Source organism: Streptomyces sp. Z423-1 (assembly GCF_013009255.1).
Lineage (GTDB): Bacteria > Actinomycetota > Actinomycetes > Streptomycetales > Streptomycetaceae > Streptomyces > Streptomyces gossypiisoli.
The window spans coordinates 8,701,575-8,812,625 of the sequence record NZ_CP053109.1 but is presented as its reverse complement, the minus strand read 5'-3'; the positions used below and the strand labels follow the sequence as shown (position 1 = coordinate 8,812,625).

Sequence of the window (111,051 nt, the reverse complement as noted above, 5' to 3'; positions counted from 1 at the left end):
TGCCATTGCCCTTGGACGTGGCATTACCGCCGTTACCGCCCGTGGCGTTGCCGTTGCCCTGCTTCTTGACCTTCTTGACCTTCTTGATCTTCTTGAACTTCTTGCCGTCCCTCTTGTCATCGTGCTTTTCGACCAGGCTCACGACCTGCGAATCCGGCATCGGAGCCGCGGTGGCGGCGGAGGCGGGCAGGATGACCCCGCCTGCAACCACGACGGCCGAGCTGACGAGTGCTGCGATCCTGATTCGGCGGCGGTCGGGACGGTTGGCAGTGCGAGTCGTAACGATGTCGTTCATGGTGCTTCTCCTACTGACTGGAAGTGATTTCGAAAAACCCCGCCGGTTGGGGGTCCGATGCGGTTCTCCTCGTTTCCTTGTCGGTGAGGTCCGCACTTCCAGTAGGCCTGACGGGGGCGCCCTGGTCATGCCGCGACAAGTCGGGACTTGACGCGGCGCGTGCCGGTAGGTAAAAGCGGCGTCCGGGGCGCCGGATATGACCACCGACGGCCCCTGTCAAGTAACGAATAGCCGGGACTACGGCCCCACCCCTCCCCCGGGCACGGTGGCACCCAACCGCCCTGCGCAAGAGCAGGTACGAGGTGTTCTCGTCCTCGCGCGCATCAAGGATGCGCCGCGCGCCGCTGACCACCAGGGCGCACATCCCGTCCCCGCAGCCCCGGTCGCTGTCCGCCCAGGGCACCTCGACAAGGAAGACCCGTCATGACCGACATCGCCATCGTCGGACTCGGCTGCCGCTTCCCCGGCGCCCCCGACAGCCGCTCGTACTGGAAGCTCCTGATGAGCGGGGAACGGCAGTTCTCCGCGGTCCCGAGGGAGCGGTGGAACCACGAGACCTTCCACAATCCCGGAGACCGGTCGGCCCTTCATGCCGCGTACACCGGCCAGGTCGCCTTCCTGGACGGCGTTGACCGCTTCGACGCCCTCCACTACGGGGTGCCGCCCGCTCGTGCCGGTGCCATGGACCCTCAGCACCGGCTGTTGCTCGACATCACCCGCGAGGCCCTCGACGACGCGGGGCTGGGCCGCGGCGACTTCGACCGGGACAACACCGGGGTGTTCCTCGGAATGTCGGTGTCCGGCTACAAGGACGCAGGACAGCTCGGGGCCATCCCGGCGTTCACCCTGCCCGGGAGCCTGCTCAACACGGCGGCCGGCACCGTCAGTCGGCACTTCGGCCTCGGCGGCCCCAGCTTCGCGGTCGACGCCGCCTGCTCCGGCTCGCTGGTCGCCCTCGACCAGGCGATCGCCCAGCTGCGCCAAGGTGCCTGCCGGATCGCCGTCGTCGGCGGGGTGTACCTCAATCTCACCCCCGACAGCCTGATCGGCTTCTCCAAGCTCCGCGCGCTGTCCGCCTCCGGGGTGTGCCGCCCGTTCGACGAGCGGGCCGACGGCTTCCTCCTCGGCGAAGGCGCCGGTGCCGTCGTCGTACGCCCGCTGTCCGACGCACTCGCCGACGGCGACCGTGTCTATGCCGTGATCAAGGGCATCGGTTCGGCCCACGACGGCACGAGCCCGGGGCCGCTGGCCCCCACCCCCGAAGGCCGGCTGCGCGCCATGCGCCGGGCCTATGACGACGCCGGTGTGCCGCCCTCATCGGTGGGTTTCCTCGAAGCCCATGGCACCGGCACCGCCGCCGGCGACCGCGCCGAGGTCGAGGCGCTGCGCCGGCTGCGCACGGAGTACCCCGACGACGACCCCGGTCTGTGCTACCTCGCCTCGGGCAAGGCCCTCATCGGGCACTCCCTGTCCGCCGCGGGCATCGCGGCACTGATCAAGACGGCCCTGGTCGTCCACCACCGCACCATCGTGCCGCAGCCGGAGACCATCGCTCATCCGGACCTCGGCATCTCCGCGGCGGGCCTGCGCTTCGCCGGCACCGCGCGGCCGTGGCCGCGCGCGGGCGCCCCGCGGCGTGCCGCCGTCAGCTCGTTCGGTTTCGGCGGCACAAACGTCCATGTGGTCCTGGAGGAGCGGCCCGCCCCAGCCGTCGGCGGCGCATCGGGGCGTACCGAAGGCACCGGACCTCATCTCGTGCTGCTCTCGGCCGGGAGCCCTGAGCTGCTGGAGCGGCACATCGGCGACGTACTCGACGCGGTGGACCACGCGCCGGGCGCGCCGATCGCGGCGCTGGCCCACACTCTGGGGTCGCGTGAGCCGCTGACGGCCCGGCTCGCGATCGTGGCCGCCGACACGGATGAATTCACCGGGCGGCTGCGCCGGGCTCGCCGGCAGTTCGCCGACGGCGCCCGGGGCGACCTCGGCGACGGCGCCTTCGCCGCCGACGCTCCCCTGCCGTCCGAGCAGCGCCGCATCGCCTTCCTCTTCCCCGGTCAGGGCAGTCAGCGGCCGCACATGACGCGGGACTTCTACGAGAGGTTCACCGGCTTCCGGGCGGCCGTCGACGTGCTCGGCGCCGTGGCGCGGCAGGACATCGGCGTCGACCTCGTCGAGCTGCTCTACGGCGAGGCGACGTCCGGCTGCGAGGAGCGCACGCAGTGGCTCGCCGCCACCGAGGTGTGCCAGCCCTTGCTCGGTACCGTCCAGATCGCCGCTACGCGCCTCCTCGCCGACTGCGGCATCACCCCCGACCTCACCCTCGGCCACAGCGTCGGGGAGTTCGCCGCGGCTGCGGCGGCCGGAGCGCTCACCGACGAGGACACCATCCGGTTGCTGGCCCGTCGGGGCGCGGCCCTCCGGCAGGCCGAGCCCGGCACCCGGGGCGGGATGCTCGCCGTGCGGAGTGACAAGGAGACGTGCCGACGGCTCATCGACGGCATCGACGACGTGTGGCTCGCCTGCTTCGACGAGCCGCGGCAGGTCGTGGTCAGCGGCACGCGGCGGGGGCTTGCCGCCCTGCGGCGCGTCTGCGCCGAGGCGGGGATCGGCACGACCGCGCTCGGGGTGTCGAACGCCTTCCACTCGCCGCGGCTCGCCGCCGCCGACGAGGCCGTGCGCGCGGACCTCGCCGACCGTCCCATCGGCAGCCCCGTCCTGCCGTTCGTCTCGTGTGTGGACGCGGCCGTCTGCACCGACCCCTACCGACTGCGCGAGCTGTGGACGCGTCACGCGTCGGCGCCGGTCCACTTCGGCGATGCCGTCCGGACCGCCTACGACCAGGGCGCCCGGGTCTTCTTCCAGGTGACCGGGGACGGCTCGCTCCTCACCTCGGTCCGCCGCAATCTCACCGGCCGCGACGACGTTCACGTCGTCCCCGCGGGCGGGGCGGAGCCGGACGGTGGACGTGGCTTCGTTCTGGGCCTCGGGCGGCTCGCGGTGCTGGGCGCTCCGGTCGACCCGCGCGCCCTGGTTCCCGAGGGAGAGCGCCGACTGCTGGACCTGCCGGTGGCGAGGCTCGCCACCCAGTCCTACTGGGTGCCGGGTCGGGGCACCGCGCCGAAGTACACGTACGCCGTCTCCCGCCCGGCCGGGCCCGCACCGCACGTGGACACCCCGATGAACGACCCGCTGAGCGAACTGGTCCAGCTGGCCCGGCAGCAGGTGACACTGCTCACCCGTCTCACCGAGTCGCTCCCCGCACAGAACGCCGACGCACCGATCACCGCCCCGCCGATGGCCGGAACCGCACCTGTGCCCGCCTCCCCGGTCGTCGTCCCCGAGGAGCCTTCGCCGACCGGTGACGGCGACGAGGTCACCGACGCCGTGCTCGCGCATGTGGCCCGGATCAGCGCGTTTCCGGTGAGTCATCTGCGCGGCGACCAGCTGCTGATCGACGAGCTCGGCTTCGACTCGCTGATGCTGACCGACCTGATCACCTCCCTCAAGCGGCAGTGGCCGTCGTGGACCTTCGACGAGAAGGCAGCCGTCCGGCCGACCATCAGCAGCATCGCCGCGATGATCGCGAGTGGATGCCCGGATGCCGCACCGGCAGCCGTCCCGGACAACGCGCCGGCCAGGGCGACGGACCCCCGCCGTCGCCGCCCGCAGGTCCACGTACGGCCGTCACCACCCCCCTGCCCGAACAGCTGACGCGGATCGAGTGCTTCTTTCCTTCTCGGGCTGCTGTCGGGCGGCCCTCGGCTCCACGTGGAGCTCAAGACCGAAGTCGCCGACCTGCTCGGATGCGAAGCCGCAATCACCCTGGTCGATGGGCATGCCGCCGAGGTCACCGTCATCAGGCACCTCGTCGGACCGGGCGGCCTCGTCGTCCACGACTCCCTCGCCCTGCCAGTACCGGCGAGTGCTCGTGGTCATCGAGGGCGTGTACAGCATGGACGGCGACATCGCCGGCCTGCCCGCCCTCGTCCAGGCCAAGCTTTCCGCGAACTCCGCGCTGTTCGCCGGTCTCGCGCGCGAGGCGGGCATCAACACCGGGGACAGTCACGACGCCCGGCTGCGCTTCTTCATCACGTGCGACCACTCACCCGACCAGATCCGTCGCGCCGTTGCCGCCGCCAAGCGGCTGGTCGGCGAAGTCGCAGCACTGCGTTGGTGCTCCCGGCCTCGCTGGATCATGCTGGTCAGTGGAGTCCTTTCGCGTGCGGGTCCCCGTAGGGACAGCGGGAAGGGAACTAGCGAGGGCGAGATGAGCGGCGATGGAACGATTTCCCATCTCTCCTGGTGAGCGGCCGGAGGAGACGGACCCCTCCCGTCACTCGGCGGACACGGCCTCGGCCACCATCAACGAGCAGGGCATCGTGATCGGTTGGAGTGAGGGTGCGCGTCGGCTGCTCGGCTATGTGACCTCCGAGGTCATAGGGCTGCCCGCCGCCCGTCTGCTCGCCGATGTCGTCAGCGATGCGGCGCGGCGGGCCCCGCCCGGGCAGGAGCGGTGGAGCGGCACCGTGGCGCTGCGGCACCGGGACGGCCACCGGGTGGACGTGGGACTTCTCGCGCACCGCTCGACGACCACCGGCGGGGCCGGCAAGTGGCTTGTGCTGTCCCCTGTGCCCGGCACATCCCGCACGCCCTGGAGCGAATCCATGAGGGAATGGGCGTTCACCCAGTCCCCCTGCCTCCTGGCGATCTTCGACACGGACCTGCGCCTGATGCGGGCGAATGCCGGCGTGGAGCGGGCGCTGTCCCTCTCGGAGGCCGCGATGCGGGGGCTGCGTCTGCCGGACATCGCGCCGGATCCCGTGAGCGACGAGATCGAACGGAGGATGCGCCTGGCGTTGGAGACCGGTGAGCCGCAGCGTGTGGGGACCTTCGTCCGGCCCGCGGGTACGAGCGCGGAACACGACTGGGCGACCTCGCTGGCCCCGTTGCGGGACCCGGACGGCCAGGTGCGAGCCGTGTGCCTGGCCGCGCACGACAGGACGGAAGTCGAGAGCACCCGGCAGCAGCCGTCCCTGTTGAGCGACGCCGACGCCCACATCGGCACCACCCTGAACAGCGCCCGCACCGCGCAGGAACTGACCGACGTCACCGTCCCCCGGCTCGCCGACTTCGTGGCCGTAGACCTGCTCGACCCTCCCCCGCGCGGCGACGAGCCGCCCCCCGGCCCAGCGGCGGGTCCGGTCGCCATGTGCCGTACCGCTGTGCGGTCGGTCCTCGCAGGAAGCCCGGAGTCCCCGGTGGGGGTCGGAGGGACGATCGTCTATCCGCCGCTGTCACCTCCCGCCGAGTGCCTGACTGCGGGCCGTGGCGTGATGTACGGGACGGACGACCCGGTCATCGCCCGATGGGTGGCCCAGGACCCCGGGGCCGCCTGGGTCCGCGAGTACGGGACCCACTCGATGATGGCGGTGCCGCTGCGCGCCGGCGGTGTCGCTCTCGGCATGGCCGTCTTCGGCCGTCACCAGCGCCGGGAGCCCTTCGAGCCGGAAGACCTGCGGCTGGCCGAGCGGCTCACGACGAGGGCGGCCGTCAGTATCCACAACGCGCGCCGTCACACCCGGGAGCGCACCAACACCATGACCCTGCAGCGCAGCCTGCTCCCGCAGACGCTGCCCGATCAGCCGGCACTCGAGATCGCCTCCCGCTATCTGCCCGCCAGTACCGAGTCCGGCGTGGGCGGCGACTGGTTCGACGTGATCCCGCTGTCCGGGGCTCGGGTGGCCCTGGTCGTGGGCGACGTCGTCGGCCATGGCATGCGTGCCGCCGCCACCATGGGCCGGCTGCGCACCGCGGTGCGCACTCTGGCGGACGTCGACCTGCCGCCCGACGAGTTGCTCACCCACCTCGACGACCTCATCATCCACCTGGCCACCGACGAGGCAGGCACGGAAGGCGCCGGGGGTATCGGCACCACCTGCCTGTACGTCGTCTACGACCCGGTCTCCCGCCACTGCACCCTCGCCCGGGCCGGCCATCCCCCGCCCGCCGTGGTCTCCCCCGACGGCGCCGTGTATCTCCTCGATGTCCCGGTGGGCCCGCCGCTGGGGCTGGGCGGCCTGCCTTTCGAGACCGTGGAGACCGAACTCGCCGAGGGCAGCATCCTCGCCCTCTACACCGATGGTCTGCTGCAGACCCGCGACCACGACATCGACGACGCCCTGGACGGCATGTTCGCGGCCCTGTCCCGTCCCGCCTCCACCCTGGAGACGGTCTGCGACCGGGTACTGACCGGTCTGTTGACCCACCGTCCCGAGGACGACGTCGCCCTGCTCGTCGCCCGTACCCGTGCCCTCCATGCCGATCGGGTCGCCGCCTGGGAGCTGCCGTCCGACCCCTCGATCGTCGCCCAGGCCCGTCGGCGTACCGCCGACCAGCTGACGGCCTGGGGGCTCGATGAGGCCACCTTCGTCACCGAACTCATGGTCAGCGAACTGGTCACCAATGCCATCCGCTACGGCCGGCCGCCCATCCAGCTGCGGCTGATTCACGAGAACAGCACCCTGATCTGCGAGGTCTCCGACTCGAGCAGTACCGCCCCGCACATGCGGCGGGCCCGGACCTTCGACGAGGGAGGGCGCGGCCTGCTGCTGGTCGCCCAGCTCGCCCAGCGCTGGGGCACCCGGCACGCGCCCATCGGCAAGACCATCTGGGCCGAGCAGTCCCTCGCCGGGTACTGAGGGCGCCGAGGGTTCAAGGAGCGTCGTGTCCGGCGTGACGTGCCCTGTGACAGGCCTGTGACAGTCCGAGGACACGGTCATGAAGTCGCGAGGGCAGGATTTTGGACCAAGAGGACAAATAGCGACATTCCGGCATATGTCTTCCAGCTTCCAGGGCTGTGAGCAGGGATGACCGAGCCGGCCCCCCTCGGAGAAACGCCCATGAGCCTCACCATCACGACGCCGCTCGCCGAAGCCCCCGCACCCGTGCTGGCCCCGCGCGAACAGGAGACGCTGCGGCACATCGCCGCGGGACGCACCTACCTGCAGACAGCCCGCCACATGGGGCTCTCCAAGCACACGGTGGACGCCTATCTCCGCCGCATCCGGGCCAAGTTGGGGATCAACAGCACCGCGGAACTGACCCGGCTGGCCATCTCCCTGGGACTGTGACACCCGGGAGCCGCAGCGGTCTACGGCCCGCCGGGCGGGCCGCGGAAGACCGGCCGGGCCCAGGCCGGAGGCTCCGGTGGTGGCGCGGGGTTCCCCGAGACACCGAGCGGCCCGGCATCCACGGGGGAGGGTGGATGAGCGCCTCGGTCGCCGCCGTTCCCGGCGGCGACGCGCAGGGCCGCAACGAAGTCCAGGCAGGAGCCGTAGCGGTCCTCGGGGATCTTCGCCAGGCCCTTCGCCATGACGTCGGCGGCGGCGGGCGCGATCCCCGCCCGCCGCTCGGTCAGCCGAGGCGGCTGGTCGTACTGGTGCGCCCACAGCAGCGCCACGTCCTCGTCACGCTGGAAGGGCGGCCCGCCGGCGAGGCATTCGTAGACCACACAGGCGAGGCTGTAGAGATCGCACCGGCCGTCCACCGGCCGGCCGGAGATCTGTTCCGGCGCCATGTAGTCGAGCGTGCCGACGAACTCGCCCGCGGCGGTGAAGCCGCTGAGCGACAGCGACTTCTTCGTCAGCCCGAAGTCCGTGAGATAGACGTGTTCGGGGTGGTCGCTGTCGGTGCCCGCGGCGACCAGGATGTTGCCGGGCTTGACATCCCGGTGCACCAGATCGTGCTCGTGGGCCGCGTCGAGCGCGGATGCCACCTGGGTGGCGATGCGCAGGGCGGTCGCGACGGGGAGTGGACCCTCCCGGTCCAGCATGGCGCGCAGGTCCATACCGGAGACGTAACGCATGGCGATGTACAGGACGCCGTCCGTCTCACCGGCTTCGAAGATCGGCACGATGTGCGGGTGGTCGATCGCCGCGGCCACCCGTGACTCGTAGGTGAAACGGCGCCGAAACGTGTCGTCGGCAGCGCGCTCCGGGGCGATCAGCTTGAGCGCCACCGTGCGGTCCAGACGGAGGTCCTTCGCACGGTAGACGACCGCCATCCCACCGCGGCCGATCACACGCTCGATCCGGTAGCCCGCGATCTGCTTTCCGATGAGGCCGGAGGGCCGGCCCGTGTACAGACTCATGTCATTCACTGCCGTGCCCATCAGGCGCCCTCCCACCGGACCGACCGGCCACGGCTGCGCACTGCCGCGGTGCCGCAGCGCCCGCGGGTGAATAGCGCCGCTTCAGGCGAAAAGTGCTGCTTCCTACGTGCGATTCTATCCACCGCCGACCACACCTGCCGGACCGTGGGCGTCGGCGCGGAGCAGGGGTCCGCTCCGTTCCGATGCAGGATGATCCCCGACCCACGGGCCGCGCGGCCCGACGTGGCTCCATGACTCCGCCGCGGCGAGGGCGCCGGTCCGACGGAAGGGGTGCGGCGCACTGACGGAACGTCAAAAATGCCGCCGCAGCGGAATATGCACGCCCCTCGTTGAACACACTCCGTGGCGCCCCGCGTACCTCTGGGAAAGGTGAGAGCCAGGCGTTCAGCGAGGGATGACCATGAGCAAGACGTACGTCTCCGCACACCAATTGGTCGCCGGGAGGTACCGACTCCTTGAGGTCGTCCATCGGGAAACGAACCGCGTCTGCTGGTACGCGGAGGACGTCGAGGCCGGGCGCCCCTGTCTGCTGACCCAGGTCGGGCTGCCGGGCGAGCCGGACGGGGACGCCGCGCGCCGGACCGTCGGACGCATCATGCGCACGTCCGAGACGATGGGACGGCTGTGCCCCGGACGGGTCACGACCGTCGTCGACGCGGTCGCCGAGCAGGGCGCGCTCTGGACGGTCACCGAGTGGATCGGCGGTACACCGCTCGGGGAACTGCTCGCGGAGCACGGTTCGTTCAACTACGTACGGGCAGCCCGGATCGGGCTGGAGCTGCTCGACGTGCTGGAGGCCGCGCACGGCCAGGGCATCACGCACGGCGAGCTGAGCCCCGGCCAGGTCTTCGTCCGCGAGGAGGGTCCGGTCGTGGTGGCGGGCTTCGGGCTGGCGGGCGCGACCCTCGCTCCACGGCTCACGGCGTTGTCGTACGCATCCCCGGAGCAGGCCCGCGACGAGCGCATCGGCCCCGCCGCCGACCTGTGGGCGCTGGGGGCGATCCTCTACACCATGGTCGAGGGGCGCCCGCCGTTCCGGGACCGGGACCGGCCCGAGGCCACGCTGAAGGGTGTGGACCGGCTCCCGCTGCGCACACCGCTGCGCGCCGGACCGCTCACCCAGGCCATCCAGGGGCTGCTGCGCAAGAACTCCCGGGAGCGCCTCACCCGGCCCGTGGCGCGCCAGGCGCTCACCCGGGTGGTCAACGAGGACCCCGACGCGGCCCTGCCCACCGCGCCGGTCCCCCGGCTGCGCCGCGCGTACGCCACGGCCCTGCACGCCGCCGACCCGGGGTGGAGCAGGCGGACCATGATCGCCGGGACGACCCTGGCCGTGGTCACGGTCGCGGTCGCCGTCCTCGCCGTGACCCGCGAGCTGCCCGGTACGAATACCTCCGCGGCCGGCACCGAGCCCCGCCCGCCCGCCTCCGCGGCCACACCGGAGCCGGACCGCCCGTCCACCCCCGCCCCGACCCCGACATCGCCGGCGCCGACCAGCCCGAGCGCCCCGGCCTCTCCCAACGCCCCGGCCTCTCCGAGCACCCCGCCCACCAGCGCGGCCCCGTCCCCCTCGGCCCCCGTCCTGCCGCCGGGCTTCCGCACCTACCGCTCCCCCGAGGGCTTCTCCATCGCCCTCCCCGAGGGCTGGAAACCGCTGCGCACGACGCGCGCGTCCGACCTGGCGTACCGCGTGGTGCTCGGCGCGCCCGACGATCCGCGCACGCTGGCGGTGACGTACAGCGAGCGCGTCGGGCCGGACCCGGTCGCCGTCTGGCGCGACGACGTCGAACCGGGGCTGCAGCAGGCCGCCGACGACTATCGGCGGCTCGGGGAGATCGAAGCGACGACGTACCGGGGGCAGCAGGCCGCCGACATGGAGTGGCTCGCCGACGTCGACGGCACCAGGGTGCGCACCCTGGGCCGCGGCTTCCTCATCGGCGACGGCCGCGGCTACTCACTGCGCTGGACGACCCCGGCCGAGGACTGGGACGACACCGAGAACGGCCAGGCACTGGACGTCTTCCTGCGCACCTTCCGCCCGGCCGAGGACTGATGGCCCCGACCCGCTGATCCCCATCGCTCGCCGCTGCGCCGTTTCCGCACCCCCCAGGCGGAAACTCGCCCCTCATGGTGCAAATCGGATACACGATGATGACCGAACAGGCCGGCCCCCGTGATCTCGTGGACCACGTGGTGCGGGCCGAGGAAGCGGGGTTCGACTTCTCCGTGACCTCGGACCACTACTTTCCGTGGCTGCGCTCGCAGGGCCACTCCCCGTACGCGTGGAGTGTGCTGGGCGCGGCCGCGCAGGCGACGGACCGCATCCCGCTGATGACCTACGTGACCTGTCCGACCTTCCGCTACCACCCGGCGGTCGTGGCGCAGAAGGCGGCGACCATGCAGCTGCTGTCACAGGGCCGCTTCCGGCTGGGTCTCGGGTCGGGCGAGAACCTCAACGAGCATGTGGTGGGCGGCGGTTGGCCGTCCGTCGACGTACGGCACGAGATGCTGGAGGAAGCGGTCGAGATCATCCGGGCGCTGTTCGCGGGCGGGCATGTGAACCATCGCGGTCCGCACTTCGACGTGGAGTCGGCCCGGCTGTGGGACGTGCCCGACGAGCCGCCGCAGATCGGCATCGCCGTCTCCGGCGAACGCTCCTGCGCGCTGGCGGGCCGGCTCGCCGACCTCGTCATCGCCACGGAACCGAAGCCGGGCCTGCTGGAGGCCTTCGACCGGCACGGCGGCACGGGCAAGCCGCGGGTGGGCCAGCTGCCGGTCTGCTACGACACCGACCGCGACGCCGCGGTGAAGCGCGCGCACGCGCAGTTCCGCTGGTTCGGCAGCGGCTGGAAGGTCAACTCCGAGCTGCCGCACCCGGATTCCTTCGAGTCGGCCACCCAGTTCGTGTCACCGGACGACGTCGCCGAGTCGATTCCCTGCGGTGAAGACCCGGAGGACTTCGTGGCGGCGGTACGCCCGTACGCCGAGGCCGGGTTCACGGAGATCGCGCTCGTCCAGATCGGCGGCGACTCGCAGCCGGAGTACCTGGACTGGTCGGCGAAGACCCTGCTCCCGGCGCTGCGCGACGTCCTTGGGTGAGCGAACCCTCTTGCGGGCACCGGAGAATCACCCTCAGGACTGAGCATCACGCGCTCGACAGGGGTACTAGAGGTCTCTACGACCGTTCTCCTCGGAGGCCCTCTCGTGAACCCCAATGTGCACAAGACCTTGGTCATGCAGCTCCAGGCGGGCGCCACGGACCGCTTCCCCGTGCTCGCCCACCTCGGCTACGACGCCGACGACCCGTTCGCCGTCACCGCGGTGTTCAGTCACGACGGGCATGTGCTGGCCCGGTGGCGGCTGGACCGCGAGATGGTCCTCGACGGGCTGCACCGGCCCGTCGGCATGGGCGATGTGCGGTTCCGCCCGGTGTCGACGGGCGTGTGGGAGGAGCTGCGCATGGAGTTCCTCGGCGACGCCCGGTCCGACGGCGAACGTCATCACGCGGTGGTGTTCGCCTGGGCCCCGGCCGTCGAGTCGTTCCTGCGCCGGACCCACGAGATCGTCGCGCCCGGGCAGGAGCGGATCGAGGTGGACGACTTCCTGGCCGAGGTCATCGCCGAGGGCTGAGGGTGCGGCGGGAGTCGAGCGGCCGGACTCATGCCTGTGCGCATGGCGGAGTTGAGTAGCCGTACTCATGTCCGGGTCGCCCGGCGGCGCCACGATGGGGCTCCCACGAAGAGGAGCGCTCCCATGTCCCCTGTCAGTCCCGAGCCACGCCCGATGCCGCCGCTGTCCGTCACCCGCTCCGGCCGGCGCCTGCCCCTGCTGCTCGCCGCGCTGGTGGTCGTGGCGCTGGCGGTCTCCGCCTGGGAGCCGCACGACCGGGCGACCTGGTTCCTGGAGACGGTGTGGGTGATCGTCGGACTGCCGCTGCTGTTCCTGACCTGGCGGCGGTTCCCGATGACCGGCCTGCTGTGCTGCCTGCTGGCCGCGCACGCGCTGGTGCTGGTGCTGGGCGGCCACTACACCTACGCGCAGGTCCCGCTCGGCGACTGGGTGCGCGACACCTTCGGCCTGGACCGCAACCCCTACGACCGCTTCGGTCACCTCATGCAGGGCTTCGTACCCGCCATCCTGGTACGGGAGTTGCTCGTGCGCACCTCACCGCTGCGCGGCAGCCGCTGGCTGGCGCCACTGGCCGTGTGCGCGTGCCTCGCCTTCAGCGCGGTCTTCGAGATGCTGGAGTGGGCGGCGGCCGTGATCGGAGGCGAGGCGGCGGACGCGTTCCTGGCCACGCAGGGCGACGTGTGGGACACGCAGTGGGACATGTTCTGCGCCCTGGTCGGCGCCACCGCCTCGCTGCTCCTGTTCAGCCGGTTCCACGACCGGCAGCTCGCCGCGCTGTCCCGTCGGTGACCCGTACGACGACTCAGCGACTCGTACGACGGCTCAGTGACTCGTGTGACGGCGCCGGGTCCATAGCGGCAGCGCGAACCAGCACAGCAGGTACCACAGGAGGACTCCCGTGACCAGCCACGGCACGTAGGGGTCGTGGGTCGCCACACGCAGGATCAACAGCAGCGAGCACACCATGGTGGCGAGCAGCAGGACCAGGCCCACCATGGTCAGCCGGGAGGCCAGGGTCACCGCCTGCGGTTTCACCCGGCGGCCGGACACCAGGCGGTGCAGGGACACCGGCCCGATCAGCGCGCCGGTCGCCGTGGCCCCCAGGACCACGGTCACGATGTAGATCCTCCGGTCCGTGTCGGAGAGGTCCGAGAAGGTCGGGGTGAAGACGACGGTCAGCAGGAAACCGAACAGGATCTGGACGCCCATCTGCGCGACACGGACCTCCTGGATGAGCTCGACCCACATGCGGTCGGCTCTCTCCTCCTCGGTCTCGTTGCGCCCCCTGGGCCTGCGCACACTGCCTTCCGCGGTCGACACGGTTCCTCCCGGTTGAGAATGACCAAAGGTCTTCCCAACCGGGTTCCCCGCGCGCGGAACCGCTACCAGCGCGTCTCGACCTGGTCCTTGATCCGCCTGTTGTAGAGGTCCTGGATGGCGGTGAGGGTGGCATCGGGCAGGGCGGGCAGCCCGGCGGCGGCCGCGTTGGCGCGAGCCTGCTGCGCGGAGCGGGCGCCGGGGATCACGGTGGTGACGCCGGGCTGCTGGATGATCCAGCGCAGGGCCAGCTGGGCCGGGGTGTACCCGTCGGGGGCGAGGGCGGCGAACTCGGCGGCGGCCTCGACGCCGGTGGCGTAGTCGACGCCGGAGAAGGTCTCGCCCACGTCGAAGGACTCGCCGTGCCGGTTGTAGGTGCGGTGGTCGTTCTCCGGGAAGACCGTGTCCTTGGTGTACTTGCCGGACAGCAGGCCCGACGCCAGCGGCACCCGGGCGATGATGCCGACGCCGGCCTCCCGGGCGGCGGGCAGCACCTCGCGCAGCGGCTTCATCCGGAACGGGTTGAGGATGATCTGCACGCTCGCCACGTTCGGCCGGGCGATCGCGGTGAGCGCCTCGGCACAGGTCTCCACGCTGACGCCGTACGCGGCGATGCGCTCCTCCTCGACCAGTGTGTCGAGGGCGTCGAAGACCTCGTCGGAGGAGTAGACGGGCGTGGGCGGGCAGTGCAGCTGGACCAGGTCGATGCGGTCGACGCCGAGGTTGCGGCGGGACCGGTCGTTCCAGGCGCGGAAGTTGTCCAGGACGTAGTTCTCGGGGATCTGCTCGACCCGGCGGCCCATCTTGGTCGCGACCAGCACATGCAGGTCCGGACGGCTGCTCATGAACGTGGCGATGGTCTGTTCGCTGCGCCCGTCGCCGTAGACGTCGGCGGTGTCGAAGAAGGTCACCCCCGACTCGGCCGCCGCCTCCAGCACCGTGAGGGCTTCCTTCTCGTCGACGTCTCCCCAGTCGGCGCCCAGTTGCCAGGTGCCGAGACCGACGACCGACGCATGCTGACCCGACCTGCCGAATTCACGCTCTTCCATGGACGTCAGTCTGTCACCTGTCACCGGCGTGCGTTCGCGTCAGTTTCACCGAGTGAGCCAGGCCACGGTGGCCACGGCGGTCGGCGAAGGATTGCCGGAGAGATCGCTCCCAGGGGAAGGAATTCCCCCTTCCGGGGCCTGCCGGACAGGCACGCCGACAAGATCATCCTAGTTCAACCTTGCACGACATGTGGCTACTTGTCCGGATTGCATCCAACCGTGCGCGGATGATTTCTCCCGCTCTTCCCCGGACCGATAGGCATGCGGGGTCGTCAATCGAACGACCTGCCGAAAGCAGCGTCCCCTGACCCCCGGAGGTCCGCATGCCGGAACTCAGCCGTCGCCGTGCGCTCACCGCCGCGGCCGCCCTCGCCGCGACCGCCGGTGCCGCCTCTGTCGTCGCCTCCGGCGCGGCGGCCGACGCCAACGCCGCTCCCGCCCCGGCCGGCACGCCGGACCCGATCGGGCACGACCACGGCCACACCTCCCCCGCCTCCTTCGACGAGGTCTACAAGGGCCGCCGGATACAGGGCCGGCCCGTCGCGGGGGGCGGTCATCAGCAGCACGGCGGCGGCTACGCCGTGTTCGTCGACGGCGCCGAGCTGCACGTGATGCGGAACGCCGACGGCACGTGGATCAGCGTGGTCAGCCACTACGACCCGGTGCCCACCCCGCGTGCCGCCGCGCGCGCCGCGGTCGACGAGCTGCAGGGCGCCGAGCTCGTCCCGTTCCCCGCCAACTGACCTTGCACGCACCGCACTTGGAGCACTGCACATGACCGTCCGCAAGAACCAGGCGAGCCTGACCACCGACGAGAAGCGGCGTTTCGTCGCCGCGCTCCTGGAGCTCAAGCGCAGCGGCCGTTACGACGAGTTCGTCACGACGCACAACGCCTTCATCCTCGGCGACACCGACAACGGCGAACGCACCGGGCATCGTTCACCGTCCTTCCTGCCCTGGCATCGCAGATTCCTGCTGGAGTTCGAACGGGCGTTGCAGTCGGTGGACGCGTCGGTGGCGCTGCCGTACTGGGACTGGACCGCCGACCGCTCCGTGCGGTCCTCGCTGTGGGGGCCGGACTTCCTCGGCGGCAACGGGCGGGCCCGGGACGGGCGGGTGTCGGACGGGCCGTTCTCCGCGGCGAGCGGCAACTGGCCGATCAACGTGCGGGTCGACGGGCGGACGTTCCTGCGCCGGTCGCTGGGCAGCGCGGTGCGCGAGCTGCCGACGCGGGCCGAGGTGGACTCCGTGCTCGCCATGGCGACGTACGACATGGCGCCGTGGAACAGCGCCTCGGACGGCTTCCGCAACCATCTGGAGGGCTGGCGCGGGGTCAATCTGCACAACCGGGTGCACGTCTGGGTCGGCGGCCAGATGGCCACCGGGGTCTCCCCCAACGATCCGGTGTTCTGGCTGCACCACGCCTTCATCGACAAGCTGTGGGCCGAGTGGCAGCACCGGCACCCGGGATCCGGCTATGTCCCGGCGGCGGGGACACCGAACGTGGTCGACCTGAACGAGCCGATGAAGCCGTGGAACGACGTCACCCCGGCGGACCTGCTGGACCACACCGCCCACTACACGTTCGACACGGACGCCTAGAACCGTGTCACCGGCGCGGGCGTGACGGCGCTCCTGCCGCGCCGGGTGAGTCCACGACGTCCACGTCGCTCGCGCGGACGTACGCGAGCCGGTGGCCGAACTGGATCTCGTAGAACTCCTCGTCGCCCTTCACCACCCGGAAGGTGCCGTCGGAGCCCGACTTGTCGACGTAGGAACCGGCGACATGGTCCTGTGTCACATAGCGCTGGCCCGCGAGGAGGCTGTACGGGAGCGGCGACTCGGCCTTCACGGGCACATCGTCCGGATAGGCCTCCGGCTCCGGGAGGGCACGCCCGTACACCGGGATCTCGCTCAGACCCTCCTTCGGGGTCACCATCCGGCCGGTCGTGGCGACGGCCGTCGGGCGCACCTTGGGGTTCTTGAACCACGCCTTGCGGCCCTGGTACCAGATCGCCGTCCAGTCGCCGCGGCGCCCGGCGACGGCGAAGATCTGGCCGGCGGAGACCCTCGACCCGAGGTCGTTGACGTCCTCCGTGGAGGGATCGCCGCCCGGGCGGCGGCCCGGGTCCTGGATCAGCGGGGCGTCGTCGCGTGGCTCGGTGTGCAGGCGGACGGCGCTGGAACCGTGCGGCGCACACGGCACACCGCCGGTCTTGCACCCGGTGAACAGCGGCTTGTGGGTGGTGTAGTCGGGCAGCATCATCACCATGTCGCTGTCCCGTCCGGCCTTGCCGCGCAGCGGCGCGCCGAGCAGGTCGAAGTAGTGCTGCCAGTCCCAGAAGGGGCCGGGGTCGTCGTGCATGTGGGGGATGGTCACGCCCATCGGGGACGGCACGTTGTCGTGGCCGAAGATGTGCTGCCGGTCGAGCGGGATGTCGTACTTCTCGGCCAGGTAGCGCACCAAGCGGGCCGAGGCCTGGTACATCTGCTCGGTGTACCAGGTCTCGGGCTGGGTGAGGACCCCTTCGTGCTCGATGCCGATCGAGCGGGCGTTGATGTACTGGCTGCCGGAGTGCCGGGCCGCGTCCTTCGTCCTGACGTGCTGGGTGACGTGGCCGTCGCTGGAGCGGATCGAGTAGTGCCAGGACACCTCGTACGGGTTCTCGACCGTCTTGAACATGGACGGCAGGGGCCCCTCGGTGTCGTGGATGACGATGTACTCGATCTTCTGGTCGTTGGGCCGGTCGGCCGGGTCGTAGTTGCCGTATTCGCCGTCACCGATCTCGACGTACGGGGCTCTGAGCCAGGAGCAGGACAGCTCCGGCGGGCACTCGATGTCCTTCGGCCGCGGGGGATTGTGCGGATGGGTCCGTACGTCGGGACTGGCGGGGAGGGTGATGTGCTGGCCCGCGTCGGTGGTGCGGTGGGCGCCGCGCCGGATCACGGTGAAGACGTCGTGCGCGTATGTATTCGCCGACACGGTGTCGCCCATGCCCGGGAACCGCGCCACCGCCTCCCACCAGTCGGCCGGGTCGGAGCTGAGCGGCTTGCCGAGCTCGCGTTGGATCGCCGCGAGGAGTGCCGCGCCGCCGCGCACGTTGGCGGCGGGGTCCGTCCGCAGCTGCTCGACCGGGGCACCGATGAGGCGGGCGGCGCGCTGCAGGTCGGCCGGCTGCGCGGAGCGGGTGCCCCGGGAGTTCCCCTTGTGCGTCGAGGTCTGCGGGCCCGCGAGAGTACCCGCGCCGGGCAGCATCCCCTGGGCGTAGGGCACGTCCACCAGGTGCATCGGCCCGTAGCCGCCGACGACGCTCGGCGCTCCGCGATGGGAGTCCCATCGCGACTGCTGGTAGGACACGGCCATGAGCACGCTGCGCGGCACGCCGTACTCGGCGGCGGCGGCCGTGAAGACGTCCTGCAGGCGCCGCTCGTCCGCCGCGGCGCTCTCGACCGGATCCTTGTCGGCGGATGGCACGCTCAGCAGCGTGACCAGCAGCGGGACCTGGAGCGCCACTGACGCGACCACGCAGACCACGCGGCGGCGGCGCCGGCGGACGGCGTCGGGGACACGGCGGGCGGCATCGGGGACACGGGGGGCGGCATCGGGGACACGGGGGGCGGCGGGTTCTGTCATAGCAAGGGCCTCCGGCGATGCTCGGCGCAACCACGACGGCGGAGTCGCTCTCCACGTCACCCCTCGTACGCTTCCGTGCCCGAAGCGCCACGTCGCGCCAAGCGTCACCGGGCTGGACCAGCCGCCCGCCACAGGCCACCCGGTCAGCGGCAGTGCCTCCGCCCGGGCGGGAATCGCCCCCGGACCCGTACCGACGGGTACGGGGTCCGGGACTTGCCGAGTGCCGACTCAGTCCTGAACCGGGTCCACCTCCCAGTCGGGATGCCCCGGCATGGGCGGGGTCCGCTCGCCGTACAGCCACGGCGTCAGGAACGGCGTCAGGTCCTCGCCGGCCACCTCGGACGCGAGGGTGACGAAGTCCCGGGTGCCGGCGACCCGGCCCCGGTACTTCGTCACCCAGGACCGCTCGATCCTGGCGAAGGTCTCCTCGCCGACCTTCTCCCTCAGGGCGTAGAGCACCAGCGCCGAGCCGTCGTACCGCATCACCTTGAACAGGGTCGGCTCGGTGGGTTCGGCGGGTGCCCCGGCGTCGTGCCGCCACTGGTCGTGCTGCTCGTAGGCCGCCCGCATCGCGTCCTCGATGCCGACGCCGCCGTGCTCGTCGGAGTAGAGACGTTCGTAGAAGCGGGCGTGTCCCTCGCTCAGCCACAGGTCGGACCAGCGCCGGATGGCGACGCTGTTGCCGGTCCACTGGTGCGCCAGCTCGTGCACGAGGTCGCGTTCGGCGTCGACCCGGTCACCCAGCAGCACGGCCCTCGGCACCACGGACAGCGACTGTGTCTCCAGAGCCACCGGCAGGTCGGTGTCCCCGACCAGTACGCCGTAGCGGCGGAAGGGGTACGGGCCGAGCCGCCGCTCCAGCCAGGCCAGGTGCTCGGAGGTGAGGGAGCGGTGGTCCTCCGTGTCGGTGACCAGGTCCTCCGGGACCACGTCACGGACAGGCAGCCCGCGCGGGCCGGTGCTGTCGACGAACGTGAACTTCCCGATCGCCAGCTGGATGAGCTGGGCCGCGACCGGATGTTCGGAGTCGTACGTCCACCGGACCCGGCCGTCGGGTCGTCGGACGCGCTCGACGAGCCGGCCGTTGGCCACCGCGCTGAGGCCGGGCGGGGTGGTGATGCGGAAGGTGACCGGCGCCCGCAGGCTGGGGTGGTCGTTCACCGGGAAGATCATTTTGGCGCCGTTGGGCTGCGCACAGACCACGGTGCCGTCGGACGTGGGCACCCAGCCGTACGTCCGGATCGCGTCGTCGCGCTGCCGTTGCTGGCTCGGATCGGCGGTATAGGCGACCTGCACGGTGAAGGGGTTGCCCTGAGGGATCGGCCTCGCGGGCGTGACGACGAGTTCGTCGCCGTCACGTTCGGCGGTCGCCGGTGCTCCGTCGACGGTGACCGTGTGCAGCGTGTTGCCCGCGAAGTCGAGGTTGAAGCGGGACAGCGCCTGTGTGGCGGTGGCGCTGATGGTGGCGCGGGCGGCGAAGGGCGTGCGCGGGGCGCGCCAGTCGAAGGCGAGCGTGTAACGGCGGACCTTGTAGCCGCCGTTGCCGTCGTGTGGCAGGAGCGGGTCGCCGATGCCCGGGGCGCCGGGGGACGGGGCCGGGCCGGACGAGGCGGCGGACGGGCTGGGAGCAGGGGCGCCGGGATGTGCGGCGGGCCGGTGAGACCCGAAGGGGAGGGTGCCGGTGAGGACGGCGGCGCCGGTGATGCCGACAGCGGCGGTGAGAGCGAGGGTCAGGGCTCTGCGGCGGGGGCGCCGCTTCCTGTCTCGGCGGCCGACAGTCGGGATCTTCATGGGCGCACTATGCCAGCAAGATGTCCGTAAATCGGCTTATATGCGCACCCTTTCCATCCGTGCGGGCTAGCGGTCCACCGGAAAAGGTTGCAGCGCCGCGCAGTGACATCCATCACGCACCCGTCAGGCACCAACGTGGCTCGGTAGTACGTAGCACCCGGGCGATATAGCCCGACTTTGCACCCGGAACCAGACAAACGGCCCGCCTGATCCGGCGACACGGATCCTGCTCACTTCCGCCACGCCACCCACCCGGCGCACGCGAGCCGTTGATGGAGCGTCAGGCGTTGCCACGGCTGCTGCGAGCCGGACGTGCACACCCACGCGCCCGGTTCAAGGGCCTTCGGCGACTACGAGTCCGGGTAGTAGTGGTCCTCGTTGCCCCCTACTCATCCCGGTCTTAACAATGACGACCCCAGAACGCGTCACCGCAGGTCAGACACGGCGTCCATACCGTGCCGACCCCGGAGGCGACCCGCGACGACCGAGCGAGGTCCCATGAGGAAGCACCGCAGGAAGACGCGCCACCGGCACATAGCCGTCGCTGCCGTCGTCCTCACTGCGCTGGCAGTACCGTCCGCCGCCATGGCCTGTCTGAACGACGGGGGCGCCGAGGCCACCGCTCCCTACAAGCGGTGGGACCGGTGGGACCGGTGGCAGAACTGGATGAACGCATCCGATTCGCAGCAAACCACCGTTTCACCGCAGACCCCCGCGCCGGCAGCCCCGCAGACCACCGCGCCGGACGCACCGGCAGCCCCGCCGAGCAGCGCGCCCGCCACCACCTCACCGAGCACCTCCGACGCGTCGGCCTCGGCATCCAGTGCCGTACAGCGCGTCGTGACCCTGGTGAACAGCGAGCGCGGCAAGGCCGGTTGCGCCCCCGTGAAGCTGAACGCCCAGCTCACGAAGGCTGCCCAGGACCACAGCGCCGACATGGCGAGCCGCCGCACCATGTCGCACACGGGCTCCGACGGTTCGAATCCGGGCGACCGGATCACGAAGGCCGGGTACGTCTGGAGGACGTACGGCGAGAACGTCGCATACGGATACAGCTCGCCCGAGCAGGTCATGGCGGGCTGGATGTCCAGCCCCGGCCACAAGCGCAACATTCTGAACTGCGCCTTCAAGGAGATAGGCGTCGGCCTGGCGCAGCCGGGCAACTACTGGACGCAGGACTTCGGCACCGCCCGCTGAAACGTCGGAGCACCACCCACCTGCCGCCCCGGGACTGGTCCCCGGGGCGGCAGTGGCATGAGAACCACCCGCTGTGCCGATGCGGACACTGAACGCATGTCAGGCCGGTAAATGCAGGCCAATACGGCCATTTGCACGGCTATGCAGTCAATTTCAACGATTTTTGAAATCGGCCTGTTTCAAGATGCCGCGTCAGGGGTGCGCGACTAACGTCTAGTGATGAAAGCCGCAAACCGGGGCACGCCCCGGCCGGCAAGGTTCCTGCACAGCGAGGACCGCGACCGTAGCGCCGCCCGCGTGACACAGCGCGGCTGACGAGTGGCGCCGGCGGCCGAGAGGTGCTTCTCAATTCATGCGGCGACGCCCATGACCGCGCCGCACACATCACCAGTTGCGGCCGCGGCCATCCATCTCGTGCGTGGGAGTCGCGCGAGACGATGGAAGGAAAGGTTAAAACCATGCGATCACTTCGCGCGAGGCGTCTCATCGCGGCGTCTGCCACCACCGTTCTGATGGCCGGCGGCGCAGCGGTCGGCGCGGCGGGCACGGCTTCGGCCGGTGTCCAGACCGGCCATGACCACAACTACAACAAGTCCTACGACGACCATCGCGGCTCGTGGGACCGCGACCACGATGACGACGACCACGACGGTTGGGGCAAGGGCTACAACGGTTGGGACGACGACAACGGTCACGACGGCCGAGGCCACGGCGGCTACGACAACGGTCACGACGGTCGAGGCCACAACGGCAACGGCCACGGCGGCGGCGGTCACGGCAACGGCCACGGCGGCGGCGGCCACGGCGGTGGCGGCGGCCACGGCGGCGGCGGCCACGGCGGCGGCGGCCACGGCGGCGGCGGCCACGGCGGCGGCGGCGGTGGCGGCGGCGGCCGCTGACAGTCGCAGCGATGCCGACGCGATGCGCGACTCCCACCCGGGAGCCGCGCATTGCCGCGTTCCGGGGTCAGGAGGTGACGGTGCGTCCGGCTCCGGCTCCGGCTCCGGTCACTGCGAGTCGGCGGTACGACACTCCGGGTGGCCCCAGCCCTGGGCGTTCTTGGCGATCGGGTCACCGGCCGCGTAGGGGCGGCCGCACACGCAGCGGCCGGGGAACTTCGCCTTGATCGTGCGGGCGGAACCGCCACTCTTGCGGGCCACTTTGGCCGTGGCCGACCTGCGGCGCGGAGCTGTCGGCGGGGTGTCCGGGGCGGGCGGCGGCTGCGGTGAGCCGAGGTCGCTGCCCGCGGGCTGCTGCACGGCGGCGGCCTGGCTGGCGGCACGGTCGGCGAAGTCGTTCAGCGGGTCGCCGTCGACCTGGTGGGCGGGGACGTAGCGGAACTCGACCGTGCGGCCGTCGAGCAGTTCGTCGATGCGCACGACCAGGTCCTGGTTGGCGACCGGCTTGCCGGCGGCCGTCTTCCAGCCGTTGCGCTTCCAGCCGGGCAGCCAGGTCGTGACGGCCTTCATGGCGTACTGCGAGTCCATCCGGATCTCCAGCGGCACGCCCGGGTCCGTCGCGGCCAGCAACCGCTCCAGGGCGGTGAGTTCGGCGACGTTGTTGGTGGCCCTGCCCAGCGGGCCGGCCTCCCACCGGGTGGGGGTCTCGCCCTCGCCCTGGTCGGCGACGACCCAGGCCCAGCCCGCCGGTCCGGGGTTTCCCTTCGAAGCCCCGTCGCACGCGGCCACCACTCGTTCACGCATGTGTCCGATCATGCCACGAACGGGCCGGGCCTCTGATCGCGGAGTGGGTCCGCCTGATCGCGGAGTGGGTCCCCTGATCGCCGAGTCGGTCAGGGGCCATGATCGCGGAATGGGTCAGGACACGTCGCTCAGGGTCGGCATCTCGCCCACGGTGGTCGTGGTGTCGATCACCGAGAAGTTCGCGCCCTGCGGATCGCTGATCGCGGCGAACCGTCCGAACGGGCTGTCCATCGGCCCGAACCGCAGCACGCCGCCCAGTTTGGTGGCCCGGGCGACGGCGTCGTCGCAGTTGGCGACGCCGAAGTAGACGTTGATGTAGTGCGGCACCTCGGGCGGGAACTCGTCGGTCATCTTCATCCGGCCCAGGACGGGGTTGCCCTCCAGGTTGAAGATCCGGAAGTCGATGTCGTCGTCCTCCATCTGCTGGGCCGTGTACGGGAAGACGGCGGAGAAGAAGGCGTCCGACTTCTCGGGCTCGCGAGTGAAGACCTCCGCCCAGCAGTAGGCGCCCGGCTGCTCCATGGGCGCCTCGAACCCCTCGTGGGTGCCCGGCTGCCACACGCCGAAGACGACGCCGGTCGGGTCACTGGCCAGGCACATGCTGCCGAAGTCGCCGACCTGCATCGGCTCCATCAGCACTTGGCCGCCGTTCTCACGGATCCTGGCGGCGGTTGCGGCCGCGTCCGGGGAGGCGAAGTACAGACACCACTGCGACTGGCCCTCCTGCCCGGGCATCGGCGGTACGACGGCGGCGACCGCCTTGCCGTTCGCGTAGGCCTGGGTGTAGTTGCCGTACTCCGTCGACGCCTCGCCGAAGGTCCAGCCGAGGACGTCGCCGTAGAAGGTCTTGGCTCCCTCGACGTCGCCGAACATCGCGTCGGCCCAAATGGGGGTTCCCTCTGGTTGCACAGCCATGGCCGCGGCCCTTCCGGATCGGTGGGGTTGTCCCATTTATCACGCTAGTCATCCGGGATGCCACCCGCGCGCCGAACGTGCGGTTCCGTCCCAGACTGGAAGGGAATCCGGGCGCACGGCGGCCGGATACGGCTGACGCGGGGGCTCTTCGGGGAAGCGGGGCGCGTCATGGCGGTGCCGGACGGGACGATGCGGGCGTGGTCGGTGGTGGCGCCGGGGCCGGTGGAGGCGGGCGGCCTGTGGCTGGTGGACAAGCCCGTGCCGGTGCCCGGCGAGGACGAGTTGCTCGTGCGGGTGCGGGCGTGCGGGGTGTGCCGTACCGATCTGCATGTCGCCGAGGGCGACCTGCCCGTGCACCGGCCGGGGGTCACGCCGGGGCACGAGGTGGTGGGCGTGGTGGCCGGGTTCGGGGCGGCGGTGCGTGGCTTCGTGGCCGGGGACCGGGTGGGCGTGGCCTGGTTGCGCCGCACCGACGGCAGCTGCGTCTACTGTGCGCGCGGCGCCGAGAACCTGTGCCCGGCCTCGCGGTACACGGGCTGGGACGCCGACGGCGGATACGCCGCGTACACGACCGTACCGGCGGCGTTCGCGCACCGGCTGCCGGCCGGGCTCGACGACGTGACGACGGCGCCGCTGCTGTGCGCCGGGATCATCGGCTACCGGGCCCTGAAGCGGGCCGCGCTGCCGCCGGGCGGGCGGCTCGGTCTGTACGGCTTCGGGGGCAGCGCCCATCTGTGTGCGCAGGTGGCGCTCGCCGAGGGCGCCAGGGTGCATGTGCTGACCCGGTCCGCGGCGGCGCGGCGGCTGGCGCTGGAGCTGGGCGCGGCGTCGGCGCGGGACGTGCTGGAGACGCCGCCGGAGCCGCTGGACAGCGCGATCCTGTTCGCCCCGGCCGGCGAGCTGGTCCCGGTGGCGCTGCGGGCGCTGGACCGGGGCGGGGTGCTGTCCATCGCCGGTATCCATCTGACCGACATCCCGCCACTGCGCTACGCCGGCGAGCTGTTCTACGAGAAGGAGGTGCGCAGCGTCACCTCCAACACGCGCGAGGACGCCCGCGAGTTCCTGGCGCTGGCCGCGCGGCACGGCGTACGGGCGACGACGCACATCTATCCGATGGCGCGGGCGGCACAGGCGCTGGCGGACCTGAAGGCGGGGCGGTTCGGCGGGGCGGCGGTGCTGGTGAACGACGGGTAGACCGGCCGCACGGGGCGACCGGTCCGGGCCGGGGGTAGGGCCTGTCCGGCGGATCAGGGCGGCGTCGGCATGATCCGCCGGACAGGCCCTGGGTCAGCGGAAGGCGCGCCGGTCGGCGTGCAGGCGGTCCGTCAGCCGGATGGTGATGAACTCGTTGTTGTCGGCCTGGCCCGGCGTACGGCCGGACGAGAACGGGAAGTTGTTGTCGTTCAGCACGGCCAGCGTCCGGTCGTCGAGCAGGACGACGTCCTCGATGGTGACGAACGGGAAGCGGAAGGTCTCGCCGAAGCCGCCGAGCCCCTTGGGGTTGGCGATGTCCAGCAGGTCGGCGACCTGCGTCTTGTCCATCACGCCGTCGTGGTCGCGGTCGCGGGTGTCGGCGAGGTAGAGCCGCTTGAACTGCGCCGCGTCGCCCTGGCCGCCGTCGCGCTCGATGACCAGGAAGCGGTGCCGGTCGACCGCGATGGCGTCACCGATGGCGTGCGCGGTCGACTCCAGGCGGTAGACGAACCGCTTGCCGGTGTAGGCGCGCTGACGCAGGTCGAACGCGCTGAACCGCAGGTCGCCGGGCGTGTCGCCGGTGACGGTGCCTTCCAGCAGCGGGTAGAGGCGGCGGCCGTCGACGGAGCGGACCAGGCCCTCGAAGCCCTTGCTGCCGCCGATGGTCGGCCGGCCCCCGTCGAGGTACGGGTTCTCGGGCGCCCGTACGCCGTCCAGCGCGATGGGCGCTTCGAGGAGCCGCCCCTTGGCGTCGAAGTGCAGCAGGAACGGGCCGAACTCGTCGCCCATCCAGTACGTGCCGTCGGCGACCCGCACGATCGACTCGACGTCGAAGTCGGCGCCGGTCAGCACCCGGTCGGGGCGGGTGAGCGCGAACGGCACCTTGCGGTACGGATCGCTCAGGTCGAAGCCGCCGAGCACGCGGACCTTGCCGGTCTGCACGTCCGGCTTGATGCGGTGCACGCGCAGCAGGAAGTCGGCGCTGTTGGCCTTGCTGCCGTAACCGTTGTCGGACAGCACGTCGAAGGTGCCGTCGTGCCGGTTGACGATGCCGCTGAAGCCCTGGACGGGCTGGCCGGCGAAGGGTGCCGCGATGCCGTTGAACGGGCCGGCGCCGATGAGCGCGCCGGACGGTTCGCTGTCCGGCACGAACGTCTCGGCCGGCAGCGAGGCGAACCCGGTGAGCGTGGCCCGCCCGAAGTCGCCGTCCGCGGAGCCGTTTCCGGCCACCGCGGGAGAGGCCAGCGCCATGGTCAGAACGGCGGCGCTGAGCAGGATCGAAGGTCGTCTCATGGCGGGCACCGTAGAGACACCGTATGACCAACACGCCAACGCGGAAAGACGAAACCGGACACATGTGCGGTCGCGGCTTCCGTGTCCGACGCGTGTCTTCCCCCGGCCGTCGGGCTGTGCTTGCCTGGGTGGCCTTGTCGGTGGCGGGGCGGGAGTTGCCGTATGGGCAGGCGGTGGGTGGTCGGGGTGCTGCTGGCCGGTGCCGTGCTGCTCGGCGGCTGCGGGGATCCGGCGTCCGAGCCGGAGGCGGCACCGCCCGCGCCCTCCGTACCCGAAGCGCCGGCCACCACCCAGCAACGCGCACCGCGCGTGCCCGCGAAGGCACCGACTGTCCTCTATATCGGCGACTCGCTGGCGATGGAGAACCACAAAGTCCTCGGCGAGGAACTCCGCCGGGACCTGCGCGCGAAGTACACGAGCGCCCCGTACTCCGGCACCACCCTGTGCGACTACCTGGAAGGCACCGGCGAGCGATCCCTCGTGCCGGACGCGGACAAGGCGGCGGCCCTGGTGCGGTCGGTGCGTCCGGACGTCGTGGTGCTGCAGTTCTGGGGCAACGCCTGGGGCTACACGCCGTGCATGGACGGCATCACGTACGACGCCTCCCGCACCCGCTATCTGGAGCGGTACGCCGCCGACGCGCGGCGCCTCACCGAGCAGATCGACGCAGCCGGCCGCGACCGGCGGCCGCGGATCGTCTGGGTGCTCCAGGGCCCGGACCCGATCACCCCCGACCGGGTGCGGCGCGTGAACGCCGTCTACGAGGAGCGGGCCGCGGCCACCGGCGACCTGGTCGCCGACGCGGGCCGGGCGGTCAGCCCCGCCGGGGCCCGCTACACCTGGACCCAGTACCTGCCCTGCACCGCGTACGAGCGTGCCCACCCCGACTACTGCACGCAGCCCGGCAGCGACCGCACCGCGCTCCACCGCGACGACGACTACCTGCACTTCTGTCTGGCGCCCACCACGTCGACCCCCAAGCCGTGCCCGGTGAGCTCGCCGGGGATCCTGCGGATCGCGCGGGAGATCACGCGGGTGGTCGGCGAAGCGGCCGAGCGTGACTGACGTTCGGTCAAACTCATTCGAATCACATCAGCCGACACGGGGCGGCTGATCATCGGGCGGTTCCCGCGGTGGGCGGAGCTGCCCGTGCGCCGACTGAAGTCGTCGGAGAACGCGATGTTCCGGCTGGGCGGCGAGCTGGTGGTGCGGCTGCCGCGGTATCCGGGGGCCGTAGGGGAGGTGGAGCACGAACTGCGGTGGCTGCCCGAGCTGGGGCCCCGGCTGCCGCTGGACACGCCCCGGCCGGTCGGGCGGGGCGTGTCCAGGTGCGGGGTTCCCGTTCCCCTGGTGGGTGTACGGGTGGCTGGAGGGCGCAATCCCGTCGCCGGGGCGCTCGACGAGCCGGAGCAGCCGGCCAGGGATCTGGCCGCGTTCGCCGTCGGGCTGCGCCGGATCGACGCCGGTGGCGGCCGCCGAACCAGGGCCCGCTCCCGGCGGGGGCACAGGAGCGGGCCCCTCCCCCGGCACCCGGCTCACTCCCCCGCGTGCGCCTTCCGCAGGGCCGCGATGTCGAGCTTGCCCATCGACATCATCGCCTGGGTCGCGCGCTTGGCCTTCTCCGGGTCCGGGTCCGTGACCAGCTCGATCAGCACGTCCGGGACGACCTGCCAGGACACGCCGTACTTGTCCTTCAGCCAGCCGCAGGGGCCGGGCTCGCCGCCGCCTTCGGTGAGCTTGGTCCAGTAGTAGTCGACCTCCGCCTGGTCCGCGCAGAAGATCTGGAAGGAGATCGCCTCGTTGAACGTGAACTGCGGTCCGCCGTTGAGCGCGACGAACTTCTGGCCGTTGGCCGTGAACTCCACGGTCATCACGGAGCCGGCGGGCTGGGGCGCGCCCTCGCCGTAGCGTGCGACGCTCCCGACGCTGGAGTTCTTGAAGATCGAGACGTAGTGGTGTGCGGCTTCCTCGGCCTGGTCGTCGAACCAGAGACACGTGGTGAAACCGTCGGTGGCCATGGGCACCTCCTGGGGCGTGGAACGCGGTCATCTGTATCGACCGGCAGGGCCCGCGAAACTCATCGGCCGCGCCCGAAAATCCTTCGATGGCCGCGGGCAGCCTCCGAACTAGCATCGCCACCATGACGACGTCACCGCCTGCCGACGGCATCCGGCCCTTCCGCCTCGACATCCCGCAGCGCGACCTCGACGACCTGTACGACCGCCTCGACCGCACCCGGTGGCCGGACGAGCTGCCCGGCGTCGGCTGGGCGTACGGCGTGCCCCGCGACTATCTGGGCGAGCTCGTCCGCTACTGGCGGCACACCTACGACTGGCGTGCGGCCGAGGCGCGGCTCAACGAGTGGCCGCAGTTCACGACCACGATCGACGGGACGAACGTCCACTTCGCGCATGTCCGCTCCCCCGAGCCGGACGCCACCCCGCTGGTCGTCACGCACGGCTGGCCCGGCTCGATCGTGGAGTTCCTGGACGTGGTGGGGCCGTTGACCGACCCGGCCGCGCACGGCGGTGATCCGGCGGACGCGTTCCACGTCGTCCTGCCGAGCATCCCCGGCTTCGGGCTGTCCGGGCCGACGCCGGACACCGGCTGGGAGGCGGGCCGGGTCGCCGACGCGTGGGCCGAGCTGATGAGCCGGCTCGGCTACGACAGGTTCGGGGCGCAGGGCGGTGACTGGGGTGCCGCGATCTCGCGCGAGCTGGGCCGCGCCCATCCCGGCCGGGTGATCGGCGTCCATCTGAACCTGCTGCCGGGCGCGCAGGCGGCCTCCGAGCCGACCGGTGAGGAGCTGGCGGGGCTCAGCGCGGAGGAGCGGGAGCGGACGCTCACCTCGTGGCGCCGGTGGAGCGCGTGGTCGCGGGAGGGCACGGGGTACGCCGTGCTGCAGTCCACCCGGCCGCAGACCCTGGCGTACGCGCTGACCGACTCGCCCGTCGGTCAACTCGCCTGGATCGTCGAGAAGTTCAGGGAGTGGACGGACTCCGAGGAGCTGCCCGAGGAGGCCGTCGACCGGGACCGGCTGCTCACCGACGTGATGCTGTACTGGCTGACCGGGACGGCCGGTTCGTCCGCCCGGATCTACTACGAGCGGGCGCACACGCACGAGGGCCGGGTCGCCCGGCCGCAGGAGCCGTCTGCCACACCGACGGCTGTGGCCCTGTTCCCGGCGGAGCTGCAGATCCCACTGCGGCACAAGGCGGACGGCACGGAGAACATCGTGCGCTGGACGCGGTTCGACCGGGGCGGGCACTTCGCGGCGATGGAGGAGCCGGATCTGCTGGTCGGGGACGTACGGGCGTTCTTCCGGCAGGTGCGGGAGAAGCCGGAGGCATGAGCGCTCTGCCGGTGGCGAATCTGCCGCAGGCAGAGAAATCCGCCACCGGCGGGGCCCCGGGCCGAGAGTGGACATCGCGATCGCACCAACCGCTTCCACTCCTACGACCCGAGGAGCGCGCATGTCTCCACTGCCTCCACTGTCTCCACGCACAGCCCTGTTGCCGCCCCGCGCGGAGGAGGGCGACACCCCGCCCACCCGGTTCGACGACCACCTCGCCGCCCAGTTGCTCGGGCAGCGGATCGTCCTGCTGGGCACCCAGGTCGACGAGGTCTCCGCCAACCGGGTCTGCACCCAGCTGCTGATCCTCTCGGCGGAGGACCCGCGCACCGACATCAGCCTGTTCATCAACAGCCCGGGCGGCTCGGTGCACGCGGGACTCGCCATCTACGACACCATGCGGCTGATCCCCAACGACGTCTCCACGCTCGCGATGGGGTTCGCCGCCAGCATGGGGCAGTTCCTGCTGAGCGTCGGCGCGCCCGGCAAGCGGTACGCGCTGCCGAACGCGCGCATCATGATGCACCAGCCGTCGGCCGGGATCGGCGGGACGACCGCGGACATCGAGATCCAGGCGGAGAACCTGGAGTTCACCAAGCGGACCATCGAGCGGATCACCGCGGAGCACACCGGGCAGAGCCCGGAGACCATCTCCCAAGACGGCGACCGCGACCGCTGGTTCACGGCCGAGCAGGCCAGGGAGTACGGCATGGTGGACCGGGTGGTGGAGTCGTTCGCCGACGTCCGCCCGGCCGCCGCACGGCGACGGATGGGGCTGTAGTCATGGGGACGTACACGATTCCGAACGTGGTCGAGCGCACCCCGCAGGGCGAGCGGTCGTACGACGTGTTCAGCCGGCTGCTGTCGGAGCGGATCATCTTCCTCGGCACCGAGATCGACGACGGCGTGGCCAACGTCGTCATCGCCCAACTGCTGCATCTGGAGTCGGCGGCGCCGGAGAACGAGATCGCGATCTATCTCAACTCCCCCGGCGGATCGTTCACCTCTCTGATGGCGATCTACGACACGATGACGTTCGTGCAGGCGCCGATCTCGACGTTCTGCGTCGGGCAGGCGGCGTCGACGGCGGCCGTGCTGCTGGCCGGCGGGGATCCGGGGCGGCGGTTCGTGCTGGAGCACGCGCGCGTGCTGCTGGGGCAGCCCGCCAGCGGCGGGCGGCAGGGCACGGTCTCCGATCTCGCCCTGCAGGCCAAGGAGATGGTGCGGATCCGCTCCCAGGTCGAGGAGGTGCTGGCCCGGCACACCCACCACGACATCGCGACCCTGCGCGCCGACATGGACCGCGACAAGGTGTTCACCGCGCGGGAGGCGGTGGCGTACGGGCTGGCCGACGAGGTGCTGAGCCGGCGCCTCGTGAAGGTCTGAGGCGCCGGACCGGCGTCAGGCGGCCAGGCAGAGTCCGTTGTGGGGCGCGCCGGACGTGGCACGGCCGCGCGCGTGCGTGTGCCGGGTGAGGTCACTGTGCGCCCGTGCCAGCAGATCGCCCAGGCCGAGGCCCAGGGCGTGGGCGGCGGCCGCGAGCACCTCCGAGGAGGCCTCCTTGCGGCCGCGCTCCACCTCCGACAGATACGGCATCGAGATCCGCGCGGCGTCGGCGACGTCCTTGAGCGTCCGCTCCTGCGCGAGGCGTTCCCGCCGCAACACGTCACCGACGAGGTCCCGCCAGAGCGGCTCCTTGCGGACGGGCCGGGACGGAGCACCGGCGGGCTGCGGGCGCAGCGGGATGACACGGGCCTCATTGGGCGTCGTCTGCTGGTTCGGCGCTTGGTTGCTCACCACTTCAGCCTAGGTTCGCGGGCCGCCAGGGGAAGTCCGCGACGTTCCGCCCTCGGTGGAATCGGACGAAACGCCCTGGGGAAAGGGGCCCGGCCAACTCGTAGTCCGACGTGCCCATTTCGGCCACCCCCACAATCGGCGGGCATGTGACGGGGAGGGCCGGGTACTCGCAGGCCGAAGAGGCAGACGTCGCACCAGTCGCACCATGAGTTTCGTGGGAGAGGTAATGGACACCGCCGTGACCGGGTCGCAGGCAGAGGTCGTCAAGGACAGCCCCGTGGCCAGGACGGGTGAGGGGCCGACGCCGGACGTCGTGGATCCCCGGACCGTGGCTCCGCGCGACGCGCGCGAGTTGTCCCGCGAGTTCTTCGCGCGCCTGTCCGAACTCGACGAAGGCACACACGAATACCAGTACGCGCGCAACACCCTCATCGAGATGAACATGTCGTTGGTGCGGTTCGCCGCGGGCCGGTTCCGCAACCGCGGGGACGACATGGAGGACATCGTCCAGACCGGGATGATCGGCCTCATCAAGGCCATCGACCGTTTCGAACTCTCCCGCGAGGTGGAGTTCACGTCGTTCGCGCTGCCCTACATCGTCGGTGAGATCAAGCGGTTCTTCCGCGACACCACGTGGGCCGTGCATGTCCCCCGCCGCCTCCAGGAACTCCGCGTCGAACTGGCCAAGGCCCGCGAGGAACTGGCCAGCCGGCTGGACCGGGATCCCACGGTGGCGGAACTCGCCACGCTGATGAACATCTCCGAGGACGAGGTGATCGAGGCCCAGATCGCCGCGAACGGCTACAACTCCGCCTCCTTGGACGCCGCCCTCACCGGTGACGGCCCGGAGAACGGCGAGGCGGTCCTCGCCGACTTCATCGGCGTCGAGGAACAAGGACTGCGGCTCGTCGAGGACTTCCAGTCGCTCGCCCCGCTGATGGCCGAACTCGACGAGCGCGACCGGCAGATCCTGCATCTGAGGTTCGTGGAGGAGGCCACCCAGGCCGAGATCGGCGAACGGCTCGGCTGCTCGCAGATGCATGTGTCCCGACTGCTCAAGCGGATCATCGTACGGCTCCGCCGGGGCATGCTCGGAGAACTGGGCTGCGCCTGACGGACGCCCCGGCCACGCGCCGACGCGCCGGGACGGGGACTCACTCCCCGTCCAGCCGCATCACCGCTCGCACCCGCTTGCCCACCGGAACCCGCTCGACGGTCACCTCGGTCGCCAGCGCGTACACGATCTCCAGACCGTGCCGGCCTATGCGGGCCGGGTCGCGCGGGAACCGCCTGGGCAGAGCGGCGCTGCTGTCGTAGACGGACACCGCCAGGACACTGTCCGTTCCCTCCAGCTCCAGGATGTACGGCCCCTTGCTGTGCCGGTCCGCGTTGGTCACCAGCTCGCTCACCACGAGAAGCACCGCTCCCTCGGCGCGGGCGTCGATCTCGGCGCACCACTCGGTCCTGAGCTGTTCGAGGAAGCAGGCGGCGAGGGAGCGCGCCTCGGCGATGCATCCCGGCTCGCCGGTATAGTGCGCCGCCCGCCGCAGTGGCTCCACGGGCACGTCGAAACCAGTCGGTACGACGGCCCCGTTCCCGTGCTCGATCATGCGTGTCTCTCTCCGAAGCCGGCCAGGCCGGACGCTGCTGCACCTGTCCTCGTACCCCGAGTCGGGCGCCGCAGTCCATAGTGCGGGAGTCGTCACATTGCCGGAGTATTTGCGGACGATTCGGCGGCGGTGTACGCGGAGAACGAACGCGTACCGACGCTGTGTCCTCATACGGTGCGGGACCGTCATGCGGTGCTGGACCGTCGAGGAAGCCAAGCAGCGCGGCGGCCTCCGCGCGGAGCTGCCGCGGCTCGGTCAGCGTGCGCGGGCGCGGTCAACTGCGCTGCAGTCTCCAGTCGCTCGGCAGCCTCGGCGCGACTTCCGCCACGTTGCGGCTCGCCCAGCTCTCGCCGCGCCGCTTCGGCGGCGCCGACACCAACCGGCGACTGCTCAAGGGCCAAGCCGCGGAACTCGGTTTCGTCAGTCGGCGATCAGCAGCAGCTGCTGCCCTGCTGCCTGGCCAGGTGGTCGGCGTCGGCCTTGACGACGTACACCTCCCAGGGCTCGCGGCCGGGGCCGTGGACCCAGACCTTGTCCTGGACGGCGTAGCAGCAGGTGGTGTCGTTCTCCTCGGTGGTGGCCAGGCCGGACTCGCTGAGGCGGGTGGTGGCGGCGTGGACGGCCTCGGTGGTGTCGACTTCGACGCCGAGGTGGTCCATACGGGTCGCCTCGTCCGCCGTGCCTTCGATCAGGACGAGCTTGAGCGGTGGCTCGGCGATGGCGAAGTTGGCGTAGCCGTCGCGGAGTTTGGCGGGCTCGGTGCCGAACAGTTTGCTGTAGAAGGCGACGGACGCGTCGAGGTCGGGGACGCGCAGGGCGAGTTGCACGCGGGACATGGCGTACCTCCTTGCGTGGGTGAGGAGTTCAGCAGCCGCCGGAGGGGACCGGGGCGCCGATGCCGATCTGAAGAGTGGCCGGGGCCGCGCAGCAGCCGCCGCCTTCGCTGTCCTGGGCGGCCTCGGGGTCGTCGTACAGGCCCGCGCCGCCGCACACGCCGGTCTCGGGCAGGGTCAGTTCGACGCGTTCGGCGGCCTCGCGGTCTCCGGCGATGGCTGCGGTGATGGAGCGGACCTGCTCGTAGCCGGTCAGTGCGAGGAACGTGGGGGCGCGGCCGTAGGACTTCATGCCGACCAGGTAGACGTCCCGCTCCGGGTGGGAGAGCTCGGTCACGCCGTGCGGGTAGACGGTGCCGCAGGAGTGGACGTTGGGGTCGATCAGCGGGGCCAGCGCGGTCGGGGCCTGGAGGCGCTCGTCGAGGCCGAGGCGGATCTCGGAGAGGAAGGACAGGTCGGGGCGGAAGCCGGTCAGGACGATGACCTCGTCGACGGGGTCCAGGCGGCGGCCGTCCTCGGCGACCAGGACCAGCCGGTCGCTGTCGCGCTCCACCGTCTGTGTACGGAATCCGGTGACCGCGCTCGCGTGGCCCTCCTCGACGGCGGCCTTGGCACGCAGGCCCAGCGCGCCGCGGGCGGGGAGCTGGTCGGTCTCGCCGCCGCCGAAGGTGGAGCCGGTGATGCCGCGACGCAGGATCCACACCGCGTGTGTGCCGTCCTCCTCCCGGGCCAGGTCGGCGAGGTGGGCGAGCGCGGTGAAGGCGGAGGCTCCGGAGCCGACGACCGCGGTGCGCTTGCCTGCGTAACGGGCGCGGACCGCTGGGTCGTTGAGGTCGGGGACGCGGTAGGAGATGCGGTCGGCGGCCGCCTTCTCGCCGAGGGCCGACAGGCCGTTGGCGCCCAGCGGGCCGGGGGTGGACCAGGTGCCGGATGCGTCGATGACGGCGCGGGCGGTGATCCGCTCCTCATCGCCGTCCGCGGTCCGGATGTGCACGGTGAGGGGCTGCTCGTCGCGGCCGGAGTCGACGATGCGGTCCCGGCCCGCGCGGGCCACGCCGGTCACCGTGGCGTTGTAGCGGACCTTGTCGCCCAGGACGTCGGCGAGTGGCTGCAGGTACTGCTCGGCCCAGTCGCCGCCGGTGGGGTAGGCGGCGCCGTCGGGGCGGACCCAGCCGGTCGGCGCGAGGAACTTCTCGGCGGCCGGGTCGGTGACTTCCGACCAGGGGGAGAACAGCCGGACGTGCGCCCAGTCGCGGACGGCGGTGCCGGCCGACGGTCCGGCTTCCAGGACCAGCGGCTGGAGGCCACGCTCGATGACGCGGGCGGCGGCGGCCAGGCCGACCGGGCCGGCTCCGATGACCACGACGGGCAGCTGGTCGGTGGTGGGCACGCTGTTGATGGACACGGCCACAGGATTCCCCTTTGCTTCGACATTCGTCGATGGCTTGCGCTGCCAGCATGGCACCTGCTTCGATAAACGTCAACATAGACATTCGTCGAATCCGGGCTGGAGCCGGTGGTGGACCCGACCCCTCCCCTACTGGTTTGACGTATGTCAACATAGATACATGCCGAATGCGAAGGTGCTGCCACTGCTGGAACCCGCCCCCGGCGAGGCCGCGGCGCCGTGCTGCCCGCCGCTCACCGAGCGCCCGTTCACCGCGGAGGAGGCCGAGACCGCCGCCCGGATGTTCAAGGCCCTCGGCGACCCGGTGCGGCTGCGGCTGTTCTCCGCGGTCGCCTCGCACGAGGGCGGCGAGGCGTGCGTGTGCGACATCTCCGACGTCGGGGTCTCCCAGCCGACCGTCTCCCACCACCTGAAGAAGCTCAAGGAGGCCGGGCTGCTGACCTCCGAGCGGCGTGGCACCTGGGTCTACTACCGCGTCGAGCCGTCCGTACTGGCCGCAATGGGCAAGCTGCTGACCATCGCGCCGGCCGCAGTGTGACCGCGCCCAGCGGTATGACGGCGACCTGGCAGTAGGGACCACGACCTAGCAGTAGGACCGCCCTCTAGGCGAGCAGGCCGGCGATCTCTCGGGCGGCCTCACGGGCGGGGCGCCCGACGCCGATGAGGGTGGCGGAGGCCGGGCCTGTCCAGTCGCCGTAGCCGAGCAGGTGCAGACGCGGCTCGTCCACCGCCCGGGTGCCTGCCGTGGTGAAGTGGCCGCGCCGGCCACGGAGCCGAAGGGAGGCGAGGTGGGACAGGGCGGGCCGGAAGCCGGTGCACCAGATGATCGCGTCGGCCTCGGCGCGGGTGCCGTCGGCCCACTCGACGCCTTCGGGGACGAGACGGGTGAACATCGGGCTTGCCTTGAGCAGGCCGCGGTCGCGTGCCTCGCGTACGGGCGGTACGGCGACGATGTCGCCGAGCGAGGCGACGCCGCCCGTGTCCCTGCGTCCCTCGTCCAGTGCACGGCGACGGGCGGTGGCCGCGTCGAACAGGGCGCGGCCGTCGATGTCGTCGGCCAGGAAGCGGGGCGGGCGCTGGGTGACCCAGGTCAACTCGGTGCCGTAGGCGAGGTCGGCGGCGATCTGGGCACCGGAGTTGCCACCGCCCACCACGATGACACGCTGCCCGGCGAAGTCGGCGGGGCTGCGGTATGCGACGGTGTGCAGCTGCCGTCCACGGAAGTCCGCCCTGCCGGGGACCGCGGGCAGGAAGGGGCGCCACCAGGTGCCGGTGGCGCCGATGACGGCCCGGGCACGCCAGTCGCCGGAGTCGGTCTCCACACGCAACACCCCGCCGTCCCGGTGCACGCCGAGGGCGCGTACGGGCCGCTCGATGGGAAGTTCGTAGCGCTTCTCGTAGTCGGTGAGGTACTCCACCACGTGCTGCGCGTCGGGGTAGGTTTCACCGGTCTGTGCGGGCATGAGGCGGCCGGGCAGTGAGGAGAACGCAGCCGGGGAGAACAGGCGCAGCGAGTCCCAGGCGTGCTGCCAGGCGCCGCCCGGTGTGGTCTGGGCGTCGAGGATGACGAAGTCGAGGCCCTGGCGGCGCAGGTGGTAGCCGGCGGCGAGCCCGGACTGGCCGCCGCCGATCACCACCACCTGCGTCCGGTGGCTCATTCGGCCGGTCGTCCGGGCATGAAGATGAGGGCTACCAGCGCCAGTCCGACCACGCCGCCGACGATCTGCATGCCGATGAATCCCGCGACCGAGCCGGGGGCGATGCCCGCGAAGGTGTCGGTGAAGGCGCGGCCGATGGTGACCGCCGGGTTGGCGAACGACGTCGAGGAGGTGAACCAGTACGCGGCGCCGATGTACGAGGCGACGGCCACCGGCGCGAAGTGCAGCCGGCCGGCGCGGGCCAGGCCGAAGATCAACAGAATCAGACCGGCCGTGGCGACGACCTCGCCGAGCAGCAGGTGACCCGCCGAGCGGTCGTGCGTGGACCACTTCACCAGCGGCTCGCCGAACATCGCGTCCGCCAGGATCGCGCCCGCGATCGCGCCCACAATCTGGGCGGGCACGTACACGGCCACCTCGCGCGGGGTGACCCCGGCGCCTCCGCGTCGAGCCGTCCACCACTCGGCCAGCGTGACCACCGGGTTGAAGTGCGCGCCGGAGACCGGGCCGAGCAGGAGGATCAGGATGCCGAGGCCGAAGACGGTGGCCGTGGAGTTGGCCAGCAACTGCAGCCCGACGTCCTCGGTCAGGTCGGTGGCCTGGATGCCGGAGCCGACCACGACCGCCACCAGCAGCGCCGAACCGATGAGTTCGGCGGCGGCGCGGGCAACCAGGGGGTTACGTGGCGGGGTTGCGCCCGGCGCGGGAGCGACGGACTCGGGTTCGTCCACGGGTCTTGCGGACTCCACGGTCGGGGCGGCTTCGGCGGGGGTCATGGGCAGGCCCTCTTGTTCTCGGCGGCGGTGCGAGCGGACTCGGCCAGGTCGGCGAACCGACCGGCGAGCGAGGCGATGACATCGGGCTTGAGCCGGTAGTAGGTGAACCGGCCGCACGGCTCCGTCTCGACGACCCCGGCCTCGCGCAGCACTCTCAGGTGGTTGGAGAGGTTCGTCTGCCTCGCCCCGGTCTCCTCCACCAGGTGGGTGGTGCACAGCATTTCCTTGGCGAGCAGGGTCACGATCCGGAGCCTGAGCGGGTCGGCCAGCACCCGGATCAGGTCAGTGTCGACTGACGTCATCATGGACTGATACTCTCACATCAGTGGTGGCTGACACCACCAGGTGCTGATGCCATGCGCGCCTGATGCCGTCGCGAGACAAGAGAGACCTCCTGATGTCCGACAAGCCCTCCGTGCTGTTCGTCTGTGTGCACAACGCAGGCCGTTCCCAGATGGCCGCCGCATGGCTGACCCACCTGGCCGGGGACCGTGTCGAGGTCCGCTCCGCCGGCTCCAACCCGGGCGACCAGGTCAACCCGGCCGCCGTCGAGGCCATGCGCGAGGTCGGCATCGACATCTCCGCCGAGGTCCCGAAGATGCTCACCGTGGACGCGGTGAAGGAGTCGGACGTCTGCATCACCATGGGCTGCGGCGACACCTGCCCCGTCTTCCCCGGCAAGCGGTACCTGGACTGGCAGCTGGACGACCCGGCGGGCCAGGGCGTCGAGGCCGTCCGCCCGATCCGGGACGAGATCAAGAAGCTCGTCGAGGGCCTGATCGAGGAGATCGCCCCGGAGAAGACGGCATGAGCGACGTCCGTAACGTGATCATCATCGGCTCCGGGCCCGCCGGCTACACGGCGGCGCTCTACACCGCGCGCGCGTCGCTGAAGCCACTGGTGTTCGAGGGTGCCGTCACCGCCGGTGGCGCCCTGATGAACACCACCGACGTGGAGAACTTCCCCGGCTTCCAGGACGGCATCATGGGCCCCGAGCTCATGGACAACATGCGCGCCCAGGCCGAGCGCTTCGGCGCCGAACTCGTTCCGGACGACGTCGTCAACATCGACCTGACCGGTGAGATCAAGACCGTCACCGACACCGCCGGCACGGTGCACCGCGCGAAGGCCGTGATCGTCGCCACCGGCTCGCAGCACCGCAAGCTCGGCCTGCCGAACGAGGACGCCCTGTCCGGCCGCGGTGTCTCCTGGTGCGCCACCTGCGACGGCTTCTTCTTCAAGGACCAGGACATCGCCGTGATCGGCGGCGGCGACACCGCGATGGAGGAGGCCACCTTCCTCTCCCGCTTCGCCAGGTCCGTGACGGTCGTCCACCGCCGGGACACCCTGCGCGCCTCCAAGGCGATGCAGGAGCGCGCCTTCGCCGACCCGAAGATCACGTTCGTCTGGGACAGCGAGGTCGCCGAGATCCAGGGCGACGGGAAGCTCTCGGGTCTGAAGCTGCGCAACGTCAAGACCGGCGAGCTGTCGGACCTGGCGGTGACCGGTCTGTTCATCGCGATCGGCCACGACCCGCGCACCGAACTGTTCAAGGGCCGGCTCGAACTTGACGAGGAGGGCTACCTCATGGTCGACGCCCCCTCCACCCGGACGAACGTGACCGGTGTCTTCGGCGCCGGTGACGTGGTGGACCACACCTACCGCCAGGCGATCACCGCGGCCGGCACCGGCTGCGCCGCCGCCCTCGACGCCGAGCGCTTCCTCGCCGCACTCGCCGACACCGAGCAGACCGCCGAGCCGGACAAATCCGCGGTCGAGGGCTGAGACCCACCCGCAAGAGGAGGCCCTGGTCGATTCCTGGGCCGCCTGGTGCGGCCCGTGCCGCCAGCTCGGGCCGTCGCTGGAGGCGATCGCCGCCGAGCACTGCCGACACGATCGAGATCGTCACGTAAAGGCAGCGAGGTCGTCCGGACCCTCGTGGGCGCCAAGCCCAGGGCCGTCCAAAGGGAGGTATCCCGTTGGCCAGCAAGCGCATCGTCGCCGTCGGCGGCATCCCGTACTACGTCTCCGGCGAGGTCGCCCACGGGAGCGAACCGGCCCACCACACCCTGGCAGACCTCGAAGCCACCGGGATGCGGGTGCGCACCGACACCCTCGCCACCGCCATCGACGTGGCCGGCAAGCGGCTGGCCGTGCGCGACGCCGACGGCCGCACCGAGGAACTGCCGTACGACGCGCTGATCGTGGGCACCGGCACGGTCAGTGTCCGGCCGCCCATCGAGGGGTTGAGCGGCCCGGACGCGCTCGGCCCGGCCGATGGCGTCCGCCTGCTGCACAGCATGGGCGACACCCTTCGAGGTCATGCAGTCCCTCGCCGAGCGCCGACCCGAATCGGCCGCCGTCATCGGTGCCGGTTACACCGGCCCGGAGATGGCCGAGGCTGTGACCACGCGCGGCATCGAGGTCACTCAGATCGAGGCCCTGCCCGAGATCCTGCCGACCGTGGATCGCGAACTCGGCGCCCTCGTCCGTGACGAACTCATCTCCCAGGGCGTCGAGGTCATCACCGGCACCCAGGTGTCCACGATCACGCGCGCCTCCTCCGACGACGTCCTCCACGTACGGGCCACCGGACCGGACGGCCGGGCCTTCACCCGCGGCACCGGCCTCGTCCTGGGGCCCGGTGTGGGCTGACGGCACCCGCTCATATATCGTCTGCCGATATCGAGCGCCGTAATGCATATGCAGCCGCCGTGCCGCGAGGAGTGAACTGATGAGCGAGCCGTCGACCGCCGCCGGGGTGCCGGACGAACTGCACCGGCGGTTGGGGGTCTCGGACGCTGTAGTGATCGGCCTGGGGGCGATGATCGGTGCCGGGATCTTCGCCGCCCTCGCCCCGGCCGCGGGCGCGGCCGGCTCCGGGCTGCTGATCGGCTTGGCTCTGGCCGCGGTGGTCGCGTACTGCAATGCGACCTCCTCCGCCCGGCTCGCGGCCCGCTACCCGGCCTCCGGCGGCACCTACGTGTACGGCCGCGAACGGCTCGGCGACTTCTGGGGGTACCTCGCCGGGTGGAGCTTCGTGGTCGGCAAGACCGCCTCCTGCGCCGCGATGGCGCTCACGGTCGGTTTGTACGTCTGGCCCGGCCAGGCCCATGTGGTCGCGGTCGCCGCGGTGGTGGCGCTGACCGCGGTGAACTACGCGGGAGTGCAGAAGTCCGCGCTGCTGACTCGGGTGATCGTGGCCGTGGTCCTGGCCGTGCTCGCCGCCGTGGCGGTCGCCGCCCTGACCTCCGACGCGGCGGACGCAGCCCGGCTGGACGTCGGTTCGGACGCCACCTTCGTCGGCGTGCTGCAGGCGGCGGGGCTGCTGTTCTTCGCGTTCGCCGGGTACGCGCGGATCGCCACCCTCGGGGAGGAGGTCCGTGAGCCCGCGCGCACCATCCCCCGGGCCATCCCGCTGGCGCTCGGCATCACCCTGGTCGTCTACGCCGCGGTCGCCGTCGCCGTCCTGACGGTGCTCGGGCCGGAGCAGCTGGCGCAGGCCGCGGCACCGCTGTCGGACGCGGTCCGGGCCGCCGGGGTCGACTGGCTCGCGCCGGTCGTCCGGGTCGGGGCGGCGGTGGCCGCGTTGGGGTCCCTGCTCGCGCTGATCCTCGGTGTCTCCCGCACCACCCTTGCGATGGCCCGCGACCGGCACTTGCCGCATGCCTTCGCGGCCGTGCACCCGACGTTCAAGGTGCCTCACCGCGCCGAGCTGCTCGTGGGCGCCGTGGTGGCGGTGCTCGCCGGGACGGCGGACGTACGCGGCGCGATCGGCTTCTCCTCCTTCGGTGTCCTCGCGTACTACGCCGTCGCCAACGCTTCCGCCTGGACCCTCACCAAGGACGAGGGCCGCCCCCACCCGCTGATCCCCTTGGTGGGGCTGGCCGGGTGCCTTGTCCTGGCGTTCGCCCTGCCGCTGCCCTCGGTCATCTCCGGCGCCGCGGTCCTGGCCGTGGGCGCCGCCGCCTACGGCGTACGCCGCACTATGGCCGCGCGCACGCCGTGACAGCCCGGGCAGCGGCAGGGTCAGGCGTCGTCGCCGAGGACCTCGCGGGCCAGTTCTCTGAGGGCCTCGCGGTCCTCGGCGAGTGCCTGCTTCCCGGCCGCGGTGGCCTTGTAGACGCGGCGGGTGCGGCCGTCGACCACGTGCTGTTCGGAGACCAGCAACCCGTCTGCCTCCAGCCGGTGCAGCGTGGGATACAGGGTGCCGGGGCTGATGTCGTAGCCGTGTTCGGCCAGTTCTTTGGTCATCCACGCGCCGTGGATCTCTCCCTCGGCCGCGTGGTGCAGGATGTGCAACCGCACCGCCCCCCGCTGGAACTCCCGCACCGCAGTCCACCTCCCCGCCGGACAGTTGCGAATCCGATATCGGTTTCGCAAGTGTACGGGTCGAACGGCGTCCTCAGGCGGCGGCGGGGGTGTCCGCACGACGGGCGTGTGCATCGCGCTCCAGCCCGGCGGGGCGGTCTGCACGCGGGCCCGAACGCGCGCTGGTGTCCGCTGGGGTCAGCCGGTGCGGCGGGAGCGGGCCAGCGCCAGCCCGCCGAGGGTCGTGCCGATCAGTCCGACCAGCAGGGCCACGTAGGCTCCGCCCAACCCGTTGCCGGTGCCGAGTCCACCGTCCGCGGTGGCAGCGACCAGCGCACCAAGGGCGATGCTCATCAGCCCGGCCACCAGGGCCACCATGGCCCCGAGTGAGCCGTTGGCAGTGCCGAGACGGCCGGCGGGGCGAGCCAGCGCCAGCCAGGCGACGACCACCCCGGCCAGCCCCACCAGCGCGCCGGTGGTGGAACCGAGCCGCCCGAGGCTGAAGTCGTAGAACCCGGCGGCGACCGACTGGCCCGCGGTGTGCGCGGCTGCCGGTGAGGCAAGCCCGATACCTCCGAACAGGGCGGCCACGGCGGCGGCAAGCAGGCGACGAACGAACATATGACGCTCCTTCTTTTCTTGCGTCTTCTCACGAGTTCTTCTTGCGTCTTCTCACGACGTCTTCTTCTGTGTTTTCACGACGTCTTCTTGTGTGTTCTCACGACCTCGCGTCGCCCGATCATGTCGGCCGGATCCGCCGTCGGTCGTCCGGCGGGCGCAGGCAATGCGCGCTGCCGCCGATGCCGCACCCGGCTGCCGCAGGCGTGGCAGGCGCCGCGCGGGTACTGCCTGCGCGGTAGTCGGCCGCTCGTCCGTGAGCGTGACTCGCCCGCTGCGCTGCCCGGCTAGGGTGCGCGCATGCGCAAGGGACGGTTGGGTGTTCGGGCCGGTGTCACAGACTGGGTGATCGCCGTTGGCGTGGCGGCGACGCTTGTGGTCACCGGGCTGTCCGCGCAGCACTCCGCCACGGCCCTCGACCCGCTGGGCTACGCGCTGCTGGCGGCAGGCGGACTGGCACTGGCGGTGCGCCGCCGGGCTCCCGTTCCCGTCCTGGTCGTCGCCGGGCTGTGCGCGGTGGGTTACCAGGCGGCCGGTTTCGACGTGCCTGCCGTCGCCTACCTGTTCGCGGTGTACGCCGCCGTGCGGGCGGGACACCGCACCGTCACGGTGGCGGCGAGCGGCACCATGCTGGCCGCTCTCCCCCTCGCGGCCCTGGCCTCGGGCCCGCACGAGGTGGGCGAGGCGTTCGCGCAGGCCCGGGGCGCCCTCGAACTGGCCTGGCTGATCGCGGCCGGCGCCGCGGGTGAGGCGCTGCGGCAGGCCGAGCGACGGGCGGACGAGGCCGAGCGGACCCGGGAGGAGACGGCGCGCCGCCGCGCCGACGAGGAGCGGCTGCGCATCGCGCGGGAGTTGCACGATTCGCTCACCCACCAGATCTCGGTGATCAAGGTGCAGGCGGAGGTCGCCGTGCACGTGGCTCGCAGGCGTGGCGAGGAGGTGTCGCAGGCGCTCCTGGCGATCCAGGAGGCCGGACGTGAGGCGGCCAGGGAGCTGCGTGCGACGCTGGAGGCGCTGCGGGACGACGACACGACCCCGCCGCGCGGGCTCGACGACGTTCCGGAACTGGTGGAACGGGCCCGGGCCATGGGCCTGGACGCGACGCTCACGATCGAAGGACGACAGCATGACGTACCGGCCGCGGTGGACCGGACCGTCTACCGGATCGTGCAGGAGTCGCTCACCAACGTCGCCCGTCACGCGAACGCCGCCACGGCGTCGGTCCGGATCGACTGCCGTCCGGACGCCCTCGCGATACGCGTCGACGACGACGGCAAGGCCACACCGGAACGTGCCCCGGCTCCCGGCGTCGGGCTGCTCGGGATGCGCGAACGCGTCACCGCCCTCGGCGGCCGGTTGCGCGCCGAACCGCGCGGCGAAGGCGGCTTCACCGTCCAGGCCGAACTCCCCGTGGAGCAGACCTCATGATCCGTGTCCTGCTGGTCGACGACCAGCCGCTCATCCGGAGCGGATTCCGCGCGCTCCTCGACCTGGAAGACGACATCGAGGTGGTGGCCGAGGCCGCCGACGGGAAGGAGGGCCTGGAGCTGGCCAGGGAACACCTGCCCGACGTCGCGCTCATCGACATTCAGATGCCGGGCGTCGACGGCATCGAGGCGACCCGGCGCATCGCCGCCGACCCGGCCCTGGCCGGGGTCCACGTCGTCATCCTGACCAACTACGGCCTGGACGAATACGTCTTCGACGCGCTGCGCGCGGGCGCCGCCGGATTCCTCGTCAAGGACATCGTGCCGGACGACTTTCTGCACGCCGTACGTGTCGCCGCGCGCGGCGACGCCCTGCTCGCCCCGTCGATCACCCGCAAGCTCATCCACCGGTACGTCACCCAGCCGCTCGCCGGCCGCACCGGCCCGGGGCTCGACGAACTGACCAACCGCGAACGCGAGGCCGTCGCCCTGGTCGCGCAGGGCCTGTCCAACGACGAGATCGCCGACCGCATGGTGATCAGCCCGGTGACCGCGAAGACCCACATCAACCGGGCCATGACCAAGCTCCACGCCCGTGACCGCGCTCAACTCGTCGTCATGGCCTACGAATCCGGCTTGGTCGCCCCGCGCAGCACCTGACGTCGCCTGCTGACGTTGAGCCAGGGTTCGTCAGCCCTGGCGGCGCGGTCCGCTACGAGTCCTGCTGAGATCGGTTCGGCAGCAACTCCTGATGGCGCAGGATCAGCATGTCGGCGACGAGGCACGTCACCTCGCCGTCGGCGTCCCGGCCGATCCACACCGGGTAGCAGCCGTCTCCCCTGCCGCTCGGGTACACGATGAGGTTGCCCCCGGACTCCGGGTCGTCGACGACGAGGATGCCGTCGGCACTGTCGTCGTCCGGGACGGTGTTCTCTCCGCCGGTGAGCCTGCCGGCCGCCGCGGCGTCGACGAAGCAGCCGGTGCCGGTGTCCACGCCGAAGCCGTAGAACTCGCCCTCCCGCAGCGTCCGCGGGTCCTCATCGGGACGCAGCGCCATCTCCCAAGTCGCCGTGGGTCTGTCGGAGATGAGGATGCGCGCCCCGGTGAACTCCTCCAGGTGCAGCGACTTGCCCCAGAACTCGCTTCGGCAGGCCGCAGCCGCGATCTGCATCCGGTAGCTGCCGGGCGGTACGGCCACCGTGAACGGCTCGCCGGGATCCCTCCAGCCGGGATCGCAGGCGACGATCCGACCGGTCGGCAGCCGCAGCGTTCCGGCGTCGATGACGCGCTCGACGACATACGGGCCGGTGGCCTGGTCGTCCGGCGGGGAGAACCGGGTGCCGGGCGTGAACATCTCGTCGAGGTGGCGCGGGCGCAGAGGGCTGGGCGGACACCACCTGGGGGCGGTGGCATGACCGTGCTCCCGGTGTTCCGCCGGACCGTCTTGGTGAGGACTTTCCGCCGGTGCGTCTCGCAGGGAGACGTCGCGTACGCGCCCGTCGGTCGCCATGGCAACCGCCCACGCCCAGTCGCCGAATACGGGACCCGGCGCCCAGCGCTGCTCGTCCGGAACATCCGCCAGGGTGTGCAGCGAGCCGCCCCTGATGCCCTTGGGTTCGGAGACTTTCCGGCCCCTGCCGTCCGGGGAGAGGTCGACGAGAACGCGCCCCGCGTCGTCCGCGAACTCCGTCATGTCCTCGGTGTCGTATCGCCACTGAGCGATGTGGCGGAGGAACAGCCGACCGGGTTCCAGAAGGCGCAGGTCGAGCTCGCGGGTGCGGCGGCCCTGGTCGTCGTACGCCCACACGCCCAGGTAGGCGTGCGCCCATGCGATGTTCAGCACGGCGAGCGGCTGTGGGCGCCCTCGCTCGCGCAGCACCACGGTGTACCGCTCGCCCGCGGCGTCCCGGCTCGCGGCGAGCTCCCGGCTGATGGGTCCGAGGACCGTACGGGAGGCGGCGTCCCAGTCCTCCCCGTACGTCACGTCAATGATCACGCTGATCTCAGCGTCGGGGAGGGCGGTCCTGTCACTGCGTGGGCGAATCACTCGCGCAATACCCCCGGGGGGTATATGGTATGTAGGCGGGTGTGGACCTCAGGCACGGGCCACACCGGATGAGATCGGATGGGGAGACACGTCATGGATCACTCCGCTCACCACACCGGCGCCACGCACCGCCATGCCGCTCATGAGGCCCACCCCCCTCCCGGCGAGCACGCCTCCCACGCAGGGCATGCGGCCGGGGCCTCCTGGTCGACGGCGGCGAAGGCGACGCTGCACTGCCTGACCGGGTGCGCCATCGGCGAGATCCTCGGCATGGTGATCGGCACCGCGCTGCTGTGGGGCAACGTGCCCACCATGGTCCTGGCGATCGCGCTGGCGTTCCTCTTCGGCTACTCGTTCACCCTGTTCGCGGTCCTCCGGGCCGGCCTGGACCTCAAGTCCGCCATCAAGGTCGCGCTCGCCGCCGACACCGTCTCCATCGCCGTGATGGAGTTCGTCGACAACGCCATCATCGCCCTGACCCCGGGCGCGATGGACGCACACCTGTCCGACGGGCTGTTCTGGTCGGCGCTGCTGGGCGGCTTCGCCGTGGCGTTCCTGATCACCACACCGGTCAACAAGTGGATGATCGGCCGCGGCAAGGGGCACGCCGTCGTCCACGCCTACCACTGACCAACGGGAGGAGTGCATCGCCTGCGCCCAGGCGTGCACGGCCTGTGCGGACGCCTGCCTGTCCGAGGGCATGGTCGGCGAGCTCACCAAGTGCATCCGCACCGACATGGACTGCGCCGACATCTGCAACGCCACCGCGTCCGTGCTGTCCCGGCACACGGGCTACGACGCCAACATCACCCGGGCGCTTCTCACCGCGTGCGCCACCGCCTGCAAAGCCTGCGCCGACGAATGCTCCGCGCACGCCGACGCGTACGAGCACTGCCGCCTGTGCGCCGAGGCCTGCCGCTCCTGGGGCTCGTGAACGGGGGCAGCACCCGCGGTCGGGAGTCCGAACTGCGGGGTCATCGCTCTGCTTTCGGGGTGGGGCGTGTTCATGGTCAGGACGGTGCCGGTGGCGCCGGATGCGATGGTGTCGACGATCAGCACGTCAATGCGGTCGGTGTGACGGGCAACGTCGGCAGTGAAGTCCCGGATCGAGGCCGCGTCCGTCAGGTCGCAGGCGTAGGCGTGGACCTGCTGGTGCCCTCGGCCGCGAATCTCGTCGCGGACACGTTCAGCGGCGGCGAGAGTGCGCGCGGAGAGGAAGAACTCGGCGGCGTAGGCAGCCCAGTCTCCCCAGTCACCAGCGGCCCGCTCGCTGCCATGTGACGGCGACGGTGATGTCGATGCCCACGGCCCAGGCACTGATCTGCTCTGCCTGTCTCGCCGGGGCAGGATTGAGGGCACGTCGCCTGACCTCCGAGCCGATAAGGCGCGTTCAACTGACCGATTCAGCATGAGGCTGTGACGGCCCAGACAGTGGCGTGGAGCGAACGATGCGGAATCCCACGTCGTCGATCCGGAAGGTCGGGTGGCTGCGCCGCCGTACCGAGGCCCGGCAGCTCCAGTGCTCGTCGGCCCATCCACCACCGCGGAGCACCCGGTAGGTGCCATACACCTCGGCGTCGTAGACGTCCCAGCACCAGTCCCACACATTGCCCAGCATGTCGTACAGACCCCATGCGTTGGGTTGCTTGCCGCCGACAGAATGGATCCGCCCATCAGAGTTGCCTCGGTACCAGGCCACCTCGTCGAGCCGGCCGTACCGCGGGCCAGTAGTCACCCGCACGACAGGCGTGCTCCCATTCGGCCTCGGTCGGCAGCCGGTACCCGTCTGCGGAGGTGTCCCATTCGGCCGTCTCGGCGTCGACGCGCAGGTGATACGCGGGCGTCCGCCCCTCGCGCCGGGACAAGGTGTTGCAGAACCGGACCGCGTCCCACCACGAAACGCCCTCAACCGGCAGCCGCTCGCCTTGGGCGCTGCTTGGCCGTCGGCCTGTGATTCGTGCGTACCACAACTGCGTGACCGGGAACGCCGACATCTCAAACGGTGCGACGTCGACCGACCAATTGCTCTGTGTCCGCCGGTCCGACAGCGTCACCCGTCCCGACGGAACGGCAACCATCTCGTTCCCTGCCCCCGCGTCCACAGTGGGCCACCTTACCGGCGCCTTCCCATCGCTCCCGTTCTCAGGGAAGTACTACTGGGCAGCTTGGATGACTCCTTGGATGGCCTGCCTGATGCGGTCTGCGGCGTGGTCGGGGTCGGGTTGGCCGGTGTCGAGCCAGGTGATGACCGCTTCGAGGGTGAGGGTGGGTACCAGTTGCGCCGCCCAGGTCCGCCAGGGGCTGTCCGGGATGGCATCGGCGAGGTGGCGGGCGGCGACCTCCGTCGAGGCGGACCGGATGCCGTCGATGACGTCACGGAACTCTGGTTCGCGGGCGGCGTGGCGGAACAGCAGCCGGAAGCCGTCGGGGTCCGCCGCGGCGGCGCGCAGCAGTGCGGCGACGCTGTGCTCGTCGTAGTCGTCGGTACCGACGCTCGCGGCGAGTCTTGTGCAGGCGCGGTCGAGCACGGCGCGGTAGAGGTCGCTCTTCGAGGCGAAGTGGCGGTAGAGGATCACGTGGGTCACGCCGGCCTCCGCGGCGACGTCGTCCAGGCCGGTGGCCGTGAAGCCGGTGCGGGCGAAGGCCCGGGTGGCCGCGTCGAGGATCTGCTCACGCCGCTCGGCTCGGGGCATACGCCGGGCACGCTCGGGCTGACGTGCTGACGTCTCGCGAGCGGGCTGCCGGCCGGCTGCGGTCACACCTGCCTCCTCTTGTTCAGGACAGGCTATACAAGGTGTTTGTTTATGTGGTCTTATACAAGTGGCACTAAACAACATGGGAGGTCGCGATGGCCGTGGTGGCTCAGCTGCCGTTCGAGCAGACAGATCCGTTGCAACCCGCGCCCCGGCTGGGCGAGTTGCAGTCCCAGGGCACGGTGCACCGGGTGCTCACGGCGGTGGGAGATGAGGCGTGGCTGGTCACCGGCCACGCGCAGGTGCGGCAGCTCCTGGACGACGATCGCCTCGGCCGGGCTCATCCGGCCCCGGAGACCGCGGCTCGTACCGGGGAGTCGGCGCTGTTCGGCGGGCCGCTGGGCAACTTCGCCACCGAGGCGGCCGACCACGCGCGCATGCGGTCGCTGCTGCAGCCGCACTTCTCGCCCAAGCACCTGCGGGCCCTGCGCCCGCGCGTCGAGTCCCTGACGGCCCGACTGCTGGACGAGCTGACCGAGCAGGGGCCACCGGCGGACCTGCACGCCGCGGTGGCGGTGCCACTGCCGATCCTGGTGATCTGCGAGCTGCTCGGTGTGCCGTACGAGGACCGCGAGCAGTTCCGCGCCTGGACCGCCGACGCCGCCCACATTCGCGACCGCGCCCGTTCCGAACGGGGACTGGCCGAACTGTTCGGTTACGGGCTGAGGCTGGTGGCGCGAAAGCGGGCCGCGCCCGGTGACGATGTGATCTCCCGGCTGTGTGCGACCGAGGGGGTCTCCGACGACGAAGCCGCCGGACTGTCGATGGCGTTGCTGTTCGCCGGTCACGAGACCACGGTGGTCCAGATCGGCCTGGGCGCCCTGCTGTTGCTGACTCACCCCGACCAGTGGCAGGCCCTGGTGGACGACCCCGGGCTGGCCCCGAACGCGGTCGAGGAGATCCTGCGCGCGCCGGGCAAGGGCGGCGGCGGAATCCCCCGCTACGCACGGACCGACCTGGAGATCGACGGAGTCACCGTCCGCGCCGGCGAACTGGTCCTGCTGGACAACGGCGCCGCCAACCACGACGCGGCCGTCTTCACCGACCCCGACCGGGTCGACATCACCCGCTCCGCCGCGGCCCATCTCACCTTCGGGCACGGCGCCCGCTACTGCCTCGGCGCGCCCCTGGCCCGCATCGAACTGCAGGCGGTGCTCACCCAACTCGTCATACGCCTGCCCACACTGCGCCTTGCCGTCGGCGTCGAGGAGCTGACCATGCGGCGCGACACCCTCACCGGCGGCCTGGCCGCCCTTCCGGTGCGGTGGTGACCGGCGTACGACACGGCACTCGTGTGCACCATCCCCTCTTCGCGCGGCTCTACCCCTCGGTGGGCCGGGCCACAGCGGACGCGGTCGTCGTGCCGATGGCAGGGCCTCCGGTCACAGGTGGCGTCCTGGTGCGGGGCCGCCTTCAGTGGCCGCGGGGGCGTGTACATCAGAACGGCCATGCCGACGGCGCGAGCCAGGGCCGGTCAGGCGATGACCACCCCGGCCGGCCCCACCCGCGCGCCAGTAGTGGCACCGAGCCGCCCGAGGCTGAAGTCGTAGAAGCCGGCGGCGGCCGGCCGGCCCGAGGTGGCCGCGGCCGCCGGTGAGGCAACCCGACACCTGGCGCATCCTGTCGGACGAACAGTGAGCGCCCTTACGGAGCCGTACCTTCGCTCACGCGTAGCGTTCCGGACATGAGCGGATCCCATCCCCGCGCATGAGGAGGAGCCCAGCAATGCTGCGCGCAGTATGGAACGGCGCGGTGATCGCGGAAGCCCCGCGCACCGTGGTCGTCGAGGGCAACCACTACTTCCCGCCGGAGGCACTGCGCCGCGAGTACTTCACCGAGACCCGCAGCCGGTCGCTGTGCTTCTGGAAGGGGCTCGCCCGCTACTACACCGTCACGGTCGACGGGCGGACCAACCGGAACGCGGCCTGGTACTACCCGCACCCGAGCCCGCTCGCCCGCCGGATCAAGAACCACGTCGCGTTCTGGCAGGGCGTGACGATCGAGGGGGCACCGGAGGGTACGTCGTGAGCGGCCGCCGCCTGCTCCGGACGGCGGCCTGGACGGCGACCGCGGCGGCCATGGCCGTCGGCGGATACGCCGGGCTGGTCAGCGGGGCACTGCCCGTCGACCTGGGCATGGGCCGACGCGTCAGACCGCTCGGGCCGCAGACCCTCGACATCGCGGCGCCCCGGGACGTCGTCTTCGACGTGATCGCCCAGCCGTACTTGGGACGTGCCACCCGGGCCATGCGCGAGAAGGTACGGGTTCTGGAGCGCGGCAGCGACATGGTGCTGGCCGCCCACTTCACGCCGGTGGGTGGCCGGTGGAAGGCGGTCACGGTCGAGACCGTACGGTTCAGCCGCCCCGACCACGTCGGCTTCCGCCTCGTGCGCGGTCCGGTCCCGCATGTCGTCGAGTCCTTCACACTGACCGAACTCCCCGTGGGTACCCGCCTGGTGTACGAAGGGGAGATGGGCACCGACCTGTGGCGGGCCGGAGCCTGGTGGGGTGAGAAGGTGGCCGCCCGCTGGGAGGCGACCGTCGCCGCATCGCTCGCCACGGTCAAGGAGGAGGCGGAGCGCAGGGCCAGGCGCTGACCGACGGCGGCCGTCAGGCTGCCGCCGGGCCTCCGAGCGAGGCGAGGGCGGCGGTCACCGTTCTCCTCAGGGCGCGCGCGTCCGCGCCGGCGCGGGAGCGGAGATTGACGCCGTACGCGAGCAGCGCCAGCACGTCGGCGGCGGCTCTGGGATCGCAGCTCGCGAAGAGCTGTCCCTGAGCGTGGGCGGTGACGAGCGCCGCGTGCATCGCGTCCCGCAGCTCCTGGTGATGCCGGTCCAGGACGGCACGCACCTCGGGATCACTGTTCTCCGCTCCGGCGTGCGCGTTGGAGACCATGCAGCCCCAGCCCGCGTACTCCCCCGAGCAGCGCGCCTCGATCAGGCCGGCGAAGAACTCGGCGATGGCCGGCAGCCCCCGCTCGTCCTCCGCGAGGCGCCGGAACACCGGCTGAGACCTCTGCTCCGCATAGCGGCGCAGCGCGGCGAGGTAGAGCTCCCGCTTGCCGCCGAACGTGGCGTACAGGCTGGATCGGTTGAGCCCGGTCGCGGTGACGACGTCCTGGATGCCGGTCGAGGCCACGCCCTGCCGCCAGAACAGGCGGACCGCTGTCTCCAGTGCCGTGTCCGGGTCGAAGTGCTTGATGTCCGGCATGCCTCACCCCGCAACTTGAAACGAGGGTTCCAGGATACGCCCGCTCCCGCTATCTTGGAACGATCGTTCCGAGTTGAGTCGTGACCGGGAGGCCATCACCATGACCCTCAACGCCGAGCTCCGCGCCTTCTACGAAGCCCGCCAGCAGCAGATCCCCGCCGAGATCCGGGAGATCATGCGCCGGGCGGGACAGGAACTCGCCGACTCCGGCCAGGCCGACCGCGCGCTGACCGTCGGCGCGCAGGCCCCGCACTTCACCCTCCCCACGGCCACCGGACAGACCCTGGCCCTGGACGACCTGCTCGCCGACGGGCCGGTCGTCCTCACCTTCTACCGCGGCGCCTGGTGCCCGTACTGCAACATCGCCCTGCGCGCCCTCCAGCAGCACCACGACGCCATCACCGCACACGGCGCCCGCCTGGTGGCCATCTCCCCGCAGATCCCCGACGAGTCCCTCACCCTCGCCGAGAAGCACGACCTCGCCTTCGACGTCCTCAGCGACATCGGATCCGACACCGCCAAGCAGTACGGCCTCGCCTTCGACCTCCCCGACGACCTCGCCGCCGTCTACGACAGGCTCGGCTTCGACCTCCAGCGCGTCAACGACGGCCACCCGCGCACCCTCCCGCTGCCCGCCACCTACGTCATCGACCGCGACGGCGTGACCCGCTGGGCCTTCGTCAACGCCGACTACACCACCCGCGCCGAACCGGCCGACATCCTCGCCGCCCTCGACTCCCTGAACTGATCCACCAGGGCGGCGGTCAGGTTGAGCAGGACGGTCGGTACGCGTCCCGCGCGGCGGGTGCCTGTTCGGTGAGCGCGCTTACAGGTCCCGGACGTGTTCGGTCGTAGCGTGCGGGGCATGGTGTTGCGGATCGTGCTGGGTGGGCTGTTCGTCGCGATGGCGGCCGGGCAGCTTGTCTCCTTCGCGCAGATGCCCGGCATTCTGGCCGCGTACGGGCTGGTCTCCGGGGTGGGCGCGACCGCGCTCGCCGTGGCACTGATCGCGGGCGAGTTGGTGTGCGGGGTGTGGTTTCTGGCCCGCCCGCGATCCCGCGCGAGGGTGCCGGTGTGGGTGTTCACCGGCGTTGCGGTGGTGTGGGCCCTGCTCGCGGCGCAGGCGTACGCACGCGGGCTCACCGTGGCCAACTGCGGCTGCTTCGGCCGCTTCCTGCCCCAGCGGCTGAGCTGGTTCGTGCTCGTCCAGGACGGACTTCTGCTGCTCTACGCCGGTCTGCTGCTGCGCGGCAGCGCGGCTGCGCCGGTCGCGCGGGTAGTGCGCGCACCCGGGACGGGCTGCGCAACGTTGGCCGGCCTCACCTTCTCGCTGTTCGCCCGGACGGCGGGCGAGCACCCCGGCCGAACCACTGCATGACACCGATACCGCCATCGTCAACGCCCGGTCCCGGCTCGTCACTCGGGGGTACTGAGCCTGTTCCTGGTGCCCCGGACGACTACTGTCTGGCCGACAGCGCAGGCACCCTGGCCGACCCGGCGTGGGGCGCCGCACCCCCGCCGTGGGCACCGGGACGACGCGAAGAACCACACCACATGAACCACACCGGCGACGAAGCCGAGAAGACCTGGTGCATCTCCGAGGTCGACATCTTCCGCGACCTGAGCGACGCGGAGATGAACGCCATCGCCGCCGCGGCCCCGATGAAGACCTACAGCGCCGGCGAACTGCTCTACTCGCCCTCCCAGCCCTCCGAGGTGTTGTTCATCCTCAAGCGGGGCCGGGTGCGGATCTTCCGGGTCTCCGCCGACGGGCGCGCCCTGACCTGCGCGATCATCAGCCCGGGCACCATCTTCGGCGAGATGGTGCTGCTCGGGCAGCGGATGTACGACAACTTCGCCGAGGCCCTCGACGACGTCACCGTCTGCGTGATGAGCCGCACCGACGTCCACCGCTTCCTGCTGTCCGATGCCCGGATCTCCGCGCGCATCACCGAGATCCTCGGCCGGCGCCTGACGGACCTCGAACAGCGCCTGTCCGACAGCGTCTTCAAGTCCGCAGCGCATCGCCACCACCCTGCTGACCCTCACGGCCGAGACCCGGCCCCGCGTGCTCGGGGCCCGCAGCCCGCAGATCGCACTCACCCACCAGCAGATCGCCGCCCTGGCGGGCACGTCCCGCGAAACGTGCACCAAGGTGCTGCGCGACTTCGCCGAACAGCACTTGATCCGCCTGGCCCGGGGCCGCATCACCGACCTCGACCCACAGCGGCTCGCCGACCATGCGGGCTGACGTCACCGAACCGTAAGCCCACCGCCCCGCGCCGAGTGCGCCCAGCGGCCCTACAGTCACTGCCGATCCCGACCCACAGGAGTCCTCCATGCGCGCCCGCACTCTCCTTCCGGCTGTCCTGGCCGCCGCCCTGCTCGCCACTGCCGGGTGCGGCTCCGACAGCGGCAACGACTCCGGCGGCGAGGCCCAGGCCGCACCGCCGAAGACGGCGCCTGCCGCCTCGGACGAGGGGGAGGGCGAGGGCGGGACTCAGGTTCCCGAGTCCCTGAACTTCACCGGCACCACGGTGGACGGCGAGCCGTTCGACGCGAAGACCCTCGCGGGCAAGCCCACCGTGCTGTGGTTCTGGGCCCCGTGGTGCCCGAAGTGCCGCGCCCAGGCCACCGAGACGGCCAAGGTCGCCGCCGACTACGCGGGCAAGGCCCACGTCCTCGGCGTCGCCGGCCTCGACAACAACGCCGCCATGCAGGACTTCGTCTCCGAGACCGGCACCGGCTCCTTCTCCCACCTCTCCGACGAGGCGGGCGAGGTCTGGAAGCGGTTCGAGGTCACCGAGCAGAGCCGCTACGTCATCCTCGACAAGGACGGCAAGACCGTCTACGAGGGCGTACTGCCCGGTGGCCAAGGGCTGGCCGAGAAGGTCGCCGGGCTCACCGGCTGACCCCACCATGGCCGACCTGCCCCTGGCCCTCGCACTGAGCGCGGGCATGCTCGCCGCCGTCAACCCGTGCGGCTTCGCCCTGCTCCCCGCCTACCTGTCCCTGCTCGTCCTCGGCGACGACTCCCCCAGCCGTACGGTCGCGGTCGGCCGGGCAGTGACCGCCACGGCTGCGATGACCGCCGGATTCGCCGCGCTCTTCGCCGTCTTCGGCCTGGCCGTCCAGCCCGTCGCAGGGCAGGTTCAGGAGCAGCTGCCCTGGTTCACCATCGGCTTCGGGCTTCTCATGGCGGTGGCCGGTACCTGGCTGCTCGCCGGTCGCCAACTGCCGACCCTGGCGCCAAAACTGCGCCGCGCGCCGACCGTGACCCGTTCGCTGCCCTCGATGGCGCTCTTCGGAATGGCGTACGCAACCGCTTCTTTGGGCTGCACCATCGCCCCGTTCCTGGCCATCGTCGTCTCCGCCTTCCGCAGCGGCTCGACCGGTGAGGGCATCGCCCTGTTCGCCGCCTACGCGGGCGGGATGGGCCTGATCGTCGGCGCCGCCTCCCTGACCGTCGCCCTCACCCGCACCACCGCCGTCACCCGTCTACGCCGCCTCGGCGCGATCGCACCCCGACTCGGCGGCGCGCTGCTCCTGTGTGTGGGCGCATACGTGGCGTACTACGGCTGGTACGAGATCCGCGTCCAGCGCGACCCCACCACTCAGGACCCGGTCATCGACGCGGCCGGAGCCGTCCAGCGCGGCATCGCCGAGACGCTGGACGCCACCGGCCCCACGACGATCGCTCTCGTCTTCGCCGCCCTGCTCATCACCGCCGTAACACTCATCCGCCTGCGGCGGGCCCGAGAGGTCGGACGGTCATGGTGGTGCCGTCGAAGCGGCTGAGCGCACGCACCAGCCACCGTGGCGTGTCCGGAGCCGTACGAGGGATGGCTCGGGCCGCCTTCGGGGAAGGCCTGCGGCACCAGGTGCCCCGCAGGGCCGCGCACTGTGGTGCGGCTCAATGCGCGCTTGCGCTCGCAGGTTCCCGCACCGGCATGGTCCTCATGCCGGTCTTCGCCTCCGGCACCGGCATCGTGATGGTCAGGACACCGTGCTGGTACTGAGCCGTGGCCTCGTCGCTCTTGGCCAAGGCCGGCAGCGGAGTGGAGTGACCGTACTTGAATTCCGCGCGGCCCTGCCGGGCCGTCTCATCGCTGCGCTCGGCACGGAGGGTCAGGAACCCTTCAGCGACGGTGATCTCAATATCCTCGGCGTCGATCCCGGGAAGCTCGGCCTGCAGCACGTACCTCCCGTCCGCCAGGCGTTCTTCGACGTGGATACCGTGCCGCGCCGGAATGTCGTCCAGCACGGGGAATCCCGCCTCCGCCCAGTCGGACGGGTCGGGCAGGTCGGGCAGGTCGGACAGTGCGGACCGCCCGGGGAGTCGCTTGGTCATGTCGCTCATGGCTGGCACCTCTTTTCCCCGCTTCCAGGTTCCCCGCCCGCGCTCGGAGACGCGTGGGCCGACCGGCCCCCGTGCGCGGTCCGGTCGGCCCGGGTGGCTGTCGGCCCGCACCGGCGTCCTCACTCGGGGAGTCCAGCCGATCGTCTCCGGCCCGAACACGGGGATGCCGGACCCGGGTGCGCCACCAGCAGTTACGTTGAAGTCATCGACGTGGACCATCGGGCGATGGAGGGCGGCATGGCCGGCAAGAAAGCGGCGAAGGTGCCGCGCGCGGCATACGAACGGGAACTGCTGCGGCTACAGACGGAGCTGGTGAAACTGCAGGAGTGGGTGCGCGCGGAGGGCGCCCGGCTGGTCGTGATCTTCGAGGGCCGGGACGCGGCCGGAAAGGGCGGCACCATCAAGCGGGTCGCCGAACACCTCAACCCGCGGGTCGCACGCATCGCGGCGCTGCCGAGGCCGACCGAGCGCGAGCGCACCCAGTGGTACTTCCAGCGGTACATAGAGCACCTTCCGGCCGCCGGGGAGATCGTGCTGTTCGACCGGTCCTGGTACAACCGGGCCGGCGTCGAGCACGTCATGGACTTCTGTACCAAGGAGGAGTACCAGCTCTTCCTGCGGCAGTGCCCCATCTTCGAGCGGATGCTGGTGGAGGACGGGATCCTGCTGCGCAAGTACTGGTTCTCAGTGAGCGACACCGAGCAGCAGAAGCGCTTCCGGCGCCGTCTGGAGGACCCCCTGCGGCGCTGGAAGCTGTCCCCGATGGACCTGGAGTCGATCACCCGCTGGGAGGCCTACTCACGGGCCAAGGACGAGATGCTGGTGCACACCGACATCGCCGAGGCGCCGTGGTACGTCGTCGAGAGCGACGACAAGCGCCGCGCCCGGCTGAACATGATCGCCCACCTGCTGGACACCCTGCCGTACCAACAAGTGCCGCCGCCGGTCCTCGAACTGCCGCCCAGGCCACCCTCGACCGGCTACGAGCGCCCGCCGCGCGATCTGCAGACCTACGTCCCCGATCACGCGGCAAGCCTCTGAGACACCGGTCGGACGTCGTGCTCCCGGTGGGGTACGGCGACGACCGGGCAGGTGGAGTGGTGCGCACCGCGTGAGCGACCCACCCGAGTCGGAGCCCGAAGCCCCCGTCGCGCAGGCGGGAGGCCCCACCGGCCGGCAGCGGATGATCGGTGCAGCAGGCGTCCCTGTCTCGACGGGGCTGGACATGGAGTCGGCGGCGCGTAGCCAAGCCCGCATACAGGGCGATGGATGGTGGGGTGACGCGTTTGGAGTACTTGGGTCGGTGTTCTTGAGAGCCATCCACTCGGCCCGGCACCCAGTGAAAGCGGCGGCCGTCATTCCCCCGCTGCGGGTTCGGAGCAGTGACGTGACGCGCGGTAGTCGCCAGGTCACGGTAGCGTGCCAAACGCTGGCCGAGAGCACGTGCAGCGGCGGAGCTGACCGGACAGTAGGGCCACAACCAGGGCTCTCTGGGTACGTGCCGTAGCCCTCGCTCCGCGCCACGACGGTACCGACTGCGCTGTGCCGCAGCCGGACGAGAGTCTGGGAGGACCAGATGGCCGTAGAAATCCGCCCCCTCCTCAAACCCTCGCTGCTCAAGCGCCGGGGAGGTCTGTTGGGTGAATGCCTCTCCGAGTTTCTGGGGACCTTCGTTCTCGTCTGCTTCGGATGTGGCGTGGTGGCGATGGCGGTCGCGGGCCTGCCGGGTTCGGGCCGCACCTCGGGGCCCACCACATTCTTCCTGGGTGCCGGAGACTGGCTGTTGATCACCTGGGGCTGGGGCATGGGCGTGGCCTTCGGCGTGTACGTGGCCGGCGGGGTCAGCGGCGCCCATATCAACCCGGCGGTGACACTGGCGTTCGCGGTACGCCGGAAGTTCGCCTGGGCCAAGGTCCTCCCGTACATGGCGTCACAGGTGGTTGGAGCGTTCGCCGGGGCCGCTCTGGTGTACGGGGTGTACCACGACGCGATCAACACGTTCGACGCCGCCGCGGAAGGCCCGAAGACGAATGGTCACACGCTCGCGTCCTTCTCCATCTTCGCCACATTCCCAGCACCGTATTTCCACGGTGGCATCTGGGGACCGCTGATCGACCAGATCGTCGGCACGGCGTTTCTGCTGATGTTCGTCGTTGCTGTCATCGACCTGCGCAACACCGGCGTGAAAGCCAACCTCGGTCCACTGATCATCGGATTGGCGGTCGCAGCGATCGGCATGTCTTACGGTGCGAACGCCGGCTACGCCATCAACCCCGCACGTGACTTCGGCCCGCGTCTGTTCGCCTGGGTCGCCGGCTGGCAGGAACTGGCGATGCCAGGGACCTTGTCCGGTGCCTTCAGTAACTATTTCTGGATCCCCATCGTCGGTCCGCTTATCGGCGGCGTCATCGGAGTGCTGGTGTACGACCTGTTCATCGGTGACATCCTGCACTTGCGTGCCGGCGTTCCACCGGAGCCCGGCCGGACGCGGCCCACGACTTCGGATGAGGAGTGACCGAGCCTGATCCGCTGTCTCCCGCGTGCGCGGGCAGCGCGACTGGCACCGGCAGACGTTCGGAGGTCGCGCGGCTCCCCATCCCCCTCGCGATCTCGGTGCACACTGCCTGCTCGACGGAGGCGCCCACGCGGGCCTGGCCGCGCCGGTCGACCGGGCCGCAGAGCCCGGCAGAGACCCGCAGAACCGCACCACGAGACGGCTCCCGTCCCGAGGAGACACCAGGAGGTCACGGTGGAGTTCAACGTGACAGTGGAAATCCCGCAGGGGTCCCGCAACAAGTACGAGATGGACCACGAACTGCACCGCATCCGCCTGGACCGGCTGCTGTTCACCTCCACCCAGTACCCGGCCGACTACGGCTACATCGACGGCACCCTGGGCCGCGACGGCGACCCCCTCGATGCCCTGGTCATCGTCGGCGAACCCACGTTTCCCGGCTGCACCATCGAGTGCCGGGCCGTCGGCATGTTCGTCATGAAGGACGAGCAGGGACCGGACGAGAAGGTCCTGTGCGTGCCCGCGCACGACCCGCGCTACGCGCATGTGCAGGACATCGGCGACATCCCGGACTTCGACCGGCTGGAGATCACCCACTTCTTCGAGGTCTACAAGGACCTGGAGCCCGGCAAGAGTGTCGAGGGCTCCCACTGGGAGGGCCGCGACCAGGCGTACGCAGAGATCGACGCCTCCCGCAGGCGGGCGACGGAGGCGTCGGCCGGGGAGCCGTCGTGACCGTACCGGGCACGCTCGTCCTGCTGCGGCACGGGCAGAGCACGACCAACGCCGCCGGCCGCTTCACCGGCTGGCTGGACGTCCCGCTCACCACCGACGGCGAACGTCAGGCCGCGGCGGCCGGCGCACTGCTGGCCCGGCGCGGACTGCTGCCGGACATCGTCCACACGTCGATCATGGCCCGCTCGATCCGCAGCGCCGACCTCCTCCTCGACACGCTGGACCGATCGTGGATCCCCGTGCACCGCACCTGGCGGCTCAACGAACGCCAGTACGGCGCCCTGACCGGCCGTTGCAAGAAGGAGGTCCGCGCGGAAGCGGGCCAGGCGCTCTACCACCACTGGCGTCGCTCGCTGCACGGCAAGCCCGCCCCGCTGCCCGCCCAGCAGCTCACCCGGCTGCGCGCCGATCCCCGCTACACCGCCCTGCGCCCCCACGCGCTGCCCGCCGTGGAGAGCCTGGCCGACATGGCCGCCCGCGTCACCCCGTACTGGGCGGACGTACTCGCCCCTCAACTGCTCACCGGAGCCACGGTGCTGGTGGTCGCCCACGGGAACTCCCTGCGCGCCCTGGCCACGGTCCTGGACCAACTCTCCGAAGACGAGGTCCGTCGCCTCAACATCCCCACCGGCCAACCGCTGCGCCACGACTTCGACCACGCGATGCGCCCGCGCGTGCGCGGCGGGACCTACCTCAACCCGGACACCGCCTTGGCCCAGGCCGAGTTGGTCGCCGCCGAAGGCCACACCTGATCGTCCATGCCATCGCCCCGTGAATAACGGAATCCCATGACTTTGCAGATCACGAACCTCCACGCCGTCGAGATCCTCGACTCCCGCGCCCGCCCCACCCTCGCGGTGACCCTGGAAACCGCCGGCGCCATGCCCGTCCGCGCCGGCGTCCCCTCCGGCGCATCGACCGGCACCCGCGAGGCCGTCGAACTCCGCGACGGCGACAGGACCCGTTACAACGGCCAGGGCGTGCTGACGGCCGTCGGCCACGTCAACGGCGAGATCGCCCAGGCCCTCACCGGCCACACCTTCGCCACCGCGGCCGAGATCGATCGCGCGCTCATCGAGTTGGACGGCACGGGTACCAAGTCCCGGCTGGGCGCCAACGCGATCGTCGGCGTCTCGCTGGCCGCGTTCCGCGCGGAAGCCGCCCTCGCCGGACGGGAGTTGTGGCAACACCTCGCCCAGGTCGCAGGCACCACCCCGCGGTTGCCGGTGCCGCACTTCAACGTCGTCAATGGCGGCGTCCACGCGGCCAACGACCTCGACTTCCAGGAGTTCATGCTGGCCCCGCTGGGCGCGCCCAGCCTGCCCGAGGCGGTCCGGGCCGGAGCCGAGGTGTACGCCCGTCTCAAGGCCCGCCTGTCCGCCGACGGCCACGCCACGGGCCTCGGCGACGAGGGCGGCTTCGCCCCCGCGATCGACCGGCCCGAGGACGTCCTGCGGCTACTCGTCGATGCCATCACGGACGCCGGATACACACCGGGGCGCGACGGCGTGGCGATCGCCCTGGACCCGGCGGCCGGCGAGTTCCGCGATCCCTCCGACGGCCGCTATCGCGTGGCGGGCGAGGCGCTCACCAGCGACCGGCTCATCGAACGCTACGAGCAGATCATCGACCGGTTCCCGGTCTGGTCGATCGAGGACGGCCTCGCCGAGGACGACTGGGACGGCTGGGTCCGGCTGACCGAACGCCTCGGCGACCGTGTCCAGTTGATGGGCGACGACATCTTCGTCACCAACCCCGCCGTCATCGCCGACGCGATCAGCAAGAAGATCGGCAACTCCGCCCTGATCAAGGTCAACCAGATCGGCACCGTCACCGAGACCCTCGACGCCCTGCGCATCTGCCGCGAGGCCGGCTACACCCAGATGGTCTCCCACCGCTCCGGCGAAACACCGGACGCCTTCATCGCCGACCTCGCCGTCGGCACCGGCAGCGGCCAGTTCAAGTCCGGCGCCCCCGCCCGCGGCGAACGCGTCGCCAAGTACAACCGCCTCATCGAAATCGCCGACATGGACACCGCACTCCCCTTCGGCCTCGCCACCGGCTGACCCATCGGCCCCAGCAGGCCGCCGCCTCGTCGGCTCTTGATCGCGCTCCCGGCGGTTGCGTCATCCGCGAGCCCTACAGGTCTTGCCCCGGCGCGGACCGGCTTCCCGTCGCACGCACGGGTGTTCAAGGGACCGCCCAACAAGTAGATTCACGATAACGACAATCGTTTTAATCATTGGGGGGTTCCGGTGCCCGCACAACAGGCCGCCATCGGCGAGGTGTTCAGCGCAGGTGCCGAGGAGTTCCACCGCTGGTCGCCCCTGCTGTGGGACCCGGTCGGGCAGGCCACGTCAGAGGTGTCGGCTCCGGCCCTCGGTGAACGGGTGCTCGACGCCTGCTGCGGGGCAGGAGCGTCGGCGCTGCCCGCGGCTCGGGCGGTCGGGCCCGACGGGCTGGTCGACGCGGTGGACCTGGCCGGGGCTCTGGTGGCGCTCGGTGAGCGGCGTGCACGCCAGGAGGGTCTGGCGAACCTCCGGTTCCACGAACACGACGTGACGGCCTGGGCGGCACCCGACGGCGGCTACGACCTGGTGCAGTGCGCCCTGGGCGTCTTCTTCTTCCCCGACATGGACCGCGACACCGCGAAGCTCGCGGCCCTGCTGCGGCCAGGCGGGCGGCTTGCGGTGACCGTGTGGGAGAAGGGGGCGCTCGGCGGCTGGGGGCAGGCGTTCAAGAGGGCGGTCGAGACGGAACGTGCCTGGCCGGGTTCGTCGCAGTCGGCCCAACTGGCCCGTATCGATACCGCCGACGCGCTCGCCGCCTGGCTGGAGGGCCTCGGACTGAGCAGCCCTCGGGTCGTACGGCGGGATCTCGCCGTACCGCTGACCCCCGCGACCGCGTGGGACCTGGCCGTCGGCAGCGGCACCCGCGCCCTGCTCCACGGGCTGGCGCCCGACGCGGTGGACCGCGTCCGCGCCCGCTTCACCACCGCGCTGGAGGCGGCCGCGGTCACGGACCTCGACGTCCGCATCCTCACCGCGACGGCCGTCGCATGACCCGTCGTCAGCATCTGCTGACCGTACGTCCGTCGCACAGCACGGAGTAGCAGCGTCGTTGCGGCTTCACCTTGGGTCTCACATGGATCCCACATCCCACATAAACCCATTGCCCAACCGTTTTGAAAATGATTACCATGTAAGTTGTCTGCACACCTTCAAGCAGCAGGTGCGCCTTCCTCACCGGTGACCCGCGCCTCTCTCCATCCGTTCCGCCCCTTTCGGCCCCTTTCCACCCTTGCTCATCTCACGATCCTCGGAGGGATCACCTTGCGTACCCATGCCCGCGCTCTGACCATTTCCGGCTCCGTCGCCGCGGCTCTCGCGCTCGGCGGCCTCGCCGCCACCCCGGCCGTCGCCGCCACCACGCTCGGCAGCGGCCACGTCGACGTCCTCGACGCCGAGTGGGACGGCACCGACCTGCATCTGCACGTCCACGACGAGGAGACCGAGACCGAGTACGAGCCGGCCGACGTGACGCTGTCCGTGCCGGCCGCCGCGAGAGTCGCCAACCCCGGTCACGGCTTCCTCGGCACCGGCAGCCAGATATGGCTGCTGCCGGACACCGAGGCGGAGGCCGACGCGGCCGGCGTGCTCTTCCCGGGCATCTCCACCGAGCACCTGACCAGCGGCGTCTTCGCCAACAACGCGGTGAGGTACAGGCTCGTCAGCGCCACCCGGGACGGTGCCGCCACCGATGACTTCAGCATCTACGAGGGCGCCGGCACCCGCTGGTACGACAGCAACCCCGCCACCACCGGTTTCAAGTCGAAGTCCTTCGCCGTCGGCACGCACAACCACGCCAACTGGGCCTTCGAGGAGGCCGGCACGTACGAGCTGACCTTCTCCGTCCAGGGCACGGTCGACGGCGTCACCGAGTCCGCCACCGAGACGTACACCGTGGTCGTCAGCTCGTGATGAGGGCCCTGACGCGCGGAAGACGCGCCTTCACGGCCGCTGCCCTCACCGCGGCGACCGCGGTGCTGCTGGGCGCGGCAGGGCTGGTCGTCGCCGGCGGCAGCGGGGATGCCCGCGCCGCCGGCGGTGCCGTCGTTCTCGACGAGGGCGAGCTGGACCTCACGCCCCGACTGGTCGACGGAGAGCTGCAGTTGCAGATCGACGACCGCAGCGGGGCCACGACGGTCACGCGCGAGCCGTCGACCGTCGTCCTGCATGCCGTCCAGGAGTCCCTGCAGACCACCCTGAGCCCGGTCGCGAACGCGCTGGACACCACCGACCTGGACACCTGGCAGCTCAACGGCTGGGAGTCCGCGCACATCTTCGCGCCCGAGCCCGGCTGGAAGGGCACCGAGGCAGGCGGGGACACCGAGGTGACGCTCGCGGGGTATGACGGCCCCGGGGACTTCGGCATGGCCACGTACACCCGGGAGATGGACTTCTCGGACATCCCGGCGGAGGCCCATCTGGGCAGCACTGCCGCGGCTCCGCGTTCCTTCACGCTGTCCGGCAGCCAGGAACGGATGCTGCCCACCTGGCTGTTCACGGCGGAGGGCGTCCACCGGCTCACCTTCACCGTGACCAGCGGCGGCGCCACCGACACCGAGACCCTCGCCGTGGTCGTCGGCGACGACGTCGACCCGGCCGACGTACTGCCCGGCGACGGCTCCACCCCGACCACGAGCCCCACGCCTTCGGCGACCACGAGCCCGTCGCCCACCGCGCCCGCGGCGCACGTCATCGCCGAGGGCCACCTCGACATGGCGGCCCGCCCGGTGGACGGCGACCTGCAGTTCCAGTTCAAGGAGGGATCCGAGACCCAGTACGAATGGCACGAGCCGAGCAAGGTCGTCCTCCATGTGCGGCCCGCCGCCAAACGGAAGGTCCCGGAGGGGTACGAGTTCCTCGGCACCCCGGGTGACGCGGTGTGGTGGCTGCCCTTGCAGCAGAAGGCCGGCCTCCTGTGGCCCGGCTGGAACACCCAGGAGTACGCCGCCAACGACCTCGACGGCAGGATCTCCTTCCGGCTCGACTCCGTGCAGGGACCCGGAAACGTCGCGATGTTCTACGACGACTCGCTGGGAGCCCCGGTCGTCTCGCTCAACAGCGGTGACGGCCTGCCCGACGCGCACACCCTCAAGCCCGGCACCCACAGCCACTTCAACTGGGCCTTCACCGCGGAGGGCGTCTACCGCACCACGTTCACGGTCAGCGCCACCCTCGCCGACGGTACGAAGGTCAGCGACACGGAAACCTTCGCATGGGTGGTCGGGGACGACGTGGACCCGGGGACCGTGACGCCGGGCGCGGGCGACGAGCCGACCGCGACGCCGACGACCACCGCCTCCGAGACACCTACGGCCACGGCATCCGCGTCACCGTCGCCGTCGTCCTCTTCGGGCGGGCCGTCCGCATCACCGACCGCGGAGCCGTCCGACTCGGCCTCGGGCGGCGCGTCGCCGGGTGGGGGATCCAACGGCACAGGCGGAAGCGGCGGTTCCGCACTGGGTGCCGCCCCGACCGGCGGACTGGCCTCCACCGGAACGGGCGCCGCGGTGCTCGCCGGTGTCGCCCTGGCCACGTTGCTCGCGGGCGGCGGCGCCGTGTTCGCCGTACGCCAGCGGCGTACCGCCCGGTAGGAGCTCCGCGTACGGCGGACCGGGACCAGGCAGCGACTGGTCCGCCGTACGCGGCTTCGTCATGTGTCCCCAACGGGGGCGCCGGAGAACAGAGAAGGGGGAGCCCCATGCGGGGCCATGCCAAGGGCAGCACCAGGGCCGCGCTCGCCGCGGGCTGCGCGCTGCTCGTCACGGCGGCGACCGGGTGCAGCGGGACCCGGTCCGGGTCGTCCGACGCCGCCCTGACGGTGTCGACGACCACCGCGATCATCGCCGACCTGGTCAGTCAAGTGGGCGGTGAGCGCGTCGACGTCAACTCGATCGTGCCGCACCACGGCGATCCGCACTCCTACGAGCCCAGCCCCGGCGACGCGGCCAAGGTCACCAAGGCCGACGTCGTGTTCAGCAACGGGCTGCTCCTCGAAGAGCCCGGGATCATGAAGATGGTCCACACCAACGCCCCCAAGTCCACACCGAAGATCCAAATCGCCGAGAAGCTGGAGCAGTACGGCGGCACGGTCATGAAACTTGAGGAGGACCTCGGGCTCGACGTCCTCTGGCTCGGCTGGGCCGTCGAGGGCCGGGTCGCCGGGGACGGCTCCCAAGTCCGCACGACCGCGACGCGGCTGGAGGGCCCGGGCGAGCTGCGCGTCTACCTCACCGACACGCTGGGCAGGCCCAAGGTGTACGTCGACTCCGCCGACGGCCTCGACGCCGAGGACTCCTTCACGCTGCCGCCCGAGGCGCACACCCACGTCAACTGGGCCTTCAGCAAGCCCGGTACGTACAAGCTGACCGTCGAGGGCCGGACCGAGACCCTCAACGGGACGGCCGAGACGTTCGGCAGCGGGACCTTCACCTTCACCGTCGGCGACGCGGCCGAGGCGCCGAAGGGCGCGACCGTCCTCGACGGAGGCCACGCCGATGTCACCCTCAACGCGGAGACCGGCGAGGTGTACGTCCGCGCGGACGAGGAGAAGAGCGGCGAGCGCACCCGGCACCCCGCCTCGGACGTGGTGCTCAATGTGCCCGACCGGGCGAAGGAGTCCGTACCGAAGGAGCAACCGTACGGCTTCCTCGGCAAGCCCGGTGCGGACCTGTGGGTACTCCCCCAGGCCGTCATCGGCAAGCACGTGCACGGCGACCTGGACCCGCACGCCTGGGAGGACGTCGCCAACGCGCAGGCGTACGTCCGCCGCATCGAGGCCGAGCTGATCAAGGCGGATCCGGACGGAAAGGCCGTGTACGAGAAGAACGCCGCAGCGTACCTGAAGACGCTCGGCGCGCTCGATCAGGACGTGGCGCGCAAGCTCGCGACCATCCCCGAGGAGAACCGCGAGCTGATCACCACGCACGACGCCTTCGGTTATCTCGCCAAGGCGTACGGCATGCGGGTCGCCGGTTTCGTCGTGCCGGTGCCCAACCGGGAGCCGAGCGCGGCCGAGGTGGAGCAACTCGGCAACACCATCCGCGAGAAGCAGGTCCCGTCGGTGTTCCTGGAACCGAACCTCGCCGCGCGCGCCGATGTGCTCAAGCGGGTCGCCCAGGACGAGGGCGTCGGGGTGTGCACGATCTACGGCGACTCGTTCGACGACACGGTCCACGACTACGTATCGATGATGCGGCACAACGCGAACGAGCTCGCGAAGTGCCTTGGGAAGGACGCCTGATGAGAGTCATGGGCAGGGCGGGCAGGGAGCGTGTCGCCGTGGCGGTGGTGCTCGCGGCCACGCTCGCGGGAGGTGGTGTCGCGGTCGCCGGCGAGGGCGGCACAGGGTCCGGACTCGGCCGGATCGCCTATGCGGACGGGGTGTTGACCCTCGATGCCTCGGAGGCGGCCGAGGCTCCCGTGATCGAGATTCCCGACGCTCGGCTGGGGACCGCTCCGGCACCCGGCTGGGACACCACCGGCGTACCCGCGGGCATCGTGGACCAGGACACCTTGCGGTGGTCGCTCACCGGGCTCGACGGGCCGGGCGATCTGCGGGTGTACGCGGCCGACGGCGAAGGCGAGGAGGGCGCGCCGCTGTTCGACAGCGCGGACGGCCTGCCCGACGGATACGAACTGCCCGCGGGACAGCAGGGCTCCACCCGATGGGACTTCACCGCGCAAGGGACGTACCGGGCCATCTTCACCGCCGAGGCCAGGACCGTGGACGGGCAGGAACTGTCCGTCGGGACCGTCTACACGGTGCTGGTCGGGGACGAGACCATCGCACGGGCAGCAGAAACCGAGAAGACCGAGGAGGAGCCGGGCGGCGCATCCGACGAGCCCGGTGCCACGGAGCCCGGCGCCGAGCCGACACAGCCGACACATGAGGCGCGGAACCTCATCGCGGCGGCCGGGAAGGCACCGGCCTCTGCCGCGGGCTCGGCACCGGCCACCGCGCGCACCGCCGCGGACGCCGATGTGGTCTCGACTCCGGTCGTCATCGACGAGGGCCACATCGACATCGCCGCGCGAGTCGTCGACGAGAAGATGCAGATCCATGTCAAGGACGGCACGGTCTCCGGAGAGACGACCTGGCGCGAGCCCTCGTCCGTCGTCCTGCACGTCAGGCCCGCCGCCAAGAACACCCTCCCGGACGGGGACGAATTCGCCTTCCTCGGCAAGGCGGGAGACCCCGTCTGGCTGCTCGACCAAGTACAGCAGGACGGACTGCTGTGGCCCGGCTGGTCCACCGACAACATCGAGGCGGGCGCCACCAAGGGCGGGGTGAAGTTCTCCCTCGACGACGTCAAGGGCCCCGGTACCGTCGCGCTCTACACCTACGACGCGATGTCCGGCGCGACCGTCCTGTTCAACAGCAAGGACGGAGTCCCGGACTCCTTCGACATCCCGGCGAACACGCACGCGCACGGCGGCTGGGCCTTCACGAAGGAGGGCACGTACCGGCTGACGTTCACGATGAGCGGCACGCTCGCCGACGGCACGGCGGTCAGCGACACCGAGACCGTGGCCTTCGTGGTCGGCGACGAGAACCCGAACGCCGTCGAACCCGGCGACGGATCGGGCAACGGCTCCTCTTCCGGCACGGGCGGAACCACCGGCACGGCGGGTGACGGCCCGTCGGGCACATCCGGTGACGACGCGTCCCCGGCCGGCGGTTCCTCGGGCAGCGAGGGCAGCAAGGCAAGCGACGGCTCCATGGCCTCAACCGGTGCCGGGAACGCCGTACTCCTGGGCGGCACCGCGGCCGCGCTCGCCGCGCTCGGGACGGCCTTCGTCGCCGTCACCCGCGGGCGCCGCAACGGTGCCGCCGGAAGGGCCTCCGCGTGAGCGACGCAGAGCCGCTTCTGCGGGCCCGGGACGTGAGCGTCGTCCTGGGCGGCAGGCCCGCCGTCCAGGACACTCACCTGACCGCGCACCGGGGCGACCTGCTGGGGCTGCTGGGCCCGAACGGCGCGGGCAAGACCACCCTGCTGCGCGCCGTGCTCGGCCTGGTCCCCCTCGCGGGCGGCGACGTGCTCATCGACGGCCTGCCCCCGGGCCGGGCCCGGCATCTCGTTGGATATGTGCCCCAACGCCACGAGTTCGCCTGGGACTTCCCCATCGACATCGCGGGAGCGGTGCTGTCCGGCCGCACCCGTTCCATCGGCTGGCTGCGCCGGGCCGGGCGCGCGGACCGGGCGGCGGTCGAGGAGGCGCTGGAGCTGGTCGGCCTCGCCGAGCTGCGCCGACGCCCGATCGGTGAACTGTCCGGCGGGCAGCGTCAACGCGTGCTCGTGGCCCGCGCCCTGGCGAGCGATCCCCAACTGCTTCTCCTGGACGAGCCGTTCACCGGCGTGGACGTGCCTACCCAGGAGCTGCTCAACGACCTCTTCGCCCGGCTGGCCGCCGACGGCAGGAGCCTGCTGATGACCACCCACGACCTGGCGGCCGCGGCCCGCACCTGCACCCGCGTGGCACTGCTCAACCGCACGGTCGTCGCCGAGGGCGGCCCCGAACTGCTCGCCGACCCCGAGCAGATGCTGCGCGCCTTCGGCCTGGACACCGCGATCGGAGCCGCCGCGTGACCGTCGTGGCGTTTCTCACCGATCCGTGGCACCTGCCGTTCATGCAGCGGGCGTTCTCGGTCGCCGTGATCACCGGGCTGGTGTGCGGGGTCGTCGGCGTGTACGTCGTCCTGCGCGGCATGGCGTTCATCGGCGAGGCCGTGTCCCACTCGGCGTTCCCCGGCGTCGCCCTGGCCTACGCCTTTCAGGGCAACCTGCTCCTCGGCGGGGCGATCGCCGGCCTTACCACCTCGCTCCTGATCGCGCTGGTCTCGCAGAACCGCCGGCTGAAGGAGGACACCGTCATCGGCGTGTTCTTCTCCTGCGCATTCGGGCTCGGCATCGTGCTGGTGTCCACGCAGGACAGCTGGTCGACGGACCTGTCCTCGTTCCTGTTCGGGCAGGTCCTCGCGGTCGGCCCGGAAGACGTGTGGACGGCGGCGGGCGTCGGCGCGGTCCTGGTGGCGGTCGTGCTGCTGCTGAGCAAGGAACTGGTCGCCGTCAGCCTCGACCGCGAGACGGCCCGGGCCGCCGGGCTCCCCGTGATGCGGCTCGACCTGATCCTGTACACGGTCGTGACCGCCACCATCGTGATGTCCCTTGAGGCGGTCGGCAACATCCTCGTGTTGTCCCTGCTCATCACCCCGGCCGCGGCGGCCCGCATGCTCACCGAACGGCTGTGGACGATGACCCTGCTGGCCTCGCTGTTCGGCGGCACGGGCGCGCTGGCCGGGCTGTACGTGTCGTACGCCTACGACCTGGCCGCCGGCGGCTCCATCGTCTGCGTCCTGACCGCCCTTTTCGCGCTCACGTGGTGTCTGGCACCCCGGCACGGCCTGCTGGCCCGGACCCGCCGGCGCAGGGGCGAGACGCGGCGCCCGGTCACGGAGCAGGCGGTCGGGGCGTGACAGCCTGCTTACAACGGCAAGCCCCGCGCTCCATGAGGAGAGGGGGCCGGCGGTGTGGTCGTGACCGCGCTCCAGCGGTCCGACTTGGCGAGTCACGCTTCGTCACAGTGTCTTGCGCCGCCAGGCGGACGACGAGCTCAGCCAGGAGGTGACCCGGCTGATGTCCGAGGAGGTGACGATGCCGACCAGTCGGCCGCCTTCCAGCACGAGGGCACGATGGGCGGAACTGGCCTGCAACTCGGGCACGAGCTCCGCCAGGGGGTCGTCGGGCTTCGGCGTCGGCAGGTCGTCGCGCGGCACCATGACGCGTGCGACGGAGGTGGACGGACGTTCCTTCTCCGGGACCGCGTCGGCGCTCTTCAGCGTGACCAGGCCGACCGCGGTGTTCCCCTCACCAACGACGGGGAAGGCCGAGTGACGGAAGCGAAAGCGCGGGTCGGTGAGGAACTCGCCGACCGTGGTCGTGGCCGGGACAGTCATCGGGTCGGGCGTCATCGCCTCGCTCACCGGGATTCCGCCCAGCAATTCACGCAGTCTCGCCTGGCCGCCTTCCACGGTGGCCATGGCGATGACGAACCAGCCGATGACCACCAGCCAGATTCCGCTGAACAGGGCCCCGGCGAGGACAAGGTAGAGGCCGACACCCACCAGCGCCCATCCCAGAAACCGTCCGGCGGTCGTGGCCACCGCGGTGGCCCGCAGCCGACTGCCGGTCTTCCACCACACGACCGCGCGCAGCAGCCGACCGCCGTCCAGCGGCGCGGCGGGCAGGGCGTTGAAGACGGCCAGCAGGATGTTGATCCCCGCCAGCCAGGCCAGCGCCTCCGCCACGAGCGCGGCCTCGGAGAGTCCGGCCACCAGCCCGGCTGCCACGGCGAACACCACGCCGAGCACGAGGCTGACGAGAGGCCCCACGCCGGCGATACGCAGTTCCGCCCCCGGGGTTGATGCCTCGCTCCTGAGCCGGGCGAGTCCGCCGAGGAGCCACAGGGTGACGTCGTTCACGGACACACCGTTGCGGCGGGCCACCAGCGCGTGGCTGATCTCGTGCGCCAGCAGTGACAGCAGGAAGACGGCCGCGGTCGCCCCCGAGGCAAGCCAGTACTGCCATGTCGGGCGATCCGGATGCGCCTCCGGCAGGCCACCTTCCGCCAGCCCGAAAAGGATCAGGGCGAAGATGACCAGAACGCTCCAGTGCACACCCACGCGGATGCCGGCCACATGTCCCAGTGAGAACGTCGCCCGCACGGCAGCCACCTCCCCGACCGGCCCCTCAGGGCGTCGGGTCCGTCAGTGTCCGAAAATGTGCCGGCGACGCCGGTGGACCGGCCGCGGCGGACGCTCCGCCCCCGGCTCCCCCGTCACCTGCGCGGAATCGAGGGCCCTGCGCACCTGCCGTCGCTGTTTCAGCCCGACGGCGATCATCGCCAGCCCCAGGCAGAAGATCAGTGCGAGCGCCGCGCCCGAAAGGAACAGCCCGGGTGGACTCAGCGTCGCGATCTGATTGCCGAAAATCTCCACCGCGTACTCGGGGCCACCTCTGAAGTTCTCCACGACCGCTATGGCCGCGAACCCGCCGGCGGCCAGCGCCAGCAAGAGTCCCAACGCGATCACTGCTCTCACCTCTTCTTCCGGGCTTTCCGACCGACTACCCGGGGCTGAGCACTCGACACGGACTCCCTGGAAAGTACAGCCCCGCCGTCGAGACTGATCAGCGTCGCTTCCGGTCGACACCGGTGCCTTCATGGGGGGACGCTGAAGTGGGGATGCAGAGGCGATGCAGGCGCGATTCTGCGGGCACATCAGGGCAATCTGCAGGCATATGTCTGCAGGCATATGAAGGGGCGCCGTCGAGATGGAATGGTGGACGTGGCTCATCATCGCTCTGGCGATCCTCGCGGCGGTCGCCATCGGCGTCGTGGCGCTGCAGGCGCGGCGCCGGTCAGGTGGCGTGATAGCGCAGGGCCGTCACCGACCTCCGAGTGGAGGGGCGCAGAAGCCATGACCGTCTACATGCGAGCCAGCGAGATCGCCAGGAAACCCGTGGTGACCTTGTCAGGGGAGGAGCTGGGGCAGATCAAGGACCTCGTCTTCGACGCCTCGACGGGCGACATCCAGTGCTTCACCCTGGCCGGCCGCGGCCTGCTCGCGGGCCCGCTGCACCGCGCCCTTCTGTTGCGGAACGTCCACGCCCTGGGGCCGCACGCGGTCATGGTGCGCGACGAGAGCGCGCTGGAGGAGGACGACACCGCCGCCATGCCGGGTGAGGAAGAGGCAGCGGGGGTCAACGTGGTGGGTGTCGCGGTCACGACCCGGGGCGGCGCACGGCTGGGCACCGTCACCGACGCCGTCGTCGCGACCGGCAGGAAACCGGCGGTGACGGGCTACGAGGTCCAGTCCGACGAGCACCGCCGTGTTCTGCTGCCGGTTCTCGGCCCCGTCACCGTCTCCGGCGAACGCGTCATCGTCCCGGACGCCACCGCGCAGCACAGTTCGGGTGACCTCGGAGGGTTCGGTGCCGCCGTGGACAGCCTGCGCGACCACCTCCAGCACGACACGCAGGAGAAGTGACCGATGCTGTTCACCAAAGCCCGGGGCAGAACCGTCATGGACCTCACGACAGCCGAGACGGTCGGAACGGTCGCCGCGTGCACTGTCGCCCCGTCACCGGCGCGTATCGCCGGTCTGCGCCTCAAAACCCGGGGCCGCGGACACCACACCCTCCCGTGGGAAGACGTCCAGTCGTTCGGCCCGGACGCGGTGTCCGTCGCGGAGGCCGACCGAATCCGGGACGAGAAGGACATCGACACAAGCGATCACGCCCACGCCGTGCACGACCCGATCGGGAAAGCCGTTCTGACCGAAACGGGGCTCAAGAAGGGCACCGTGATCGACGTCGAGTTCGACGAGCGGTCAGGAGACATCGTTCACCTGCTGACCGCGGAGGAGCGGATCCCGGGAGACGAACTCCTGGGAGTCGGCAGCTACGCGGTAGTCGTCACCGCCCCACGGTGACGACTTCTGGTAGTTGTCCTCCCCTTCCCCGGCCCTGACTCTCACCGCCCCGCTGGGTCCTCCGTGTGGTCCAAGAGCTGACATGCGGCAGCCGTGGGCGTGGCATGCCTGAGAGCGGCGAGGTGCCACCAGGAGTTCGGGGAGCGATGGAATGAAGATGAGACCGAGGGCAGCGAGTCCGTGGCGCAGGGCAGTCGTGTTCGCCGTGGTGGGCTGTCTCGCCGCGGTCTGGGGCGCGACGGGATGCGGCACCGACAACGAGTACAACCCGCCGGGCGCCAACGCCCGTGTCGGGCCGGTCCTGATCCGGTACGCCCACCTCGCCGAACCCCCCGACGGCCCCTGGGAGACCGGGGACGACGTCCCGTTCTACGCCTGGTTCTTCAACCAGGGACAGCGCTCCGACAGGCTGCTCGGGGCGGAGACGACCGTCGCGCGGTCCGTCGACATCGTGACCGCCGACGGCGCGGTACGAGGCCCGGTGGCACTGCCCACCGGCAAGCTGGTCGAGCTGGAGAAGGGGCAGGTCCACCTGCAGCTCAGAGGCCTGCGCCAGCAGATCCGGGGCGGTGAGTTCGTGTGGATCACCCTGCGCTTCGAACGCGCCGGCGAGATCGCCTTGCAGGTGCACTCCCAGATCCCCACCTACGTCGACGACGACGCCACCGACGTACCGGGACTCACCTCCCCCTCACCGCAATAGCGAGCAAGTGAGGTGACCGCGCGAGCGAGTCGGCGTCATTCCTGCTGCGGAACCACCGCCACCGGACACTCCGAGTGGTGCAGCACCGTGTGCCCGACCCGGCCGAGCTGCGGTCCGAGGTGGCCGCGACGCCGATGGGCCCCGATGACCAGGAGGTCGGCCGCCGACGACCGGGCCACCAGCGCATGGCGGGCGGAGCCCTCGACAGCCGCGCGGTGCACGATCACGCCGGGACACTCCTTGGCCACGCCGTCCAATGCCTCGCCGAGCACAGCCAGGGCGTGCGCCTCCTCGGCATGGGCGGGGTCCCCGGTCAGCAGCGGATGTGGTGCGGGCCTGTGCGCCGGGCGACGCCAGGCCCGTACGGCCTCCACCTCGCACCCACGCAGCGCGCCCTCCTGGACGGCATACCGGACCGCTGCCGGGGCTGTGGCACCGCCGACGCCCACGACGATGCGGCCGTTGGCCGTACGTCTGTTCTCCGCCCGGCCGCGTACGACGACGACCGGACAGGGGGCCCGGGCGGCCAGGGAGAGACTGACCGAGCCGAGCAGGAGCTCTTTGATCGGACCCCTGCCTCGCACCCCGGTCACGACGGCTTGGGCGAGGCGCGCCTCGCCCAACAGCGCCGACACGGGGTCCTCCGGCACCACGCCGGTGCTGATCTCCAGCGCCGGCGCGCGCTGCCGGGCACGATGGGCCGCTCGTGCCACGACGCTCTCGGCGAGGTCGTGCTCGGTCACCACGTCCGAGACGGCCCCGGGAGTGTCCGCCAGGGCCGCGTCCTCGTACCGCTCCCACAGGGAGGCGTGGACGATTCTCAGCGGCAGACCGTGGCGGACCGCTTCGTCCACGGCCCAGTCGACGGCGTGAAGGCTGGGCTCCGAGCCGTCGACACCCACGACGAAGGGCAGCACCATGGTTCTCACCGCCTTCAGCGCGCCGGGATGCCCTCTCATTGTCCCTCCGCCCGGCCGGGCGGACTGCTGATCGTTCGCTCAGCGGAGACCCCGATCCGGATAACGGTCTGGTCACGCCTCCTGGGACTTTCCCTTGTTACTCACCGTTATGTGATCCGCGCCACTAAAGGATCCGTAATGGGTGTGCTAAAACTGCGCAACCCCGCACGGGCTCCACCCATGCTCCTCTGCGGGGTGCCGGCACGCGTCGGCAGTACAACCAAGGTGATCACGGTCCGAGTCCGCGGCCGTGCCACCGCGGTTCGCCGATCGGACAACGGCGTTCGCTCATAGACCGCACACTCACCGGCGCAGCATCCCCGGGCGCCGGTCCCCCTGCGCCACCGAGGTAGCCATAGTGTCTCTCGACGCATTCACCGATTCCGTCGACAAAGCTGTCAGCTCGTTCTTCGAACCCATAGCCACCTGGCTCGGCGAAGTCGTCTTCTACGCCGTCCCCGTCGGTGGGACGGATCTACCCCTCATCGTCGCCTGGCTCGTCGTCGCCGGTCTCGTCTTCACCGGCTGGTTCGGGTTCGTGCAGATCCGCAAGTTCCGGCTCGCATTCGACGTGGTGAGGGGCAAGTACGACGAGAAAGGGTCGGCCGGCGAGGTCAACCACTTCCAGGCCCTGACCGCGGCCGTCTCCGGCACCGTCGGACTCGGCAACATCGCGGGTGTCGCCGTCGCCGTCTCCATCGGTGGCCCCGGTGCCACCTTCTGGATGATCCTCTGCGGTCTGCTCGGCATGGCCACCAAGTTCGTCGAGGTCACGCTCGGCGTGAAGTACCGCGAGGTGCACGCCGACGGCACCGTCTCCGGCGGCCCGATGCACTACCTGCCCAAGGGTCTCGCCGACCGCTTCGGCAAGAACGGCAAGACCCTCGGCAAGGTCCTCGCGGTCCTCGCCTCCTTCATGATCCTGTTCTTCGGCCTCTTCGGCGGCAACCTCTTCCAGGTCAACCAGAGCTACGCGCAGCTGGTCTCCGTCGCCGGCGGTGAGGACGGCGCGATCGGCTCCTCGACCGGCGCCCTGTTCTTCGGCATCCTGATCGCCGCGCTCGTCGGCATCGTGCTGCTCGGCGGCATCCGCTCCATCGCCAACGTCACCAGCAGGCTGGTCCCGGCCATGGCCGGCATCTACATCGCCGCCTGCCTGATCGTCATCCTGGTGAACGTCACGGCCGTGCCCGACGCCGTGGCCACGATCATCGACGGCGCCTTCGACCCCGAGGGTGTCGCCGGTGGTGTCCTCGGCGCGCTGATCATCGGCTTCAAGCGGGCCGCGTTCTCCAACGAGGCCGGCCTCGGCTCCGCGCCGATCGCGCACTCCGCGGTCAAGACCAAGCACCCCGCCAGCGAGGGCCTGGTCGCCCTGCTGGAGCCGTTCATCGACACCGTGATCATCTGCACGATGACCGCCCTGACGATCGTGATCGCCAACCCGGCCAGCTGGGCCGAGGCGCGTGCGGGCGAGTCCATCGGCGGCGTCACCATCACCTCGGACGCCTTCGAGACGGTGCTGCCCTGGTTCCCGTACGTCCTCACCGTCGCGGTGATGCTGTTCGCCGTCTCGACGGTGCTGACGTGGGGCTACTACTGCCTCAAGGCATGGACGCACCTGTTCGGCCGCAGCAGGGCCAGCGAGCTGACCTTCAAGGTCCTTTACACGCTGTTCGCCGTCGCGGGTTCGCTGCTCACGCTGCAGACCCTGATCGACATGGCCGACGCCGTGCTCTTCATGCTCGCCGTCATCAACATCATCGGCCTCTACCTCCTCGCCCCGGTCGTCAAGCGCGAGCTGAACTCCTTCCAGGAGTACGTCCGCGCCCGCAAGGCCGGTGGAAGCAACGGGGCCGACGAAGACCCGGAGCCGGTGAAGACGACCGTCTGACCGCCTCCCACGGTCCGGCTCCCGGGGGTGACCCCGGCCAACGGCCGGGTGAGGGTCCGCATACGCGAGCGCCTTGCGTATGCGGACCCTCCCACCTCGCGAACCAGCAGGTGGGAAGCGGTTCCGGAGAGATCGGGGCCGCTCCCCGGAGATCCCATGTCGGACCTGGCCTGGGCCGATGTCTTCGCGCTCGCGGTCCTGGCGGGAATCGGCTTCACCGTCGCCCTCCTCATCGGCGAACTCGCCTTCCCCGACCCGGCCGACGCCGAACGCATCAAGGCCGCCGTCCTCGTGGGCTCGGTGACCGCGGCCGGCCTCGCCGCGTTGCTGGTCAAACGCCACAACGGGATCTATCGCCGGCTGTACGAGGAAGAGACCCGCGACGAAGACGCCGACGGGGTACCCGACGTCTACCAGCGCCGGGACCCGCAGATCGGGTCAGCGTCCGCGCCGGACCATTCCGGCGGTCACTGGCCCGAGGCGGCGGGCGGGCGCGTTCCGGCGCACGTCCTTTCCACGGCGGCGAGACACCCGACCACTCGGCTCACGGACCCTTCCCGTGACCGTGGTACCGCAACAGCAGCATCGCGGCATCGTCGTGGGGCGGCCCGGCGGCATGCCGGACCAGGTCCTCGCGCAGGGCCTCCAGTGCGCTCCGGGCGTCGGTGTCCTTGAGCAGGTACGCCCGCTCGCCGAGCGGATAGAAGGCGCCGCCGGCATCCCGGGCCTCCGTAACGCCGTCGGTGTACAGCAGCACCTGCTCCCCGGGCACGAACGCCACCCGATACGGCTTCGGCCCCTCGCCGCCGTGCGCGCCCAGCCCCAGCGGCAGCGCGTACGCGGGCGGCCGCGGGAAGTCGACCGTGCCGTCGCGGCGTACGACCATGGGGGCCGGGTGGCCGTAGTTGAGGAAGACCACCTCATGGTCCCAACCGACCTCGGCGAGGATCGCCGTCACGAACTTCTCGCCCTCCAGCTCCCGGGCGACGCTGCGCTCCAGACGCTCGCCGACACCCACCAGACCGGGCTCGTCGTGCGCGGCCTCCCGGAACGCGCCGAGCACCACGGCCGCGGTCTCCACCGCGGCCAGCCCCTTGCCCTGCACATCGCCCACGATGACCCGGATCCCGTGCGGCGAGGCGACCACCTCGTACAGATCGCCACCGATCCGGGCCTCGGCGACCGCCGACGTGTACGACACCGCGGCCTGCAGCGGCCCTGCGGTCAGCGGCACCGGCCGCAGCAGGACCCGCTGGGCCACCTCCGCGATCGAGCGCACGCTGGCCAGTTCGGCCTCCCGGCGGCCGCGCATCACGGCGGCGGCCACGCCCGCGCCCGTCACTCCGGCCACGGACGCCATCGCCGTATAGCCCCGGCGGCCGTCGAACAGCCCGTCGTACAGCCCGAGTCCGACACAGAGCACCAGCGCCACCAGACCGATCAGCGCCGTACGCCGCCACCCGCCGACCAGTCCGGCGAACGCGGGCCCCAGCGACACCAGAGGCACAAAGCCGACCTCCGGTCCGGCGACGATGTCCACGACGGCCACCACCGCCATCACCACGATCGGCAACCATGTCAGCACCGCCGAACTTGCGTTCGGCTTCTCTGCGGCCATGCCTGCTCCAACGGTGTCGCAACCCTTGAGAGCCGCCCTACCCAGGCACCCCTCCCCACCTTCAGGCTATGCAACGACGCAGGTACGGGTGTGGTCGCCCACCGCGCCTTTACCCAATCGAGGCCCCGTCAGTTGCGCGCCTCGACGTGGTCCTCCTGCTGCTGAGGGCCAGTGCTCGGCTGCTTGTCCGGGATGCCGGCGAGGTCGTCGACGTCGAAGGCGCGGGCGATGGGCACGTCGGTGGAGCTGTGGGCGACGATCGAGAAGGCGATGCACACCGCGATCAGGGTGAACGCCTCCTCGGCCTGCGGGATGCCGGATTGCAGCACCAGGAGGCCGTAGACCACGGAAGCGAAGCCCTTGGGGCCGAACCAGGCCGCCACCAGCCGCTCCTTGCGGGAGAACGACGTGCCGACCAGGGAGAGCAGCAGAGAGGCCGGGCGGATCAGGACGATCGCCAGGACGACGGCCACATAACCGCCGAAGGACAGGTCACCGAACAGCTGCGGAGTCAGCAGGGCGCCGAAGACCAGCAGTGCCGCGAACTTCGCCAGCTCCGCCAGCGCCTCGCCCAGCGGCTCGAAGGCGGCCTTCGCCTCGGGCGAGACGTGCACGACGGTGGCGCCCGCCGAGAAGGCCGCCAGGTAGGGGTTGGCGTGGGTGAGGTGGCAGACCCCGTACAGGATGATGCCCGTGGCCAGCGGCAGCAGGGGCTGCAGCTTCGGCTCCGCGCCCAGCAGCTTGAACCGCACCAGTCCGTTGACCAGCAGCGGCAGCGCGACGCCGAAGACGAGGCCGAGCAGCAGCTCCAGGGCGATCTTCCCCGGCGAGGCTTCGGCGCTGTCGGCGGCCGGGCCCGCGGCGGCGATCAGGACGAGGACCACCGGGAGGGCGAGGCCATCGTTGATGCCGCTCTCCACGTTCAGCAACTGCCGCAGCTTCGCCGGTACTTCCCTGCGGCCGACGATGGCCGAGGCGAACACCGGGTCGGTCGGCGCCAGCACCGCTCCGACCAGGAAGGACGTCGTCCAGTCCAGGCCGACCAGGTAGTGGGTCACCAGCGCCATGAACACGAACGCGAGCGGCATGCCCAGGCCCAGGGCGCGCGTGGGGTTGCGCCAGTTGGCGCGCAGCTTGGGAAGCGAGACGTGCATGCCGTCGGTGAACAGCACGGCGAAGAGCGCCAGATCGGCCGTCACGGACACCAGTTCACTGTCCGGCGTGATGTGGATCAGGCCCAGGAATCCGTCGCTGACGAGCGCGCCGCCGACCAGGAAGAGGAACGAGGTGGACAGTACGGTCCGGGCCGCCAGACCGGACAACAGCACCGCCACCAGCAGCGCGACACCAAAAACCGCCACCAGCACCATGACGGGAACCCCCCGACCGTGAAAGAGATCAATTCCTGCTCGCCGACCAGGCTTCCCGGCACACCGCTGGGAACCTTACATGTTCTTGACACGCCTTTTTCAGGCCGTTGACGCGCACTCCGGGCGGACCGTCATTGCCGGTTCCCGGCAACAACAGCGCGGCTGATCGCCGACTCGACGGCGGCGACGTGGTCGGCCAGCAGGCCGAGGGCGGCCACGGCTCGGGCCAGCTGATCGTCCTCCGCGCCTCCGAGCCGCTGGGTACGCACGTATGCCGTCTTCAACTCGGTCCAGCGTGCGGACTGTTCGCCGGTCGGCGTGCCCCGCAGTTCGGCCAGCTTGAGCAGGTTGGCCTCGGCGCCGGTGGTGAGGGTCTGGGCCTCGGCCCGGTAGTGGTCGTCGATGACGGCGGCGAGTTCGGCGTCGTTCATGACGGGCTGGATACGCTGGGCGATCTTGTTCATGTTGCGGTAGGAGCCCTGGAGCTGGAAGGGCGGCTCGGTGCGGGTGGCGTCGGTCCGGGCTGCCGAGGCGAGGTACGCGGCGTTCACCGCGAGGACCGTTTCGCGTGCCGTGAGCAGGTGACGCAGGACGGCCAGGATCCGTTCCAGCTCCGCGGGGGCATACGGGTGCGCAAGCCGGTCGGCACGGGCCGTCGGGTCGCCCTCCGCGAGCCGGACGAGCAGGTCGAGGTCGGTGCGGTCGCGGTCGGCGAGGGGCGCGAGGACCGGGTTCGCGGTGAGGGCGTTCTCGATGAAGCTGAGCGCGAAGACGTCCTCCTTGCCGGTGAGGACATCGCCGAGGTTCCATACGTCGGCGCGGTTGGCCAGCATGTCGGGGACGCGGAAGCGGGTGCCGGACTCGGTGTAGGGGTTGCCGGCCATGCAGACGGCGAACCGCTTGCCGCGCAGGTCGTAGGTGCGCGGCTCGCCGTCCCACACGCCCTCGATACGGCGGGTGGCGTCACACAGCGGGATGAACTTCTGCAGCAGCTCGGCCGAGGTGTGCTGGATGTCGTCGAGGTACAGCAGGGTGTTGTTGCCCGCCGCCAGCGCGAAGTTGATCTTCTCGATCTCCTGGCGGGCGGTCGCGTTCGGGGCCTCGGCCGGGTCGAGCGACGTGACCGCGTGGCCGAGGGCGGGGCCGTTGACCTTGACCAGCATCAGGCCGAGGCGGTCGGCGACGTACTCCATGAGCGTCGTCTTGCCGTAGCCCGGTGGGGAGATGAGCAGCAGCAGGCCGCCGGTGTCGGTGCGCTTGGACTCGCCCGTGGTGCCGAGCTGCTTGGCGAGGCTGTCGCCGACCAGGGGCAGATAGACCTCGTCGATCAGCGTGTTGCGGACGAACGCCGACATCACTCGCGGCCGGTACTCGTCCAGCCGGATCCGGGTGCGCTCGGTGGCCGCCCATGCCGTGCGGCGGCGCTGGTACGCCCGGTGGGCGGGGACCTCGTGGGCACGGAACTCGCGGGTGCGGGCGAGGAGTTCGTCGACGCGGACGGTGAGCGTACGGCCGTGGATGCGCGGGTGGATGCCGAGCAGCCCGTCGACTGTCTCGGTCAGCGGCGCGTCGCTCTCGTAGCGGGCCAGGTCCGGGCAGAGTTCCGCGGCCACCGCTTCGGCCAGGTCGCCGGGGGCGAGGTCCGTGCCGGTCGAGGTGGTGTACGCCGTCAGCCACGCCTCGACGAGTTGTCTGCGGGCGGCCGGGTCACCGAGGGCGGCGAGGTCGTCGTCGTACGCCGATGTGCCCACCGTACGGCGGAACTTGTCGAGCAGGGTTCGGGTGCCACCGCTGATGACGAAGCCGTCGGGGCCGCTGGTCAGCTCGTCGAAGAGGTACGCGGCGGCGGCATCGGCGACCGGGCCGCCGATCGCCTCTGCCAGCTCCGCCTGGAGGTCGGCGATCGCGGGTGCCAGTCCGAAGGTGTCCCGGGCGCGGGCGAGGGACACCGCGCGCCGGGTCCAGCTGTCGCGTGCGTCGGCCGTCGTGGCGTGGGCCCAGAACAGCTGGGCTGCTGCGCGGGCGGCCGGCTCGTGGCGCAGCAGCCCGGCGCGCTCGTGCAGGCGCAGGAGGGCCGTGAGGATCAGGGCCGCGTCGTGGTCGTGGACGCCGCGCTCGTACCCCTCGTCGTATGCCGCCTCCGCCGCCTGCCGTACCAGGGCGGGCAGGTCGTCGGCGTCCGTGAGGGCCGCCGGGCCGTGCTCGTCGAGCAGCCGGGCAGCGAGGTGTTCGGCGCGGTAGACGTCCGGTGACTCCGAGGGCAGCGGGCGGTCCCAGTACGGGCGGGTGGCGGCGAGGTCGGGGTCCGTCACCGGGGAGCGGTAGTCCGTGCCGGTGAGCGCGAGGGCGAGGCCGTCGCCGTGCGGGACCAGGGTCAGGTCCAGGGGCTGTGTGTTGACGGCGAAGCGGTGGGAGCCGAGGCGCAGGGTGCGGCCGTCGTCGGCGTACAGGTCGGTGCGGTCGCGCAGGGCGCGCAGGGCCTCCTGGCGGGCGGCCTTCAGACGGCCGTCGACCTCCTCCGCCCTGACCTGGTCGCCGAGTTCGCGGAGTTCGTCGGCGATGCGCCGGACCTTCGCGGGCATCGGGTCGGAGGTGAAGTACGTGGCGACGGCGTCCGTGTCGGCGAGGGCGGCGGCGCGACGGGTGATGGTCCGCAGGACGCGGGTCGCGGAGTCGGCGAGGCGCTCGGCGCGGCGGGCCCGGGCGTCGGTGAGGGTCTGCTTGCGGGCCGAGAACGCCTCGTGGATCTCCTCGCGCTTGTCCGCGAGGTCGCCGAGGAAGTCGTCGAACTCGGCGAACCGGGACTCCAGGTTCTCCACTTGAACGAGCATGCGGGCGAGTTGCTCGTCGCACGCCTCGGGGGTGTCGGCGACCGCGAGTGCGCCGGTGACGGACTGGCCGAGCAGGGCGAACTCGGCGGCGAACGCGGCGCGTCCCTCTCGGTCGCGGAGTTCGCGACGGCGACCGTCGAGGGTCGCGCGGGCCCGGTTGACGCCGCCGAGAACCTCGGCGATCCGTTCCAGGATGGACGTACGGACGGTGGCGTCGCCGATGTCGAGCCCGGCGACCACTTCCGTCACCGTGCGCAGACCGTCGGCGAGTTCGTCGAGGCGGGCCGCGAGGGGCGCGGCCGCGGCGACGGTGGCGATCACCTCGGCGTCGGCGACGAGCCGGTCGATGTCCGAGCGGTACTCGGCGAAGGCGTCCTCGCGGGAGAGGTGGGCGACGGCCCGCCGGCCGAAGGAGGCGAGGTCGGCCTCGATGTCGGCGGCGAGTTCGTCGATGCGGGCGGTGTCCGCGTACCGCAGGTCCTTGAGGGCGAGCAAGTGGCCGTGGGCGTAACGGAGTTCGGTGAGCCCGGTGACCCAGGCGGCGGCGCTGCGCGGGGCCTCGCCGCGCAGGCGTCGTACGACTCCGGCGACGCGGGCCGCGGCCTCGGCGAGGGCGTCGGCGGCCTGGCGGGTGAGGGCCTGCACGGTCTCGAACTCGGCCAGGACCTGTTCCGCGGTGGCCCGCACCTGTGTGAGTGGTTCGCGCAGGTCGCCGAGTTCGGGGTCGCCCAGCCAGTGGTACGCGTCGGCGGCCCGGACGCACGCGGCGGCCAGGGCCTCGTACACCGCGCTCGTCGGTGTGGTCTCGGCGACGGCGCGCGTGATGGACAGGCAGTCGGAGATGCCGCGGACGAGGTCGGCGTTGCCGACGCGGGCGAGCGGGCCGGTGCCGACGGGCCGGGCGGCGGCGTGGGTGTCGGAGACGTACGGGGAGTTCCACAGCTGGACGGGGTGCACGCGCTGCGGCTCGTCGCTGTCGGCGCGCAGGACGACGAGCGCGCCGTCGTCGAACAGCGCCCAGCCGTGGCAGGAGATCGGGTTGGCGATCTCCTTGCGGATCATGTTGTACGGCAGCAGCAGGGTGCGGCCCGTCACGCGCGCGTGGAAGGCGTACAGCACGTCCTCGCCGTTCGGTGAGCGCACCTCGCGCTCGAACTCCAATTCGTCCGTGTCGAGGTCGTACGTCTTGTGCGTGCCCGTGGCCAGGCAGTAGCCGCCGGGGAAGACGATGCCCTGGTCCTCGGGCAGGCGGCGGCACGCCTGCCCGATGCCGTCGAGACGGACGACGGTCCTGGTGAGGGTGTTGAACACCAGGTACCGGTCGGTCTCCTCCTTGTAGGGGCGGATCCGCAGCAGGACAAGGGCGCCCACGCGCGCGTGCGCGATGTCGGCGTCGGCGAGGGACTGGAGGGGCTCGTCGACGGGCTCGGCGTGGATGCCCTCGCCCGTCTCCGTGTCGTTGTCGATCTTGACGGTGAGGGTGCCGCCGACGGTGTCGACGAAGACCTCACCCTCGATGGAGACGTGCGGGTGGCGGCCGAGGACGTGGTCCTCTCGGGTCGTCGCGGTCCACTCGACGTCGTGGGAGGGCGGGAGGACGTGGTCCCGGTCGCCGCGCGCGTCGAGGAAGGCCGCCTGCCCGTCGTCGGTCAGCGCCCAGCGCAGCACGCGGATGTCGTCGGCCTTCTCGCCGGTACGGAACACGGCCAGCAGCCTGCCCTCGACGCGGCGGAGCTGGAGGAGGTGTGCCTGACGGTAGTAGCGGTAGAGGGCCGCGAACTCGCGCACGAAGGCAGGGTCGTCGAGCAGGCCGGGCACGGCGTCGTCGGGCAGCCGGTTCAAGGCGCGGTCGTGCAGGGCGAAGACGTCACCGACGGTCGTCTCCGGCCCGCGGTCGAGGAAGACGTTGTGGCCGAACAGCAGCGTGTCGCCGACGGCGACGATGTCCCGGGGTACGCAGGCGTGGTCGGTGCGCAGCCGCTCGGTGCCGGTCAGTTCGAGCCGCGTCGAGCCGAACTCCTCGGCGCGGCGGGCGTTGAGCGTCTCGGCGCGGCGGGCGAGTTCGGCGGCCTGCGCGGTGAGGCGGTCGCGCAGCACCTCGTACGTGCCGGTGTCGAGTGCCTCCTGCGTGCCGGTTGCCATGGTCCAGCTTCCCTTCACGTTCGGTGCTGTTCACGAGGGATCACGAGGGAGGGGTCCGGAGCTGCCGTCCCCTGTGCGGCAGCTCCGGACCCGTGCGAGGGCGGTCAGGCCCGGACGCCGCCGCCCAGCTCGGCGAGCGGCAGATCGGCCAGGCCCAGTTCGCCCGCCCGGTCCATGAGCTGCTGCAGCCGGCCGGCGTCGGCGCCGCCGGTCTTCATGAGCTTCATCAGCAGCGCGGAGACGGTCAGGTTCTGCACATCGGCCGTGGAGAGGGAGCCCAGGACGCGGCTGAGGTCGTCGGTGAAGCTGGCGGAGCCGTCCAGCCAGGGCCCGGCGAGTGCCTGGGCGGTCTCGGAGTTCTGCATGAAACCGTCGACGCTCTTGCCGAGCGAGATGGAGGACACCAGCCGGTCGAGGAAGACCGACTCGCCGCCGACGATGTTGATGTCGGCGTTCTCCAGCCCGGTGGCCAGCACCGTGGCCTGTGCCTCGGCGACCTGCCGCTGCACGTCGAGTCCGGCGAGCCGGATATCCTTCTCGGCCTCCAGTCGCAGCCGGTACTCCTCGTGCGTACGGGACGCCTCGTCCAGCGCGGCCATCGCCGCCGCCTTCTCGGTGAGACCGGCCGCCTCCGCCTTCAGCTTCTCGCCGATGGCCTCCGCTTCGGCGAGCGCCTTGGCCCGGGCGCCCTCGGCTTCGGCCCGCAGCCGGGCCTCGGTGGCCTCGGCCTCGGCGCGGCCGGCCTTCTCGATGACGTCCGCCTCCTTGTCGCGGACCTGGACGGCCGCGAGCCCTTCGGCCGCGCTCTCGGCCTGGATGCCCTCGGCGAGCCGCAGCTTGGCCTGGGCGTCGAGGTCGGCGCTCTTCAACCGGGCCTCGGCCAGGGTGAGTTCTTCGGCGGCGCGGTGCACGGCGGCCTGCTCGGCGGCCTCCGCGGCCTTGATGTCCTTGACGAGCTTCTCCTGCGCCGCGGCCTCGGCGGCGATGATCACGGCCTGCCGCTGCCGCTCCGCCTCCTCGACGGTGCGCAGCTTCTTGATGGACTCCTCCTGCTCGGCGACCGTGCGGTCCACGGCGACCCGCTCGCGGATCACCTCGGCGATCTCCCGCTTCTCCGCCTCGACCTCCTTCGATGCGGCGATCCGCGTCAGCTCCGTCTCCCGGTCCCGCGCGATGACCTCCAGCAGCCGGTCCTTCTCGATGCGCTCGCTTTCGATGGCGATGACCCGCTCGCGGTTCTTCGCGGCGACGGCGACCTCACGGGCCTGGTTCTCGCGCTGGACGCCGAGCTGCTCCTCCGTCTTGAGGAAGGCGGCCTGTGCACGGAGCCGTTCCTCCTCGACGACCCGTGCGGTCTCGGCCTCCTCCCGGGCGCGGACGGTCTCGATCTCCCGCTTCTGCTTGATCTCGGCGTCGGCCTGCCGGCGCTCCAGCTCCAGGATGGCCTCGCGGGCGTCGACGTTCTGCCGGGTGATCTCCTTCTCCTCGGTGCGCTGCGCCTCGTTGGTGCGCACGTGCTCGACGGCCGTCAACTCCGTGATCTTCCGGATGCCCTGCGCGTCCAGGACGTTGGCCGGGTCGAGCTGGCTCAGCGGCGTCTGCTCCAGGTAGTCGATCGCCGCGTCCTCCAGGTGGTAGCCGTTGAGGTCGACGCCGATGACCTCGATGATCCGGAACCGCAGCTCTTCGCGCTTGGTGTACAGGTCGGTGAAGTCCATCTGCTTGCCGACGGTCTTCAGCGCCTCGGAGAACTTCGCGTGGAACAGCTCCTGCAGCGTGTCCCGGTCACTGGCCCGCGCGGTACCGACGGCCTGGGCGACCTTGATGACGTCCTCGACGGTCTTGCTGACCTTCACGAAGAACGAGATCCGGATGTCGGCGCGGATGTTGTCCCGGCAGATCAGCCCGTCCCGCCCGGCCCGCGTGATCTCGATGGTCTTCACCGAGATGTCCATCACCTCGGCCTTGTGCAGCACCGGCAGCACGACCTGCCCGGTGAAGGTCACGTCGACCTTCCGCAGCTTGGAGACGATCAGCGCCTTGCCCTGCTCCACCTTGCGGAACAGTCGGGAGACGACGAGTAGAGCGAGCAGGCAGGCGGCGGCGAGCACGCCGATGCCCACGGTCATGGCATCCATGGCATACGTCCTTGAGGAGTGAGGAAGGTGACGTGTGAAGCAGAGAGGGTTCAGGTGAGAGGCGGCAGCGGCTCGACTCAGGCGGCGCGGCTGTGCGTACGCAACGCGCCGTCATGCGGCGCGCGTCGCACGGCGTTCCGGCTCTCGTCGCCGGCGCCCCGCGGCGCGGTGCGGTCGCTCACGCCCAGTGGGGAGGGCCCGGGTTCATCGGGGAAGAGGCGATGCAGCGGCCGTACGAACAGGCAGGTCAATCGCCAGGCCACGAGCAGGGCCACGACCGGCACGGTCAGACGCAGCAGCCCTGTGGCGGGATCCGGTGGCATGAACGCGGCCAGCACGCTCGTCGCCCCGACGCTCAGGAGCCAGGCCAGAACGGTCAGCAGCGAGAGAGCGACCGCCACCGGGACTCCGCCCATGCCCCACGGACCAAGGTCCGCGTCCGCGTCGAAGCTGTCGGAGGCGGCGACCCGGACGGCGACCAGCAGCCAGAAGCAGACCAGCACCACGAGGGCGGCGGTGAGCACGATCGTGGGCGGGCCGGTGGCGGCCTCCAGAAACATCCGCATGCCCCGGCCCCCCTTTCCGTCATCGCCACAACGAGTCGTGATCAGTGATGCACGGCTCCCCGGGTTCCGGTGCCGGGCACCTGCCGGTGTCCGGCATCGGAACCATCCGCCGTGCTCCCCACGAGCCATGCTGCACGGACGGACCACCCCCGCGCATTGCCGGTTCCCGGCAGCGTTTATTAGGGTCTGCATGCCGGTGGGCCGCTAATGAACCGTCACCGGCGCGTCAATAATGCGGGGGACGACGTGACGGACCGGGAGATACCCGAGCAGTATCTGGACGGCTATGCCCGGATCCTGGCCGAGGTGTCGGCCACCGGCAGGCGCCTCACCCGTGACGAGATCGTCTCCCGGCGCGTCCTGGGCGAACAGGCCGCGGACGCCGGATACGGCCTGCGTGCCCTGATCAGCGCCCATCTGTCGGCGGCGCGCACGGCCTGGCCGGCCACCCCCGGCACCGCCGACGGCGCACTCGCCGCCGTGCAGCAGGTCGTCGACGCCTTCGCGGAGGGCTACGAGCGCGCCCAGCGCCTGGCGGTGCGTCAGGAGGAAGCCGCGCGGCGGGAGTTCATCGACGACCTCCTCTACGGCCGTAGCGACCTGGGCCACCTCGCCGAGCGCGCCGAACGCTTCGGCCTGCGGCTGTCCCATGCGCACGCGGTGGCCGTCGCGCAGGGCCCGGCCTCCTACGACGAGGGCGACCCGGTGCCCCGGCAGGTGGAACGCGCCCTCATCGCCCGCTTCGGCGACCGCAGCATACTGCTCACCACCAAGGACGGCCGGCTGCTGTGTATCGCCCCCGGCCACCAGGACGAGGTCCTCACCTACTTCGCCAAGCAGGCGCACGCCGCCACGGACGGCGGCCGGGTCGCCATCGGCCGACCGCAGCCCGGCCCCGGCGGCGTCGTCCAGTCCTACGAAGAGGCCCTCAACGCCCTCGAACTCGCCGAGCGCCTGGACCTGGGCGACCCGGTGCTGCGCGCCGCCGATCTGCTCGTCTACCCCGTGCTCACCCGCGACCGGCAAGCCATGGCCGACCTGGTGGTCGACACCCTCGGCCCGCTCACGACGGCCCGCGGCGGCGCCCAGCCCCTCCTCGACACCCTCACCGCCTACTTCGACTCCGGCTGCGTGGCCGCCGAGGCCGCACGCCGTCTGTCGCTCAGCGTGCGCGCCCTGACCTACCGGCTCGAACGCATCCACAAGCTGACCGGCGCCGACCCGTCCGACCCCGCGCACCGTTACATGCTCCAGACGGCAGTGATCGGCGCCCGTCTGCTCGACTGGCCCGCCAAGCGGCTCTGAAGCACCTCCCGTGCCGGCAGGTCGGCGCAACTGCGCACCGCCCCATCGCCCCGCGCGCCCTCCGCCGCCGGAGCATCACGTATGCTGCGGCTGCCCCGGCACCCCAGTGCGTCACGGCACCACAGATGGCGGCGGCCATGAAAGCAACCACGCGCGCCACCGACAAGTTCGGCGTGCCCACCAGTCAGGAGCCCTGTGTGTCCACGTCCTTCCTCGGTGCCGCACTGATGTCGGTCGGCGCCATGGCCACCGTGGCCGGAGCTCTCCTGTACGTACTTCCGGGCCCTGGCCTTCCCGTCCTTGTTCTGGGTCTGGCGCTCACGGCCGCAGGAGTTGCCGTACGGACCGTCGGCAGCAGGTGAACTTGGACGGCTGCTCCAACGGGGGCCGCGTCTACTCCTCCTGCCTTGGCTCCACCAGGGCGAGTCCCAGCTCCGGGTGGTAGACCTTGGGCAGCGCAGGCTCGGCGCTGCGCACGATGACCTCCAGGGTGGGCCACACCTGCCCGCTCAGCAGATGTCCGCCCCGGGTTCGGCCGTCGGACATGCCAAGGACGGCATGCAGGTGCGGCACCGGGCCGTCGTCGCCCTCGGCGATGTCGCCCACCAGGGACAGTACTTCGCACTGTTCCGCCACCGGGATGCGCCGATAGTCCCGCGCTTCCGGATCGAACCATCCCACGACCGCCTCCGAAAACGCGCCCACCGCGGTGACCTGCGCCGTACGGATGTCGCGTGCCCGCGCGAACTCCGTCAGGGCCTGCACCGGCTCCTCGCCCGCATCGAGCACCACGACATGCATGGCGCCGTACTCTTCCCCAAGCTGCCGCCACTTCATACGCGGCCGAGTACCCGGCCGTCCGGCCGCCAAGCGGCGTACCGGTGCACGTCGGACAAGAGCTGCATTTACGGCGGCCGAGCATTATTGTTAAAGAATGCGTAAAGCATTCGGCAAAGAGCATGAAACCGGTCCGCAAGGTGCTCTGACGTGCCCGGTCTGCAAGCAGCCCGTGGACACGGTCGTCAAGCGGCGGCACAAGACGCTCGGACTCTTCGTGCCCGTGTGGCGCCCCGGGCCCTGCCGCAACCCCGACTGTCCCGAGTACCTGGAGCCCTTGGAGGAGACTTCGCCTTCCGACCACTCGTAGCCAGGATCAGCAAGGCTCCGAAGTCGTGTGTTCCGCGTGGAAACACATCTCGCAGAGGAGGTTCCGGGCCGGAGCATCATGAGTGGCTTTGCCCATGCCCACCAATTGCCGGACCTCTTTGCGCTCCTCGCGCACGTGCTCCGCGCACACCGCGGCGCCGCACGAACGGCATACAGCCGACGCCGTCGTCGTACGGTCCTGGGCGAGGCAGTCGTAGCACCACATGGCCGCTCCCGCGGTTCTGCTGCCCCCCCCTCCTCCTGTGCCCTCCGAGTTCCGCGGCACCTGACAGGAAAACTTCTCGGCGTCTCACCTCAGTCGGAGGGTTGCAAGGGGAGTGCGGGCCAGTTGAGCAGGCGTGCTCCGAGGGTGGCGGTCTGCAGGGTGTAACGCTGGTCGGGGTTGGTGGGGTCGTACCCGGTGAGGGTGCGCACGCGGGCCATGCGGTAGGCCACGGTCCGCACGCTGAGGCCGAGGCGTCGTGCGGTCACGGTGTTGGTGCAGCCGCTGTCGAAGTACGCGGTCAGGGTGTGCAGCAGCGGGCCCGGCCCGCCGCGGGCCCGCTCCAGGCCGCCCAGCACCGTGGCCACCAGGTCGGTGATCGCCGCTCTGTCCCGGCCCAGGACCTGGAACACCAGCAGGTCCGACGCGTGGATCACCGCGCCGGAGACGGCAAGACGGTGGGCGAGGTCGAGGGTCTCGCGGGCCTCGCGGTAGCAGCGCACGACACCGTTCGCCCCCGGCCGCGGCCGGCTGACGGCGATCCGAGGATGCCGGGCGAGCGAACGCCGGACATGCTCGGCGAAGTGCTCGGCGGCACTCGCGCCGCTTCCGGCACAGATGCACACCAGCATCCCGTCCTTCGCGGCAACCAGGCTCTCCCCGGCACCATAGCCCGAGGCCATGGCCTCTTCGACGTACCGGGTGGCCGGGTCCGCCGCGCTGAAGGGCGCCTCGGCCCGGGCCACCGCCACGCGGTGCGGGCCGGCGAACCGGAAACCGATACGGTGGGCCTGCTCCGCCATCCGGCCGAGATCACCGGCACCGTGCAGCAACTCGTCCAGGAACGCCTGCCGGATCTCCTCCTCCCGCCGGATGGCCGCCCGGTGAGCGGCCTCATAGCCCTCGGTGAGCGTGACCGCCACCTCCCGGACAGGCCCCAGCACCTGCGCCGGGACCGGCACCGAAACAGCACAACCCCCGCCCGCCCCGCCCGCGGACGGTGCGCAGGTACGGCACAAAGCACCCAGGTAGGCGTCGATGAGCTCGCGCAGCGGGGTGCCGTTGCCGGCGGCGTGAGCTGCCGCTTCCCGCAGCCGGGCACGATCCTGCGCGTCGATACCACCGGTGCGCACCACAGCCCGGGCCAGCAGCTCCTCATGAGGCGGACCGCCCCATGACCCTGCGCCAGCACCGCTCCTGCCACCCATCAGCGGCCACCCCATTTGTCCGCATTGGCGAGCTTCGAGTTTACCGCCACTTTGCCGACCCCCGGCAAGGTCGCGCACCCCCAGATGTCCGCCGATGTCCCTCCCCGGCCCGTATCCGCCCAGCCAGCCGGGTAACCCGCAACACAGGGTCCCAGCGCCAGGAACCAGGGGGTAACACACCCGTGCCCCGAACCAACCCCACCAGCCTCGCCAGCCCCACCGGCCTCGCCCGGAGGCTCGCCCGGAGGCTCGCCGCAGTCCTCCTGACAGCGCTCGGCTGCCTGCTCGCCGCCCCGGCGATGAGCGCGGCACAGGCCCCGAGCGTGCTCCTCACACGGGTCGACGACACCATCACCCCGGTCGTCGCCAACCACCTCAAGGACGGACTGCGCATTGCCGAGCGCGAGGGCCACGAGGCGTACGTGATCGAGTTGGACACCCCTGGCGGGCTGCTGCAGTCGACCCGGGACATCGTGCAGGAATTCCTCGCCGCCGACGTGCCCGTCGTCGTGTACGTCACTCCGCCCGGCGCCCGTGCGGCGTCGGCAGGCGCCTACATCACCATGTCCGCGCATGTCGCCGCCATGGCCCCCGGCACGCACATCGGGGCCGGCACGCCCGTGACCGGTCAGGGCGAGGAGGCGAGCGACAAGGTGGTCAACGACGCGGTCGCATTCGCCGTGTCCATCGCCGAACAGCGCGGCCGCAGCACGGACTTCGCCCGGGACATGGTGCGTGAGGGCACGTCGGTGTCCGACCGGGAGGCCGTGCGCATCGACGTGGTCGATCTCGTGGCGCCGTCGCGCGAAGCCCTGCTCACCGAGCTGGACGGCCGCCACGTCGTGGTCGGCCCGCAGGGCGAGCGGCACGAGGTCGTCCTGCACACCGCGGGCGCCCGGGTCGTGGAGCACGCTCTCGGCTTCTTCGGCGAGGTCCGGCAGCTGCTGGCCAGCCCCGAGCTGGCGTTCCTGTTCCTCTCCATCGGGACTCTGGCCGTGATCTACGAACTGGCGACCCCGGGCATGGGCGTCGGTGGCGTCATCGGGGCAGTCCTCCTGGTGCTCGGGTTCGTCGCGCTGAGCGTGCTGCCCTTCCATGTCGGCGGCCTGCTCCTGCTGATCCTGGCCGCCGCCCTGTTCGCCGCGGAAGTGCTCACCCCCGGCGTCGGTGTCTTCGCCGCGGGCGGAACGGTGGCCCTGGTCTTCGCCGGGATCCTGCTCTTCCGTGGTGAGCTGGGCGTTGATCCGGCCGTGCTGTGGCCGACCGCCGTGGTGGTGGGCGGCGGCTCGGTACTCGCCGGGCGTCTCGCCTGGCGAGCCCGGAAGGCTCCGCCGACCACGGGGCACGAAGGGCTGCTGGGCCGGGAGGCCGTCGTACGCCGGGTGGACGGCGAGAGGGGCCAGGTGCTGCTCGACGGCACATGGTGGGCCGCCCGCGGCCGTACGGCCCCCGTCACCGAAGGACAGCACGTCCGCGTCGTGGACCTCGACGGCCTCGATCTGATCGTCGAGAACGCCGAGGCCGCCCCCAACGGGCCGCACACCGCACCGGAGGACGGATCATGAACACAGACCTCATCGGCATCATCATCGGAGCAGTCGTCCTGCTCATGCTCCTGATGGCCGCAGTGAAGATCGTGCCCGAGTACGAACGCGGGGTGATCTTCCGGCTCGGCCGGATCATCGGCGCCAAGGGACCGGGGCTGTTCGTCATCATCCCCGTCGTCGACCGCATGATCCGCGTCTCCCTGCGGACCGTGACCATGGACATTCCGCCGCAGGACATCATCACCAAGGACAACGTCACCGTACGGGTCAACGCAGTGACCTACTTCAACGTCGTCGACCCCAACCGCTCCGTCGTGGCCATCGAGGACCACATCAAAGGCACCTCGCAGATCGCCCAGACCACGCTGCGCAGCATCCTCGGACAAGTGGACCTCGACGAACTGCTCATCAACCGCGACGAAATCAACCAACGACTCCAGCGCATCATCGACGAGGTCACCAACCCCTGGGGCGTCAAGGTCACCCTCGTCGAGGTCAAGGACGTCGAACTGCCCGAGCCCATGCGTCGTGCCATGGCCCGCCAGGCCGAGGCCGAGCGTGACCGGCGTGCCAAGGTGATCCACGCCAAGGGCGAGTACGAGGCCGCCGAAACCCTGGCGGACGCCGCCGACCGTCTCGAAGGCCACCCCGCCGCCCTCCACCTGCGGATCCTGTCCACCATGGCCGAGATCTCCGCCGAGCGGAACTCCACGCTGATCTTCCCGTTGCCGATGGAGATCTTCCGCCTCATCGACATGCTCCGCCAGCCCCAGAACCCGGTCGGCGCCGAGAAGTCGGGCGGGGAGAAGCTCGCCATGGAGAAGTCGTAGCGCCCACGCCCCCGCCGGGCGGTTTCGGCCCGCTCCCGGTCCGGAAGCCGGCTGAACCGTCGAGCCGACTCCCGGGACGCCGATCCCCCTTTCGAGCCGCCGAACCACTCCTTGCCCCGTCTCCAGCGCGCCCTGACCGCGGCGCTCGGCCGGACGGTGGGCATCGACGGCATCTCGCGCTGTTCGCCGCGGTGGCCGGCCTGCTCCTCGGAGCGGGCATCCCCGCGCAGGGCTTCCCCCAGGCCGCGTTCCCTTTGGCGAGCAACGGCAGCCGGGGCACCGACGTCGTCGCGCTGCAGCACCTGCCGGCCGCGCACGGTCAATCGGTGCGCGCTCGCCATCACCGTACGCCAGGGCGACAACGGGCCCGCGGTGAAGGCCGTCCAGTCGCTGCTCAACGCCAAGCGGGGCGCCGGACTCCGCCACACCAGCCATGAAGTCGGGATGGTCATCGACGTGTGGCCGATCCCCACCGACTGGAGTTCTGGGCCGCACCATGCGGGACGTGGCCGGAACGGGGACGACGGTCCGCAACTCCGCTGACCGCCTCCGGCACGGCGCCATGGCGCACCCGGCGCGCGCCATGCGTCCCCGTGTCCCCCGCGTTCTACTGCGCGGTCTTCCGGGCCAGCGCGTTGTTCCCCATCGAGTTGTGCACGCTGAAGCTCACTGCGTCCGACCGGTAGCGGTCGTCCGACCACTCCACCGGCCGCCCCTCGTGCGTCGTCGTCACCCGGCGCACCCGCAGCAGCGGGCTGGTACGGCGGATGCCGAGCAACTCGGCATCCTGCGCTCCCGCGGCCACGGCGTCGATGATGTGCTCGCCGTACGCGAACACCAGACCCGTGTCCTCGTACAGCCGCTGAGTGACGGACGGACAGTCCACCTCGATCGACTCCACCGCCGGGGAGATCCAGTCGGCGTACACGGTCCGCTCCAGCAGCACCGGCTCGCCGTCGAGTCCACGTACCCGCAGCACGTGCAGCACGTCGGTGCCCTCCGGGAGTTGAAGCCGCACCGCGTCCTGTGCGGTCGCCGGCCGGTACTCCTGTTCAACGACCCGTCCCGTCGCCTCTCGGCCCATCGCGCGCGCCCACTGGGCGAAGCTGCGCAGTTCGGCGAAGCTCTGGCTGCGGCGGCTGGCGAGCACCACCCGACGCGCACCCTGCCGGGAGCCGATCAGCCCCTCGGCGGTGAGGCTCGCGACGGCCTGGCGGACGGTGCCGCGGGAGACGGCGTACTGGGCGGCCAGCTCTGTCTCGGAGGGCAGCCGGCTCCCGACGGTGTACTCCTCGGCGTCGATCGCGCGTCGCAGCGCCTCGGCGATCTCCTCGTGTCGCGCCGTCATGCCGCCCCTCTGACTTGGCTGGTGTGCACAGACCGATGAGCCTAACCGATATCCGGAGGGATCCGTGTCCGCCGGATTGTGCAGGCAACAGGGGGCTGTAGTTCGGTTCGCATTCATTTTCAGGTCATTCGAGACGGGCGTACTGAGGGCCAACTTGTTCAGACAAGTTCTCGTCGCAGACTGTCCTGCGGCATCTCACTCCGCACCACCCGTCCTCGTGTGCACCCCTGGAGAGACCGTGTCCGTGTCCCTGCCGCGATCAGCCGTCCTCGGCGGCTCCCTCGCCGTCGTCGCCGCGTTGGCCCTGAGCGCCTGCGGCGCCGCTCCCGACAACGCGTCCACCACCGCCGACGGCAAGTCCGCCGCCACCGCCACCTCCGCCACCGACTTCGGCGGCATGGACAAGCTGGTCGAAGCCGCGAAGAAGGAGGGCACGCTGCACGCCATCGCGCTGCCCCGCGACTGGGCCAACTACGGCGCCCTCATCGACGGCTTCGAGAAGAAGTACGGCATCAAGATCGAGGTCGAGAACCCCGACGGCTCCAGCCAGGACGAGATCAACGCCGTCACCTCCCGCAAGGGCCAGGACCGCGCGCCCGACGTCCTCGACCTCGGCTCCTCCTTCGCCATCAGCGCCGCCCAGCAGGGCCTGCTCGCCCCGTACAAGGTGGAGGCGTTCGACGACATCCCCGACACGCAGAAGGACGCGCAGGCCCGCTGGTACAACGACTACGGCGGCTACATCTCCATCGGCTGCGACGCGGCCCGCGTCAAGGAGTGCCCCACCACCTTCAAGGACCTGCTCAAGCCGCAGTACAAGGGCCAGGTCGCTCTCAACGGCAACCCCACCAAGTCCGGTTCGGCCTTCGGCGGCGTCTACGCGGCGGCCCTCGCCAACGGCGGCTCCTTCGACGACATCCAGCCCGGCCTGGACTTCTTCACCGATCTGAAGAAGAACGGCAACTACACCCCCGTCGAGTCCACCCCGGCCACGGTCGAGAAGGGCGAGACGCCGATCAGCATCGACTGGGACTACCTCAACGCCGGCTACGCCGAGGAGTTCAAGTCCAAGGGCGTCGACTGGAAGGTGGCGGTCCCGAGCGACGGCCAGTTCTCCCAGTACTACTCGCAGGCCATCAACAAGGACGCCCCGCACCCGGCCGCGGCCCGTCTGTGGCAGGAGTACCTCTACAGCGCCGAGGGGCAGAACCTGTGGCTCAAGGGTTACGCACGGCCCGCCCTGATGACCGCCATGGAGAAGGCCGGCACCCTCGACAAGACCGCCGCCACCAAGCTGCCCGAGGTCTCCGGCACCCCGGCCTTCCCGACCGAGGAGCAGCAGAACAAGGCGAAGACCGTGCTCGCCGAGGGCTGGGCGAAGGCCGTCTCCGGATGACCGCCACGCTCACGCGGGCGGACGTGGCGTCCGTCGCTTCCCCGAAGCGGCGGCGCCGCGTCCCCGGATGGCTCGCCGTCCTCCCGCTGCTCGTCTTCACCGCGATCGCCTTCGGCCTGCCCGCGATCGCCATGCTGAACGGTGCCTTCACCATGAAGGACCCGACGACCGGGGCGACGTCCTACACGACCGAGAACCTCGCCACGTCCCTCCGCGGTGCCTACCTCACGGCGCTCCTCGGCAGTGTCAAGCTGTCGGCCGTCTCGGCCGCCCTCGGGGCGCTGCTCGGACTGCCGCTCGCCCAGGCCGTGGTGTCCTCCCGGTTGCCCGCGCTGCGCGAGGCGGTGCTCACCGCGTCGGGGGTGCTGGCCAACTTCGGCGGCGTCCCGCTGGCCTTCGCCTTCGTCGCCACGCTCGGCAACGCCGGTGTGCTGACCCGGCATCTGGGCCTGGGCGGCACCGGCTGGGACCTGTACAGCTTCTGGGGACTGGTCCTCGTCTACCTGTACTTCCTGATCCCGCTGATGGTGCTCACCATCACCCCGGCGCTGGACGGACTGCGCGCCCAGTGGCGCGAGGCCGCGCAGAACAACGGCGCCACCACCGTGCAGTACTGGCGCCACGTGGCGCTGCCCGTGCTGCTGCCCTCGCTGCTCGGCGGCCTGGTGCTGCTGTTCGGCAGCGCGTTCGCCGCGTACGCCACCGCCGCGGCCATGGTGGGCAGCTCCGTCCCCCTCGTCACCCTGCAGATCGCCGACGCCATCTCCGGCAACGTGCTGGTCGGCCAGGAGAACGTGGCGCTCGCCCTCAGCCTCGACATGGTCCTCGTCGCCGGCCTCGTCATGGCCGTGTACCTGCCCCTGCAACGCCGGAGCGCCCGATGGCTCGCCTGAACCTGTGGCGGTGGGGCGTCCTCGGCCTCGCCGGACTGTACTTCCTCGTCCCGATGGCCGCGTCCGTCGTCTTCACGGTGGACGTGCCCGGGCAGGGTGTCACCTTCGACGCCTACACGCGGATCCTCTCCACGGACGGTTTCGTCTCCAGCCTGCTGCTGTCGCTGGAGCTGGCCGCCGCCACCATCGCCATCGTGCTGCTGCTGATGGTGCCCGCCATGGTCGCGCTGCGCCTGGGCGCGCCCCGGCTGCGGCCCGTCGTCGAGGTGGTGTGCTCGCTGCCGCTGGTGGTGCCGCCGATCGCGTTCGTCGCGGGCATCGGGACCGTACTGAAGTGGGGGCCCGAGCATCTGTCGCGCACCCCGCTGTTCCAGACGTTCGTCGCGATCCAGAACCCCGGCTTCCCCTTCGTGCTCGTCCTGGCGTACGTCGTGATGGCGCTGCCGTTCGTGTACCGGGCGCTGGACGCCGGGCTGCGCGCGGTCGACGTGCCCACCCTCGTCGAGGCCGCGCGCTCCTGCGGCGCGGGCTGGCCGCAGGCGCTGACCCGGGCGGTGCTGCCCAATCTGCGCGGCGCGCTGCTCAACGCCTCGTTCCTCACCCTCGCCCTGGTACTCGGTGAGTTCACGGTCGCTCAGCTGCTCGGCTTCCAGCCGTTCGCCGTGTGGATCGTCAACATCAGCGGCTCCCAGGCCCAGCTCTCCGTCGCCGTGTCCGTGCTCAGTCTGCTCGTGACATGGGTCCTGCTTCTCGTGCTCGCCGGTGCCGGCGGACGCACCCGTACCGCATCCCGGGGATGAACCATGACCGCCACCGCCCTTGACGCCCCCACCCAGGCTGCCGCGACCGTCGAGTTCCGCGGGCTGCGCCGGGAGTTCGGATCGACTGTCGCCCTCGACGGGCTCGATCTGACCGTCCGGCCCGGCGAGTTCCTCGCCCTGCTCGGCCCGTCCGGCTGCGGCAAGACCACCGCGCTGCGGATGCTCGCGGGGTTCGAGCACCCCGACTCCGGCGCCGTGCTCGTCGACGGACACGACGTCACCGGCGTGCCCGCCCACCGTCGCGACGCCGGGATGGTCTTCCAGTCCTACAGCCTCTTCCCGCACCTGAACGCACTCGACAACGTGGCCTTCGGACTGCGGATGCGCAAGGTGCGCACCTCCGAACGGCGGTCCCGCGCGGCCGAGTTGCTGGAGCTGGTCGGTCTCGCCGACAAGGGCGCGCGGTTCCCGCACCAGCTCTCCGGCGGCCAGCAGCAACGTATCGCGCTGGCCCGCGCGCTCGCGCTGCGCCCGCGCGTCCTGCTCCTGGACGAGCCGCTGTCCGCCCTCGACGCCAAGGTCCGCCTGTCCCTGCGCGAGGAGATCCGGCGCCTCCAGCAGGAGCTGGGCATCACCACGCTGTTCGTCACGCACGACCAGGAGGAGGCGCTGTCCGTGGCCGACCGGGTCGCCGTGATGCGGGCCGGGCAGCTCGAGCAGTGCGCCGAACCGGCCGAGTTGTACGGCCGTCCCGCGACCGCCTTCGTCGCCGAATTCGTCGGCACGATGAGCCGCGTCCCGGGAACGCTCAACGGCGAGGACGTCGAGGTGCTCGGGCAGCGGCTGCCGATCGACGGGCCGGTGCCGGACGGCGCCCGGGACGTGGACGTACTGGTGCGGCCCGAGGCCGTACGGGTACGCGCCGACGGCGGCGGCACCGCGCGGGTCGTCGCCACCGCCTTCCTCGGCGCCGTCGTCCGCGTGACCGTCCGGCTCGCCGACGGCACCGACGTCAAAGCCGATCTGCCCGCGCACGACGCGGCCGGGCTCGCCGCCGGATCCGCCGTCGATCTGTCGCTGCCGCGGCGGGCCGTGCTGGTGGCGCAGCGCACGAAGAGCTAGCCGCTCCCTGCCGTCAGCCGATCACCGACCGAAAGAGAACCACACGTGACCCCCCACCCCCGACTCCCCCTCCAGGCCGTCCTGTTCGACATGGACGGCACGCTCGTCGACACCGAGCGGCTGTGGTGGGAGGCGGTGGAACACGTCGCCGGGCGGCCGTTGACCGACGCGGACCAACCCGAGGTGCTGGGCCGGCCCGTCGAGCACACGGCCGCATGGCTGGCCGACGCGACCGGCCGGCCCGTCACCGACCTGTCCGCCGCACTGCACCGACAGTTCGCCGAGCGCGTCCGCACCGGCATCGTGCCCCGCCCCGGCGCCCTCGACCTGCTGGACGCGCTCGCGCGCGACGGCGTTCCGACCGCGCTGGTCACCGCCTCCCCGCGGGACGTCGCCGGCACCGTCTTGGACGTACTCGGCGCCGACCGGTTCGCGGTCGCCATCACCGCGGACGACACCACCGCCGGCAAACCCGCTCCCGAGCCCTACCTCGCGGCCTGCCACGCCCTCGGCGCGGAACCCGCCGCCTGCGTCGCCGTCGAAGACACCCACACGGGCGTGACCTCCGCCGAAGCAGCCGGGTGCGCGGTTCTGGCCGTGCCGTCGCTGGCGCCGATCACACCGGCACCCGGGCGAACCGTACGGGCCAGCCTCGTCGGCGTGACAACGATGGAACTGAACGCGATGGTGGCGCGTGAGTCGAATGCGGTGGCTCTGCCCGGGCTCGGAGCGACCGCCGCGCACGCGCCGAGCCCGCCCGACGGACCCCGGCTGCGTGTCATGAGCCTCAACCTGTGGCTCGGCGGCTCGAAGGTCGACGGCCATCGCGCCAAGCAGATCAAGGCCGTCCTGGACACCGGTGTGGACGTCGTCGGTCTCCAGGAGACCAACGGCACCGCGGCCCGGGAACTGGCCGAGGCCCTCGGCTGGCACCACCACACCGCCGGCAGCAACCTCGGCATCATCAGCCGCCATCCCATCACCGCCCGCCACGGCGACCCCGACGTCGGCTTCTACGGAGCGGCCGGCGCACGGATCCGCATCGGCCCCGGCCGGGAGGTCGACGTATGGACGGTCCACCTGCACTACACGCCGTACGGGCCGTACGAGGCCGCCTTCGACGGACTGGGCGCCGCCGAGTTGATCGCCCACGAGGAGGTCCGGCACGCCCAGATGCATGACACGCTGCACTGGATCGCACAGGCGAGCGACGACGGCGTACCGGTGGTGCTGGTCGGCGACTTCAACTGCCCCTCGCACCTCGACTGGCCCGACGTCGACTGGCCGGTCACGCGCGCAGCCGAGGAAGCGGGCCTGCGCGACTCCTATCGCGAGGCCCACCCCGACCCGGTCACCGCGCCGGGCCACACCTGGTCGCCGGTGCACGTCCTGCACGACGGCGGCAACGGCCGGCCCGAACCGCAGGACCGGATCGACTACATCCTCCACCGCAGTCTGCGGGTACTCGACTCGCGGACGTACGTGGCCGGTACACCACGGGCCTGGCCCGACGTGGCCGGCAACGACTGGCCGTCCGACCACGCCGCGGTCATCACCACGTTCGCCCTGCCCCACGCGGAATGAACGGCGGGGTCCGACGAGGAACCCCCGTTCGCGTCCGGAGCGGGCACCGTCTCACGCGGCCGGACCGGACAACCGGACATCTTCCGTGGCGGTACGGTCCCGACGGGCCGACCCTGTCACGGACAGGGCGCCCGGCCCGAAGAAGACCAGCAGCAGAAAGCCCCAGCAGAACAGCGCGGGCGACAGGCCACCGTTCTGCAGAGGGAACAGCCCGTCCTTCTGGTGCTCGGTGAAGTAGGCGAACGCCATGATCCCCGAGCTGACGAACGCGGCGCTGCGCGTCCCCACCCCGAACAGGACGAGAACACCGCACACCAACTCGATCACTCCCGCATACCAGAACGGCCAGTCACCCACCGGGCTGGCCTTCCGGCCCAGAACACCGAAGAGGGTGGCAGCCCCCTCGCTGGTGAACAGCAGGCCGAGAACGATGCGGAACGCGCCGAGGACGACAGGCTGGTAGCCGGTCAGTCGGTCGCTCAGTTGTGCGGTGCTCATCGGTGAGTACTCCTCGAACCAGTACGTGCGCCGCCGAGCGACGCAGGCGAGGCGGGACCAGCCCCTCCACCACTGACTACGTTTGCGCCAACCGGATGACTCACCGCAGCACCCAGCCCCTTGCTTCGCGGGCTGAGCGGCGTGGCCGAGGGGCGAGCCCGTCAGGAGACGAGCGGTGCCGTCGCGGGCTCCGGGGCGGTCCCAGGACCGGGGCCCGGCTCCCCTTCCGGATCCCGCGGCGGCTCGGAGAGCTGCTCGCGCACATAGTTCCAGACCACGGCGATCAGTGCGGCGGCCGGTACGGCGAGCAGGCTGCCCACGATGCCCGCCAGGCTGCCGCCCAGAGTCACCGCCAGCAGGACGACCGCGGCGTGCAGGCCGAGTCCTCGGCTCTGGATCATGGGTTGGAAGACATTGCCCTCCAGCTGCTGGACCACGACGATGACGGCCAGCACGATCAGGGCGTCCGTCAGCCCGTTCGACACCAGCGCGATGAGCACGGCGACGAAGCCAGCGAACAGGGCGCCGATGATCGGCACGAACGCGCACACGAAGGTGAGCACGGCCAGCGGGAGAACGAGCGGGACGTGCAAGATCCACAGTCCGACACCGATGAGGACGGCGTCCAGCAGACCGACCGCGGCCTGGGAGCGTACGAAGGCCCCGAGGGTGTCCCAGCCACGCTCGGCCACGGCCGGGACGTCGACGGCGAGGCGCCCGGGCAGCTGGCGCGCGAGCCACGGCAGGAACCGCGGCCCGTCCTTGAGGAAGAAGAACATCAGGAAGAGGGCGAGGACGGCCGTCACCACTCCGTTGACCACGGTGCCCACGCCCGTGGCGAGGGTGGTGAGCATGCTGCCGACGCTGTTCTGGAGGCGGTCGGTGGCGGTGTCCAGGGCGGTGGTGATCTGGTCGTCGCCGACGTTCAGTGGCGGGCCCGCGGCCCACTCTCGTACGCGCTGGATGCCTTCGACCACTCCGTCGGTCAGTTCGCCGGACTGAGAGGCCACCGGGACGGCGATGAGTGCCACGGCACCGGCGGCGACCGCGAGGAACAGCACGGTCACCACCGAAGCGGCAAGGGCGGGCGGCCATCCGTGACGGCGCAGGAACCGGGCGCAGGGCCAGGTCAGTGTGGTGAGGAGCAAGCCGATGACAAGGGGCCAGACGACCGACCACATCCGGCCGAGGAGCCAGAGCACCACCGCAGCCCCCACGAGGACCAGCAGCAGCTCCGTCGACATGCGCGCCGAGGCACGGAGTGCGGCACGAGTTCTCGCAGGGCTCAAAGAGGCAGACATGCGATCACCCTATGCGCCGCCGCTGCCCGGCCGTCCCCGCGGCCCGGCAGTCGTCTGCGCGGAGACCTTCCTCCGGGCCGGCAGGCCGACAGGCCCCGAACAGAAGGGACTTGACGACCCACGCCGGGGCCCTTCGAGCCCTGTGCGGAGGCGCCGGTGGAGTATCGGTGGGGCGGCCTCGGGACGGGCCGCCCGACACAGCGCATCGACTTCGATGGAGCGCCCTGGGACCGCATGCACCCCGTGACAAGGGGAACTCGCCCGTTGCCCTCCCTGCAGACCAGTCGTGAAGTCTGATGGTGGTGCGTGCATCACTCATCTACGCCGGGAGCACAACCATGACCGTTCCGGCTAAAGCCCCTGTCGCCCGCGATGAGCCGCGGCTCATCAGAAGGGCTTCTCCTTCGTCGCGGTGGAGGGCGACTGGCCGGACTGCCTGGCCGTGCACTGCTCGGTGTCCACGGCCCCCGGCGCGCCCGAGGATCCGCGTGAGGTGCTGGAGGACTTCATCCGCTGGCCGCGGTGGATGTGGGCGAACACCGACGTCGCCGCTTTCACCCGGTGGCTGCGCAAGCACAACGCCGGCCGACCTCGCGCAAAGCGCGTCGGCTTCTACGGCTTGGACGTCTACAGCCTCTGGGAGTCCCTGCACGCCGTTCTCGAGCATCTGCGCGCCCACGACCCGGACGAGGTGACAGCCGCGTTGGAGGCCTATCGGTGCTTCGAGCCGTACGCCGAGGACCCGCAGGAGTTCGCCCGGGCCACCCGGCTCATCCCTTCCGGCTGCGAACCAGAGGTTCTGTCCCTGCTCGTCCAGCTGCGCCGCAGCGCCGGCGAGGCGGGTGTGCCGGAGAGTCTGTCGGAGTTCGCGGCCCGGCAGAACGCCGAGGTGCTGGCCGCAGCAGAGGCGTACTACCGGGCGATGGTGCGCGGCGGCCCGAAGTCGTGGAACATCCGCGACCGGCACATGGCCGATACCCTCGACCGGCTCATGGCCCACCACGGCCCCGGTGCGAGGGCGGTGGTGTGGGAGCACAACACGCACATCGGAGACGCCCGGGCCACCGACATGGCCGACGCGGGCATGGTCAACGTCGGCCAGCTCGTCCGGGAGCGCAATCCGGCCGGTGACGTGGTGCTGGTCGGCTTCGGCTCGTACGAGGGCACGGTGATGGCCGCGGACTTCTGGGGCGCCCGCCCCCGCGTCATGCGGGTTCCGCCGACCCGTCCGGGCAGTCTGGAGCATCGGTTGCACCAGGCCCTGCCGCAGCTCCCCGAGGCGCTGTTCGTCTTCCCGGCCTCGGCCCCCGACGCAAACGGCGGCTCCCGGTGGTTCGAGCAGGAGAGCGACCACCGCGCGATCGGCGTCGTCCACCGCCCGTCCCGGGAACGCCGGGGCACCTACGTGCCCACCCGTCTCGGCGACCGCTACGACGCGTTCTGCTACCTGGACCGCACCACGGCCCTGACCCCACTGCATCCCGAGCCGCCCGCCGAGGGCGAGGAGGAGACCTGGCCGACTGGCATGTGACGGCCGCGCGGCCCACTGCCGGACACATCACGCTGCCGGGCACCCCCGCGCGGCAGTAGGACAACTCTGGAGGACCTGCCATGGCACAGACAGTGCACGACGTCATGACCGCCCCGCCGGTCGAGGTCAGCCCCCACGCCTACGTGCCCGATGTGGCCCGCCGCATGCGGGACGAGGACATCGGCGCGGTCGTGATCACGGAGGACGGCCACCCGCGCGGCCTGGTCACCGACCGCGACCTGACCGTGCGGATCCTTGCCGAGGGCGGTGACGTCAACGGCAGGCGTGTGCAGGAGGCGTGCAGCACGGAACTCGTAACGGTGACCGCTGACGACCCGATCGACCGCGCCGTGCAGCTCATGCGCGAGAAGTCGGTACGCCGGCTGCCAGTGGTCGACCCCGAGCGCGACTGCGTGGTCGGCATCGTCTCCCTGGGCGACCTCGCAGTCGAACGCGATCCCGAATCGGCGCTGGGATCCATCAGCGCCGCAGAACCCAACACCTGACCGCCCACCCGGAGCGGAGACCGGAACGGAGAACGGGCATGCAACACGACACCTTCATCGCCCAGGTCCAGACACGGGCCCATCTCGACAGCCGCGGCGCCGCCGAGGCCGCCACCCGGGCCACCCTGGAGACGCTGGCCGAACGCATCCCTTCGTCCCTGGCGGACAACCTCGCCGCCCAGCTGCCGCGGGAGATCGGCGAGCACCTGCGCCGCGTTGCCACCGCGCCGGACCAGCCGGACACCGGAATCCGGATGAGTTACGGCGACTTCCTGGACCGCGTCGCCCAGCGTGCGGGCGAGGACAAGGCCAAGGCCACGTACGAGGCCCGTACCGTCATGGAGGTCGTCGGCGAGGCCACCCAGGGCAAGGTGACCGACAAGGTGCGCCAGGCTCTGGACGACGACCTCGCCCACGTCCTCTTCTCGGGCAGCACCGGCAGTATCAGCTGACGGAGGCCCGTATGGACAACGACCGGCGCAAGAACGCCTATCTGCAGCAGTCCGGCCGCAAGGACGTCACCCCGCGGCAACGGCGGCGTCTGAAGAAGAAGGCCGGGCAGGGCAAGGAATAGCCACTACGCCTCGGCCTGCTCCTGCGGTACGGCGCGTTCGACGTCCGCACGTTCCAGCAGTCCCAGCAGCCGCCCTTCCGGATCGGTCACCGGTATGGCCTGCGTGCCGGTGTGGTTCATGCGCTCCAGCAACGGCCCGAGCTGCTGGTCGGCGCGTACGGTCGTCGGCCCGGCACGCATCGCCTTCCCGGCGGTGCCCTCGGTCGGGGAGGCCGCGTCCTCGTGCGGGAGCAGGCCGAGGACGACCTGTTCGGCGTCGACCACCACGCACCAGCGGCGGGCCGTCTCGTCCAGCATCGCCAGCACCTCGTGCAGTGGCTGGTCGCCGGTACAGGTCAGGACGTTGCGGTCGGCCACATCACCGGCCAGCCGCACCTCGGACAGCTGCCCCTCGAAGGGCAGGCCGGCGGCGAGCCAGTCGGCCTTGCCGAGGACGTAGTCGTAGACCTGCGTAAAGCCCAACTGCTCCAGCCGTGCGGCGGCCCGCGGGCTGAGGTCGCACAGCTGGTCGGCGCAGTACACGATCACCGGCCGGGAGGTGTCCAGCTGTTTCGGCGCCTGCTCGTCCACCTGGTGCAGCCCCATCTGCACCGCTCCTGGCAGGTGGGCCTGTTCGTAGGTCTTGCGGGGCAGCACCTCGACCAGCTGGGCCATCTCCTGCTCGGCGAGGCGGAACACCTCCTGCCGGTCGAAGAGTCGTGCCGCCAAGTAGCAGTCGGAGGCGGCTCCGCCGGATGACGGACCAGCCTTGCCGTGCCCTCTTCGGCCACTACAGCGCCGTCACGTCTGCCACGTCCTGGTAGCGCAGCAGCACGCCCACCCCATCGGTCAGGGGCGTCTCGCCGGGAAGCAGGACGATCAGTTCGGCCCCCGTCCGCAGGGCGGCGTGCAGCAGGACCGCCTCGGCGGGTTCCTCTCGCACGCCGCTCGCCCCGAAAGCCTCCAGCTCCGGCGCCGACAGGGCGATCTGGTCGGGATCCGTGGCCGCGAAGAGGTTCTCGCGGAGCCGCACGGGAGGGGTGAACAGGACGGCCTGGGCCTGGCCGCGCTGCAGAGCGGCCACGACGGCCGGGATGCCCTCCGACAGCGCGGGATGCCGGGCGCGCTGCGCGTAGAAGGCGTCCACTTGACGCCGGTCCGCCATGCTCAGCCGGCCGTCCAGGACGGCGGCGACCTGCTTCTCGATGAGGGCGGTGCCGGTGTCGCCGTCGAGCGCGGTGTCCGGCTGCTCCTCCACGACGGACGTGCAGTCCTGCAGGTGGCGGGGCAGGCGGTTGACCAGAACGCCGGACAGCCACGCCTCACCGGTGTCCCGGCGCAGCACGATGCGCTCCGCGTGATGCCGGTCCGCCAGATCCGCGATTTCCTGAGCAAGGCTGCGGGCGGCGTGCTGCCACCCCTCCGCCGGCACGCGGAGCCGCGTAGGCCGTCCCCGCGTCACCGTGCTGATTGGCCATCGCCCGGCCTCGTAGGCGATCAGGACATGGTCTTCCGGGCCCTGCTCGCGCTCCTCGTCGGCGGCGAGTTCACCGGTATCCGGCTCACCGGTGTCGAGGAACCCGCCGTCGCGGGTGAGGGCGATCGCCACGTACGGGATGTCCGGCGCGTGCTGTATGGCGAGCGGCAGGGCGTTGGGCAGGCGGCCGAACCAAGCCGCATCACGCACAGGCGGCTCGGGCAGCTCCCCGACCAGGACGACGTGGCCGTCCGTGGCGAAGAGGGCTTGGCCGTGCCGGCCGGGAAGGTCCTGGTCGGTGCCGATGACAGATTCCAGGGCGGAGACGGTGGCGGGGTCGGCGCCCTGGGCGCGCAGAGCGTCGCGCTGGTGCGGCCAGCGCAGCTCGATCGCTTTGTCGGGGTCGTCGATGTCCCGGGAGGTGTCCAGGTAGACACTTCCCCAGGGTCCGGGCTCCTTGGTCAGGGGATCCAGAAACGACAGCTTCATCGCGGCACCGCCAGGGGGTTCACCGGCCGGTTTTCTCTGATCCCCCCGAGGTACCCCGCCCCGGTGCCGCCGACACGGGCTGGCACCACGCGGCTCGCCGCACTGGTCGATGACCAGTTGTCGGCAGGGCGGGAGCCCTCCATGGGGACCGCTCGTCATGCCTGCCAGGTCCCTTCGGTGATCGAGGGCGGGTCGACTCCGGATGCCGGTCTCTGCGGCCATCCGTGGGGAAGTCCCGTCGCCTGACGGTCTCTCCGCGACGCGCCGGGTACAGCGAGGAAGCGGGGAAAAGAAAGCAGCTGCCGTCACGTAATCCGCCCCTTCCGTCGAATCGGCGGCCGCACATGCACGGAGGACTCCCATGGCTCAACAGGTACGCGAGATCATGACCACCGACCTGGTCGTTGAAGGAGACCAGTCCCCGACGACGACGTCGAACAGGCGGTGCGGCTGATGCGGGAACGGGCCGTGCGCCGCCTGCCCGTGGTGGAGGGCGGCCGCCCCGTGGGCATCGTCTCGCTGGGTGACCTGGCCGTGGAACGGGATCCGGACTCAGCCCTCGGCAACATCAGCGCCGCCGGCCCCAACGATCAGGACGCGTAGACGCACCCGCATGTGCGGGGACGATTGCCATCGGTGCTGGACGGCGGAAAGGATGAGGCCCGGTGGGCCAGCGGTTGAAGGTCACACGCAGCCTGTGCGACATCGATGCCACGGTGGCGATGGTGCGGGCAGTGAGCCGTGGTCATGCGGCTGGACACGTCTCATCGGGCCACCCCACCCGGCCGGGGACAGCATGACCGACAGCGGTGGCCCGCCCTTCCCCGAGCGGACCATGACGACGTATCACGACGGCGTGCTGGGACGGATGCGCAGCCGGTCCGTCGGTCAACCACGCCCCGGCGTGCCGGAAGTCGTCCTGGTTCAGGGCATGGCGGTGTCCGACTACCTCCTGCCCGGGCTTGGCGCGTTCGGCCAGTGGACCCGGGCCCACCTGGTCGAGCTGCCGGGATTCGCCGGCAGCGGGGATCCGCCGCACGAGCTGGATGTGCCGGAGTTCGGTCGCTGCGTCGCCGACTGGCTGTCCGCGCGGGAACTCGGGCCCGTCGTCCTGGTCGGCCACTCCAGCGGAACGCAGGTCGCCGCCCGGGCCGCCCTGTGGCACCGTGACGTAGTCGCCGTGGTGCTGGCCAGTCCGACCGTCGACCCGGTGGCACGCGGATGGGTGCGGCTGCTGATCCGCTGGCGGCTGGACTCACGGCGCGAGCCAGGAGGACTGAGCGAGTCGCACCGCCCGGAGTGGCGCCGGGCGGGGCTGCGCCGACTGCTCCACACGGCGCACGTTCACCTGAAGGACGCGCTGGAGGACGCGGTCGCCCAGCTCGACGTCCCGCTGCTGGTCATCCGCGGGCGCGACGACCGTATCGGCACGGCCCGCTGGGCCCACCACTTGTCCCAACTGGTGCCGGACGGCGCGTGCATCGAGGTACCAGGCGCACACACCTTCCCCTGGCTCGACCCTCAGGCATGGTCCGACCCGGTGCGGCGACTCGCGGCCCGAGTCGGGCCGCCCCATTGAATGTCATACGGTCACAAGGTCGTGCAGCAGCCCTGAGGGTCCTTTCCTGCTCTGCTCGATCCGCCGGTCGGTTTCGGAACCGATCAGCTCCTGCCTGCCGACGCACTGTGTTCGTGCAGTGCCTGCATGACCTGCGCGTCGCTCACCTGGTCGAAGTCGTCGTACCACTGTCCGACTGCGCGGAAGTCGGGGGGCTGGTGCAGACAGACGATGTCGTCGGCCTCCGAGCGCATCTCTGCGGCGGTGTCGGGAGCGCAGACGGGGACGGCGAGGATCAGCCGGGCCGGGCCCTGGCGACGCAGGTGGCGCAGGGCGGCGCGTGCGGTGGCGCCGGTGGCGAGCCCGTCGTCGATGAGGATCACGGCCCGGTCCTTGATCTCGGGCTTGGAACGGTCACCTCGGTACCGAAGCTCCCGGCGGTGCAGTTCGGTCCGCTCGCGGGCCACATCCGGGGCGAGCCGGTCCTCGCTCAGGCCGAGCATCTCCAGCGAACGCTGGTCGAACAGCGGCGGATCATCCCCCACGATCGCACCGACGCCGGTCTCCGGATGACCCGGTACGCCGATCTTCCGCGCGACCAGTACGTCCAGCGGCGCCTTGAGGGCGCTGGCCACCTCGGCCGCCACCGGCACGCCGCCTCGCGGCAGCGCCAGTACGACTGGGTTGACGAGGTCCCCGTCGGCTGCCCACTCCATCAGCCGGACCGCGAGTTCCTGGCCGGCATGGCGGCGGTCGTGGAATCGCATGATCTGGATACCTGTCTTCCTTGCAGGGAACGTCAGGACTTTGTGTCCGGCTCGTTGCGGCGTGTCTCGAACTGTTTGTGGCCGTTGGGGCAGGACGGGATCTTGTCGCCCTGCTTCACGTGGACCTTCTCGCTGCAGCTGGCGCAGTAGAAGTCTCCTGTCTTCTGCGCCTTCTCACCGGCCTTGGCTGTCATTGCCCGCTGACCTCCGCGTTCGTCGCCTCTTCTGCCGATGGTCCCGGTGATCCCGCGGTGGTGGCCGCGCCGGTACCGGCGGCTTCGCCCAGACCCGGGGCGACCGATCCCTCGTCCGCCACTCCGAGGACCACCTTCGTCCAGCCCGCCTCCCGCCGGTCGAAGCGGCGGTACGCCTCGACGGCGTTCTGCGCGTCACCCCAGCGCGTGACCAGGGGCGTGGGATCCAGGCGCCCGGCCCCGACCAGTGAAACGAGAGTCGGCACATAGCGGCGGTGGTTGCAGTTGCCGGACTTCAGGGTGAGGTTCTTCATGAAGGCCTCACCGAACGGATAGTGCTGCACCTGCGGCGGATAGACGCCGACCGTGCCGATGGTGCCTGCCTTGGCCACCATCTGTACCGACCACCGAGCGGCCAGCGACGGCGCGTCACCCGGCACCCACGTGTCGCCGTCCGGGTTCTGCTCGGGGGCCGCCTCCTTGAGCTCGTGGTCGAACTGCTCGGCCTGCTCCCGCAGTGCCTCGGCGGCGGGGCCGCGCTGTGGCCGCTGGGCGTCCACGCCCACGGCCTCGATCACGCGGTCGACACCGATCCCGCCGGTCAGCTCGCGCACCGCCTCGACCGGATCCTCGGCGTTGAAGTCGACGGTCTCGGCGTGCTGGCTGCGGGCCACATCCAGCCGGTCGGCCACGCCGTCGACGACGATGATCCGCCCAGCGCCCTGGAGTCGGGCACAGGCGATGGCCGCCTGTCCCACCGGGCCGGCGCCCACGACGGTGACGGTGTCGCCCTCGCCGATCTCGGCCAGCCGGGCGCCGAACCAGGCGGTGGGGTAGATGTCCGACAGCAGGATCGCCTGAGCGTCATCGACGGTGTCCGGCAGCGGTACGAGACCAACGTGCGCGAAGGGAACGCGCGCGTACTCCGCCTGCAGGCCGTCCAAGCCGCCCGCCGCCTCCGGTCCGCCGAAGAACGTGGTGCCCGCCTGCGGGCCACCGGGGTTGGCGTTGTCGCACTGCGCGTAATACCCCGCACGGCAGTAGCTGCACGTCCCGCACGCCACCGTCGACGGCACCACCACCCGGTCACCGGGCCGGAAGTTGCGCACACCCGAACCAACTTCTTCCACCACCCCGACGGCCTCGTGGCCGAGGATCCGGCCCTCCTGCAGGCCCGGCATGGTGCCGCGGACGAAATGCAGGTCGGTGCCGCAGATGGCCGAAGTGGTGATACGCACGATCGCGTCGTACGGATCCTTGATCGTCGGTTCCGGCACGTCGTCCAGCCGTATGTCCCCCAGTCCGTGCCACACCACGGCCTTCATGCGGATGCTCCCTCCATGGGTATCCGGCGAAGAACTCCCGTTCGGCGGGATCAGTGATCAGGTCCCGGGATCGCTGGTTTTCGGGGCGGCGGGACAGGCGCACACGGCAAGCC

105 protein-coding genes and 9 pseudogenes (1 of these 114 cut by a window edge) are annotated in these 111,051 nt (G+C 71.0%); 68 read left to right on the top strand and 46 right to left on the bottom strand.

The genetic code is table 11. The features are described from left to right. Positions 1–295 carry the 5' end (the start) of a hypothetical protein gene (locus HJD23_RS40235; protein ID WP_171112429.1) on the bottom strand. 329 nt of this gene lie to the left of the window's left edge, so 295 of the gene's 624 nt are visible here — the first part of the coding sequence; it begins with the start codon at positions 293–295; its stop codon lies off the left edge, out of view. A 423-nt stretch (positions 296–718) separates the two neighbouring features. Here HJD23_RS40235 and HJD23_RS40230 point away from each other — a divergent pair, with 423 nt between their 5' ends. The 4 genes from HJD23_RS40230 (at position 719) to HJD23_RS40215 (ending at position 7,425) form a co-directional block, all read left to right on the top strand. Continuing rightward, positions 719–4,006: a type I polyketide synthase gene (locus tag HJD23_RS40230; protein WP_171112430.1), complete on the top strand. Its 3,288-nt coding sequence runs from the start codon at positions 719–721 to the stop codon at positions 4,004–4,006. Positions 4,007–4,247: 241 nt separating this feature from the next. Beyond that, complete coding sequence (locus tag HJD23_RS40225; protein ID WP_171112432.1) at positions 4,248–4,601, top strand: hypothetical protein; 354 nt, start codon at positions 4,248–4,250, stop codon at positions 4,599–4,601. After that, a complete protein-coding gene (locus tag HJD23_RS40220) occupies positions 4,573–6,993 on the top strand; it encodes a SpoIIE family protein phosphatase (RefSeq protein WP_171112434.1) in 2,421 nt (806 codons plus the stop codon). The genes HJD23_RS40225 and HJD23_RS40220 overlap by 29 nt, the downstream gene beginning before the upstream one ends. Positions 6,994–7,194: 201 nt before the next feature. Then, the gene (locus HJD23_RS40215) at positions 7,195–7,425 is read left to right on the top strand and encodes a helix-turn-helix transcriptional regulator (RefSeq protein WP_171112436.1); all 231 of its coding nucleotides are present in this window, start codon (positions 7,195–7,197) and stop codon (positions 7,423–7,425) included. 20 nt (positions 7,426–7,445) lie between these two features. Here the strand turns inward: HJD23_RS40215 and HJD23_RS40210 are convergent, their stop codons facing one another. After that, positions 7,446–8,465: a serine/threonine-protein kinase gene (locus HJD23_RS40210; RefSeq protein ID WP_171112439.1), complete on the bottom strand. Its 1,020-nt coding sequence runs from the start codon at positions 8,463–8,465 to the stop codon at positions 7,446–7,448. Between the two features lie 394 nt (positions 8,466–8,859). Between HJD23_RS40210 and HJD23_RS40205 the strand changes: the two genes are divergently transcribed. The 4 genes from HJD23_RS40205 (at position 8,860) to HJD23_RS40190 (ending at position 12,884) form a co-directional block, all read left to right on the top strand. After that, positions 8,860–10,518: an APA family fibronectin-binding glycoprotein gene (locus HJD23_RS40205; RefSeq protein ID WP_171112441.1), complete on the top strand. Its 1,659-nt coding sequence runs from the start codon at positions 8,860–8,862 to the stop codon at positions 10,516–10,518. A gap of 74 nt (positions 10,519–10,592) precedes the next feature. After that, entirely contained in the window at positions 10,593–11,564 is a 972-nt protein-coding gene (locus HJD23_RS40200; RefSeq protein ID WP_171112443.1) for an LLM class F420-dependent oxidoreductase, read from the top strand. Between the two features lie 105 nt (positions 11,565–11,669). After that, positions 11,670–12,095, top strand: a complete 426-nt coding sequence (locus HJD23_RS40195) for an SsgA family sporulation/cell division regulator (protein WP_171112445.1) — start codon at positions 11,670–11,672, stop codon at positions 12,093–12,095. A gap of 123 nt (positions 12,096–12,218) precedes the next feature. Further along, a complete protein-coding gene (locus tag HJD23_RS40190) occupies positions 12,219–12,884 on the top strand; it encodes a DUF2238 domain-containing protein (protein ID WP_171112447.1) in 666 nt (221 codons plus the stop codon). A 33-nt stretch (positions 12,885–12,917) separates the two neighbouring features. On the opposite strand, the gene HJD23_RS40185 is transcribed toward HJD23_RS40190, so the two are convergent. Further along, positions 12,918–13,415, bottom strand: a complete 498-nt coding sequence (locus HJD23_RS40185; protein WP_171112449.1) for a DUF6328 family protein — start codon at positions 13,413–13,415, stop codon at positions 12,918–12,920. A gap of 62 nt (positions 13,416–13,477) precedes the next feature. Next, positions 13,478–14,461: an aldo/keto reductase gene (locus HJD23_RS40180; protein ID WP_171112451.1), complete on the bottom strand. Its 984-nt coding sequence runs from the start codon at positions 14,459–14,461 to the stop codon at positions 13,478–13,480. 323 nt (positions 14,462–14,784) lie between these two features. On the opposite strand from HJD23_RS40180, the gene HJD23_RS40175 reads away from it, so the two are divergent. After that, on the top strand, positions 14,785–15,204 hold the full coding sequence (locus HJD23_RS40175) for a tyrosinase cofactor (protein ID WP_171112453.1): 420 nt from the start codon (positions 14,785–14,787) through the stop codon (positions 15,202–15,204). 31 nt (positions 15,205–15,235) lie between these two features. Beyond that, a complete protein-coding gene (locus tag HJD23_RS40170) occupies positions 15,236–16,063 on the top strand; it encodes a tyrosinase family protein (protein WP_171112455.1) in 828 nt (275 codons plus the stop codon). Positions 16,064–16,070: 7 nt separating this feature from the next. Here the strand turns inward: HJD23_RS40170 and HJD23_RS40165 are convergent, their stop codons facing one another. Both HJD23_RS40165 and HJD23_RS40160 read right to left on the bottom strand, forming a co-directional pair. Continuing rightward, positions 16,071–18,095: an N-acetylmuramoyl-L-alanine amidase gene (locus HJD23_RS40165; RefSeq protein ID WP_171112457.1), complete on the bottom strand. Its 2,025-nt coding sequence runs from the start codon at positions 18,093–18,095 to the stop codon at positions 16,071–16,073. A 228-nt stretch (positions 18,096–18,323) separates the two neighbouring features. Continuing rightward, a complete protein-coding gene (locus HJD23_RS40160; RefSeq protein ID WP_240980929.1) occupies positions 18,324–19,886 on the bottom strand; it encodes a M1 family metallopeptidase in 1,563 nt (520 codons plus the stop codon). A gap of 498 nt (positions 19,887–20,384) precedes the next feature. Here HJD23_RS40160 and HJD23_RS40155 point away from each other — a divergent pair, with 498 nt between their 5' ends. Continuing rightward, positions 20,385–21,083 carry a CAP domain-containing protein gene (locus HJD23_RS40155; protein WP_171112459.1) on the top strand — a complete coding sequence of 233 codons (699 nt, stop codon included), beginning with the start codon at positions 20,385–20,387 and terminating at the stop codon, positions 21,081–21,083. Positions 21,084–21,541: 458 nt separating this feature from the next. Then, positions 21,542–21,982 (top strand): hypothetical protein, encoded by a 441-nt coding sequence (locus HJD23_RS43185; RefSeq protein WP_206352723.1) that lies wholly within the window; start codon positions 21,542–21,544, stop codon positions 21,980–21,982. Positions 21,983–22,090: 108 nt separating this feature from the next. Here the strand turns inward: HJD23_RS43185 and HJD23_RS40145 are convergent, their stop codons facing one another. Continuing rightward, a complete protein-coding gene (locus HJD23_RS40145) occupies positions 22,091–22,798 on the bottom strand; it encodes a ribonuclease H (protein WP_171110486.1) in 708 nt (235 codons plus the stop codon). A 102-nt stretch (positions 22,799–22,900) separates the two neighbouring features. After that, a complete protein-coding gene (locus HJD23_RS40140) occupies positions 22,901–23,701 on the bottom strand; it encodes a VOC family protein (RefSeq protein WP_171110485.1) in 801 nt (266 codons plus the stop codon). A 189-nt stretch (positions 23,702–23,890) separates the two neighbouring features. Between HJD23_RS40140 and HJD23_RS40135 the strand changes: the two genes are divergently transcribed. Continuing rightward, on the top strand, positions 23,891–24,895 hold the full coding sequence (locus HJD23_RS40135; protein WP_171111771.1) for a zinc-binding alcohol dehydrogenase family protein: 1,005 nt from the start codon (positions 23,891–23,893) through the stop codon (positions 24,893–24,895). 93 nt (positions 24,896–24,988) lie between these two features. On the opposite strand, the gene HJD23_RS40130 is transcribed toward HJD23_RS40135, so the two are convergent. Further along, complete coding sequence (locus HJD23_RS40130; protein ID WP_171110484.1) at positions 24,989–26,188, bottom strand: esterase-like activity of phytase family protein; 1,200 nt, start codon at positions 26,186–26,188, stop codon at positions 24,989–24,991. 162 nt (positions 26,189–26,350) lie between these two features. Here HJD23_RS40130 and HJD23_RS40125 point away from each other — a divergent pair, with 162 nt between their 5' ends. Further along, positions 26,351–27,253, top strand: coding sequence for an SGNH/GDSL hydrolase family protein (locus HJD23_RS40125; protein WP_171110483.1), 903 nt, complete (start codon positions 26,351–26,353; stop codon positions 27,251–27,253). 470 nt (positions 27,254–27,723) lie between these two features. Here the strand turns inward: HJD23_RS40125 and HJD23_RS40120 are convergent, their stop codons facing one another. Continuing rightward, the gene (locus tag HJD23_RS40120) at positions 27,724–28,206 is read right to left on the bottom strand and encodes a VOC family protein (protein WP_171110482.1); all 483 of its coding nucleotides are present in this window, start codon (positions 28,204–28,206) and stop codon (positions 27,724–27,726) included. 122 nt (positions 28,207–28,328) lie between these two features. Between HJD23_RS40120 and HJD23_RS40115 the strand changes: the two genes are divergently transcribed. From HJD23_RS40115 to HJD23_RS40105, 3 genes are all read left to right on the top strand, one after another. After that, on the top strand, positions 28,329–29,540 hold the full coding sequence (locus HJD23_RS40115) for an epoxide hydrolase family protein (RefSeq protein WP_171110481.1): 1,212 nt from the start codon (positions 28,329–28,331) through the stop codon (positions 29,538–29,540). Positions 29,541–29,661: 121 nt separating this feature from the next. After that, positions 29,662–30,321, top strand: coding sequence for an ATP-dependent Clp protease proteolytic subunit (locus tag HJD23_RS40110; protein ID WP_171110480.1), 660 nt, complete (start codon positions 29,662–29,664; stop codon positions 30,319–30,321). 2 nt (positions 30,322–30,323) lie between these two features. After that, positions 30,324–30,926: an ATP-dependent Clp protease proteolytic subunit gene (locus HJD23_RS40105; protein WP_171110479.1), complete on the top strand. Its 603-nt coding sequence runs from the start codon at positions 30,324–30,326 to the stop codon at positions 30,924–30,926. A gap of 15 nt (positions 30,927–30,941) precedes the next feature. Here the strand turns inward: HJD23_RS40105 and HJD23_RS40100 are convergent, their stop codons facing one another. Further along, entirely contained in the window at positions 30,942–31,337 is a 396-nt protein-coding gene (locus HJD23_RS40100; protein WP_171110478.1) for a helix-turn-helix transcriptional regulator, read from the bottom strand. A 226-nt stretch (positions 31,338–31,563) separates the two neighbouring features. Between HJD23_RS40100 and HJD23_RS40095 the strand changes: the two genes are divergently transcribed. After that, entirely contained in the window at positions 31,564–32,451 is an 888-nt protein-coding gene (locus tag HJD23_RS40095; RefSeq protein ID WP_171111769.1) for an RNA polymerase sigma factor SigF, read from the top strand. A gap of 40 nt (positions 32,452–32,491) precedes the next feature. On the opposite strand, the gene HJD23_RS40090 is transcribed toward HJD23_RS40095, so the two are convergent. The 4 genes and pseudogenes from HJD23_RS40090 to HJD23_RS40080 all read right to left on the bottom strand — a co-directional run bounded on the left by HJD23_RS40090 (position 32,492) and on the right by HJD23_RS40080 (position 35,179). Next, positions 32,492–32,947, bottom strand: a complete 456-nt coding sequence (locus HJD23_RS40090) for an ATP-binding protein (RefSeq protein ID WP_171110477.1) — start codon at positions 32,945–32,947, stop codon at positions 32,492–32,494. A gap of 196 nt (positions 32,948–33,143) precedes the next feature. Beyond that, positions 33,144–33,366: pseudogene (locus HJD23_RS44495) on the bottom strand (hypothetical protein); the annotation flags it as partial. A 12-nt stretch (positions 33,367–33,378) separates the two neighbouring features. Then, positions 33,379–33,783: an ArsI/CadI family heavy metal resistance metalloenzyme gene (locus tag HJD23_RS40085; RefSeq protein WP_171110476.1), complete on the bottom strand. Its 405-nt coding sequence runs from the start codon at positions 33,781–33,783 to the stop codon at positions 33,379–33,381. A 28-nt stretch (positions 33,784–33,811) separates the two neighbouring features. Next, positions 33,812–35,179 carry an NAD(P)-binding domain-containing protein gene (locus tag HJD23_RS40080; protein WP_171111767.1) on the bottom strand — a complete coding sequence of 456 codons (1,368 nt, stop codon included), beginning with the start codon at positions 35,177–35,179 and terminating at the stop codon, positions 33,812–33,814. A gap of 169 nt (positions 35,180–35,348) precedes the next feature. On the opposite strand from HJD23_RS40080, the gene HJD23_RS40075 reads away from it, so the two are divergent. Beyond that, entirely contained in the window at positions 35,349–35,726 is a 378-nt protein-coding gene (locus HJD23_RS40075) for a metalloregulator ArsR/SmtB family transcription factor (protein WP_171110475.1), read from the top strand. 64 nt (positions 35,727–35,790) lie between these two features. Here HJD23_RS40075 and HJD23_RS40070 read toward each other — a convergent pair whose 3' ends face one another. Genes HJD23_RS40070 through HJD23_RS40060 form a run of 3 tightly spaced genes read right to left on the bottom strand, consistent with a single transcriptional unit; the run spans position 35,791 to position 37,927 of the window. Beyond that, the gene (locus tag HJD23_RS40070; protein WP_171110474.1) at positions 35,791–36,846 is read right to left on the bottom strand and encodes an ArsO family NAD(P)H-dependent flavin-containing monooxygenase; all 1,056 of its coding nucleotides are present in this window, start codon (positions 36,844–36,846) and stop codon (positions 35,791–35,793) included. After that, entirely contained in the window at positions 36,843–37,622 is a 780-nt protein-coding gene (locus HJD23_RS40065; protein WP_171110473.1) for an MIP/aquaporin family protein, read from the bottom strand. Before HJD23_RS40065 ends, HJD23_RS40070 begins: the two co-directional genes overlap by 4 nt. Then, complete coding sequence (locus HJD23_RS40060) at positions 37,619–37,927, bottom strand: metalloregulator ArsR/SmtB family transcription factor (RefSeq protein ID WP_171110472.1); 309 nt, start codon at positions 37,925–37,927, stop codon at positions 37,619–37,621. The genes HJD23_RS40065 and HJD23_RS40060 overlap by 4 nt, the downstream gene beginning before the upstream one ends. 92 nt (positions 37,928–38,019) lie before the next feature. Here HJD23_RS40060 and HJD23_RS40055 point away from each other — a divergent pair, with 92 nt between their 5' ends. The 3 genes and pseudogenes from HJD23_RS40055 to HJD23_RS45105 form a co-directional block, all read left to right on the top strand. Beyond that, a complete protein-coding gene (locus tag HJD23_RS40055) occupies positions 38,020–38,433 on the top strand; it encodes an arsenate reductase ArsC (RefSeq protein ID WP_141310133.1) in 414 nt (137 codons plus the stop codon). Then, positions 38,430–39,407: a thioredoxin-disulfide reductase gene (gene trxB / locus HJD23_RS40050; protein ID WP_171119150.1), complete on the top strand. Its 978-nt coding sequence runs from the start codon at positions 38,430–38,432 to the stop codon at positions 39,405–39,407. Before HJD23_RS40055 ends, trxB begins: the two co-directional genes overlap by 4 nt. Before the next feature lie 22 nt (positions 39,408–39,429). Next, positions 39,430–39,507, top strand: a pseudogene (locus tag HJD23_RS45105) (thioredoxin domain-containing protein); the annotation flags it as partial. A gap of 135 nt (positions 39,508–39,642) precedes the next feature. Here HJD23_RS45105 and HJD23_RS44820 read toward each other — a convergent pair. Beyond that, complete coding sequence (locus tag HJD23_RS44820; RefSeq protein ID WP_206326592.1) at positions 39,643–39,924, bottom strand: hypothetical protein; 282 nt, start codon at positions 39,922–39,924, stop codon at positions 39,643–39,645. Between the two features lie 20 nt (positions 39,925–39,944). On the opposite strand from HJD23_RS44820, the gene HJD23_RS44815 reads away from it, so the two are divergent. Together HJD23_RS44815 and HJD23_RS40035 are read left to right on the top strand one after the other, a co-directional pair. After that, the gene (locus HJD23_RS44815; protein WP_206326320.1) at positions 39,945–40,277 is read left to right on the top strand and encodes an NAD-binding protein; all 333 of its coding nucleotides are present in this window, start codon (positions 39,945–39,947) and stop codon (positions 40,275–40,277) included. A 79-nt stretch (positions 40,278–40,356) separates the two neighbouring features. Further along, on the top strand, positions 40,357–41,631 hold the full coding sequence (locus tag HJD23_RS40035; RefSeq protein ID WP_171117430.1) for an APC family permease: 1,275 nt from the start codon (positions 40,357–40,359) through the stop codon (positions 41,629–41,631). Positions 41,632–41,651: 20 nt separating this feature from the next. On the opposite strand, the gene HJD23_RS40030 is transcribed toward HJD23_RS40035, so the two are convergent. Together HJD23_RS40030 and HJD23_RS40025 are read right to left on the bottom strand one after the other, a co-directional pair. Continuing rightward, positions 41,652–41,954: a PadR family transcriptional regulator gene (locus HJD23_RS40030; RefSeq protein WP_171117428.1), complete on the bottom strand. Its 303-nt coding sequence runs from the start codon at positions 41,952–41,954 to the stop codon at positions 41,652–41,654. A gap of 177 nt (positions 41,955–42,131) precedes the next feature. After that, positions 42,132–42,554 carry a DUF6223 family protein gene (locus HJD23_RS40025; RefSeq protein ID WP_171117426.1) on the bottom strand — a complete coding sequence of 141 codons (423 nt, stop codon included), beginning with the start codon at positions 42,552–42,554 and terminating at the stop codon, positions 42,132–42,134. Positions 42,555–42,851: 297 nt separating this feature from the next. Here HJD23_RS40025 and HJD23_RS40020 point away from each other — a divergent pair, with 297 nt between their 5' ends. Both HJD23_RS40020 and HJD23_RS40015 read left to right on the top strand, forming a co-directional pair. Further along, the gene (locus HJD23_RS40020; protein WP_171117425.1) at positions 42,852–43,979 is read left to right on the top strand and encodes a sensor histidine kinase; all 1,128 of its coding nucleotides are present in this window, start codon (positions 42,852–42,854) and stop codon (positions 43,977–43,979) included. Then, positions 43,976–44,638 (top strand): response regulator transcription factor, encoded by a 663-nt coding sequence (locus HJD23_RS40015; RefSeq protein WP_171117423.1) that lies wholly within the window; start codon positions 43,976–43,978, stop codon positions 44,636–44,638. Before HJD23_RS40020 ends, HJD23_RS40015 begins: the two co-directional genes overlap by 4 nt. A gap of 52 nt (positions 44,639–44,690) precedes the next feature. On the opposite strand, the gene HJD23_RS40010 is transcribed toward HJD23_RS40015, so the two are convergent. Further along, positions 44,691–45,974, bottom strand: a complete 1,284-nt coding sequence (locus HJD23_RS40010) for a DUF4241 domain-containing protein (RefSeq protein WP_171117421.1) — start codon at positions 45,972–45,974, stop codon at positions 44,691–44,693. Positions 45,975–46,118: 144 nt separating this feature from the next. On the opposite strand from HJD23_RS40010, the gene HJD23_RS40005 reads away from it, so the two are divergent. Next, positions 46,119–46,655 carry a DUF4396 domain-containing protein gene (locus HJD23_RS40005; RefSeq protein ID WP_171117419.1) on the top strand — a complete coding sequence of 179 codons (537 nt, stop codon included), beginning with the start codon at positions 46,119–46,121 and terminating at the stop codon, positions 46,653–46,655. 7 nt (positions 46,656–46,662) lie between these two features. Next, positions 46,663–46,959, top strand: a pseudogene (locus tag HJD23_RS40000) (four-helix bundle copper-binding protein); the annotation flags it as partial. A 74-nt stretch (positions 46,960–47,033) separates the two neighbouring features. Here the strand turns inward: HJD23_RS40000 and HJD23_RS45100 are convergent. The 3 genes and pseudogenes from HJD23_RS45100 to HJD23_RS39985 form a co-directional block, all read right to left on the bottom strand. Then, positions 47,034–47,252: pseudogene (locus tag HJD23_RS45100) on the bottom strand (SDR family NAD(P)-dependent oxidoreductase); the annotation flags it as partial. Between the two features lie 163 nt (positions 47,253–47,415). Continuing rightward, positions 47,416–48,103 (bottom strand): annotated as a pseudogene (locus HJD23_RS39990) (formylglycine-generating enzyme family protein). Between the two features lie 75 nt (positions 48,104–48,178). Continuing rightward, a complete protein-coding gene (locus HJD23_RS39985; RefSeq protein WP_197973648.1) occupies positions 48,179–48,784 on the bottom strand; it encodes a TetR/AcrR family transcriptional regulator in 606 nt (201 codons plus the stop codon). Between the two features lie 89 nt (positions 48,785–48,873). On the opposite strand from HJD23_RS39985, the gene HJD23_RS39980 reads away from it, so the two are divergent. The 3 genes from HJD23_RS39980 to HJD23_RS39970 all read left to right on the top strand — a co-directional run bounded on the left by HJD23_RS39980 (position 48,874) and on the right by HJD23_RS39970 (position 51,375). Then, complete coding sequence (locus HJD23_RS39980) at positions 48,874–50,049, top strand: cytochrome P450 (RefSeq protein WP_171117415.1); 1,176 nt, start codon at positions 48,874–48,876, stop codon at positions 50,047–50,049. A 454-nt stretch (positions 50,050–50,503) separates the two neighbouring features. Then, positions 50,504–50,806, top strand: coding sequence for a DUF427 domain-containing protein (locus HJD23_RS39975; protein ID WP_171117413.1), 303 nt, complete (start codon positions 50,504–50,506; stop codon positions 50,804–50,806). Next, positions 50,803–51,375 (top strand): SRPBCC family protein, encoded by a 573-nt coding sequence (locus HJD23_RS39970; protein WP_240980928.1) that lies wholly within the window; start codon positions 50,803–50,805, stop codon positions 51,373–51,375. Before HJD23_RS39975 ends, HJD23_RS39970 begins: the two co-directional genes overlap by 4 nt. 13 nt (positions 51,376–51,388) lie before the next feature. On the opposite strand, the gene HJD23_RS39965 is transcribed toward HJD23_RS39970, so the two are convergent. Beyond that, on the bottom strand, positions 51,389–51,988 hold the full coding sequence (locus tag HJD23_RS39965; RefSeq protein ID WP_171117411.1) for a TetR/AcrR family transcriptional regulator: 600 nt from the start codon (positions 51,986–51,988) through the stop codon (positions 51,389–51,391). A 100-nt stretch (positions 51,989–52,088) separates the two neighbouring features. Between HJD23_RS39965 and HJD23_RS39960 the strand changes: the two genes are divergently transcribed. The 6 genes and pseudogenes from HJD23_RS39960 (at position 52,089) to HJD23_RS39940 (ending at position 55,786) form a co-directional block, all read left to right on the top strand. After that, positions 52,089–52,736 carry a peroxiredoxin-like family protein gene (locus tag HJD23_RS39960; protein WP_171119146.1) on the top strand — a complete coding sequence of 216 codons (648 nt, stop codon included), beginning with the start codon at positions 52,089–52,091 and terminating at the stop codon, positions 52,734–52,736. Between the two features lie 117 nt (positions 52,737–52,853). Then, positions 52,854–53,366, top strand: a complete 513-nt coding sequence (locus HJD23_RS39955) for a MauE/DoxX family redox-associated membrane protein (protein ID WP_171117409.1) — start codon at positions 52,854–52,856, stop codon at positions 53,364–53,366. Continuing rightward, positions 53,363–53,854, top strand: a pseudogene (locus HJD23_RS45095) (Crp/Fnr family transcriptional regulator); the annotation flags it as partial. The gene HJD23_RS39955 and the pseudogene HJD23_RS45095, both read left to right, overlap by 4 nt. Before the next feature lie 202 nt (positions 53,855–54,056). After that, complete coding sequence (locus HJD23_RS44480; RefSeq protein WP_240980927.1) at positions 54,057–54,239, top strand: helix-turn-helix domain-containing protein; 183 nt, start codon at positions 54,057–54,059, stop codon at positions 54,237–54,239. Positions 54,240–54,327: 88 nt separating this feature from the next. Then, positions 54,328–54,900 (top strand): redoxin family protein, encoded by a 573-nt coding sequence (locus HJD23_RS39945; protein WP_171117407.1) that lies wholly within the window; start codon positions 54,328–54,330, stop codon positions 54,898–54,900. A gap of 7 nt (positions 54,901–54,907) precedes the next feature. Further along, positions 54,908–55,786 (top strand): cytochrome c biogenesis protein CcdA, encoded by an 879-nt coding sequence (locus HJD23_RS39940; RefSeq protein ID WP_171117405.1) that lies wholly within the window; start codon positions 54,908–54,910, stop codon positions 55,784–55,786. Positions 55,787–55,901: 115 nt separating this feature from the next. Here the strand turns inward: HJD23_RS39940 and HJD23_RS39935 are convergent, their stop codons facing one another. Next, on the bottom strand, positions 55,902–56,348 hold the full coding sequence (locus HJD23_RS39935; RefSeq protein ID WP_232108263.1) for an Hsp20/alpha crystallin family protein: 447 nt from the start codon (positions 56,346–56,348) through the stop codon (positions 55,902–55,904). Positions 56,349–56,585: 237 nt separating this feature from the next. Here HJD23_RS39935 and ppk2 point away from each other — a divergent pair, with 237 nt between their 5' ends. From ppk2 to HJD23_RS39875, 12 genes are all read left to right on the top strand, one after another. After that, a complete protein-coding gene (ppk2, locus tag HJD23_RS39930; RefSeq protein ID WP_171117403.1) occupies positions 56,586–57,389 on the top strand; it encodes a polyphosphate kinase 2 in 804 nt (267 codons plus the stop codon). 535 nt (positions 57,390–57,924) lie between these two features. Then, the gene (locus tag HJD23_RS39925) at positions 57,925–58,863 is read left to right on the top strand and encodes an MIP/aquaporin family protein (protein ID WP_171117400.1); all 939 of its coding nucleotides are present in this window, start codon (positions 57,925–57,927) and stop codon (positions 58,861–58,863) included. A gap of 234 nt (positions 58,864–59,097) precedes the next feature. After that, the gene (locus tag HJD23_RS39920) at positions 59,098–59,598 is read left to right on the top strand and encodes an inorganic diphosphatase (RefSeq protein WP_171117398.1); all 501 of its coding nucleotides are present in this window, start codon (positions 59,098–59,100) and stop codon (positions 59,596–59,598) included. Further along, on the top strand, positions 59,595–60,350 hold the full coding sequence (locus tag HJD23_RS39915; protein WP_171117396.1) for a 2,3-bisphosphoglycerate-dependent phosphoglycerate mutase: 756 nt from the start codon (positions 59,595–59,597) through the stop codon (positions 60,348–60,350). Before HJD23_RS39920 ends, HJD23_RS39915 begins: the two co-directional genes overlap by 4 nt. A 36-nt stretch (positions 60,351–60,386) precedes the next feature. Then, complete coding sequence (eno, locus tag HJD23_RS39910) at positions 60,387–61,664, top strand: phosphopyruvate hydratase (RefSeq protein WP_171117394.1); 1,278 nt, start codon at positions 60,387–60,389, stop codon at positions 61,662–61,664. A gap of 189 nt (positions 61,665–61,853) precedes the next feature. Beyond that, positions 61,854–62,660: a class I SAM-dependent methyltransferase gene (locus HJD23_RS39905; protein WP_206352709.1), complete on the top strand. Its 807-nt coding sequence runs from the start codon at positions 61,854–61,856 to the stop codon at positions 62,658–62,660. Positions 62,661–62,930: 270 nt separating this feature from the next. Further along, the gene (locus HJD23_RS39900) at positions 62,931–63,578 is read left to right on the top strand and encodes a choice-of-anchor M domain-containing protein (RefSeq protein WP_171117392.1); all 648 of its coding nucleotides are present in this window, start codon (positions 62,931–62,933) and stop codon (positions 63,576–63,578) included. Continuing rightward, a complete protein-coding gene (locus tag HJD23_RS39895; protein ID WP_171117391.1) occupies positions 63,578–65,257 on the top strand; it encodes a choice-of-anchor M domain-containing protein in 1,680 nt (559 codons plus the stop codon). Before HJD23_RS39900 ends, HJD23_RS39895 begins: the two co-directional genes overlap by 1 nt. A 107-nt stretch (positions 65,258–65,364) precedes the next feature. Then, positions 65,365–66,906, top strand: coding sequence for an anchored repeat ABC transporter, substrate-binding protein (locus HJD23_RS39890; RefSeq protein ID WP_171117390.1), 1,542 nt, complete (start codon positions 65,365–65,367; stop codon positions 66,904–66,906). Continuing rightward, the gene (locus tag HJD23_RS39885) at positions 66,906–68,516 is read left to right on the top strand and encodes a TIGR03773 family transporter-associated surface protein (protein WP_171117389.1); all 1,611 of its coding nucleotides are present in this window, start codon (positions 66,906–66,908) and stop codon (positions 68,514–68,516) included. The genes HJD23_RS39890 and HJD23_RS39885 overlap by 1 nt, the downstream gene beginning before the upstream one ends. Next, positions 68,513–69,253, top strand: coding sequence for an anchored repeat-type ABC transporter ATP-binding subunit (locus tag HJD23_RS39880; RefSeq protein WP_171117388.1), 741 nt, complete (start codon positions 68,513–68,515; stop codon positions 69,251–69,253). Before HJD23_RS39885 ends, HJD23_RS39880 begins: the two co-directional genes overlap by 4 nt. Further along, on the top strand, positions 69,250–70,140 hold the full coding sequence (locus HJD23_RS39875; protein WP_171117387.1) for an anchored repeat-type ABC transporter permease subunit: 891 nt from the start codon (positions 69,250–69,252) through the stop codon (positions 70,138–70,140). The genes HJD23_RS39880 and HJD23_RS39875 overlap by 4 nt, the downstream gene beginning before the upstream one ends. 102 nt (positions 70,141–70,242) lie before the next feature. Here the strand turns inward: HJD23_RS39875 and HJD23_RS39870 are convergent, their stop codons facing one another. Both HJD23_RS39870 and HJD23_RS43170 read right to left on the bottom strand, forming a co-directional pair. Then, positions 70,243–71,388 (bottom strand): site-2 protease family protein, encoded by a 1,146-nt coding sequence (locus tag HJD23_RS39870; RefSeq protein ID WP_171117386.1) that lies wholly within the window; start codon positions 71,386–71,388, stop codon positions 70,243–70,245. A 42-nt stretch (positions 71,389–71,430) separates the two neighbouring features. After that, positions 71,431–71,754, bottom strand: coding sequence for a hypothetical protein (locus HJD23_RS43170; protein ID WP_180687450.1), 324 nt, complete (start codon positions 71,752–71,754; stop codon positions 71,431–71,433). 387 nt (positions 71,755–72,141) lie between these two features. Here HJD23_RS43170 and HJD23_RS39860 point away from each other — a divergent pair, with 387 nt between their 5' ends. From HJD23_RS39860 to HJD23_RS39850, 3 genes are all read left to right on the top strand, one after another. Beyond that, the gene (locus HJD23_RS39860; protein ID WP_171117385.1) at positions 72,142–72,711 is read left to right on the top strand and encodes a PRC-barrel domain-containing protein; all 570 of its coding nucleotides are present in this window, start codon (positions 72,142–72,144) and stop codon (positions 72,709–72,711) included. A 3-nt stretch (positions 72,712–72,714) separates the two neighbouring features. After that, positions 72,715–73,155 carry a PRC-barrel domain-containing protein gene (locus HJD23_RS39855; RefSeq protein WP_171117384.1) on the top strand — a complete coding sequence of 147 codons (441 nt, stop codon included), beginning with the start codon at positions 72,715–72,717 and terminating at the stop codon, positions 73,153–73,155. Positions 73,156–73,312: 157 nt separating this feature from the next. Continuing rightward, a complete protein-coding gene (locus HJD23_RS39850) occupies positions 73,313–73,858 on the top strand; it encodes a copper chaperone PCu(A)C (RefSeq protein ID WP_197973647.1) in 546 nt (181 codons plus the stop codon). 35 nt (positions 73,859–73,893) lie between these two features. Here HJD23_RS39850 and HJD23_RS39845 read toward each other — a convergent pair whose 3' ends face one another. Then, positions 73,894–74,817, bottom strand: a complete 924-nt coding sequence (locus HJD23_RS39845) for a universal stress protein (RefSeq protein ID WP_240980926.1) — start codon at positions 74,815–74,817, stop codon at positions 73,894–73,896. Between the two features lie 358 nt (positions 74,818–75,175). Between HJD23_RS39845 and HJD23_RS39840 the strand changes: the two genes are divergently transcribed. Further along, positions 75,176–76,711 (top strand): alanine/glycine:cation symporter family protein, encoded by a 1,536-nt coding sequence (locus HJD23_RS39840; protein WP_171117383.1) that lies wholly within the window; start codon positions 75,176–75,178, stop codon positions 76,709–76,711. Positions 76,712–76,873: 162 nt separating this feature from the next. After that, positions 76,874–77,140, top strand: a pseudogene (locus HJD23_RS39835) (Na+/H+ antiporter NhaA); the annotation flags it as partial. A gap of 115 nt (positions 77,141–77,255) precedes the next feature. Here the strand turns inward: HJD23_RS39835 and HJD23_RS39830 are convergent. The 5 genes from HJD23_RS39830 to HJD23_RS39810 all read right to left on the bottom strand — a co-directional run bounded on the left by HJD23_RS39830 (position 77,256) and on the right by HJD23_RS39810 (position 87,376). Beyond that, on the bottom strand, positions 77,256–78,329 hold the full coding sequence (locus tag HJD23_RS39830) for a PP2C family protein-serine/threonine phosphatase (RefSeq protein WP_171117382.1): 1,074 nt from the start codon (positions 78,327–78,329) through the stop codon (positions 77,256–77,258). 128 nt (positions 78,330–78,457) lie between these two features. Beyond that, positions 78,458–79,699, bottom strand: a complete 1,242-nt coding sequence (locus HJD23_RS39825) for a cation:proton antiporter (protein ID WP_171117381.1) — start codon at positions 79,697–79,699, stop codon at positions 78,458–78,460. 131 nt (positions 79,700–79,830) lie between these two features. Then, on the bottom strand, positions 79,831–84,672 hold the full coding sequence (locus HJD23_RS39820) for a DNA repair ATPase (protein ID WP_171117380.1): 4,842 nt from the start codon (positions 84,670–84,672) through the stop codon (positions 79,831–79,833). Between the two features lie 104 nt (positions 84,673–84,776). Continuing rightward, the gene (locus HJD23_RS39815) at positions 84,777–86,810 is read right to left on the bottom strand and encodes a flotillin family protein (RefSeq protein WP_171117379.1); all 2,034 of its coding nucleotides are present in this window, start codon (positions 86,808–86,810) and stop codon (positions 84,777–84,779) included. A gap of 77 nt (positions 86,811–86,887) precedes the next feature. Next, positions 86,888–87,376 (bottom strand): hypothetical protein, encoded by a 489-nt coding sequence (locus HJD23_RS39810; protein WP_232108261.1) that lies wholly within the window; start codon positions 87,374–87,376, stop codon positions 86,888–86,890. 246 nt (positions 87,377–87,622) lie between these two features. Between HJD23_RS39810 and HJD23_RS39805 the strand changes: the two genes are divergently transcribed. Further along, positions 87,623–88,681, top strand: coding sequence for a helix-turn-helix domain-containing protein (locus tag HJD23_RS39805; RefSeq protein ID WP_171119122.1), 1,059 nt, complete (start codon positions 87,623–87,625; stop codon positions 88,679–88,681). A gap of 137 nt (positions 88,682–88,818) precedes the next feature. Continuing rightward, a complete protein-coding gene (locus HJD23_RS39800) occupies positions 88,819–89,043 on the top strand; it encodes a hypothetical protein (protein ID WP_171111913.1) in 225 nt (74 codons plus the stop codon). Positions 89,044–89,074: 31 nt separating this feature from the next. Here HJD23_RS39800 and HJD23_RS39795 read toward each other — a convergent pair whose 3' ends face one another. The 3 genes from HJD23_RS39795 to HJD23_RS39785 form a co-directional block, all read right to left on the bottom strand. Next, the gene (locus HJD23_RS39795) at positions 89,075–89,518 is read right to left on the bottom strand and encodes a PPC domain-containing DNA-binding protein (RefSeq protein WP_171117377.1); all 444 of its coding nucleotides are present in this window, start codon (positions 89,516–89,518) and stop codon (positions 89,075–89,077) included. A 316-nt stretch (positions 89,519–89,834) separates the two neighbouring features. Continuing rightward, positions 89,835–90,053 carry a DUF2180 family protein gene (locus HJD23_RS39790; RefSeq protein ID WP_171117375.1) on the bottom strand — a complete coding sequence of 73 codons (219 nt, stop codon included), beginning with the start codon at positions 90,051–90,053 and terminating at the stop codon, positions 89,835–89,837. An 89-nt stretch (positions 90,054–90,142) separates the two neighbouring features. After that, positions 90,143–91,258 (bottom strand): helix-turn-helix domain-containing protein, encoded by a 1,116-nt coding sequence (locus tag HJD23_RS39785; protein WP_171134124.1) that lies wholly within the window; start codon positions 91,256–91,258, stop codon positions 90,143–90,145. A 182-nt stretch (positions 91,259–91,440) separates the two neighbouring features. Here HJD23_RS39785 and HJD23_RS39780 point away from each other — a divergent pair, with 182 nt between their 5' ends. Further along, a complete protein-coding gene (locus tag HJD23_RS39780; RefSeq protein WP_240980925.1) occupies positions 91,441–92,823 on the top strand; it encodes a nodulation protein NfeD in 1,383 nt (460 codons plus the stop codon). Then, positions 92,820–93,635 carry a slipin family protein gene (locus HJD23_RS39775; protein WP_171109233.1) on the top strand — a complete coding sequence of 272 codons (816 nt, stop codon included), beginning with the start codon at positions 92,820–92,822 and terminating at the stop codon, positions 93,633–93,635. Before HJD23_RS39780 ends, HJD23_RS39775 begins: the two co-directional genes overlap by 4 nt. Before the next feature lie 607 nt (positions 93,636–94,242). On the opposite strand, the gene HJD23_RS39770 is transcribed toward HJD23_RS39775, so the two are convergent. Continuing rightward, positions 94,243–94,983, bottom strand: coding sequence for a GntR family transcriptional regulator (locus tag HJD23_RS39770; RefSeq protein WP_171109234.1), 741 nt, complete (start codon positions 94,981–94,983; stop codon positions 94,243–94,245). A 238-nt stretch (positions 94,984–95,221) separates the two neighbouring features. On the opposite strand from HJD23_RS39770, the gene HJD23_RS39765 reads away from it, so the two are divergent. The 5 genes from HJD23_RS39765 to HJD23_RS39745 are packed head-to-tail and all read left to right on the top strand — an operon-like array spanning position 95,222 to position 100,739. After that, positions 95,222–96,379, top strand: a complete 1,158-nt coding sequence (locus HJD23_RS39765; RefSeq protein ID WP_171109235.1) for an extracellular solute-binding protein — start codon at positions 95,222–95,224, stop codon at positions 96,377–96,379. Then, on the top strand, positions 96,376–97,272 hold the full coding sequence (locus HJD23_RS39760; RefSeq protein WP_171109236.1) for an ABC transporter permease subunit: 897 nt from the start codon (positions 96,376–96,378) through the stop codon (positions 97,270–97,272). The genes HJD23_RS39765 and HJD23_RS39760 overlap by 4 nt, the downstream gene beginning before the upstream one ends. Continuing rightward, positions 97,260–98,072 (top strand): ABC transporter permease subunit, encoded by an 813-nt coding sequence (locus HJD23_RS39755; protein WP_171109237.1) that lies wholly within the window; start codon positions 97,260–97,262, stop codon positions 98,070–98,072. Before HJD23_RS39760 ends, HJD23_RS39755 begins: the two co-directional genes overlap by 13 nt. Before the next feature lie 3 nt (positions 98,073–98,075). Next, positions 98,076–99,155 (top strand): ABC transporter ATP-binding protein, encoded by a 1,080-nt coding sequence (locus tag HJD23_RS39750; protein WP_171109238.1) that lies wholly within the window; start codon positions 98,076–98,078, stop codon positions 99,153–99,155. A 45-nt stretch (positions 99,156–99,200) separates the two neighbouring features. Then, a complete protein-coding gene (locus HJD23_RS39745; protein ID WP_171109239.1) occupies positions 99,201–100,739 on the top strand; it encodes an HAD-IA family hydrolase in 1,539 nt (512 codons plus the stop codon). Positions 100,740–100,790: 51 nt separating this feature from the next. Here the strand turns inward: HJD23_RS39745 and HJD23_RS39740 are convergent, their stop codons facing one another. Together HJD23_RS39740 and HJD23_RS39735 are read right to left on the bottom strand one after the other, a co-directional pair. Continuing rightward, the gene (locus HJD23_RS39740) at positions 100,791–101,237 is read right to left on the bottom strand and encodes a DoxX family protein (RefSeq protein ID WP_171109240.1); all 447 of its coding nucleotides are present in this window, start codon (positions 101,235–101,237) and stop codon (positions 100,791–100,793) included. 161 nt (positions 101,238–101,398) lie between these two features. Continuing rightward, positions 101,399–102,538: an AI-2E family transporter gene (locus HJD23_RS39735; RefSeq protein WP_171109241.1), complete on the bottom strand. Its 1,140-nt coding sequence runs from the start codon at positions 102,536–102,538 to the stop codon at positions 101,399–101,401. A 400-nt stretch (positions 102,539–102,938) separates the two neighbouring features. Between HJD23_RS39735 and HJD23_RS39730 the strand changes: the two are divergent. From HJD23_RS39730 to HJD23_RS39720, 3 genes and pseudogenes are all read left to right on the top strand, one after another. Continuing rightward, positions 102,939–104,069 (top strand): annotated as a pseudogene (locus tag HJD23_RS39730) (erythromycin esterase family protein); the annotation flags it as partial. A gap of 80 nt (positions 104,070–104,149) precedes the next feature. Then, a complete protein-coding gene (locus HJD23_RS39725) occupies positions 104,150–104,575 on the top strand; it encodes a CBS domain-containing protein (RefSeq protein WP_171109243.1) in 426 nt (141 codons plus the stop codon). A gap of 38 nt (positions 104,576–104,613) precedes the next feature. After that, on the top strand, positions 104,614–105,027 hold the full coding sequence (locus HJD23_RS39720) for a DUF2267 domain-containing protein (protein WP_171109244.1): 414 nt from the start codon (positions 104,614–104,616) through the stop codon (positions 105,025–105,027). Positions 105,028–105,152: 125 nt separating this feature from the next. Here HJD23_RS39720 and HJD23_RS39715 read toward each other — a convergent pair whose 3' ends face one another. Both HJD23_RS39715 and HJD23_RS39710 read right to left on the bottom strand, forming a co-directional pair. Next, positions 105,153–105,857, bottom strand: a complete 705-nt coding sequence (locus tag HJD23_RS39715; protein ID WP_206326008.1) for a CBS domain-containing protein — start codon at positions 105,855–105,857, stop codon at positions 105,153–105,155. A 61-nt stretch (positions 105,858–105,918) separates the two neighbouring features. Continuing rightward, positions 105,919–107,094, bottom strand: coding sequence for a hypothetical protein (locus HJD23_RS39710; protein ID WP_171109245.1), 1,176 nt, complete (start codon positions 107,092–107,094; stop codon positions 105,919–105,921). Between the two features lie 420 nt (positions 107,095–107,514). Between HJD23_RS39710 and HJD23_RS39705 the strand changes: the two are divergent. Further along, positions 107,515–107,697, top strand: a pseudogene (locus tag HJD23_RS39705) (CBS domain-containing protein); the annotation flags it as partial. A 193-nt stretch (positions 107,698–107,890) separates the two neighbouring features. After that, a complete protein-coding gene (locus HJD23_RS39700; protein ID WP_206326009.1) occupies positions 107,891–108,673 on the top strand; it encodes an alpha/beta fold hydrolase in 783 nt (260 codons plus the stop codon). An 83-nt stretch (positions 108,674–108,756) separates the two neighbouring features. On the opposite strand, the gene HJD23_RS39695 is transcribed toward HJD23_RS39700, so the two are convergent. From HJD23_RS39695 to HJD23_RS39685, 3 genes are read right to left on the bottom strand one after another with little or no spacing between them, the layout of a single operon-like run. After that, entirely contained in the window at positions 108,757–109,419 is a 663-nt protein-coding gene (locus HJD23_RS39695; RefSeq protein ID WP_171109247.1) for a phosphoribosyltransferase, read from the bottom strand. A gap of 32 nt (positions 109,420–109,451) precedes the next feature. Next, positions 109,452–109,613: an alpha helical protein gene (locus HJD23_RS39690; protein WP_171109248.1), complete on the bottom strand. Its 162-nt coding sequence runs from the start codon at positions 109,611–109,613 to the stop codon at positions 109,452–109,454. Beyond that, the gene (locus HJD23_RS39685; RefSeq protein WP_171109249.1) at positions 109,610–110,938 is read right to left on the bottom strand and encodes a zinc-dependent alcohol dehydrogenase; all 1,329 of its coding nucleotides are present in this window, start codon (positions 110,936–110,938) and stop codon (positions 109,610–109,612) included. The genes HJD23_RS39690 and HJD23_RS39685 overlap by 4 nt, the downstream gene beginning before the upstream one ends. Positions 110,939–111,051 lie beyond the last annotated feature (113 nt).

Coding starts and splice junctions, on each gene's coding strand:
- HJD23_RS40135 (WP_171111771.1), top strand. CDS start 23,891: ATGCGGGCGTGGTCGGTGGTGGCGCCGGGGCCGGTGGAGGCGGGCGGC.
- HJD23_RS40085 (WP_171110476.1), bottom strand. CDS start 33,783: ATGTCCCGCGTGCAACTCGCCCTGCGCGTCCCCGACCTCGACGCGTCC.
- HJD23_RS40055 (WP_141310133.1), top strand. CDS start 38,020: ATGTCCGACAAGCCCTCCGTGCTGTTCGTCTGTGTGCACAACGCAGGC.
- HJD23_RS40105 (WP_171110479.1), top strand. CDS start 30,324: ATGGGGACGTACACGATTCCGAACGTGGTCGAGCGCACCCCGCAGGGC.
- HJD23_RS40075 (WP_171110475.1), top strand. CDS start 35,349: ATGCCGAATGCGAAGGTGCTGCCACTGCTGGAACCCGCCCCCGGCGAG.
- HJD23_RS44820 (WP_206326592.1), bottom strand. CDS start 39,924: ATGCTGTGCAGCAGGCGGACGCCATCGGCCGGGCCGAGCGCGTCCGGG.
- HJD23_RS39750 (WP_171109238.1), top strand. CDS start 98,076: ATGACCGCCACCGCCCTTGACGCCCCCACCCAGGCTGCCGCGACCGTC.
- HJD23_RS40220 (WP_171112434.1), top strand. CDS start 4,573: ATGGAACGATTTCCCATCTCTCCTGGTGAGCGGCCGGAGGAGACGGAC.
- HJD23_RS39945 (WP_171117407.1), top strand. CDS start 54,328: ATGCGCGCCCGCACTCTCCTTCCGGCTGTCCTGGCCGCCGCCCTGCTC.
- HJD23_RS39925 (WP_171117400.1), top strand. CDS start 57,925: ATGGCCGTAGAAATCCGCCCCCTCCTCAAACCCTCGCTGCTCAAGCGC.
- HJD23_RS40165 (WP_171112457.1), bottom strand. CDS start 18,095: ATGACAGAACCCGCCGCCCCCCGTGTCCCCGATGCCGCCCCCCGTGTC.
- HJD23_RS39775 (WP_171109233.1), top strand. CDS start 92,820: ATGAACACAGACCTCATCGGCATCATCATCGGAGCAGTCGTCCTGCTC.
- HJD23_RS39740 (WP_171109240.1), bottom strand. CDS start 101,237: ATGAGCACCGCACAACTGAGCGACCGACTGACCGGCTACCAGCCTGTC.
- HJD23_RS40230 (WP_171112430.1), top strand. CDS start 719: ATGACCGACATCGCCATCGTCGGACTCGGCTGCCGCTTCCCCGGCGCC.
- HJD23_RS40145 (WP_171110486.1), bottom strand. CDS start 22,798: ATGATCGGACACATGCGTGAACGAGTGGTGGCCGCGTGCGACGGGGCT.
- HJD23_RS40210 (WP_171112439.1), bottom strand. CDS start 8,465: ATGGGCACGGCAGTGAATGACATGAGTCTGTACACGGGCCGGCCCTCC.
- HJD23_RS39720 (WP_171109244.1), top strand. CDS start 104,614: ATGCAACACGACACCTTCATCGCCCAGGTCCAGACACGGGCCCATCTC.
- HJD23_RS40155 (WP_171112459.1), top strand. CDS start 20,385: ATGAGGAAGCACCGCAGGAAGACGCGCCACCGGCACATAGCCGTCGCT.
- HJD23_RS39965 (WP_171117411.1), bottom strand. CDS start 51,988: ATGCCGGACATCAAGCACTTCGACCCGGACACGGCACTGGAGACAGCG.
- HJD23_RS40015 (WP_171117423.1), top strand. CDS start 43,976: ATGATCCGTGTCCTGCTGGTCGACGACCAGCCGCTCATCCGGAGCGGA.
- HJD23_RS39850 (WP_197973647.1), top strand. CDS start 73,313: ATGAGACCGAGGGCAGCGAGTCCGTGGCGCAGGGCAGTCGTGTTCGCC.
- HJD23_RS40130 (WP_171110484.1), bottom strand. CDS start 26,188: ATGAGACGACCTTCGATCCTGCTCAGCGCCGCCGTTCTGACCATGGCG.
- HJD23_RS39700 (WP_206326009.1), top strand. CDS start 107,891: ATGACCGACAGCGGTGGCCCGCCCTTCCCCGAGCGGACCATGACGACG.
- HJD23_RS40035 (WP_171117430.1), top strand. CDS start 40,357: ATGAGCGAGCCGTCGACCGCCGCCGGGGTGCCGGACGAACTGCACCGG.
- HJD23_RS40020 (WP_171117425.1), top strand. CDS start 42,852: ATGCGCAAGGGACGGTTGGGTGTTCGGGCCGGTGTCACAGACTGGGTG.
- HJD23_RS40090 (WP_171110477.1), bottom strand. CDS start 32,947: ATGATCGAGCACGGGAACGGGGCCGTCGTACCGACTGGTTTCGACGTG.
- HJD23_RS39935 (WP_232108263.1), bottom strand. CDS start 56,348: ATGAGCGACATGACCAAGCGACTCCCCGGGCGGTCCGCACTGTCCGAC.
- HJD23_RS40005 (WP_171117419.1), top strand. CDS start 46,119: ATGGATCACTCCGCTCACCACACCGGCGCCACGCACCGCCATGCCGCT.
- HJD23_RS39770 (WP_171109234.1), bottom strand. CDS start 94,983: ATGACGGCGCGACACGAGGAGATCGCCGAGGCGCTGCGACGCGCGATC.
- HJD23_RS39885 (WP_171117389.1), top strand. CDS start 66,906: ATGAGAGTCATGGGCAGGGCGGGCAGGGAGCGTGTCGCCGTGGCGGTG.
- HJD23_RS39695 (WP_171109247.1), bottom strand. CDS start 109,419: ATGCGATTCCACGACCGCCGCCATGCCGGCCAGGAACTCGCGGTCCGG.
- HJD23_RS40225 (WP_171112432.1), top strand. CDS start 4,248: ATGGACGGCGACATCGCCGGCCTGCCCGCCCTCGTCCAGGCCAAGCTT.
- HJD23_RS39830 (WP_171117382.1), bottom strand. CDS start 78,329: ATGGCCGCAGAGAAGCCGAACGCAAGTTCGGCGGTGCTGACATGGTTG.
- HJD23_RS40095 (WP_171111769.1), top strand. CDS start 31,564: ATGGACACCGCCGTGACCGGGTCGCAGGCAGAGGTCGTCAAGGACAGC.
- HJD23_RS40060 (WP_171110472.1), bottom strand. CDS start 37,927: ATGATGACGTCAGTCGACACTGACCTGATCCGGGTGCTGGCCGACCCG.
- ppk2 (WP_171117403.1), top strand. CDS start 56,586: ATGGCCGGCAAGAAAGCGGCGAAGGTGCCGCGCGCGGCATACGAACGG.
- HJD23_RS39690 (WP_171109248.1), bottom strand. CDS start 109,613: ATGACAGCCAAGGCCGGTGAGAAGGCGCAGAAGACAGGAGACTTCTAC.
- HJD23_RS40215 (WP_171112436.1), top strand. CDS start 7,195: ATGAGCCTCACCATCACGACGCCGCTCGCCGAAGCCCCCGCACCCGTG.
- HJD23_RS39795 (WP_171117377.1), bottom strand. CDS start 89,518: ATGAAGTGGCGGCAGCTTGGGGAAGAGTACGGCGCCATGCATGTCGTG.
- HJD23_RS40160 (WP_240980929.1), bottom strand. CDS start 19,886: ATGAAGATCCCGACTGTCGGCCGCCGAGACAGGAAGCGGCGCCCCCGC.
- HJD23_RS39810 (WP_232108261.1), bottom strand. CDS start 87,376: ATGCGGATGTTTCTGGAGGCCGCCACCGGCCCGCCCACGATCGTGCTC.
- HJD23_RS40120 (WP_171110482.1), bottom strand. CDS start 28,206: ATGGCCACCGACGGTTTCACCACGTGTCTCTGGTTCGACGACCAGGCC.
- HJD23_RS39685 (WP_171109249.1), bottom strand. CDS start 110,938: ATGAAGGCCGTGGTGTGGCACGGACTGGGGGACATACGGCTGGACGAC.
- HJD23_RS40025 (WP_171117426.1), bottom strand. CDS start 42,554: ATGTTCGTTCGTCGCCTGCTTGCCGCCGCCGTGGCCGCCCTGTTCGGA.
- HJD23_RS39760 (WP_171109236.1), top strand. CDS start 96,376: ATGACCGCCACGCTCACGCGGGCGGACGTGGCGTCCGTCGCTTCCCCG.
- eno (WP_171117394.1), top strand. CDS start 60,387: ATGACTTTGCAGATCACGAACCTCCACGCCGTCGAGATCCTCGACTCC.
- HJD23_RS39860 (WP_171117385.1), top strand. CDS start 72,142: ATGACCGTCTACATGCGAGCCAGCGAGATCGCCAGGAAACCCGTGGTG.
- HJD23_RS39710 (WP_171109245.1), bottom strand. CDS start 107,094: ATGAAGCTGTCGTTTCTGGATCCCCTGACCAAGGAGCCCGGACCCTGG.
- HJD23_RS40125 (WP_171110483.1), top strand. CDS start 26,351: ATGGGCAGGCGGTGGGTGGTCGGGGTGCTGCTGGCCGGTGCCGTGCTG.
- HJD23_RS39940 (WP_171117405.1), top strand. CDS start 54,908: ATGGCCGACCTGCCCCTGGCCCTCGCACTGAGCGCGGGCATGCTCGCC.
- HJD23_RS40065 (WP_171110473.1), bottom strand. CDS start 37,622: ATGACCCCCGCCGAAGCCGCCCCGACCGTGGAGTCCGCAAGACCCGTG.
- HJD23_RS39890 (WP_171117390.1), top strand. CDS start 65,365: ATGCGGGGCCATGCCAAGGGCAGCACCAGGGCCGCGCTCGCCGCGGGC.
- HJD23_RS39735 (WP_171109241.1), bottom strand. CDS start 102,538: ATGTCTGCCTCTTTGAGCCCTGCGAGAACTCGTGCCGCACTCCGTGCC.
- HJD23_RS40070 (WP_171110474.1), bottom strand. CDS start 36,846: ATGAGCCACCGGACGCAGGTGGTGGTGATCGGCGGCGGCCAGTCCGGG.
- trxB (WP_171119150.1), top strand. CDS start 38,430: ATGAGCGACGTCCGTAACGTGATCATCATCGGCTCCGGGCCCGCCGGC.
- HJD23_RS43185 (WP_206352723.1), top strand. CDS start 21,542: ATGCGATCACTTCGCGCGAGGCGTCTCATCGCGGCGTCTGCCACCACC.
- HJD23_RS39790 (WP_171117375.1), bottom strand. CDS start 90,053: ATGTGGTGCTACGACTGCCTCGCCCAGGACCGTACGACGACGGCGTCG.
- HJD23_RS39815 (WP_171117379.1), bottom strand. CDS start 86,810: ATGGATGCCATGACCGTGGGCATCGGCGTGCTCGCCGCCGCCTGCCTG.
- HJD23_RS39955 (WP_171117409.1), top strand. CDS start 52,854: ATGGTGTTGCGGATCGTGCTGGGTGGGCTGTTCGTCGCGATGGCGGCC.
- HJD23_RS40200 (WP_171112443.1), top strand. CDS start 10,593: ATGGTGCAAATCGGATACACGATGATGACCGAACAGGCCGGCCCCCGT.
- HJD23_RS44815 (WP_206326320.1), top strand. CDS start 39,945: ATGCAGTCCCTCGCCGAGCGCCGACCCGAATCGGCCGCCGTCATCGGT.
- HJD23_RS39980 (WP_171117415.1), top strand. CDS start 48,874: ATGGCCGTGGTGGCTCAGCTGCCGTTCGAGCAGACAGATCCGTTGCAA.
- HJD23_RS39725 (WP_171109243.1), top strand. CDS start 104,150: ATGGCACAGACAGTGCACGACGTCATGACCGCCCCGCCGGTCGAGGTC.
- HJD23_RS39855 (WP_171117384.1), top strand. CDS start 72,715: ATGCTGTTCACCAAAGCCCGGGGCAGAACCGTCATGGACCTCACGACA.
- HJD23_RS39975 (WP_171117413.1), top strand. CDS start 50,504: ATGCTGCGCGCAGTATGGAACGGCGCGGTGATCGCGGAAGCCCCGCGC.
- HJD23_RS39820 (WP_171117380.1), bottom strand. CDS start 84,672: ATGGCAACCGGCACGCAGGAGGCACTCGACACCGGCACGTACGAGGTG.
- HJD23_RS39755 (WP_171109237.1), top strand. CDS start 97,260: ATGGCTCGCCTGAACCTGTGGCGGTGGGGCGTCCTCGGCCTCGCCGGA.
- HJD23_RS39800 (WP_171111913.1), top strand. CDS start 88,819: ATGAAAGCAACCACGCGCGCCACCGACAAGTTCGGCGTGCCCACCAGT.
- HJD23_RS39960 (WP_171119146.1), top strand. CDS start 52,089: ATGACCCTCAACGCCGAGCTCCGCGCCTTCTACGAAGCCCGCCAGCAG.
- HJD23_RS40205 (WP_171112441.1), top strand. CDS start 8,860: ATGACCATGAGCAAGACGTACGTCTCCGCACACCAATTGGTCGCCGGG.
- HJD23_RS40140 (WP_171110485.1), bottom strand. CDS start 23,701: ATGGCTGTGCAACCAGAGGGAACCCCCATTTGGGCCGACGCGATGTTC.
- HJD23_RS40175 (WP_171112453.1), top strand. CDS start 14,785: ATGCCGGAACTCAGCCGTCGCCGTGCGCTCACCGCCGCGGCCGCCCTC.
- HJD23_RS40110 (WP_171110480.1), top strand. CDS start 29,662: ATGTCTCCACTGCCTCCACTGTCTCCACGCACAGCCCTGTTGCCGCCC.
- HJD23_RS40180 (WP_171112451.1), bottom strand. CDS start 14,461: ATGGAAGAGCGTGAATTCGGCAGGTCGGGTCAGCATGCGTCGGTCGTC.
- HJD23_RS39895 (WP_171117391.1), top strand. CDS start 63,578: ATGAGGGCCCTGACGCGCGGAAGACGCGCCTTCACGGCCGCTGCCCTC.
- HJD23_RS40170 (WP_171112455.1), top strand. CDS start 15,236: ATGACCGTCCGCAAGAACCAGGCGAGCCTGACCACCGACGAGAAGCGG.
- HJD23_RS39825 (WP_171117381.1), bottom strand. CDS start 79,699: ATGGTGCTGGTGGCGGTTTTTGGTGTCGCGCTGCTGGTGGCGGTGCTG.
- HJD23_RS39845 (WP_240980926.1), bottom strand. CDS start 74,817: ATGAGAGGGCATCCCGGCGCGCTGAAGGCGGTGAGAACCATGGTGCTG.
- HJD23_RS39785 (WP_171134124.1), bottom strand. CDS start 91,258: ATGGGTGGCAGGAGCGGTGCTGGCGCAGGGTCATGGGGCGGTCCGCCT.
- HJD23_RS40190 (WP_171112447.1), top strand. CDS start 12,219: ATGTCCCCTGTCAGTCCCGAGCCACGCCCGATGCCGCCGCTGTCCGTC.
- HJD23_RS40115 (WP_171110481.1), top strand. CDS start 28,329: ATGACGACGTCACCGCCTGCCGACGGCATCCGGCCCTTCCGCCTCGAC.